The sequence below is a fragment of the Gilliamella sp. M0320 genome (assembly GCF_016101635.1).
Lineage (GTDB): Bacteria > Pseudomonadota > Gammaproteobacteria > Enterobacterales > Orbaceae > Gilliamella > Gilliamella apis.
On the sequence record NZ_JACFQD010000003.1, the window covers coordinates 115,343 to 230,685 of the forward strand.

The 115,343-nt window shown below is 34.7% G+C and carries 98 protein-coding genes, 1 tRNA gene, 1 other RNA gene and 2 pseudogenes (2 of these 102 running past the window's edge); 50 read left to right on the forward strand and 52 right to left on the reverse strand.

Features of this window, described 5'->3' with window-relative positions; all coding sequences use genetic code 11:
* The 3 genes in view from murQ to aas are tightly spaced (at most 15 nt apart) and all read right to left on the reverse strand, a layout consistent with a single transcriptional unit that may run on beyond the window.
* Window positions 1–683: the 5' portion of an N-acetylmuramic acid 6-phosphate etherase gene (gene murQ, locus H3T83_RS05080; protein WP_199283280.1), read on the reverse strand. Its footprint begins 217 nt before the window's first position; only the first 683 of its 900 coding nucleotides appear in the window; its start codon is at window positions 681–683; its stop codon lies off the left edge, out of view.
* Window positions 670–1,857, reverse strand: a complete 1,188-nt coding sequence (gene lplT, locus H3T83_RS05085) for a lysophospholipid transporter LplT (protein ID WP_198215259.1) — start codon at window positions 1,855–1,857, stop codon at window positions 670–672. Before lplT ends, murQ begins: the two co-directional genes overlap by 14 nt.
* A 15-nt stretch (window positions 1,858–1,872) precedes the next feature.
* Entirely contained in the window at window positions 1,873–4,020 is a 2,148-nt protein-coding gene (gene aas / locus H3T83_RS05090) for a bifunctional acyl-ACP--phospholipid O-acyltransferase/long-chain-fatty-acid--ACP ligase (protein WP_065577636.1), read from the reverse strand.
* A 200-nt stretch (window positions 4,021–4,220) separates the two neighbouring features.
* On the opposite strand from aas, the gene H3T83_RS05095 reads away from it, so the two are divergent.
* A complete protein-coding gene (locus H3T83_RS05095; RefSeq protein ID WP_198215260.1) occupies window positions 4,221–5,195 on the forward strand; it encodes a hypothetical protein in 975 nt (324 codons plus the stop codon).
* Window positions 5,196–5,445: 250 nt separating this feature from the next.
* Here H3T83_RS05095 and gpsA read toward each other — a convergent pair whose 3' ends face one another.
* The 3 genes from gpsA to H3T83_RS05110 are packed head-to-tail and all read right to left on the reverse strand — an operon-like array spanning window position 5,446 to window position 7,450.
* Window positions 5,446–6,459, reverse strand: a complete 1,014-nt coding sequence (gene gpsA, locus H3T83_RS05100; RefSeq protein ID WP_034900767.1) for an NAD(P)H-dependent glycerol-3-phosphate dehydrogenase — start codon at window positions 6,457–6,459, stop codon at window positions 5,446–5,448.
* Between the two features lie 42 nt (window positions 6,460–6,501).
* Window positions 6,502–6,984 (reverse strand): protein-export chaperone SecB, encoded by a 483-nt coding sequence (gene secB, locus H3T83_RS05105; protein ID WP_086320457.1) that lies wholly within the window; start codon window positions 6,982–6,984, stop codon window positions 6,502–6,504.
* A 25-nt stretch (window positions 6,985–7,009) separates the two neighbouring features.
* Window positions 7,010–7,450, reverse strand: coding sequence for a rhodanese-like domain-containing protein (locus H3T83_RS05110; RefSeq protein WP_034900764.1), 441 nt, complete (start codon window positions 7,448–7,450; stop codon window positions 7,010–7,012).
* 130 nt (window positions 7,451–7,580) lie between these two features.
* On the opposite strand from H3T83_RS05110, the gene H3T83_RS05115 reads away from it, so the two are divergent.
* The 12 genes from H3T83_RS05115 to fruA all read left to right on the forward strand — a co-directional run bounded on the left by H3T83_RS05115 (window position 7,581) and on the right by fruA (window position 21,420).
* Entirely contained in the window at window positions 7,581–8,084 is a 504-nt protein-coding gene (locus tag H3T83_RS05115; RefSeq protein ID WP_198215261.1) for a DUF4952 domain-containing protein, read from the forward strand.
* A 259-nt stretch (window positions 8,085–8,343) separates the two neighbouring features.
* Window positions 8,344–9,753, forward strand: coding sequence for a glutamate--ammonia ligase (gene glnA, locus H3T83_RS05120; protein WP_034900760.1), 1,410 nt, complete (start codon window positions 8,344–8,346; stop codon window positions 9,751–9,753).
* A 74-nt stretch (window positions 9,754–9,827) separates the two neighbouring features.
* Window positions 9,828–10,877, forward strand: a complete 1,050-nt coding sequence (gene glnL / locus H3T83_RS05125; protein ID WP_034900758.1) for a nitrogen regulation protein NR(II) — start codon at window positions 9,828–9,830, stop codon at window positions 10,875–10,877.
* Between the two features lie 5 nt (window positions 10,878–10,882).
* A complete protein-coding gene (gene glnG / locus H3T83_RS05130; RefSeq protein WP_198215342.1) occupies window positions 10,883–12,328 on the forward strand; it encodes a nitrogen regulation protein NR(I) in 1,446 nt (481 codons plus the stop codon).
* A gap of 201 nt (window positions 12,329–12,529) precedes the next feature.
* Entirely contained in the window at window positions 12,530–13,486 is a 957-nt protein-coding gene (locus tag H3T83_RS05135; protein ID WP_198215262.1) for a siderophore ABC transporter substrate-binding protein, read from the forward strand.
* Window positions 13,487–13,495: 9 nt separating this feature from the next.
* Complete coding sequence (locus H3T83_RS05140; protein WP_198215263.1) at window positions 13,496–14,455, forward strand: ABC transporter permease; 960 nt, start codon at window positions 13,496–13,498, stop codon at window positions 14,453–14,455.
* Window positions 14,445–15,416 (forward strand): iron chelate uptake ABC transporter family permease subunit, encoded by a 972-nt coding sequence (locus H3T83_RS05145; RefSeq protein WP_198215264.1) that lies wholly within the window; start codon window positions 14,445–14,447, stop codon window positions 15,414–15,416. Before H3T83_RS05140 ends, H3T83_RS05145 begins: the two co-directional genes overlap by 11 nt.
* The gene (locus H3T83_RS05150; RefSeq protein WP_065577630.1) at window positions 15,413–16,168 is read left to right on the forward strand and encodes an ABC transporter ATP-binding protein; all 756 of its coding nucleotides are present in this window, start codon (window positions 15,413–15,415) and stop codon (window positions 16,166–16,168) included. The genes H3T83_RS05145 and H3T83_RS05150 overlap by 4 nt, the downstream gene beginning before the upstream one ends.
* A 158-nt stretch (window positions 16,169–16,326) precedes the next feature.
* A complete protein-coding gene (gene cra / locus H3T83_RS05155; protein ID WP_034900747.1) occupies window positions 16,327–17,355 on the forward strand; it encodes a catabolite repressor/activator in 1,029 nt (342 codons plus the stop codon).
* Window positions 17,356–17,555: 200 nt separating this feature from the next.
* The gene (gene fruB / locus H3T83_RS05160; protein WP_198215265.1) at window positions 17,556–18,758 is read left to right on the forward strand and encodes a fused PTS fructose transporter subunit IIA/HPr protein; all 1,203 of its coding nucleotides are present in this window, start codon (window positions 17,556–17,558) and stop codon (window positions 18,756–18,758) included.
* Window positions 18,759–18,760: 2 nt separating this feature from the next.
* Complete coding sequence (gene fruK, locus H3T83_RS05165) at window positions 18,761–19,696, forward strand: 1-phosphofructokinase (protein WP_065577628.1); 936 nt, start codon at window positions 18,761–18,763, stop codon at window positions 19,694–19,696.
* Between the two features lie 8 nt (window positions 19,697–19,704).
* Window positions 19,705–21,420, forward strand: coding sequence for a PTS fructose transporter subunit IIBC (gene fruA, locus H3T83_RS05170; RefSeq protein WP_198215266.1), 1,716 nt, complete (start codon window positions 19,705–19,707; stop codon window positions 21,418–21,420).
* A gap of 59 nt (window positions 21,421–21,479) precedes the next feature.
* Here the strand turns inward: fruA and H3T83_RS05175 are convergent, their stop codons facing one another.
* Window positions 21,480–22,052 carry a TIGR00730 family Rossman fold protein gene (locus tag H3T83_RS05175; RefSeq protein ID WP_198215267.1) on the reverse strand — a complete coding sequence of 191 codons (573 nt, stop codon included), beginning with the start codon at window positions 22,050–22,052 and terminating at the stop codon, window positions 21,480–21,482.
* Between the two features lie 148 nt (window positions 22,053–22,200).
* Between H3T83_RS05175 and H3T83_RS05180 the strand changes: the two genes are divergently transcribed.
* A tRNA-Asn gene (locus H3T83_RS05180) sits at window positions 22,201–22,276 on the forward strand.
* Between the two features lie 228 nt (window positions 22,277–22,504).
* Complete coding sequence (locus H3T83_RS05185; RefSeq protein ID WP_065577625.1) at window positions 22,505–23,242, forward strand: carbonic anhydrase; 738 nt, start codon at window positions 22,505–22,507, stop codon at window positions 23,240–23,242.
* Between the two features lie 136 nt (window positions 23,243–23,378).
* On the opposite strand, the pseudogene H3T83_RS11530 reads toward H3T83_RS05185, so the two are convergent.
* Window positions 23,379–24,333: pseudogene (locus H3T83_RS11530) on the reverse strand (COG2958 family protein).
* Window positions 24,334–24,601: 268 nt separating this feature from the next.
* Here H3T83_RS11530 and H3T83_RS05195 point away from each other — a divergent pair.
* From H3T83_RS05195 to H3T83_RS05205, 3 genes are all read left to right on the forward strand, one after another.
* Entirely contained in the window at window positions 24,602–25,558 is a 957-nt protein-coding gene (locus tag H3T83_RS05195) for a hypothetical protein (RefSeq protein ID WP_198215269.1), read from the forward strand.
* 105 nt (window positions 25,559–25,663) lie between these two features.
* Window positions 25,664–26,620 carry a hypothetical protein gene (locus tag H3T83_RS05200; protein WP_198215270.1) on the forward strand — a complete coding sequence of 319 codons (957 nt, stop codon included), beginning with the start codon at window positions 25,664–25,666 and terminating at the stop codon, window positions 26,618–26,620.
* Window positions 26,621–26,727: 107 nt separating this feature from the next.
* Window positions 26,728–27,684 (forward strand): hypothetical protein, encoded by a 957-nt coding sequence (locus tag H3T83_RS05205; protein ID WP_198215271.1) that lies wholly within the window; start codon window positions 26,728–26,730, stop codon window positions 27,682–27,684.
* A 315-nt stretch (window positions 27,685–27,999) separates the two neighbouring features.
* On the opposite strand, the gene H3T83_RS05210 is transcribed toward H3T83_RS05205, so the two are convergent.
* From H3T83_RS05210 to H3T83_RS05220, 3 genes are all read right to left on the reverse strand, one after another.
* Window positions 28,000–28,470 (reverse strand): pyridoxamine 5'-phosphate oxidase family protein, encoded by a 471-nt coding sequence (locus H3T83_RS05210; protein WP_198215272.1) that lies wholly within the window; start codon window positions 28,468–28,470, stop codon window positions 28,000–28,002.
* Between the two features lie 422 nt (window positions 28,471–28,892).
* Window positions 28,893–29,257: a transfer-messenger RNA gene (gene ssrA / locus H3T83_RS05215) on the reverse strand.
* A gap of 64 nt (window positions 29,258–29,321) precedes the next feature.
* A complete protein-coding gene (locus H3T83_RS05220) occupies window positions 29,322–30,302 on the reverse strand; it encodes a D-glycerate dehydrogenase (protein ID WP_198215273.1) in 981 nt (326 codons plus the stop codon).
* Window positions 30,303–30,871: 569 nt separating this feature from the next.
* Here H3T83_RS05220 and H3T83_RS05225 point away from each other — a divergent pair.
* A complete protein-coding gene (locus tag H3T83_RS05225) occupies window positions 30,872–31,768 on the forward strand; it encodes a DMT family transporter (RefSeq protein ID WP_255518719.1) in 897 nt (298 codons plus the stop codon).
* 56 nt (window positions 31,769–31,824) lie between these two features.
* Here the strand turns inward: H3T83_RS05225 and H3T83_RS05230 are convergent, their stop codons facing one another.
* Complete coding sequence (locus tag H3T83_RS05230; RefSeq protein WP_198215275.1) at window positions 31,825–33,105, reverse strand: virulence factor family protein; 1,281 nt, start codon at window positions 33,103–33,105, stop codon at window positions 31,825–31,827.
* A 4-nt stretch (window positions 33,106–33,109) separates the two neighbouring features.
* On the reverse strand, window positions 33,110–35,713 hold the full coding sequence (mprF, locus tag H3T83_RS05235) for a bifunctional lysylphosphatidylglycerol flippase/synthetase MprF (RefSeq protein ID WP_198215276.1): 2,604 nt from the start codon (window positions 35,711–35,713) through the stop codon (window positions 33,110–33,112).
* 343 nt (window positions 35,714–36,056) lie between these two features.
* Between mprF and H3T83_RS05240 the strand changes: the two genes are divergently transcribed.
* Complete coding sequence (locus H3T83_RS05240; protein WP_198215277.1) at window positions 36,057–36,725, forward strand: HD domain-containing protein; 669 nt, start codon at window positions 36,057–36,059, stop codon at window positions 36,723–36,725.
* 79 nt (window positions 36,726–36,804) lie between these two features.
* Here the strand turns inward: H3T83_RS05240 and H3T83_RS05245 are convergent, their stop codons facing one another.
* The 8 genes from H3T83_RS05245 to H3T83_RS05280 form a co-directional block, all read right to left on the reverse strand.
* Window positions 36,805–37,728 carry an AEC family transporter gene (locus tag H3T83_RS05245; RefSeq protein ID WP_198215278.1) on the reverse strand — a complete coding sequence of 308 codons (924 nt, stop codon included), beginning with the start codon at window positions 37,726–37,728 and terminating at the stop codon, window positions 36,805–36,807.
* A 26-nt stretch (window positions 37,729–37,754) separates the two neighbouring features.
* Window positions 37,755–40,409 carry a bifunctional uridylyltransferase/uridylyl-removing protein GlnD gene (glnD, locus tag H3T83_RS05250; protein ID WP_198215279.1) on the reverse strand — a complete coding sequence of 885 codons (2,655 nt, stop codon included), beginning with the start codon at window positions 40,407–40,409 and terminating at the stop codon, window positions 37,755–37,757.
* Window positions 40,410–40,651: 242 nt separating this feature from the next.
* Window positions 40,652–40,798 (reverse strand): hypothetical protein, encoded by a 147-nt coding sequence (locus H3T83_RS05255; RefSeq protein WP_198215280.1) that lies wholly within the window; start codon window positions 40,796–40,798, stop codon window positions 40,652–40,654.
* Between the two features lie 209 nt (window positions 40,799–41,007).
* Window positions 41,008–42,138, reverse strand: a complete 1,131-nt coding sequence (gene nrdB, locus H3T83_RS05260) for a class Ia ribonucleoside-diphosphate reductase subunit beta (RefSeq protein ID WP_065577674.1) — start codon at window positions 42,136–42,138, stop codon at window positions 41,008–41,010.
* 126 nt (window positions 42,139–42,264) lie between these two features.
* Window positions 42,265–44,550 (reverse strand): class 1a ribonucleoside-diphosphate reductase subunit alpha, encoded by a 2,286-nt coding sequence (gene nrdA / locus H3T83_RS05265; protein ID WP_065577602.1) that lies wholly within the window; start codon window positions 44,548–44,550, stop codon window positions 42,265–42,267.
* 288 nt (window positions 44,551–44,838) lie between these two features.
* Window positions 44,839–46,218 (reverse strand): hypothetical protein, encoded by a 1,380-nt coding sequence (locus H3T83_RS05270; RefSeq protein ID WP_198215281.1) that lies wholly within the window; start codon window positions 46,216–46,218, stop codon window positions 44,839–44,841.
* Window positions 46,219–46,624: 406 nt separating this feature from the next.
* Entirely contained in the window at window positions 46,625–48,013 is a 1,389-nt protein-coding gene (locus H3T83_RS05275) for a hypothetical protein (protein WP_198215282.1), read from the reverse strand.
* A 332-nt stretch (window positions 48,014–48,345) separates the two neighbouring features.
* Window positions 48,346–49,680, reverse strand: coding sequence for a replication-associated recombination protein A (locus tag H3T83_RS05280; RefSeq protein WP_065651501.1), 1,335 nt, complete (start codon window positions 49,678–49,680; stop codon window positions 48,346–48,348).
* Between the two features lie 185 nt (window positions 49,681–49,865).
* On the opposite strand from H3T83_RS05280, the gene lolA reads away from it, so the two are divergent.
* On the forward strand, window positions 49,866–50,459 hold the full coding sequence (lolA, locus tag H3T83_RS05285; RefSeq protein ID WP_065577598.1) for an outer membrane lipoprotein chaperone LolA: 594 nt from the start codon (window positions 49,866–49,868) through the stop codon (window positions 50,457–50,459).
* Between the two features lie 130 nt (window positions 50,460–50,589).
* Here the strand turns inward: lolA and exuR are convergent, their stop codons facing one another.
* Window positions 50,590–51,366 carry a transcriptional regulator ExuR gene (gene exuR / locus H3T83_RS05290; RefSeq protein WP_198215283.1) on the reverse strand — a complete coding sequence of 259 codons (777 nt, stop codon included), beginning with the start codon at window positions 51,364–51,366 and terminating at the stop codon, window positions 50,590–50,592.
* Between the two features lie 263 nt (window positions 51,367–51,629).
* Between exuR and uxaC (H3T83_RS05295) the strand changes: the two genes are divergently transcribed.
* The 8 genes from uxaC (H3T83_RS05295) to H3T83_RS05330 all read left to right on the forward strand — a co-directional run bounded on the left by uxaC (H3T83_RS05295) (window position 51,630) and on the right by H3T83_RS05330 (window position 62,863).
* Entirely contained in the window at window positions 51,630–53,042 is a 1,413-nt protein-coding gene (gene uxaC / locus H3T83_RS05295) for a glucuronate isomerase (RefSeq protein ID WP_198215284.1), read from the forward strand.
* A gap of 47 nt (window positions 53,043–53,089) precedes the next feature.
* Window positions 53,090–54,553 (forward strand): tagaturonate reductase, encoded by a 1,464-nt coding sequence (locus tag H3T83_RS05300; protein ID WP_198215285.1) that lies wholly within the window; start codon window positions 53,090–53,092, stop codon window positions 54,551–54,553.
* A gap of 13 nt (window positions 54,554–54,566) precedes the next feature.
* Window positions 54,567–56,066 carry a UxaA family hydrolase gene (locus H3T83_RS05305; protein WP_086320848.1) on the forward strand — a complete coding sequence of 500 codons (1,500 nt, stop codon included), beginning with the start codon at window positions 54,567–54,569 and terminating at the stop codon, window positions 56,064–56,066.
* Window positions 56,067–56,155: 89 nt separating this feature from the next.
* Window positions 56,156–57,670, forward strand: a complete 1,515-nt coding sequence (locus tag H3T83_RS05310) for an MFS transporter (protein ID WP_086320792.1) — start codon at window positions 56,156–56,158, stop codon at window positions 57,668–57,670.
* A 107-nt stretch (window positions 57,671–57,777) separates the two neighbouring features.
* Window positions 57,778–59,100: a glycoside hydrolase family 28 protein gene (locus H3T83_RS05315; RefSeq protein WP_086320791.1), complete on the forward strand. Its 1,323-nt coding sequence runs from the start codon at window positions 57,778–57,780 to the stop codon at window positions 59,098–59,100.
* A gap of 317 nt (window positions 59,101–59,417) precedes the next feature.
* Window positions 59,418–60,671, forward strand: coding sequence for an oligosaccharide MFS transporter (locus H3T83_RS05320; RefSeq protein ID WP_198215286.1), 1,254 nt, complete (start codon window positions 59,418–59,420; stop codon window positions 60,669–60,671).
* 56 nt (window positions 60,672–60,727) lie between these two features.
* Entirely contained in the window at window positions 60,728–61,846 is a 1,119-nt protein-coding gene (locus H3T83_RS05325) for a glycoside hydrolase family 172 protein (RefSeq protein ID WP_086360248.1), read from the forward strand.
* Between the two features lie 18 nt (window positions 61,847–61,864).
* Window positions 61,865–62,863 (forward strand): substrate-binding domain-containing protein, encoded by a 999-nt coding sequence (locus tag H3T83_RS05330; RefSeq protein WP_198215287.1) that lies wholly within the window; start codon window positions 61,865–61,867, stop codon window positions 62,861–62,863.
* A 26-nt stretch (window positions 62,864–62,889) separates the two neighbouring features.
* Here the strand turns inward: H3T83_RS05330 and smpB are convergent, their stop codons facing one another.
* Window positions 62,890–63,372, reverse strand: a complete 483-nt coding sequence (smpB, locus tag H3T83_RS05335; RefSeq protein WP_065577589.1) for an SsrA-binding protein SmpB — start codon at window positions 63,370–63,372, stop codon at window positions 62,890–62,892.
* 66 nt (window positions 63,373–63,438) lie between these two features.
* Here smpB and H3T83_RS05340 point away from each other — a divergent pair, with 66 nt between their 5' ends.
* Genes H3T83_RS05340 through H3T83_RS05360 form a run of 5 tightly spaced genes read left to right on the forward strand, consistent with a single transcriptional unit; the run spans window position 63,439 to window position 65,328 of the window.
* On the forward strand, window positions 63,439–63,867 hold the full coding sequence (locus H3T83_RS05340; protein ID WP_086320847.1) for a type II toxin-antitoxin system RatA family toxin: 429 nt from the start codon (window positions 63,439–63,441) through the stop codon (window positions 63,865–63,867).
* Window position 63,868: 1 nt separating this feature from the next.
* Entirely contained in the window at window positions 63,869–64,144 is a 276-nt protein-coding gene (locus H3T83_RS05345; RefSeq protein ID WP_065577588.1) for an RnfH family protein, read from the forward strand.
* A 19-nt stretch (window positions 64,145–64,163) separates the two neighbouring features.
* A complete protein-coding gene (gene zur / locus H3T83_RS05350) occupies window positions 64,164–64,598 on the forward strand; it encodes a zinc uptake transcriptional repressor Zur (protein ID WP_065577587.1) in 435 nt (144 codons plus the stop codon).
* Window positions 64,586–64,939 (forward strand): EamA family transporter, encoded by a 354-nt coding sequence (locus H3T83_RS05355; RefSeq protein WP_086353826.1) that lies wholly within the window; start codon window positions 64,586–64,588, stop codon window positions 64,937–64,939. Before zur ends, H3T83_RS05355 begins: the two co-directional genes overlap by 13 nt.
* Window positions 64,939–65,328, forward strand: a complete 390-nt coding sequence (locus H3T83_RS05360) for a multidrug efflux SMR transporter (protein WP_086360252.1) — start codon at window positions 64,939–64,941, stop codon at window positions 65,326–65,328. Before H3T83_RS05355 ends, H3T83_RS05360 begins: the two co-directional genes overlap by 1 nt.
* Before the next feature lie 96 nt (window positions 65,329–65,424).
* On the opposite strand, the gene H3T83_RS05365 is transcribed toward H3T83_RS05360, so the two are convergent.
* The 6 genes from H3T83_RS05365 to H3T83_RS05390 all read right to left on the reverse strand — a co-directional run bounded on the left by H3T83_RS05365 (window position 65,425) and on the right by H3T83_RS05390 (window position 71,685).
* On the reverse strand, window positions 65,425–65,640 hold the full coding sequence (locus tag H3T83_RS05365) for a DUF4177 domain-containing protein (protein WP_065577584.1): 216 nt from the start codon (window positions 65,638–65,640) through the stop codon (window positions 65,425–65,427).
* Window positions 65,641–65,876: 236 nt separating this feature from the next.
* On the reverse strand, window positions 65,877–66,281 hold the full coding sequence (gene mutT / locus H3T83_RS05370; protein WP_065651493.1) for an 8-oxo-dGTP diphosphatase MutT: 405 nt from the start codon (window positions 66,279–66,281) through the stop codon (window positions 65,877–65,879).
* Window positions 66,282–66,398: 117 nt separating this feature from the next.
* A complete protein-coding gene (gene secA / locus H3T83_RS05375) occupies window positions 66,399–69,128 on the reverse strand; it encodes a preprotein translocase subunit SecA (protein ID WP_198215288.1) in 2,730 nt (909 codons plus the stop codon).
* An 87-nt stretch (window positions 69,129–69,215) separates the two neighbouring features.
* Entirely contained in the window at window positions 69,216–69,560 is a 345-nt protein-coding gene (locus H3T83_RS05380) for a hypothetical protein (protein WP_086365834.1), read from the reverse strand.
* A gap of 132 nt (window positions 69,561–69,692) precedes the next feature.
* Window positions 69,693–71,243 carry a multicopper oxidase family protein gene (locus tag H3T83_RS05385; RefSeq protein WP_198215289.1) on the reverse strand — a complete coding sequence of 517 codons (1,551 nt, stop codon included), beginning with the start codon at window positions 71,241–71,243 and terminating at the stop codon, window positions 69,693–69,695.
* A gap of 130 nt (window positions 71,244–71,373) precedes the next feature.
* Window positions 71,374–71,685, reverse strand: a complete 312-nt coding sequence (locus tag H3T83_RS05390; RefSeq protein WP_198215290.1) for a hypothetical protein — start codon at window positions 71,683–71,685, stop codon at window positions 71,374–71,376.
* Window positions 71,686–71,996: 311 nt separating this feature from the next.
* On the opposite strand from H3T83_RS05390, the gene H3T83_RS05395 reads away from it, so the two are divergent.
* Window positions 71,997–73,061 carry an MJ1255/VC2487 family glycosyltransferase gene (locus tag H3T83_RS05395; RefSeq protein WP_198215291.1) on the forward strand — a complete coding sequence of 355 codons (1,065 nt, stop codon included), beginning with the start codon at window positions 71,997–71,999 and terminating at the stop codon, window positions 73,059–73,061.
* A gap of 10 nt (window positions 73,062–73,071) precedes the next feature.
* Entirely contained in the window at window positions 73,072–73,572 is a 501-nt protein-coding gene (folA, locus tag H3T83_RS05400) for a type 3 dihydrofolate reductase (protein ID WP_110453740.1), read from the forward strand.
* Between the two features lie 45 nt (window positions 73,573–73,617).
* Here folA and relA read toward each other — a convergent pair whose 3' ends face one another.
* The 7 genes from relA to trmB form a co-directional block, all read right to left on the reverse strand.
* On the reverse strand, window positions 73,618–75,876 hold the full coding sequence (gene relA / locus H3T83_RS05405; protein ID WP_086361652.1) for a GTP diphosphokinase: 2,259 nt from the start codon (window positions 75,874–75,876) through the stop codon (window positions 73,618–73,620).
* A 5-nt stretch (window positions 75,877–75,881) separates the two neighbouring features.
* Window positions 75,882–77,213: a 23S rRNA (uracil(1939)-C(5))-methyltransferase RlmD gene (rlmD, locus tag H3T83_RS05410; RefSeq protein WP_198215292.1), complete on the reverse strand. Its 1,332-nt coding sequence runs from the start codon at window positions 77,211–77,213 to the stop codon at window positions 75,882–75,884.
* Between the two features lie 15 nt (window positions 77,214–77,228).
* A complete protein-coding gene (gene coaD, locus H3T83_RS05415) occupies window positions 77,229–77,717 on the reverse strand; it encodes a pantetheine-phosphate adenylyltransferase (RefSeq protein WP_034902026.1) in 489 nt (162 codons plus the stop codon).
* 178 nt (window positions 77,718–77,895) lie between these two features.
* Window positions 77,896–78,912, reverse strand: coding sequence for a UDP-glucose 4-epimerase GalE (gene galE / locus H3T83_RS05420; RefSeq protein ID WP_110453736.1), 1,017 nt, complete (start codon window positions 78,910–78,912; stop codon window positions 77,896–77,898).
* A gap of 702 nt (window positions 78,913–79,614) precedes the next feature.
* Window positions 79,615–80,778 carry a bifunctional glucose-1-phosphatase/inositol phosphatase gene (agp, locus tag H3T83_RS05425; protein WP_198215293.1) on the reverse strand — a complete coding sequence of 388 codons (1,164 nt, stop codon included), beginning with the start codon at window positions 80,776–80,778 and terminating at the stop codon, window positions 79,615–79,617.
* Window positions 80,775–81,500: an oxygen-insensitive NADPH nitroreductase gene (gene nfsA / locus H3T83_RS05430; RefSeq protein WP_198215294.1), complete on the reverse strand. Its 726-nt coding sequence runs from the start codon at window positions 81,498–81,500 to the stop codon at window positions 80,775–80,777. The genes agp and nfsA overlap by 4 nt, the downstream gene beginning before the upstream one ends.
* A gap of 15 nt (window positions 81,501–81,515) precedes the next feature.
* A complete protein-coding gene (gene trmB, locus H3T83_RS05435; protein WP_198197865.1) occupies window positions 81,516–82,220 on the reverse strand; it encodes a tRNA (guanosine(46)-N7)-methyltransferase TrmB in 705 nt (234 codons plus the stop codon).
* Between the two features lie 260 nt (window positions 82,221–82,480).
* Here trmB and H3T83_RS05440 point away from each other — a divergent pair, with 260 nt between their 5' ends.
* Both H3T83_RS05440 and pth read left to right on the forward strand, forming a co-directional pair.
* Window positions 82,481–83,428: a ribose-phosphate pyrophosphokinase gene (locus tag H3T83_RS05440; protein ID WP_086319756.1), complete on the forward strand. Its 948-nt coding sequence runs from the start codon at window positions 82,481–82,483 to the stop codon at window positions 83,426–83,428.
* Window positions 83,429–83,505: 77 nt separating this feature from the next.
* Window positions 83,506–84,090 (forward strand): aminoacyl-tRNA hydrolase, encoded by a 585-nt coding sequence (gene pth, locus H3T83_RS05445; protein ID WP_065613924.1) that lies wholly within the window; start codon window positions 83,506–83,508, stop codon window positions 84,088–84,090.
* 89 nt (window positions 84,091–84,179) lie between these two features.
* Here the strand turns inward: pth and H3T83_RS05450 are convergent, their stop codons facing one another.
* A complete protein-coding gene (locus H3T83_RS05450; protein WP_198215295.1) occupies window positions 84,180–84,644 on the reverse strand; it encodes a DUF3597 domain-containing protein in 465 nt (154 codons plus the stop codon).
* A 416-nt stretch (window positions 84,645–85,060) separates the two neighbouring features.
* Here H3T83_RS05450 and H3T83_RS05455 point away from each other — a divergent pair, with 416 nt between their 5' ends.
* A complete protein-coding gene (locus H3T83_RS05455; RefSeq protein ID WP_086356735.1) occupies window positions 85,061–86,341 on the forward strand; it encodes an MFS transporter in 1,281 nt (426 codons plus the stop codon).
* A gap of 140 nt (window positions 86,342–86,481) precedes the next feature.
* Here the strand turns inward: H3T83_RS05455 and uxuA are convergent, their stop codons facing one another.
* Together uxuA and H3T83_RS05465 are read right to left on the reverse strand one after the other, a co-directional pair.
* A complete protein-coding gene (gene uxuA, locus H3T83_RS05460) occupies window positions 86,482–87,663 on the reverse strand; it encodes a mannonate dehydratase (protein ID WP_198215296.1) in 1,182 nt (393 codons plus the stop codon).
* 75 nt (window positions 87,664–87,738) lie between these two features.
* Complete coding sequence (locus H3T83_RS05465) at window positions 87,739–88,500, reverse strand: GntR family transcriptional regulator (RefSeq protein WP_198215297.1); 762 nt, start codon at window positions 88,498–88,500, stop codon at window positions 87,739–87,741.
* A 280-nt stretch (window positions 88,501–88,780) separates the two neighbouring features.
* Between H3T83_RS05465 and H3T83_RS05470 the strand changes: the two genes are divergently transcribed.
* From H3T83_RS05470 to rpmE, 8 genes are all read left to right on the forward strand, one after another.
* Entirely contained in the window at window positions 88,781–90,250 is a 1,470-nt protein-coding gene (locus H3T83_RS05470; protein ID WP_198215298.1) for a mannitol dehydrogenase family protein, read from the forward strand.
* 15 nt (window positions 90,251–90,265) lie between these two features.
* On the forward strand, window positions 90,266–91,675 hold the full coding sequence (gene uxaC, locus H3T83_RS05475) for a glucuronate isomerase (protein WP_198215299.1): 1,410 nt from the start codon (window positions 90,266–90,268) through the stop codon (window positions 91,673–91,675).
* 86 nt (window positions 91,676–91,761) lie between these two features.
* Window positions 91,762–94,137, forward strand: a complete 2,376-nt coding sequence (locus H3T83_RS05480) for a TIM-barrel domain-containing protein (protein WP_198215300.1) — start codon at window positions 91,762–91,764, stop codon at window positions 94,135–94,137.
* A gap of 290 nt (window positions 94,138–94,427) precedes the next feature.
* On the forward strand, window positions 94,428–94,889 hold the full coding sequence (locus H3T83_RS05485) for a DUF721 domain-containing protein (RefSeq protein WP_065577568.1): 462 nt from the start codon (window positions 94,428–94,430) through the stop codon (window positions 94,887–94,889).
* A 50-nt stretch (window positions 94,890–94,939) separates the two neighbouring features.
* The gene (locus H3T83_RS05490) at window positions 94,940–95,344 is read left to right on the forward strand and encodes a YhcB family protein (protein WP_082205134.1); all 405 of its coding nucleotides are present in this window, start codon (window positions 94,940–94,942) and stop codon (window positions 95,342–95,344) included.
* Window positions 95,345–95,429: 85 nt separating this feature from the next.
* Window positions 95,430–96,809, forward strand: a complete 1,380-nt coding sequence (locus H3T83_RS05495; RefSeq protein ID WP_198215301.1) for a Do family serine endopeptidase — start codon at window positions 95,430–95,432, stop codon at window positions 96,807–96,809.
* Window positions 96,810–96,918: 109 nt separating this feature from the next.
* Window positions 96,919–97,971 carry an outer membrane-stress sensor serine endopeptidase DegS gene (gene degS / locus H3T83_RS05500; protein ID WP_198215302.1) on the forward strand — a complete coding sequence of 351 codons (1,053 nt, stop codon included), beginning with the start codon at window positions 96,919–96,921 and terminating at the stop codon, window positions 97,969–97,971.
* 141 nt (window positions 97,972–98,112) lie between these two features.
* Window positions 98,113–98,328: a 50S ribosomal protein L31 gene (gene rpmE, locus H3T83_RS05505; RefSeq protein WP_034904595.1), complete on the forward strand. Its 216-nt coding sequence runs from the start codon at window positions 98,113–98,115 to the stop codon at window positions 98,326–98,328.
* Window positions 98,329–98,392: 64 nt separating this feature from the next.
* Here the strand turns inward: rpmE and metJ are convergent, their stop codons facing one another.
* Complete coding sequence (gene metJ / locus H3T83_RS05510; protein ID WP_034904598.1) at window positions 98,393–98,710, reverse strand: met regulon transcriptional regulator MetJ; 318 nt, start codon at window positions 98,708–98,710, stop codon at window positions 98,393–98,395.
* A 179-nt stretch (window positions 98,711–98,889) separates the two neighbouring features.
* On the opposite strand from metJ, the gene metB reads away from it, so the two are divergent.
* Window positions 98,890–100,056, forward strand: a complete 1,167-nt coding sequence (gene metB / locus H3T83_RS05515) for a cystathionine gamma-synthase (RefSeq protein WP_198215303.1) — start codon at window positions 98,890–98,892, stop codon at window positions 100,054–100,056.
* Between the two features lie 64 nt (window positions 100,057–100,120).
* On the opposite strand, the gene citX is transcribed toward metB, so the two are convergent.
* From citX to H3T83_RS05550, 7 genes and pseudogenes are all read right to left on the reverse strand, one after another.
* Window positions 100,121–100,687, reverse strand: coding sequence for a citrate lyase holo-[acyl-carrier protein] synthase (gene citX, locus H3T83_RS05520; RefSeq protein ID WP_198215304.1), 567 nt, complete (start codon window positions 100,685–100,687; stop codon window positions 100,121–100,123).
* Between the two features lie 61 nt (window positions 100,688–100,748).
* Window positions 100,749–102,278: a citrate lyase subunit alpha gene (citF, locus tag H3T83_RS05525; protein ID WP_086320339.1), complete on the reverse strand. Its 1,530-nt coding sequence runs from the start codon at window positions 102,276–102,278 to the stop codon at window positions 100,749–100,751.
* Between the two features lie 12 nt (window positions 102,279–102,290).
* A complete protein-coding gene (gene citE, locus H3T83_RS05530) occupies window positions 102,291–103,178 on the reverse strand; it encodes a citrate (pro-3S)-lyase subunit beta (RefSeq protein WP_065577565.1) in 888 nt (295 codons plus the stop codon).
* A complete protein-coding gene (gene citD, locus H3T83_RS05535; RefSeq protein WP_034902004.1) occupies window positions 103,175–103,465 on the reverse strand; it encodes a citrate lyase acyl carrier protein in 291 nt (96 codons plus the stop codon). Before citD ends, citE begins: the two co-directional genes overlap by 4 nt.
* Before the next feature lie 21 nt (window positions 103,466–103,486).
* Window positions 103,487–104,521: a [citrate (pro-3S)-lyase] ligase gene (citC, locus tag H3T83_RS05540; RefSeq protein ID WP_198215305.1), complete on the reverse strand. Its 1,035-nt coding sequence runs from the start codon at window positions 104,519–104,521 to the stop codon at window positions 103,487–103,489.
* Window positions 104,522–104,525: 4 nt separating this feature from the next.
* Complete coding sequence (locus tag H3T83_RS05545) at window positions 104,526–105,371, reverse strand: fumarylacetoacetate hydrolase family protein (RefSeq protein WP_065651468.1); 846 nt, start codon at window positions 105,369–105,371, stop codon at window positions 104,526–104,528.
* An 84-nt stretch (window positions 105,372–105,455) separates the two neighbouring features.
* Window positions 105,456–106,745, reverse strand: a pseudogene (locus H3T83_RS05550) (2-hydroxycarboxylate transporter family protein); the annotation flags it as partial.
* A 281-nt stretch (window positions 106,746–107,026) separates the two neighbouring features.
* Between H3T83_RS05550 and H3T83_RS05555 the strand changes: the two are divergent.
* Together H3T83_RS05555 and H3T83_RS05560 are read left to right on the forward strand one after the other, a co-directional pair.
* Window positions 107,027–108,616 (forward strand): sensor histidine kinase, encoded by a 1,590-nt coding sequence (locus H3T83_RS05555; RefSeq protein WP_198215307.1) that lies wholly within the window; start codon window positions 107,027–107,029, stop codon window positions 108,614–108,616.
* Between the two features lie 20 nt (window positions 108,617–108,636).
* Complete coding sequence (locus H3T83_RS05560) at window positions 108,637–109,338, forward strand: response regulator (protein ID WP_173795327.1); 702 nt, start codon at window positions 108,637–108,639, stop codon at window positions 109,336–109,338.
* A gap of 144 nt (window positions 109,339–109,482) precedes the next feature.
* Here the strand turns inward: H3T83_RS05560 and citG are convergent, their stop codons facing one another.
* The 5 genes from citG to rsuA all read right to left on the reverse strand — a co-directional run.
* Window positions 109,483–110,382 carry a triphosphoribosyl-dephospho-CoA synthase CitG gene (gene citG, locus H3T83_RS05565; RefSeq protein ID WP_198215308.1) on the reverse strand — a complete coding sequence of 300 codons (900 nt, stop codon included), beginning with the start codon at window positions 110,380–110,382 and terminating at the stop codon, window positions 109,483–109,485.
* A gap of 26 nt (window positions 110,383–110,408) precedes the next feature.
* Window positions 110,409–113,378, reverse strand: coding sequence for a DNA translocase FtsK 4TM domain-containing protein (locus H3T83_RS11535; protein WP_198215309.1), 2,970 nt, complete (start codon window positions 113,376–113,378; stop codon window positions 110,409–110,411).
* A gap of 91 nt (window positions 113,379–113,469) precedes the next feature.
* Entirely contained in the window at window positions 113,470–114,000 is a 531-nt protein-coding gene (locus H3T83_RS05575) for a gamma carbonic anhydrase family protein (RefSeq protein ID WP_198215310.1), read from the reverse strand.
* Window positions 113,997–115,244: a Bcr/CflA family multidrug efflux MFS transporter gene (locus H3T83_RS05580; RefSeq protein WP_198215311.1), complete on the reverse strand. Its 1,248-nt coding sequence runs from the start codon at window positions 115,242–115,244 to the stop codon at window positions 113,997–113,999. The genes H3T83_RS05575 and H3T83_RS05580 overlap by 4 nt, the downstream gene beginning before the upstream one ends.
* Before the next feature lie 67 nt (window positions 115,245–115,311).
* A protein-coding gene (gene rsuA / locus H3T83_RS05585; RefSeq protein ID WP_198215312.1) for a 16S rRNA pseudouridine(516) synthase RsuA crosses the window boundary here: on the reverse strand, window positions 115,312–115,343 show its end. Its footprint extends 658 nt past the window's final position; 32 of the gene's 690 nt are visible here — the last part of the coding sequence; its start codon lies off the right edge, out of view; the stop codon is at window positions 115,312–115,314.

Genomic DNA, 115,343 nt, shown 5'->3' on the forward strand with positions numbered 1-115,343 from the left:
ACCATTAAATTACCATAAACTTTGCCGATTTTAATCATACTGGCTGTTGTTAACATATTGAGAATCATCTTTTGTGCAGTGCCGGCTTTCATTCTTGATGAACCGGTAATGACTTCGGCTCCGACAATAGGGGTAATAGCAATATTAGCCAAATTAATCATTGGTGCATTAGGGTTGCAACATAAACTTACCACTGTAGCGCCAAGTGATTTTGCATATTGCATGCCGCCAATAACATAAGGTGTGCGCCCACTAGCAGCGATACCAACTAAAATATCTTTAGCACTAAAATTAATGTGTTTTAGATCATTAATTGCCAATTCGGGTGAATCTTCTGCATTTTCGACAGCTTTAAATATGGCAGGATGCCCACCAGCGATTAATCCAACCACTTGTTCAGGAGCTGTTCCATAAGTAGGCGGACACTCGCTGGCATCTAAAATTCCCAATCGACCTGAGGTGCCGGCACCAAGGTAGATTAAACGGCCATGATTTAGGAATGCATCGCTAATTGCATCCACGGCATTAGCGATGTAGGTAAGTTGTTTTTCGACTGCAAGTGCTACTTGTTTATCTTCATTATTGATAATTTGCAGAATTTCAAGTGTCGATGCACAGTCAATATTTTCGCTCGCACTGTTGCGATTCTCAGTAATCATTACTGATAAATTAATGTTTGGCATGTGATTTTAACCCTAACCATACAAAAGCAATAAGAATAGCAAATAGCATACCAAAACCGACACCAATTGTAATGACTGATAATCCACCAGCGACAGCTAAGGTATAAGCACTTAACATAATCATCATTGCGCTATACTCGCTTAAGTTCTGTATTGAAATAACACTTCCGGCACCGACAAGCTCTTTACCAATTTTTTGAATTAGTGCATTTAATGGCACTAAAAAATAACCGCCTAATGCACCAATAATCACTAATAATATATAAGAACTAATCATATTGCTTTGCAGCGTAAATGCGATGACCGCCAATCCCATTAATATTCCAGCTGGAATACAGCGAAGGGTATTGGATATTGAAACCGTCGCACTAGCAAGCCCTGCGCCAACAACAATACCTATTGCCACAACCGCATTTAGATTTGTTGGCGTTGAATTGTCGGTAATACCTAAAACAAAGGGTACCCAGCTGATTAATAAAAAACGCAGGGTAATACCGGCGCCCCAAAATAGGCTGGTACCAAACAAAGTATAGAGTGCTTGTTTAGTGTTAAAGATGATTTTAAAGGTTTTAGCAAAATCTTTTATCATACTCAAAAACTTCCACTCAATATCTTGTCGAGCAGCAGGTAATTTGGGGATAAAAATATTTGCTATCATCGCCAGCCCATACATAACAACACAAGTAAGCAATGCTAATGTAATATCTAAATCAGCAATATGGCCACCGGCAAGTGAACCAAGTAAAATAGCTGCAATGGTTGACGCTTCTATTAAGCCATTCGCTTTAACTAAATTATCGCCGGAAGTAAGTTCTCCTAAAATACCATATTTTGCTGGCGAGTAACCGGCAGCGCCAACACCGACCAAAAAATAACCTAAAAATGGATTGATATTTAAGCAGATAAGCGCTGCACCTAATAATTTAACCCCATTTGCAATCATCATCGCTTTGCCTTTCGACATACTGTCAGCAAATTGACCAACAAAAGGTGAAAGAAGGATAAAAGGAATTACAAAACCGATTTGCAATGCTGATTGGCTCCATTCTGGATAATGGAGCTGCTTAATAAAAGCAAGGATAGCAAAAAAAATTGCATTGTCAGCAAAGGCTGAAAAAAACTGCGCTAGCATGGTCGCAGCCATGCCAACTGATAACAATGGTTGTTTAGACATATCGAATCCTTGCTGTTATTGATTCTCATCGGCCATTTTACGTAAGGTAATAAAATCGATTTTACCTGTACCCAATAATGGTAACTCTTTAACAACACGAATATCTCGAGGGATCGCTAATGCAGGGATACCTAAATCCTGCGCTGCTTGATTCAGCTGTTCCCTAGTTAATTTAGTCGAGGTTGTAAATAGCACAATCGCTTCTCCTTTGGCTGCATCGGCTTTTACGGTTGCGCCATGCATGGCATCAACATCGACCTTTTTAGCTAAAGCTTCAACACTTTCAAGTGAGACCATTTCGCCAGCAATTTTTGCAAAACGTTTTAATCGTCCTTTGATAGTTAAAAATTCATCTTTATCAATTGCAACGATATCTCCGGTATCATACCAACCCTTGTCCACATTACCATTTTCATCAATAGCAACAGGCTCTTCAAGTACCCCTGGTTTTTCAACCCGTAAGTACCCCTTCATTACGTTAGGGCCTTTAAGTTGTAGCTCTCCGCCATTGCTAATACCTGGAACGGGTATTAATCTTGACTCCATGCCCGGTAATAAACGACCAACGGTACCAGCTTTAAATGCCATCGGTACATTAAGAGCAACAACGGGTGCACATTCGGTTACACCATAACCTTCTAAGATTCGAATACCGTATTTATCTTTCCACTGTTCACGCACCGCATCAGAAAGTTTTTCAGCACCAGCAACTACGTAGCGTAAACGCATAAAATCGTATGGATGTGCATAACGGGCGTAGTTGGCTAAAAATGTTGGTGTTCCAAATAACACCGTACAGTTTTGGTCATAAATGATTTCCGGTACCATACGATAATGTAATGGGTTTGGATATAGAAACGTACGACTGCCAGAGAACAACGGTAAAAATAAGCCTGCAGTGATGCCAAAAGCGTGGAAAAGAGGTAACGCTGACATAAAACGGTCTGCAGGCGTTGGATCGATAACAGTACGAATTTGTTCGACATTAGCCAATAAACTGCCATGGCTATGGACAACTCCTTTCGGATTGCCTTCTGAGCCGGAAGTAAATAACACTAATGCCTCGTCTTGACTTGATTGTCGTCGTTTAACTAATCGAGGAATGTATTGATGTACAGCAACGTATAGTTTATCAAAAAAGTTCAAACTGCTACGCAAATCTTCAAGGAAATACCAATTTACATCGTTAATTTCTTCTAATAGGTGATCAAGCTTCCCTTTTTTAATAAATTTACGTGAAGTAATAATGGTTTTTATTTCAGCTGCAGTAATTGCACAGGTTAATCCTTTAGTACCAGCCGTGTAGTTGAGCATTGCTGGAATACGATTTTTAACTGATAAACCAAAAATAGTGGCAACAGTAATTGTTGCATTAGGTAGTAATAGGCCAACTCGTTCTTTCGGTTTGGTAATTTTAGAAATAATACAACTTACACCGATGATCTGCTTAAGTAAGTTTCGATAGGAGGCTTCATGAGTGGTAGGGTCTTGAACCATTCGTGATTTTACGCCATAACGCACTTGAGCTTCGAGCAAAGCTTCAAAAAGGGTTAATTTAGGGCGACTTGCCATTCTGGCATTCATCATAATTTGATGTAATTTTTCACCAGCAATATATCTTCGATCACTTGCTTTTGCTGCGTCAGGCATGGGGATTGATTTTGGTTCCAATACATGAATTGTAATTTTTGGAAATAGACGACGTTTAAATAGGCCTTTTAAGCGACTGGTTAAGGTAAATTCGGCACCTTCTATCCAAACAGGTACAATGGTCGCCTGAGAACGTGCCGCAACAAATGCCGCACCGTCATAAATCTTCATTAATGATCCGGTTATGGTAATTCGACCTTCCGGAAAAATAACAATTGGTCGGCCTTTTTCAATTTCACGGACCAATTTTTTTATTGCCATAGGACTTAATGGATCCATTGGCACAAAATCGACATAGCGTTTGGCTAAACGAACTAGCCAGTGATTAATATATCCTGCGTAGATAGCAAATACTGGTTTTACTGGTAAAAATACGCCGATTAAAACGCCATCTAGAAAGGAAACATGATTAGGGGTGATAAGAAGTCTGTCTTGTTTTAGGTTATCAAGATTACCTTGAATCTTGACATGGAATAAAATCTTTAAAAAAAATTTTAATATTTTAAATAACATCTGATTTCTCAATTTCCGTGCAAAATTGCACTCTGTCATAATAGTGAAAATAATTGCAATATACAAGAAGCTAAATTTTAATTGGGTTTAATTGAAATTAAACAATTTGTTATGTGAGTTATTCTAGTTTGAAATATTAATTAATAGACAATAAATAGTAAAAAAGTAAAATAAAAGTTAAATAACTGTAAGGAATGAAAATGTTAGTTTTAACAGCTCAAGATATCCAACAATTTTATACCATGAAAGATGCTATAGAAGCAGATAAGCAAGCATTAAAAATTTATACTCAAGGTAATAGTGAAGTGCCTTTACGTATTAATTTTGATATGCAAAAAGGACAATGCCTAGTTATGCCTGCCCATATTAAAGAAAACGATGTTGTTGGTTTAAAGATTGTCTCGGTTTTTCCTGATAATCCTAAATTGGGCAAACCATCAGTTCCGGCACAAGTGTTTATGATCGATCCTCAAACGGGCGAAGTTTGTGCGATATTAGATGGAACCTTTGTTACGCAATTGCGAACCGGTGCGGTACAAGGCGCTGCCACGGATTTATTAGCTAAAAAAGATGCTAAACGAGCAGTATTAATTGGTACTGGTGGGCAAGCTGCTGCACAATTAGAAGCTATGTTAACGGTACGGCAGTTAACCGATGTAGCTATTTATGGACTTGATGCCAAAAAAGGCAAGCAGTTTACTGAAGAGATGAAACAACGATTTGGCCATTTTTCGGCTAACCTCTATTTTTCACAAGATTTGGATGAAGATATTCGCCATGCTGATATTATTACTTCAGTGACTACATCAAAAGAAGTGACTTTCAATGGTGAGCTAGTTAAACCCGGAACTCATATCAATGGTGTAGGTGCTTACACACCAGAGATGCACGAAATCCCAAGTAATATAGTGGAAAAAGCAGATATTCGTGTACTTGATACTAAAGATGGTGTATTTGCTGAAGCTGGTGATATTATCGACCCAATTAATCAAAATTTAGTCACAAAACAAGATTTTTATGAATTGGGAGATTTAGTTATCGACCCGCAAAAATGTCGTCAAAACGATCAGCAAATCACGTTATTTAAAACTGTGGGAACGGCAGTTTTAGATGTCTATGTCGGTTATGATATTTATCAGAAAGCTAAACAAAAGGGTATTGGAACGACTATCTAATAATTCTTTTTAACCCCAAATCACCCCTTAACCAAAAATTTGAGGAAAGGGGTTTTTTAATGTCTAATATTGGCATTAATAGTGCTTATTATGAGTATTAACAATAAGTTAGTTCTATAAAATAAAAAATTATAGGAAAGTGTTTTTAGCGCTTAAAATTGTCGTTAATGGTATTACTTATTAACATCAACAATAGATTAGCCATAAACAATAAAATAATGCGAGGTAAGGGCGGTTCTAAGATCGAAACTTAGCTTTTCAGCTCTTCTTTTTGTGAGCGACCCAGTAATGACATGGCTGCCTGTTTTGGATCTTTATGTTCGTAAAGTACTTTATAGATTTGTTCAGTAATAGGCATATCGACATGATATTTTTGTGCTAATGACCAGACTTCTTTGGTATTTCTACAGCCTTCAACCACTTGAGCAATGATCTCTTGTGCTTCTTGAATTGATTTGTTTTGACCAAGTAAAATACCAAAACGACGATTACGAGATTGATTATCGGTACATGTCAGCACCAAATCCCCTAATCCTGCCATCCCCATAAAAGTGGCGGGATCGGCACCAAGTGCTTCGCCTAATCGCATCATTTCAGCCAATCCTCGAGTGATTAATGCTGTTCTGGCATTAGCACCAAAACCAAGCCCATCCGACAATCCAGCACCAATGGCGATCACATTTTTGACTGCTCCGCCAAGTTGAACACCGATAAAATCTTTACTGCTATAGACTCGAAACGATTTACTACAGTGGAATAAATTTTGTAGTTCTGTTAAAAATTGTTCATCAGTTGACGCAACAGTAACTGCAGTGGGTAAACCAGATGCCACTTCTTTAGCAAATGTAGGACCAGAAATAACCGCTAATGGAATTTTGTCACCTAAAACTTCGCGTGCAACATCTTGTAATAATCGTCCAGTATCAACTTCAAGGCCTTTCGTTGCCCAAACAATTTTACTATCCTTTCTTAACAATGGTTTTATTTGTTTAAGAATACTACCAAACGCATGGCTAGGTACAACAATAAGTAAAATTGGTGCAGCAGCAACAGCAGTGGCTAAATCAGCTTCAATTTGCAGTTGCTCAGGGAAAGGGATATCAGGCAAAAATTGCCTATTTTGTCTATCATGCTGCAAAATAGCCATCTTATCTGGGTTATGTCCCCACAATAAGGTTTCATGGCCATTACGTGCTAGTAATATCGCTAGCGAGGTTCCATAAGAACCGGCGCCAATTACAGTCACTGCAGCATCTTTACTCATATATAATCCAATAGACTCGATTAATCAACCAAACAATTACAATTATTGTAAGGTTTCAGTTGCACTATTTTGCGCTTGTTGTTCTTGTTGTTGTAAATAGTTAATGAACAATGCTTCAAAATTTACTGGCTCTAAATTAAGCTGTGGGAATGTTCCTTTATTCACTAGGCTTGAAATAACTTCACGCGCATAAGGGAATAAAATATTTGGACAATAAGCACCAACACAATGTTGAATTTGTGCATCATCAAAACCAATAAGCGAGAAAATTCCTGATTGAGTAACTTCACAAATATACACAACTTCTTCTTGCTGTTTTACCGTTACGGTAACACGTAAAGAAACTTCATGCACTTCATCACTTAATGCTTGTGATGCTGAATTTAGCTCTAAATTCATTTCTGGTTGCCACTGCTTAGTAAAAATTTCAGGGACATTATTGGTTTCAAAAGAAACATCTTTAGTGTAAATACGTTGAATTGCAAATTGTGTTTCTGGTTGTTGTGTATTGTTTTGTTCTGTCATGATAAAACCTTATTTTAAAATTATATTATTTTCTAACCAATGGTAAGTTTTCGCCGTTCCAACCAGCAATACCATCTTTTAATGTAAATACATGTAAAAAACCTTGTTTGACTAATACTTCACCAATACCTGCTGATGTTAAGCCATTTTCATCAATCACAATAATGATATTTTCTTTAAATTTTTCTATAGTTTTCGCACTAGCATTTTTAATATCAACGGGTAGAATGTTGTGTGATTCAGTAATATGCCCTTTTTTGAAGCTATCTGCTGAACGAATATCAACAATAACCGCATTTTGTTTATTGATCATATTAATTGCTTGCGCGTTATTAATTATTTTCACTTTTGACAATTTAATTTTTATGGTTAATACAATGATTGCAACAAATAACACAATCCAACCTAATGAAAGTAAATGATGATTTTTGACAAAAGGTATAATTTCGAGCGTAACAAAGTCCATACTTTTATGATTACCTAATTTATTAAAAATAAGATAAGATTATAACGATATTGTCTACTGAAATACAGAGCTAAAGGGAGAAATCTTATTTTAAGTTGATAAGATCTAAAGAATTCTAAGGAGAGAATTAATGTTATTTAAACGATTTATCTTACTGCCATTACTTTTAATTACTGTAATCCCGTCAGTTTTAGCCGATCTAAATAATTCAGCGACAAATAAAACCGCAAATCTAGATAAAAATATGCAAATAACCGGTGAGCCATTACTGTTTGACCCAAATTTAACCTGTCGAGATTTTTTTCAGGAAATTGATGCTAATGCACCTGATTATTTTCAATATTATGATTGTCAAATGCAAGATGAAGGTCAAACATGGCCGATAACAGTAATTTATAAAGTTGACGGTAAATATGCTAAGCAAGCCCATCAATATTTGATTAAAACTATGGGAATGGGGGATCTGAAATATTTATGCTGTTATTGGCATCAACAAAAACCAGTAATGATCGTTAATCCAAAGGATAACTTATTATATGAGGCGTCGTTTTCTTCAGGTGAAACACTCAAACGTGATTGGGATGAAACGACTTTTTATTTAACCATAACCGGTTTTCGAAGATTCGATATATAACTTAATTAAGAAGCATCGCCAATTAACTACTCATGGAGCAAAATTGTGGCATAAATGGTTTATGTGACATTTTGGTGCATTATTTTGGTGCTTTATGCATTATTATGGTGCATTAATGCTTTTTCTGCTATTATTTAATCACTAAAAACCGTCTAAAATGGTTAATGAAAAACTGGCATCATATTTGCATATAATTTAATAAATAGGCAAAATGCCTTTAAACTGAACAATTATTATATGTCCTCAATGGAGAAGCTACATGTCTACACAAAAAGTTTTAACGCTAATAAAAGAAAACGATGTTAAGTTTGTTGATTTACGTTTTACTGATACTAAAGGTAAAGAACAACACGTTACTATTCCAGTTAGTCAAATCGACGCTGATTTTTTTGAAGATGGTAAAATGTTTGATGGCTCTTCCATTGCTGGTTGGAAAGGCATTAACGAATCAGATATGGTTTTAATGCCAGATGCATCAAGCGCAGTGATTGATCCATTTTTTGAAGACGTAACATTAAATATTCGTTGTGACGTTTTAGAACCAGCGACTTTACAAGGTTATGACCGTGACCCTCGCTCAATTGCTAAACGTGCTGAAGAGTTTTTAAAATCATCAGGTATTGCTGATACGGTTATTTTTGGACCAGAACCGGAATTCTTCTTATTTGATGATGTGCGTTTTGGCTCACCAATGTCTGGTAGTTTTGTACATATTGATGATATCGAAGCTGCTTGGAACTCAGGTACTAAATACGAAGAAGGTAATAAAGGTCACCGTCCTGGTGTTAAAGGTGGTTATTTCCCACTTCCTCCGGTTGACTCGTCACAAGATATTCGTTCTGAAATGTGTTTAATCATGGAACAACTTGGTTTAGTGGTTGAAGCTCATCACCATGAAGTTGCAACTGCAGGCCAAAATGAGATTGCTTGTCGTTTCAATACATTAACTAAAAAAGCTGACGAAGTTCAAATCTATAAATATGTTGTCCAAAATGTTGCTCATGCTTATGGTAAAACTGCGACATTTATGCCTAAACCAATGTTTGGTGATAACGGCTCTGGTATGCACTGTCACCAATCGCTTGCTAAAGATGGCGTAAACCTTTTTGCTGGTGATAAATATGCTGGCCTTTCTGAAATGGCGTTATTCTATATCGGTGGTATTATCAAACATGCTAAAGCGATTAATGCTTTTGCGAACCCAGCGACTAACTCTTATAAACGTTTAGTACCAGGTTATGAAGCACCAGTTATGCTTGCCTATTCTGCGCGTAACCGTTCTGCATCAATTCGTATTCCAGTGGTTACTAGCCCTAAAGCGCGTCGTATTGAAGTTCGCTTCCCAGATCCAGCAGGTAACCCATACTTATCATTTGCAGCACAATTAATGGCAGGTTTAGATGGTATTATCAATAAGATTCATCCGGGTGATGCGATGGATAAAAACTTATATGACTTACCACCAGAAGAGTCTAAATTAATCCCACAAGTTGCAGGTTCACTTGAAGAAGCGCTAAATGCTTTAGATGCCGATCGTGAATTCTTAACTCGTGGTAATGTATTTACTAATGACACTATTGATGCTTATATTGACTTAAAACGTCAAGATGTTGATCGTGTTCGTATGACACCACATCCGGTTGAATTTGAACTCTACTACAGTCTATAAGTCATTATTGTATTACTTAAAGCTTTAACCACCGCTGAAGGGCGGTGGTATCTAATGAGAACGGAGAGCCAACGATGACATTTGATAATGAATCTGATGCAAATCTTGTTCTCGACTCAATGATTACCAATATTTTATTACTTGATAAAAAACTCAATATTCTTTATGCCAATACCGCTGCACAACAGTTACTTGCTCAAAGTTCGAAAAAAATATTAGATAGTTATTTTCCCGACCTATTAGGTTATTTTTCCCTCGATATTGAATTGATGCAAAATGCATTAGAGCAGAATCAAGGTTTTACCGATAGTGAAGTTAATTTAGTCATAAACAATGAATTACATATTTTATCGTTAACTGCACAATTGCTGGCTAATGGCCATGTGCTAATCGAAATGGCACCATTAAATAGTCATAAAAAGTTGAGTCAAGAACAATTACAGCAAGCTCAACAAAATGCTGCCCGTGAATTAGTGCGTGGACTTGCTCATGAAATTAAAAATCCACTTGGTGGGCTAAGAGGAGCGGCGCAATTATTGTCACGAGAACTACCTAACAATGAGTTGCAAGATTATACAAAAATTATCATTGAACAGGCAGATAGGTTAAGAAATTTAGTTGATAGGTTATTAGGCCCTCAACAGCGGTTACAACAGAAACAACAGAATATACATCAAGCGATCGAACGGATCTATGCGCTTTTATGTTTAGAAAAACCGCTAAATGTTGAAATTATCCGCGATTATGATCCTAGTTTGCCTGAATTCACTCATGATTCAGAACAAATTGAACAAGTGGTTTTAAATATTGTGCGTAATGCCTTACAAGCAATTGATTCAAAATCTGGTTGTATTAAGATTAGAACTAGAACTGCATTTCAAGTCACCTTGCATGGTCAACGTTACCGACTTTGTGCGCGTATCGATATTGAAGATAATGGCCCTGGAGTTCCAGTGCATATTCAAGATACATTATTTTATCCAATGGTTAGTGGTTATGAAGGCGGTACCGGCATTGGTTTGTCTATTGCCCATAATATTATTGACCAGCATAATGGTAAGATTGAATTTAATAGTTGGCCAGGTCATACTGAGTTTTCTATCTATTTACCAATCAAACAATGAGGTTAATGACAATGAATGTTTGGATTGTTGATGATGATAGTTCAATTAGATGGGTTTTAGAAAAAGCGCTTACTAACGCTCATTTTAACTGCATTAGTTTTTCAAGTGGTCAAGAAGTGATTGATGCTTTAGTTAATTATCCACAGAAGCCAGCAGTATTATTATCCGATATTAAAATGCCGGGTATTGATGGGTTATCTTTGCTTAATTATATTAAAGAGCAAATGCCTAATTTACCGGTGATTATTATGACTGCTCATTCAGACCTTGATGCTGCAGTGAATGCTTATCAAAAGGGAGCTTATGATTATATTCCTAAACCTTTTGATGTCGATGAAGTCATTCAATTGGTTGAGCGGGCTATTTTACAAAGTCAAAGTAATAAACCTAATAGTTCCTCTACCAGCAAAGCTTCTACGGGTATTATTGGTGAAGCACCCGCCATGCAGGAGGTGTTTCGTATTATTGGACGACTCTCTAAATCATCTATCAGCGTACTTATTAATGGTGAATCAGGAACGGGTAAGGAGTTAGTGGCTAAAGCTTTGCATACTCATAGTCCACGCTCACAGTCACCATTTATTGCCTTAAATATGGCTGCTATTCCTAACGATCTGATTGAATCGGAACTATTTGGGCATGAAAAAGGTGCATTTACTGGTGCCGCTCAAATAAGGCATGGTCGATTCGAACAAGCTAACGGTGGAACGCTTTTTTTAGATGAAATTGGTGATATGCCATTGGATGTGCAAACTCGGTTATTAAGAGTTCTTGCTGATGGTCAATTTTATCGGATAGGTGGTTATTCACCTGTAAAAGTTGATGTACGTATTATTGCCGCTACGCATCAAGATTTACAAGCTAGAGTAAGGGAAGGTAAATTTAGAGAAGATTTGTTCCATCGGCTAAATGTGATTCGTATTTTATTGCCACCATTACGTGATAGAGCGCAAGATATACCTAAATTAGCTGAACATTTTTTACGTACCACCGCCAAAGAATTAGGTGTTGAAAGTAAAGTGCTAAGCCCTGATGCTCTTAATCTTTTATGTCTGTTCAATTGGCCGGGCAATGTAAGGCAATTAGAAAATGTTTGTCGTTGGGTAACAGTAATGTCATCCAATAATGAAGTTTATGTGCAAGATTTACCTCCAGAATTATTACAATTATCGGCTTCTGATGGCTCAGCTAATTATGAGGTTCTTACCAATGTAACCAATCAGATATTACCAGAAACCGATTGGAAAAAACTGTTAGAGCAGTGGGCTAAACAAGCATTATTAGCTGGTCAAACCGGAATTTTGACGCAAACAGTGAGTGATGTTGAAAAAATTTTATTAAAGTGTGCACTTAATTTTACTCGTGGACATAAGCAAGATGCAGCGAATCTGCTTGGCTGGGGGAGAAATACTTTAACAAGAAAACTCAAAGAATTATCAGATGATAATTGATTATGATAGCATGCCGATTTTTTCGGCAATAAGTGATAATGTTATTATCTAATGTTTTTACCAATTTATTTATTATTATTTTACTGTTTGCTTAAAGTTCATTGAACACTTATTTATTTTTAGTTACAATCGAATGCAAATGATAATTATTCTATTTATCATCCATTCGCTTTTGGACTAAGCTAATAACTAGGAGTTACAATGTATTCATCTATCAAAGTTAAATTTTTAGTATTACTAGCCGCTTTATTTGTATTAGCTGGCTGTGACGATAAAAAACAAGAAGCACCAGTAGCTAATAAAACTATAGCTGTTGAACATGCTCAAGGTAAAACAGATGTTCCTGAAAACCCGAAAAGAGTGGTAGTTTATAACACAGCGACACTGGATATTATTGATGCATTAAAAATTCCAGTAACCGGTGTCCCACAATCGGATGTTCATTTCCCAGAATTCTTATCAAAGTATGCTGATAAAGCTTATACCAATGTTGGTACTTTATTTGAACCAAATTATGAAGTGTTAAGTTCATTACAACCTGATGTGATCATCGCAGGTGGTCGTGCCAATGATGTTTATAAAAAATTAAGTGATATTGCACCAACTATTTCGCTTGATATTGATCCTAATAATTTCGTTGCTAGCTTAACCGAGCGTACTGAACAGTTAGGCGATATTTTTGCTAAACAAGCAGAAGCTAAAAAATTAATTGCTGATTTTAACCAAAAAATTGAAACACTAAAACCTAAAACAGATACAGCAGGAACTGCCTTAGTGATTATGGTTAATGGTGGTAAAATGTCAGCTTATGGCCCTAAATCACGTTTTGGCTTTATCTTTGATGTATTAGGTTTCAAACCTGCAACAACCTTCCAAGAAGCTGGACGTCATGGTAATGCAGTGACTTCTGAATTTGTGTTAAGTGTTAATCCACAATGGTTATTTGTGTTAGATAGAGACAATGCAATTGGTAATAAAGAAGCTCAATCAGCACAACAAGTTCTAAATAACGAATTAATCCAAAAAACTGATGCATGGCAACAAAATCATATTGTTTATTTAGATTCAACTTCAATGTATATCTCTGGTGGTATTCAAACTTATAGTCAATTAATCGACCAAATAAGTGATGTTTTACAAAAAACATCAGCCAACTAATCATAAGTTATGACAAAAACGGTTTATTTTATTGCAGGCATTGCTCTTTTAATAGCAATGGCTGCATTAAGTCTGTTTATTGGTGCTGGGCATGTGACGTTGGCCGATCTTTGGTCTGACAGTAATATGCGACAAATCTTTTTTGTTAGTCGTGTTCCTAGAACGGTAGCATTACTATTAGCTGGTAGTGCTATGAGTGTTGCAGGCTTAATTATGCAATTACTTACGCAAAATCGGTTTGTTGAACCTTCATTAGTGGGGACAACCCAGTCTGCAAGTCTTGGGCTATTAGTCATGATGGTATTTGCTCCTGGTGCAACTGTAATGACGAAAATGATGGTGGCAAGTTTATTTGCAATGGCTGGCACGATGTTGTTTATGTTTATCTCACGTAAAATCATCTTTAAATCTGCCTTAATGGTTCCACTTATTGGGATTATGCTTGGTGCAGTAATCAGTGCAATTTGTACTTTTTTTGCCATGTATTTTGATTTATTACAATCACTAGGTGGTTGGGAATCAGGTGATTTTTCTGGCATTTTGCAAGGTCGCTATGAACTATTGTGGTTAGTTGGTGCTATTACCTTACTTGCCTGTTGGAGCGCCGATCGTTTTACTGTCGCTGGATTAGGACGGGACTTTTCCGTCAATGTCGGACTTAATTATAATAAAGTAATGTTAACAGGTCTGATTGTCATTGCACTTATTGGTGGGATTGTTGTGGTGGTGGTGGGGGTACTGCCGTTTTTGGGCTTAATCGTTCCTAATATTGTGAGTTTATTGTTTGGCGATAATGTTCGTAAAACTATTCCGTGGATTTGTCTGCTAGGTAGTGGTCTGGTTTTACTCTGTGATATTATTGGACGAGTTATTCGCTATCCCTTCGAAATTCCAGTTAGTGTAATCCTTGGTGTAGTTGGTGCTGTGATATTTTTAGTATTGTTGAGTAAAAAACGTCATGCTGGTTAATCAAAAACGCTTTATTTCAAGTCGAAATACTGTACTGATATTACTGGGTATTGCGCTATTTTGTGTCATTTTTTTCATGACATTCAATTTAAAAGGCAATATTAGTTATATATTGACTCATCGTACTTGGATTGTTTTAACGATGATTTTAGTGGCTTTTTCTGCTGCAACGTCGACTTTGCTTTTTCAAACTGTTACTAATAATCGAATTTTAACACCTTCAATAATGGGATTTGAATCTTTGTTTGTATTGATTCAAACAGTAGTAATATTTTTTATTGATGCGCAAGGTATTCCTTATATTGGTATTGTGGGTAAATTTATTTTCGAATCATTATTATTAATTTTATTTTCTCTATTTTTGTATCGAGGATTATTTACCAAACTTAAACAAAATCTTCATTTGGTTTTATTAATTGGTATTATTTTAGGTACACTATTTCGTAGTTTCTCCAATTTATTACAACGATTAATGACGCCAACGGAATTCGCTGTTTTGCAAAGCCGTATTTTTGCCACATTTACCCGAGCCGAGCCTGTCTTAATCGTGTTTTCATTAATCATTGCCTCAATTATTGGTCTGTTTTTATGGCGAATGCGCTTTCGATTTGATGTATTAGCATTAGGACGTGATAATGCTATTAATCTTGGGGTCGATTATCAGAAAAGTGTCACTATCATTCTATTACTCGTTTCGGTATTAGTCTCAATATCAACCGCGTTAGTTGGGCCATTAACATTCCTAGGTCTACTTATTGCTAATTTAGCTTATAGTATTAGTGGCTCTAGCCAGCATCGTTTTTTATTACCAACTGCGTTTTTATTAGGCGTGATTTTTCTTGTTGGTGGACAGATGTTTTTAGAGCGGGTCCTAAATATGGTGGGCGCATTATCGATAGTAATTGAGTTTATTGGTGGTTCATTGTTTATCTTCTTATTATTGAAAAAGGTTCCGATGTGATAGAAATTGATAATATTAGTAAAAAGTATCAAACCATACCTGTATTAAAAAATGTGAAAGCAACCATACCTCAAGGTGGTATTACGGCGATCATTGGTCCAAATGGTGCTGGTAAATCAACCTTATTATCAATTATTAGCCGTCTATTACTTGCCGATGAGGGACAAGTAAAAATTCATAATATGGATGTGGTTAATACGCCTAGTGATAAACTTGCAACCTATTTATCTGTGTTAAGACAAGAGAACCGTTTTACCAGTCGATTGACCGTTTTTGAGTTGGTTGGATTTGGCCGTTATCCTTATTCAAAAGGGCGATTAAATAAAGATGATTTAGTCTATATTAATCGTGCGCTAGAATTTTTAAATCTAACTGAATATAAAGATAGATTTTTAGATGAACTCTCAGGTGGGCAACGGCAGCGAGCTTATGTGGCAATGGTACTTTGTCAGGATACTGAATATGTATTGCTAGATGAACCATTAAACAATCTTGATATGAAACATGCGGTTGCTATGATGAAACAGCTAAGACGAGCTGCCAATGAACTGGGTAAAACCATTGTGATTGTTATTCATGATATTAACTTTGCTTCAGTCTATTCCGATTATATTTTAGCGATGAAAGATGGCCAACTGGTTTATCAAGGCAGTCCTAAACAAATTATGGATTCAAAGATATTAGAGGAAATTTTTGATACACCAGTCAAAATAGAAAATATTCATAATCAAAATATTGCTATTTATTATTAGTATCTAAATTTTTTAACAACAAGGATTTAGAAAATAACTAAATCCTTTTTTATTTCTAACGTTTAATTATTTAATTTATTTATAAATAATATAACTTTTGTTTACATTTAATTTATGTTCAGGTTAAATAACAAGTAGTTTTTTTTTGAGATTAAGTCATGAAATTAGAGCAGATTGCATTGTTAGCTGGTGTATCAAGAACCACAGCGAGTTATGTGGTTAACGGTAAAGCCAAACAATATCGGGTTAGTGATAAAACCATTGCAAAAGTGATGGCGGTGGTAAATGAGTACAATTATCAACCCAACGCAGTAGCTGCAGGTTTAAGAGCAGGTAAAACTCGCACTATTGGTATCATTATTCCTGATTTCGAAAATATCAGTTATAATCGAATTGCTAGCTATTTAGAGCAATTAGTAAAAAAAGAAGGTTATCAATTATTACTCTCTTGTTCTGAAGATGATCCGAAAATTGAAAAAGAGTGTGTTCTGCATTTAAAACAGCGACGAGTTGATGCGTTGGTGATATCTTCGTCATTTGTTGCCGAACCAGATTATGCCTTTTATGATGGTTGGCAAAATAGTGATATCCCTTTGTTCGCATTAGATAGAATATTATCTGTATCAGAGTTTAGGAATGTTGTTGGTGCAGATAAAGAAGATTCAGAAATGCTAGCCAAAGCATTTGATCAGTTAGTTAATGGTACAGTAGTTTATATTGGTGCCTTACCCAATCTATCCGTTAGCCAGCAGCGTATGGAAGGCTTTAAGGAAATTGCATCAAATAGTAACAATAAAGTTGATTTTTTATGTGCAAATAATTATAGTCGTCGTGACGCTGAGGCTACCTTTAGTCAATGGTTAGAATATAATGATTTACCAGATGGTATCTTTTCTACTTCTTTTTCTTTATTACAAGGCACAATTGATGCAATTTTGAAAAAGTTTGATCATCTGCCAGAAAATCTAACTATTGCAACTTTTGGTGATAATGAGTTACTTAATTTCTTACCTTGTAAAATAATTGCGTTATCACAAGATCATAAAGCGATATCAGAAATAACCATTAAACTATTATTTGATAGTTTACATAATAAAAGCTATCAGCCAGGAACCACAGTTATTCCTCGACGCTTAATTTATCGAGGTAGCCTGAGTCGAAAAAGTATTGCTAAAAAATCAATTTAAGCCGTCATAACGACAGCTATTTTCTTAAAAAAACGATCTAGATCACACTTTAGGAATTAATAGATATAATTTACTTGATTATTAACAAGTTTATATTCATTATTGCTGAAACGATTCAATATTATTCAATAACGAACGATTGTGGGATTGCTGAGTTGTTTTTAGTTGACCCAACATTATAACCCAGAGGTATTTATTTTATGTTTCATTTAGTTAAAGAAGATATTCATTTAAATGAACAAGCAACCAATAAAACTGAAGCAATTAAGAAAATTGCAGCTGCATTAACTAGTGCTGGTTTTGTCGGAGAAGGATATGTTGATGGTATGCTTGAACGTGAAGGTCAAGCAGCAACTTATTTAGGTATTGGTATTGCTATACCTCATGGTACGCCTAAAACTCGTCATCTAGTTAAAAAAACCGGTGTACAAGTTTTCTGTTTCCCAGAAGGTGTAGAATGGGGTGATGATGGTGAAAAAGCCTATCTTGCCATCGGTATTGCGGCAAGTTCAGATGAACACTTAGAATTACTTCGTCAATTAACTCACGTACTTGGTGCTGATGGTGTTGAAGAAAGAATTAAGAATATTCAATCAGCCGATGAAGCTCTCGCTATTTTAACTGGCAAAGAGAGTTTAGAAGATAGTCAATTTGTTATTAATGAATCTTCATTATTATTAAATATTCAAGCTGACAGTTTAGCTACTTTACAAGCTTTAAATGCATCACGATTAAAACAACAAAATGCTGTTAATGCTAGCTTTATTACTAACGTCCTTGATAATAAACCGAATTATTTGGGTGACGGCGTATGGTTAAATGACAGCCGTGAAGGTAATTTAAAAAATGCAATTGCGATTAGTCGTACAGCAAGTGAGCTAAACCAAGACGGTAAGCCAGTTAAACTTCTGATTACCATTGCAGCGGTTGATGATAATGTTACAGCTATTGTAAATAACATTGCTACCTTAGCTTACAATCAAAAATTAAACTTACTAATCACTGCAAATAGCGATGATTTTAGCAATATTTTATTATCAGGTTCGCAGTCAGTTTCATCACAACAAGCAGAAACTCAATCTACAACGTCAAGTGCTTTATCAGAAAGTGGTGAATCTAATGGTGAGCTAAGCAGAGAATTTGTCATTCCTAATGAAAATGGATTGCATACTCGCCCTGCATCGGTGCTAGTTAAATTAGTAAAAGAGTTCAATAGTAAAGTGACTGTTGCTAATCTCGATGGTAAAAATGAACCAGTTAGTGCAACCAGTTTAATGAAGATTGTTGCATTAGGTGCAAAAAAAGGCAGTCGTTTACAATTCACAGCAGTCGGTGATGATGCCGAAAAAGTATTAGATGCAATCGGTAAAGCTATTGAAAGCGGCTTAGGTGAGGGTGCTTAATCATGACTTATCGTGTTGCAACTATCACTTTAAATCCTGCTTATGATCTATTAGGTTTTTGTCCTAAAGTTGAGTTAGGTGATGTTAATTTAGTGCAAACTAATGCTTTACTGCCAGCAGGTAAAGGTATCAATGTTGCTAAAATTTTATCTGACTTAGGTATTAAATTAACCGTTGGTGGTTTTTTAGGGAAAGAGAATCGTGATGGTTTTAATTTACTGTTTGAATCATTAAATGTTACTGATAAATTCCAAACAGTCGAAGGTCGTACTCGTATTAATGTTAAATTAACCGAAGAAAACAGTGAAGTTACAGATCTTAATTTTTCTGGTTTTACTATTAGCGAGCAAGATTGGCAAACATTTGTGACTAATTCATTGGAATGGTTGAAAGAGATTGATATGGTTGCCATTAGTGGCAGTTTACCTGCAGGCGTATCTCTTGAAAAGTTCACTGAGTGGATGAAACAAGTAAAAGCAATTTGTCCTAAAGTTGTGTTTGACAGTAGCCGTGATGCTTTAGTTGCTGGGTTGAAAGCTAATCCGTGGTTAATTAAGCCAAATGATAAAGAACTCGAAATGTGGGTTGGTAGAAAACTAACTACATTATCAGAAATCAAAACTGCTGCTATGGAGCTTATCGATGGTGGCGTAGAAAACGTAGTAATTTCACTAGGAAGTAAAGGTGCTTTATGGGTTACTAAACATGAAGCATGGTTAGCCAAACCGCCTAAATGTAAGGTGGTTAGCACGGTTGGTGCTGGTGATTCAATGGTCGGTGGTTTAATGTATGGTTTACTAACTAACCAATCAATTAAAGACACCTTAGTATTTGCATCAAGTGTTGCCGCTTTATCAGTTGAACAAGCCGGTGTTGGGGTATCAGACCGTCAAGCGGTTACCAACATGTCGGAAAAAATTGAAATAATTGCGGGATAGGAGTATTCATGAATATATATATTGTAGAAGGTAGCAATTCAGGCCCAGTTAATGGCCGTTTAGCTAAAGCGGAATTAGTGTTAGCCGCTAATTCATTAAATTTCAAAGTTGTTGATAATGCGGCATCAGCTGATACGATTATTTCGGTTGGTGATGGTAATATCAGCGATAAATCAGTGATTGGTAAAAAAGTTTATGTGGTAAATGATCTCAATGAAATTTTTGCTGATCCTAAAAAAATCTTGAATGAAGCACAAAGTAAAGCAACTGTTTATCAACAATCTGCTAATTCTGCAGCTGTTGCGACTTCAAACAACGGACAAAAACGTATTGTTGCGGTAACAGCTTGTCCAACTGGTGTTGCTCATACATTTATGGCTGCTGAGGCGATTGAAGAAGAAGCGAAAAAACGTGGCTGGTGGTGTAAAGTTGAAACTCGCGGTTCGGTTGGTGTTGGTAATGAATTAACTCCAGAAGAGGTGGCTTCAGCTGATCTAGTGATAGTAGCATGTGATATAGATGTTGATTTAAGTAAGTTTGCAGGTAAAAAGATGTACCGAACTAAAACCGGTCCAGCTCTTAAAAAAACTGCACAAGAATTAGATAGAGCTTTTGAAGAAGCTACAATTTATCAACCAACTAGTTCTGCTTCAACAACAAAATCAAGTAACGAGAAGAAAGGTGTCTATCAGCATCTATTAACTGGTGTGTCTTATATGTTACCAATGGTGGTTGCTGGTGGTTTGATCATCGCCCTATCATTTGCTTTTGGTGAGTTTAAAGATGTTTTAAACGATCAGGGAGTGTTGGTTAAAACGTTGGTCGGTGAACCTCATTTAGCGCAAATTGGTGGTTTAGCATTCTCTCTAATGGTGCCATTACTTGCTGGTTATATCGCTTACTCAATTGCCGATAGACCTGGGCTTGCTCCTGGCCTTGTTGGTGGTTTACTAGCTGTTTCAACCGGTGCGGGCTTTTTAGGTGGTATAATCATTGGTTATTTTGCCGGTTACTTAGCAATGTTAATCATTAAGTATTTACCATTACCAAAAACACTTGAAGCATTAAAACCAATTCTTATTGTACCATTACTTGCTACATTAGCTACAGGCTTAGTTATGCAGTTTATTGTTGGTACACCTATCGCATGGTTAATGACTGCATTAACTGGATGGTTGAAATCTATGGGTACTGGGAATGCGATTATTTTAGGTACTTTATTAGGTGGTATGATGTGTACGGATATGGGGGGACCAATTAATAAAGTTGCTTATGCATTTGGTACTACTTTAATTTCTGAACATATTTATGCACCAATGGCTGCTGTTATGGCTGGTGGCATGGTTCCACCGTTAGCAATGGGGTTAGCAACCTTAATTGCGCGCAAAAAATTTGCTAAAGCAGAACAAGAGAGCGGTAAAGCTTCATTAGCATTAGGTTTATGCTTTATCTCTGAAGGGGCAATCCCTTTCGCTGCACGTGATCCATTACGAGTTATCCCTTGTTGTATTATTGGTGGGGCAATCACTGGTGGTATGGCAATGGCATTTGGTTCTATATTACAGACTCCACATGGTGGTTTATTCGCTTTAGCAATCCCTGGTGTGGTTGAACCAGTTGGTGGTTATTTACTATCAATTGTTGTTGGTTCGGTTATTGCGGGTGTCGCTTACGCATTGATTAAAAAACCTGAAGCACAAACTTCTGAATTAGTTAGCGCATAATACATTATGCAACTAAAAACGCCATCATTTGATGGCGTCTTTTTTATTTTTGTCTTAATCTATTTTTTTACCCAACGCTGTAAATCTTTTGGGATAAAATTATCCATTCTCTCTAACATTTCATCAGCAACATCTGCTACGATCAATGTTCGATAAAAACTGTCTCGGATAAAGCCTTCTTGTACTGCGTGTTCTAAAAAATTGAGCATAGGTTGCCAAAATTGACTATTTAATAAGGCAACTGGTTTTTCATGATAACCAATTTGCATACCTGTCCATACCTCAAACAGTTCTTCTAATGTTCCCGTACCTCCAGGCATAGCAATAAAACCATCAGCGAGCTCAGTTAATCTTGCTTTCCGTTGATGCATATTTTCAACAACTTCCAAACGCGTAATACCATGGTGTGCAGTTTCAGCTTTAACTAACCTCTCAGGAATAATGCCAATAACTTCACCGCCATAAGTGAGAACGGCATTAGCAATAACACCCATTAGTCCTTTATTGCCACCACCATAGATTAATCGTCTATTTTGTTTGGCAATGGTCATACCTAATTGCTCTGCTGCCATACGATATTCTGGACGATTACCTTCACTCGCACCACAAAACACACAAATATTTTTTTTCATTAATTTTACTCTACTGGTTATGCTATTTTCTCGCTATTTTAGCATAGTTTTCCCTCGATTTGCTTACAAGCTGAGCAGTTAAACCTAATTAGTGTTTTAGAGATTGACAGAATCGTCATAGATGGTTAATATCTTGTCCGTTAAGTGTTCCTCCATAGTTCAGTCGGTAGAACGGCGGACTGTTAATCCGTATGTCACAGGTTCAAGTCCTGTTGGAGGAGCCAATTTCAGTTTTTAAGAACCTGCTTATATAGCAGGTTTTTTTATATCTACTTTTCAATAGATACTTCAAGATCACTTTTATCTGCATAAACATTATTAATTCGCCGTTTAGCCATGTTTGAACAGCGATATATAATTATTTTTTATAAGGCGTGTTTTAGCTGGAAAGCCTTATTCTTGCAGAGTATAATTCAGCCTCCCTCCAATTAATACCAAAGTGTGAAATCAACATGAAACATAACGTAGTAATTGCAGTATTAATGGCAACTAGCTTATCTTGTGCCGCTATAGGACATTCATCTCATTGGGGATATGAAGGTCAAGAAAAACCAGAAAACTGGGGTAAATTATCAGCAGAGTATTCTATCTGTGAGAATGGTAAAAATCAGTCACCGATCAATATCGATCATGCATTAAAGACAGAGCATGAAAACTTAAAGTTCTCATTCAAACCAAGTAAACAAGAAATTATTAATAACGGACATACTATTCAGGTTAACGTTACTGGTGATAATCAGTTAATATTAGATGAGCAAACCTTTACGTTACAACAATTCCATTTTCACAGCCCAAGTGAAAATACCATTAAAGGTAAAAGTTATCCAATGGAAGCCCACTTTGTTTACAAAAATAAAACTGGTGAGCTTACCGTTGTCGCCTTAATGTTTAATAGTGGCGAAGCGAATTCTGAAATTGCGAAGGCTTGGCAGCAAATGCCTACGGAAGTGGATAACAAAGCAACTTTAGACAAAACTGTTGATATCAGTACATTATTTCCTAAAACACTCGATTATTATCGCTTTAGTGGATCATTAACAACACCACCGTGTACTGAAGGTGTAAGATGGATTGTGTTAGAACAACCTGTAACAGTCTCAGAACAACAAATTGAAAAATTCCACTCAATCATGCATCACAACAACAACCGCCCAGTACAGCCATTAAATGGTCGAATTATTGTTGATTAATAAATGAATTTTGATTGGCTTTATTGATGTTTATTATAAAGCCAAATTCGATTGTTATACTGATTAAAAAAATATTAATTAACGATAGCTAATCACAATGAGGATAACTTTTTAGTGTCTCTTTTTAGTGATTTTTTTATTTAAGTATTAGTATAATCCCAACCAAAACTTTTATTTCACCAGTTTGATAAAACTGCTTAACTAACTTAATATAGTTATTAAAATCTTTATTTTCTCTAGCAAGACGACTGCAAGAGTCCCAATCAATAATAGTTTTTTCTTGAGCAGGAATTAGAATTTGACTTTCTGATGGATTATGATGGATTATCTACCTCTAATTTAATAACGCCAATACCATGTGCTGCGCACAATACTCTGAGTTCTTTTAATGTATCACTACCCGTAATTTGTGAAGCGACCAAATAACCAAAATTAGCCCATGAAGAATTAGATACAGCTTGAAAAATGATTCTCTAACATTTGACATATTAAGTAATATTTTAACTTCAAATGACCATAGTTTACTTTGCTGATCGGCATAAAGTTTAACGCAATCTTTGACTAAGCTATCCCAATCGGAGCTGAGATCTTCTAAGCCAACAATATCAGGATGTAGCCATATATTGCCATTTTTACCCATTCTATTTGATGAGGTTTTTTCATCAATACGTTTAGAGTACACATTAAGTTCATCATAAAGATATTTACTTAATAATGGATAGAGAGTGTGTTCACTATGACCATTCTTCTCTGTTTGGGCTTGTGTGGGCAGTTTCTTTGTAGATAAATACTCAGCGTCTAGTACTTCTGCTTCATCCGATTTTTGCGAAAAGTAATACTTTTTAGGACGACCCTCTGTGGTTTTTATTTCTGGATGTTTTTTTGTAAAAGTGGTCGCTGAGCACCAATTTCAGCTGCAATTTGGGCAATAACATCATCATCAGTCATTAAACGCTCACTAGCCTGTTTTTTTCAGCACAGGCTTGCGGATTATGTATAAATATCAACTGAGCCAATTGTTTAGCGGTAAACTGTTTTTGTGGTTGCTGTTTAAGTTGATTAAATATTGTCTTCCTGAGATTTAATGACATAATGTTTAATAACTCTTTGTGATAATGATTAATATACACGTAATATATAATTTATATTAGCTAGTGCTGTCAATTCAATGTTAACTTTAATAGTTATAAGAAATCATATAATCATTATTGATAGTTATAAATTCACAAATAAATTATTGCTTATAAAAGTAATAGCTACATAGTTATATTTAAAACGGTGCTAGTTTTTACATACATGAAATGCCAAACTTAATGGAAAAATTGGATTTTATTTAGTAAATCATGGAGAACAGCGAATATGGCCTCTATTAATGAGATTAATAAGTATTATAATAAATACATTATACTGAAAAAAGATCTTAGTATTGCTGAAAAAAATACAATAGATAGTATTGAAACTAAATTAGAGGATATTTATTTAAGAAATAAAGATGATATTTTAGCTGATATATCAATTGAATTTCTTCAAACGATGTATTATTACACTATATTTTATTTTAATAACAAAAAAGAAAAGATCCCTTATTTATATGGTTATATTGTTACATCTGCATTAAGTTTGTTACTTGATTACTATAATATCTATGCAATTCAAAATCGTTTTCTCAAAAATCTATCAAGTCAGGGACAAATCTTACTAATGATGTTTGCTTGTAATCGATTTGAGTTAATTGAGCCTTGCTACCCCAAAATTGTTGAAAGTATTCTCAACGGTAATATGAGCCGAAGTTTATCTTGGGGTGGCGATGGTAGGGGTAATATTGTACCACCAAAACCACAGCGCTTAGGAGTATTAGCGATTGAAATGATGGCAAGTGAGCGTAAACAAACCATTGATTGGGATAATGCAAATATTCCTGTCGACCCATTTTATCATCGTTTTTGTCAGGAAGCACTGTACAGCACTAATGAAAATGAATTGATATACTGGTTAACAAAGCTTTGTGATAATCATTTAGAATGGATATCACTATTTCTTGATAATGATGAAAAGCAGCCAGCAACTGGTTATGAAATTGATGATATCATGTTATTTCTTTGGCCATTTGAATATCAGGCCGTGAAAAATTTTCGAGCTCGTCATGGTTTATCTACCCCAGAAATCGATCACCCTCTGTTAAAGACACCAATGGCAATTGACCATTTCCCTTATTTTGCAACATGGCAAAAACCAATGTGGTATAACAAAATGGTTGATAAAGTGATAGAGGTAAATCCAGAGTTAAGCTTTATCCGAGAATTATTTAATTCGTGAGAGTGGCCTCAAAGCGTTTTTATTACTACTTTTAACACAATATTAAATGCAAATGTAATAAAAAATAATTGGATTTTATTTAGTAAATTATGGAGAACAACGAATATGGCATCTATTAATGAAATTAATAAGTATTATAATAAATACGTTTTTTTGAAAAAAGATCTGAATGATTATCAAAAAGCTGAAATTGATATGATTGAATCTGGATTAGAGGATATTTATAAAGAAGATAAAGAAGATATTCTAAGTTATACATCAACTGATATGTCTCATGTGAAATTTTTTTATTCTATCCTTTATCTAACCTCTAAACAACAAAGGAATCCTTATTTATGTGGTTATATTGCTTCATCAGCATTACATTTGTTACTTGATTATTATAATATTTATTCGATTCAAGACTGTTTTCAAAATGATCTATCACGTCAAGGTCAAATCTTATTAATGATGTTTGCCTGTAATCGATTTGAGTTAATTGAACCTTGCTACCCTAAGATTGTTGAAAGTATTCTTAATGGTAATATGAGCCGAAGTTTACCTTGGGGGGGGGATGGTAGAGGTAATGTTGTACCACCAAAACCACAGCGCTTAGGAGTATTAGCGATTGAAATGATGGCAAGTGAGCGTAAACAAACCATTGATTGGAATAATGCAAATATTCCTATTGACCTATTTTATTATCGTTTTTGTCAGGAAGCACTATACAGCACTAATGAAAATGAATTGATATACTGGTTAGAAAGGCTTTGTGATAATCATTTAGAATGGGTATCACTATTTCTTGATAATGATGAAAAGCAGCCAGCAACTGGTTATGAAATTGATGATATCATGTTATTTCTTTGGCCATTTGAATATCAGGCAGTCAAAAATTTCCGAGCTCGTCATGGTCTTTCCACCCCAGAAATCGATCACCCTCTGTTAAAGACTCCAATGGCAATTGACCATTTACCTAATTTTGCAACATGGCAAAAACCAATGTGGTATAACAAAATGGTTGATAAAGTGGTAGAGGTAAATCCAGAGTTAAGCTTTATCCGAGAATTATTTAATTCGTGAGAGTGGCTTCAAAGCGTTTTTTATTGCTACTTCTAACATAATATCAAATGCCAAATGTAATAAAAAATAATTGGATTTCATTTAGTAAATCATGGAGAACAGCGAATATGGCATCTATTAATGAAATTAATAAGTATTATAATAAATACGTTTTTTTGAAAAAAGATATGAATGAATATCAAAAAGCTGAAATTGATATGATTGAATCTGAATTAGAGAATAATTATAAAGAAGATAAAGAAAAAATTCTAAGTTATACATCAACTGATATGTTTCATGTGAAATTTTTTTATTCTATCCTTTATCTAACCTCTAAACAACAAAGGAATCCTTATTTATGTGGTTATATTGCTTCATCAGCATTATATTTGTTACTTGATTATTATAATATCTATCGACATCAAGACTGTTTTCAAAATGATCTATCACGTCAAGGTCAAGTCTTACTAATGATGTTTGCCTGTAATCGATTTGAGTTAATTGTGCCTTGCTACCCTAAGATTGTTGAAAGTATTCTTAATGGTAATATGAGCCGAAGTTTATCTTGGGGTGGGGATGGTAGAGGTAATGTTGTACCACCGAGACCACAGCGCTTAGGGGTATTAGCGATTGAAATGATGGCAAGTGAGCGTAAACAAAGCATTGATTGGGATGGGGCAAATATCCCAATTGACCTATTTTATCATCGTTTTTGTCAGGAAGCGCTGTACAGCACCGATGAAAATGAGTTGACTGATTGGTTAATCAAGCTTTGTGATAATCATTTAGAATGGATATCACTGTTTCTTGATAATGACGAAAAGCAGCCAGCAACTGGTTATGAAATTGATGATATCATGTTATTTCTTTGGCCATTTGAATATCAGGCAGTCAAAAATTTCCGAGCTCGTCATGGTCTTTCCACCCCAGAAATCGATCACCCTTTGTTAAAGACACCAATGGCAATTGACCATTTGCCGAACTTTGCAACATGGCAAAAACCAATGTGGTATAACAAAATGGTTGATAAAGTGATAGAGGTAAATCCAGAGTTAAGCTTTATCCGAGAATTATTTAATTCGTGAGAGTGGCTAGATCTGTATTCAGCCAGCGAAATCTTAACAAAAGTATTAAAAAACTTGTAAATACTGGATTTCTATTTTATTAAAATTGTTTATATATCTAAATGAAAAGTGACCTATAGAATTGAGTATTTATAACTAGCTATCTACTATTGTATATTCAACATATACCCTAAATAAACCACGAGCTTTTAACCTATTTTGTGTTATTTTCTTATTACTGATAGTTAATAACTAAATGTTTAAAAACTCGTGTATCAATATCATTATTTTAAGTTTTCTTTATTATTTCTACCATAATAATATAGTCATCATAATTTAATGTTTTTTTGCTGTATAAGCGTGTACAGTAATTTTTATGACGACAACCGGTTTAACATCACCTTCGGTAATAGTAAAAGTTTTGTTTGGTGCAAATTTATTCATTATTATTTGTAACGCCGCTATTTTTGCGGTGGGTTCTTCAATAAAGGTTGCATGCCCATTGCCAATAACACTGGCATAATCGAAGGAATATTTGCAGGCTTTTTCATTAGTGATTAATTGATGCCCTGTATCTAGCTCAAAGCTAACTAAAGGATTTTGTCTGAGTAGTTCAACTTTAGTTCCCACTTTAGCGCCATGAATATAAAAAATAAGTTGATTGTTAGATGTTAATTCATAACCAAAATTGACAGGAACAATATAGGGATAATCACCATTATTCATGGCTAAACGAATAACATCAGTATGCTCTAAAATATCGATCACTTCATCAAGATTAGTTATTTCTCTATCTTTGCGTCTCATAAATATCCTTTTTTATATTATAGATAACTTAGATTTAAGTAATAATAGATTGATATGTTTTTATTATTAATATCAAACTGATATTAAACCTAAATGGGAATTTCTGCAAAATTTGCAACAGCCTTAAAACTTAAGTTAGATGGAAAGTAATATTATAGATGCAATTTATTTTGTACTTGGAAATATATATTTTCAAATACAGACTAGTGTTATTTTTGGTTTGATATGTTTTAAAGGATTTAAAAGGAAGTTATTAAATAGTAAATTATTAGTTTAAAATTCTACGTTTTAGTTCGAATGAAAATAACGGCATGCATAAATTATGTGAATTTCTGGGGGCTAATATAGTTTGGGTGTAGTCAATTTATATATGTAAATTGCATTTTAAATTTTAATTGTTTGATTTTATTTTTGTTTTTTGTTGGTGGAGCTGGCGGGAGTTGAACCCGCGTCCGAAATCTCTACATCCTTGGTACTACATGCGTAGTTTGTCTTTGAATTTCGCTTACCCGCTGCGGACAAACACGCCACTGATAAACTAGCTTGATTAAATTTAATGCTTCCGCCCCAAGCAAGGCTTCCACACGATCTCGTTTAGGTTTGACTCCTCTTGATCCCCGTCCTACGAGCGGAGGCTAGGGAGAGAAGGCTCTATACAGGTTATTAAGCTGCTAGTGCGTAGTTTTCGTCGTTTGCGACTATTTTTTTGCGGTTTATTTACGAGGCCTACCGCACCTCGGCATGCACCTTGGGTTTCGCAAATCCCGTCGAATCCAGAATCAGCCCCAATTGTGGTTGGTATTTATAGAAAATATTGGGGCATTATAGGTGAATTCAAGTGGTAATACAAGTTACCCGACTTCTGGATTAACCCAATTTTCAGTTGGTTGTTCCGGTTTTAATGCGGCAATAATATTATCAACAGCACATTTGGCCATGGCATATCGAGTTTCAGTGGTGGCTGAACCTACATGTGGTGATAATAAAACATTATCAAGTTTTAATAATGGCGAATCTTTGGCTAATGGTTCAACTTCAAAAACGTCTAAACCAGCTGCCTTAATGGTTTTATTTTTTAATGCTTCATAGAGTGCTTGTTCATCAATTATCGCACCGCGAGCGCCATTAATAAGGATAGCTGATGATTTCATTAACGCTAATTTTTGTCTAGTAATAAGTTGTCTCGTTTGATCGGTTAGCGGTAAAATGATAACAACAAAGTCAGCTTGTTTAAGGACATCATCTAGTTCAAGACGTTTAGCATGATAGGCTTGTTCAACATAGGTATTGGCTGAACGATTATAATATATGATGTTCATATCAAAACCACAATGTGCTCGTTTAGCTATGGCTTGACCAATGCGACCCATGCCTAAAATACCAATGGTTTTACCATAAATATCTGTACCAAAGTATTCAGGTGTGATGCTTTTATTCCAGCCACCATGATGAATAAGATTAGATAATTCAACGGTTCGACGAGCGGTAGCCATGAGTAGGGTAAAAATGAGATCAGCGGTACTTTCAGTGAGAACTTTCGGAGTATTCATTAATCGGACGCCATGTTTTTTCAAAGCAAGCAAATCATAATTGTCAAAACCGACTGAAATTGTCGCCGCCGCTTTTAATTTAGGGGTTTGTTGTAAAAAATTATCATCAATCCGAGTTGGAATATTAGATCCAATCATACCGTCAGCATTGGCTAATGTTTGGATAAATCCACTAATATCGGTTTTAGGATCACCTTCAAATAGTGTTAGATTGAAAGCTTTCGCTAGTCTTTCTTGTTGATCAGCTGGAATTTTACTAAATAAAACAACATTCTTTTTCATAAATACTCCTATATCGCTATATAGACTATTTTTACCGCAGTATAGCGTTAGCTTATTTAAATTTGCAATGAAATTAAGTTTAAAGCAAATTAGTTTTTATGTACTGAAGAATGAGAAATATTTATATTTTTTTAAATATTTTTAAAAATAATTATTAATATAAATCAATTCAATAGAATATTTTTTAGAAAAATATTAAATTTTTTTGAAATTAGTTGGAACTTTTTGTGATTTAGCCTGTCTATATATTCAGATTACGTTAATTCATTTTTTTGCCCTCCACTCATTTTTGAGTGGATTTTTTTTGCCTACAATTTTTATTAGTGCTAACTAGTCCTGCTATAGAATTATATAATCTACATAAATAATTGATATATGAAAACATATTGAATAATTATTAACAGCAAGTTAATATCTAGCGATTTTCATTATTCTAATAAATAGTGTTATTTTTATTATTATCAAGCCTTTTATCTATTCTCAATTTATTTGGTATATTTAGTCTGGTAACTAAATAATAATGTAATGGATGGTGCTTAAATACTAATAAGTAAGCAGAGAGAATTTTTATGTTATTTTCATCAAGGACAAAAGGCCACCTAATCGCACTGATGACAGTGTTTATTTGGGGAATCACTTATATTGCCACCAAAGTTTTACTGACAGATTTTAAACCGATTGAAATTCTCTTTTTCCGATTTACCTTAGGCTATGCCACGCTTTGGTTGTTAGCACCTCGCTTTTTTGCTTGGCAAGGGATTAAACAAGAGTTGATGTTTCTTGGCGCTGGATTTTGTGGTGTCACTTGTTATTTTCTTTGTGAAAATATTGCTTTAACCTATACTACCGCATCAAATGTTGGTGTGATCACCACACTAGCTCCAGTCTTTACTGCTATATTGGCCATCTTCTTCCTTAAGGCTGAAAAACCAGCGAAAGTGTTTTATATTGGCTGTCTATTCGGCATGATAGGTATAGCCTTAATTAGCTTCAATGGGCAGTTTGTATTATCGGTTAATCCGCTTGGTGATTTATTGGCGGTGTTTGCTTGCCTATTTTGGGCGTGTTATTCAATTTTAACTAAAAAAAGTAGTAACTATGGTTACAATATTATTTTGTTGACGCGAAGATTCTTTTTTTACGGTCTAATGTTTATGTTACCGGCACTGTATTTATTTAATTTTGAATGGAATTTTTCGAGATTTGAACAACCAATAAACTTAATAAATATCTTATTTTTAGGCGTCGGTGCTTCAGCTATCTGCTTTGCCTCTTGGAACTATGCGGTAAAATTAGTGGGTGCGGTCAAAATTAGCATCTATATCTATTTAGTGCCAATTTTGACAATTATTAATGCAGTATTAATTTTAGATGAACCTTTTACTTGGATTGCAGCAATAGGTACCTTATTTACACTTGGCGGCGTATTCTTATCAGAAGGGAAAATCAAATTTAAAAAGCATTAATATTTTATAATTTTTATTAATGCTTTGATTAAAAAATATTACCTAAACTGCCACATTTATTGCATACGTTTATCGATAGCTTGCATAATAATTTGCCCTAAGTGCTGATAATTTTCATCAAAATGATGGCCACCCGGTAGTTGAAATGCTTCGCCTTTCATCTCCGGTTGTAGGCAACCGCTATCGTCTTTCTCTTCTGCACCATAGATACAGAATAATTTCTTTTCCGGAATCTGCGCAACCTCAGGTGCTGTTTTCATTTCATCGCCAGATTGCCCCAGCCAACCACTGACTTCTATTTCAAAATTAGCATCTTTGGAAAAAGCAATCATGATCAATGCTTGAACGCTTTGTTGATCTGCTTTGGATAAGCGATTATATAGTGCTGGTAAAATGTCACCACCAAAAGAATAACCCGCTAGTACAAATTTATTCACACCCCATTTATCACGGTATTCTTGCATTAAATAAGTCAGATCTTTAGCACTACGTTCCACCGAGCGATGTTGCCAAAAAAGTTTTAACGCATCGACCCCAACCACCGAATAACCATGTGAAGCCATATATTCTGCTGAAACTTTATCTAAATCTCGCCAGCCACCATCACCAGAATAATAAAAAGTAACACTATTCGGATGTTGTGGATTACCTTTAGCTGGCAATTCAATCACCGGTAATGGTTCATGCTCACCAAATAAAATCGAGGATAAATGTAAACTTAACAGTTCAGTTGGTGACGCTTGATACTCACCAATTGACGTGGTTACTTTAATCTGTTTTTGTTGGCGAGGGAAAATAGCAACTTGTTCATCAGGTGGATTGTTCCAAATAACCTGCCATGTGCCATGGCTGGCTTGTGCCGGTAAAGGTGCGTCACAATCTTTATGATCTAAAGTAAACTCAATGGATAAAGCTTTAGCATCATCATCTTGTTGTTTGCTTAACCAACGATAAGCGAAAGCTGCGCCTTCTTGCATGCCGGCAACAATAAATTTATCCTCATTTAAGATCTTCTTCGCTTGTTCAAAGCGTGTTTGTTGTTCGGCACAACTTCCTTGTGGTTGTAATTCAAATTGCACCAATTTAGCACCCATTGATTCAGATAAGGTTAATAATTGATTAGCGGTAAAGTGATTATCTCGTGTCGCAACAATTATTGCCGAAGCTTCTGCTGGCTGTTTGGGGCTAGCAGATAAGATAGTAAAGTTTTGATTAATTGTAACAGTATTAACCGAAGCAGTTCGTTGGTTTTTATAACTGTACCAACCTATAACAATACAAAATGTAATGAATACTAAAATAATGAATAATAAAACATAAAGTATGATTTTTTTCATTTGATTAGTTCTTCTGGTTAGTTAATGTTGTTTTGCCACTTGAAATTAACATGGTGGTATCAATTAAAGCAACCAAGGGGTCAAGCCCGGCAGGAACCGCCATATAACGAGGTTGCCAATGCGTTGCAAATTTTTCTTTAAACCGGCGTAGGCCTTGGAAGTTATAAAATCGGCCACCTCGGCGAAAGACTAATGCACCTAAGCGTTGGATCATTGGTGCACCACGTCTTCTTTGCATGCCGGCAAGGGGTACCATTCCCAAACTAAAATACTGATAACCTTTTTCTTGATAATGTAAAATTAAACCAACCATTAAAAACTCCATAGTCGATTTTGGAATATCTTGTAAAACTCGCATTAGATCAATACTAGCACTATAGTTTTGCTTGGTTTCTAATAAATTCACAAAAGCAATAATGCGACCTTGGTACTCAACCGCGGCAATCGTGAAATTATCTAAATAGGATTTAGAAAAAGCCCCTAATGAGAATTTTTTCTCTTTGGTATGTTTGTTTTTTAACCATGCATCAGAAACTGCTTTCAATTCATCAATTGGTGCAGTACCCGGTGGATAAAATCTTAAACTAAGCCCATCTCGTTGCCCTCGGTTCCAAGTATATCGAAGATCTTTATATCCCTTAGAATTTAAATCAAACTCTTTTAAATTAACTAAGGCTTCTTCGCCAAGTTTGACAATACGAAGACCGATATCCATATAGAATGGTAAATTGTTTGCTTTAACTTGATAAAAAACCGGACGTAAATGGTGTTGATCACAAAGATCTCTAAATGCCCAGATTAAATCAGCCCGAGCAGAGCTATCATTACCAATAGGATCATATAGCGCAACCATGCTTCTTCCTCGTCTTGCATACATAATGAAAGCAGTATGTGATTGATTGAAGAGCAGTGACTTATCACCACTCATCGCTAATCCGCCTTCAGGTTGTTTTGAGTTAAGCATGATTTGATAGGCTTCACTTAATTCCTCTTCAGTAGGAATCGTTAAGATAGGTAATGCCGGTTTAAATGACCAAAATAACATTACGCCACTTAATAAGATAAAACTACCTAATGCTGCTCGTAATGCTCGGGGAACTCGGCTATCTAATTCAAATTGCCACCATAAATCATGGCTATAAGGAATATCTTGATAAATAAATAAGATTAGCCAAACAAATAAGGCAATTAAACCAAAACTGATAACAAAGGATTTTAGTGAAAAAGGCAAAATACTTAATCGGCTTTTACGATAAAAAGCATGCCTAAAATTGATTAATAGTATGGCTATTACTAATAATGTAGTTGCTTCGATCCAGTGTAAACCTCTTAACAATGAGCAGACACTACCTACTATCAATAATATAACCGATATTCCCCATGCAGAGTAAAGTCTGCGGCGTAATCCTACTGCCATTAGTAGACATAAAACCCCGATTAAACTTGCGGTTAAATGAGCAAAATTGACAATTTTTTTCGGAAAAAAAGTACTGACAAAATCATGATTAAAGCCAGGAATAACACTTGAAAACATCATGACTACTCCGGCAAAAAATACCGCGGCGGCCATAATCATTGCTGCAATACCAGTATCGGTTTCCTTAACTTGTGGTGCGGTTAAAAAGTTTTTTCCTTCGTTAATTAGCAGTAAAATTCCGGTAGGAATCAATGGTAATATGATATAAATTAGACGGTAAATGACCAAAGCAACCGTTAATGATGCAGTATCTATTTGTGATGAAAATGCCGCTAATATAACCGCTTCAAATATGCCAACTCCACCTGGGACATGACTAAGTACCCCAGCAACTAATGCCAAGATATAAATCATAATAAAGGTAATAAAGTTTGGTTGATTCGGGAGTAAAAAATAGAGAATAGCACCGGCTAAAATGGCATCGATTAAGGTAATTAAAAATTGTCCACCGGCTAATTGCCAGTTAGGTAGACGGATCTGCCAATGGAAAATTTGATATAGCCAAGTATCTTTATTGGGTTTTTCTACTAATCGGTGTGTATGTAAAAATAACAAAACACCAACATAAATGATCAATACTGCACTAGCGATTATCTCGATAGTGATTACCGAGATATGTAGCGCTAGCATGGTATTTTGTATATGTATTAATGCAGCAATTGTGGCGATTAAGGGTAATGTAAGGCCTAACGAAAGACTAACAAAAATCGACATGCGAGCAACATCTATGGTGGTTAACCCATATTTAAAATAGAGCCGACAACGAATTGCACCGCCGGATAGGGCGGATAACCCGACTGCATTACCAATGGCGGAGGCACAAATTGCACCAGTAGCTATTGTCGATGGTTTTAAATCAACGCCTGCATAACGTGCAGCCGACCATTCATAACCCATCAACATAATATAACTCGCTATCGCCGATAAACATGCTAGTAAAATTGCATGGTAAGGCAGTTTATGCAGAGCTGATTGTAAATCGCTAAGATTAATTGATTGTAATAAATGCCAACATACTACCAGTGCGATACAAAAAATAGTGAGGCCAAATAGTAGAGCGATAAATTGACGATATCGAGTGAAACATTCTATAAGTTGCCAAGGCAAAACTTTGCGTGCTGATATTTTCACTTAATCAACTCCAGTTATTTGCATGGATAATAAATTGTAATTAGAGCATTCTACCTTTCGCAATTAGTGAAAACAATCGAAAGAAATTAAAAAAAATATAAAAAAAACATTAAATGCAAGGAATTTTTTGATAAATAAGTCTAAATAATCATCAATAATGATATTAAATATGATTTTTAACTCATTTTAAATTGGTTTTGGTGGTTTTATGCAAGAATAACTGTCTGATTGATAAAGTATTAACTAAAACCATCAATAGCGATTAGATTTTAACTGCGGTAATATACGTAATATCTCGATCAAATATAATCTATCATTACTATTTTTAATTAAGCCTAATAAAATGACCAACCGAATAACTGCCCAACAACAACTAATTCTTAATTCGATTAAACTATTTGTTCAACAAAAGCTTTCGCATGATTTTTCCGGTCATGATATAGCGCATATTGAACGAGTTGTAAAATTAGCCGAAAAAATCCTTAATGATCAGCCACAAGCAGATGCATTTATTGTATTGATGAGCGCTTACTTACATGATGTCATTGATGAGAAAGTGGTTGAGAATGTTGATAACGCAATAATTGAATTGCGTGATTATCTGCAATTATTAAAGGTAACCACTAACGAGATTAATGCTATTTTTGCTATTATCGAAAATATGTCTTATCGGAAAAATCTTTCACAAAAAAACGAGTTATCGTTGGAAGGACAAATAGTTCAAGATGCTGACCGACTTGATGCTATTGGCGCAATAGGTATTGGCCGTACTTTTTATTATGGTGGTAATAAGCATAATATTATGCACGATCCAAACATTCCACCGCGAACGAAACTTAATGAAGACAATTATAAACAGCCAAATACAGTAATAAATCACTTCTATGAAAAGTTATTTTTACTCAAAGAGATGATGAATACTGACACAGCTAAACAGATCGCCGAACAACGGCATAAAATTTTAGTTGAATTTGTTAATCAATTTGAGCAAGAGTGGCTGAGTAACGATTAAATTTTATCAAAACTAAATCCTGACGATTAATCAGGATTTAGCTAGCTGATTTTCAAACTCTTTGATGCATCGCTTCTATTTAAAAAGGAATTGGAGCACCAACTAAAGAGAGTACGATTGGTAATGTAATTAAACTCAATAAAGTACTGACTAAAGTAGCACTTGATACCAGTGCTGGGTTAGTATCAAATTGAACTGACATTAATGTGGTATTGGCAGCACTTGGCATTGCCGCTAGAACAATAAGGATTTGTTTTGCCATTGGGGTAATAGGCATAAAATAGACCATCGCAAAAGCGACTAGCGGTGATATCACCATCCTAGTTATTAAAGCAAAAGAAAGTTTTGGATAATCAAGTTGTTTAATTTTGATTTTGGCCAATTGCATGCCCAAAATAATCATAATTATCACAATGGAAGAATCTCCGATCATACTAATCGAAGTCATAATCGATTTTGATAATGGTATTTGACACAGTTGGAAAAGAATACCCGCAAAGGCACCATAGGCAACCGGCATTTTAATTACTTTGTTAATAACATCTTTTTGACTGACAATATCACTATGAGTGCTGCCTTTGGCTGCATAATAGATGCCAACAGTGCTCATAATAAATTGTTGTAACACCATCATTATGACACCTAGATCAAAACCGATCGTGCCAAAAAAAACCAGTAATACAGGTGTACCATAATTACCATTGTTCATAAAACACGAACTTAAAATCATTGCACAGCGTTGTTTGACCGAATACTTCATTATCATTGACCAGATGCTGACAATTAGTACTAAGGAAAAACAGAGACCAATGAGATAAGCAATATAGATTAAATAATCGCTGGTTAAGGTATGCGTATAAAATGTTTTAAATGCCAAAAAGGGCGATAACACATATAGCGACATTTTTGAAAGATTAGCAACATCAAAATTAAGAATCTTTTGACCAATAAATCCAACAATAAAAATACAAAAAATAGGAAACAAAATAAGGAAAAATTGCATAATTTTAACTTTAACTTTTTGGTTGATTAATTTATTGAATCAATAGTTTCAACTATCGATTCGGTTAGTTTTTGACAGGTGTTATCATCAAGGGCTTTATTGTGTTTATCGGTTAGAATAAACAGATCTTCAATATGTTCGCCAATTGTGGCTATTTTAGCACTGCTTAGTGATAAGTCTAATTTTGCAAACACTTCACCAACGCAAGCAAGTAAACCTGGTTTATCAAGCGCAATGAGTTCCATATAAGTTTGATTTTCGTTAAATGACGAAATAAAGTTGACTTGTGTTGGTACAGAAAACGAACGTAGTCGCTGTTTAGCCGGTTTTATTGTCACACCTTTGTAGACCGATTGATGTAGTACTTTATGCAGCGCTTGGATAATATCTTGGTGTCGATTTTCTGGCACAATTTGTCCATTAGGTTCAAGCACAATAAAGGTATCTAATGCAAATCCATTTTTATTGGTAATAATCAATGCATCATGAATACTCAAATTTAACATACTTAACGCATTACATGCTGCGGCAAATAAAAAAGGTCTATCAGATGAGTAAATGATGATTTCGCTGCCACCATGATATGGATTGGGATTAATCGAAACTAATGTTTGACTCAAATCATGATTTAATAATAGTTGAGCGTGCCAAACGATCTGTTCAGCGCTATAGCGCAAAAAGTAATCGACGCGATAATCTTGCCAAAGGTTTTTTATCGTTTGCTCATCGTAATTCTGTGCCAGCAGTTCAGTTAGTGCTTGCTGTTTATGTTGACGAGCAATACTTCGTTGTTCTGGTATTTGATGAATGCCAGAATCAAATGATCGTTTAGCGGTTAAGTAGAGCTCACGCATTAAGCTCTGCTTCCAACTATTCCATAAGGTTTCATTGGTGGCACAAACATCGGCAACCGTTAAACAGAGTAAATATTGTAAACGGCGTTTGCTTTTTACTAATTGAATAAATTCGCGAATGACATCGGGATCTTGGAGATCTCGACTTTGCGCAGTTACCGACATCAATAAATGATAACGAACTAACCAAACAATCAAATCGGTATCTTTCGCATCGAGTTCATGTAATTGACAAAAAGATTCGACTAATTTAGCGCCTATTTCCGAGTGATCACCATGTCGACCTTTGCCAATATCATGGAATAATCCCGTTATTACCAGTAATTCAGGTTTAGATAGTTTGGCAAATACTGTTGAACTATTAGGATGTTTTTCTTTACCCACTTCGGTTTTTAAACGATCGAGTTCTAGCAATAAGCGGATAGTATGTTCGTCGACCGTATAAGCATGAAACAGATCAAATTGCATCATGCCTGAGATTTGTTGCCAACCAGGTATATACACCGCCAAAATACCATATTGATGCATTGGCAAAATGGCTTTTTTAATTGCATCTGGATGTTTGATGATTTTCATAAACAATGTTCTTGCTTCTGGCGTTTCACTAAGTAAATAAGTGAGCTTTCGCCGCGCAGAACGAAGTTGCCTAATCGTATTTGAATATAATCCTGTAACTTGCGGGTTAAGCAAAATTGTATAAAACAGATTGAGGATCATAAGCGGGTTATCAGTAAACACGCTGCTATGTTTAACATCAATTAGGTTGCCTCTGATTTGAAAATGTTGATCAATATCATAGGTCTTTTGTGATGAATAACGTTTTAATAATGACTCATCAAATAGTTGTAAAAGCATTTGGTTGAGTTCGGTAATATTATGTGCAACACGATAATAATCATGCATCATATTTTCAACCGGTGTATTGCCTTCACCACTATAGCCCAACATTTTAGCGATACTTAGTTGACGATCGAATAATAAACGATTGTCATAGCGGTTGATCACGCAGTGAAGCGCAAAGCGCATGCGCCATAAAAATTTGCGGCAAGTCTTAAATTCAGCCACTTCTTCTGGCGTTAAATAGTCAAACTGGGCAATTTTTTTTAAAAACTCTCCGCCAAAATGTCGAATTGCAACCCATTGAATGATTTGCATATCACGTAAACCACCCGGACTATTTTTTAGATCTGGCTCTAAATTATAGGTAGTGCTGTGATATTGTTGGTGTCTTTCTTGTTGCTCCTGCATTTTGGCCTGATAAAAAGCAGGAGAAGGCCAGATTTTATCGTTAAAAATTTCACAGCGGAGCTTATTAAGTAATGACTCACTTCCGGCAATTAATCTTGATTCAATTAAGTTTGTCATGATAGTGATATCATTTTTAGCTTCTTGCAAGCAGGTTTTTAACGTTCTAACGCTGTGGCCAATATCCAAATGCAGATCCCAAAGTAGACGAACTAAATCACCAATTTGTTTTTCCAGTTCTTTGGTTAGTGAGTTATCACTTAGTATCAAAATATCAATATCGGATAAGGGATGGAGTTCGGTTCGACCATAACCACCAACTGCAATTAGTGCAATGCGATTTTGTTTAAACAGCGATGAAACTTGTTCAGGAATTTGATAATAATGCCATAATCGTTGAAGTAGCTGATCAATAAACTGACTGCGCAGATGAACTAAGTCATCAATATCGGCGTTATTTTTAAACTGAGTCACTGACCATTGTTGAAACGCATTTAGTTGCTGTTTTAGATAGGGGACAGTTATTTGATCATCACTAAAATCAAGCGGAGAGATAGAATAAAACAAATGCGCATCAGTCATAGTCATCATATCAAATTAGCAAAATCGAATTGTTATATCGTCCACCGATTTTAAAGCAGTGTCAAGCTGGAATGACAACAGTTTTCATACAATAACATTAAGCAATAACGTTTTATTCAATCCATTAGTAATTTTAAAATTGATGAGTGAATATTTTTTGTAAAAATAATTGAGGAGTCTATACCATCAAATATGATTTATTGAGGGTAAATAAGAGTATTAAATCGGTTAAGTTTGATTTTTTATTCAATTAACTCACTGAGTGGTTTAGTTAGTAGATAAAGGTCGATTATTTGGCGTTTAAATAACATTTTCAGTTCTGGCAATAATAACATCTTGAGTAACAAGTGTTGTAATCGTTTGGCTACCAAATGATACATTGACGACATGTTTGAAGCGCGTGTTTGCTATCAAAGTGGCTTAAAAATTATGGCAGATGAATTGACGTCAATAACGGCTTTAAATCTAGTTAAATTATGCTTTGATAGTTTAATGTAGAAGCAATAATTGTTGTGCATAATGGATTAATAATATTAAAGGAACCGATAAGGTTCCTTTAATAAAAAAATTTGAGGAAAGGGGGTTTTGCGATTAATAATTACAAGGTAAAATCGCTTAAATCATCTTCACTAATTTCTGAATCGATTTGTCCAACTAAATATGAGCTCATTTCTGCTTCTTGTGGCGCAACCTGCACGTTATCAGAAACGAGCCAGTTATTGATCCATGGAATTGGATTCGATTTTACTTCAAATGGTAATTTGAGGCCGACTGCTTGCATACGAATATTGGTAATATACTCAACGTATTGGCATAGAATATCTTTGTTTAAACCAATCATTGAACCACCTTCAAATAGATATTCAGCCCATTCTTTTTCTTGATTAGCGGCTTGTAAGAAGAGGTCATAACAATCTTGTTCACACTCTTTGGCGATTTCGGCCATTTCTGGATCATCTTCACCGCTTCTTAGAGTATTAATCATGAACTGTGTGCCGGTTAGATGTAATGCTTCATCACGCGCAATCAGTTTGATTATTTTGGCATTACCTTCCATTAATTCACGTTCAGCAAAGGCAAATGAGCAAGCAAAACTAACATAAAAACGAATCGCTTCAAGCGCATTAACGCTCATTAGGCATAAGTAAAGTCGTCTTTTTAACTCTCGTAGATCAATAGTGATAGTTCGATTATTGACAGTGTGTTTACCTTCACCTAACAAATTATAATAACTAGCATAACTAATTAATTCATCGTAGTAGCCTGCAATATCACCAGCCCGTTTTTGAATTTCTTTATTAGTCACAATATCGTCAAATACAACCGATGGATCATTAACGATATTACGAATAATGTGGGTGTATGAACGTGAATGAATCGTTTCTGAAAATGACCAAGTTTCTACCCATGTTTCGAGTTCGGGAATAGAAATTAATGGTAATAACGCCACATTTGGACTTCGACCTTGAATAGAATCGAGCAGAGTTTGATATTTTAAATTACTAATAAATATATGTTTTTCATGTTCGGGGAGCGCTGCATAGTCAATGCGATCTTGTGATACGTCGACCTCTTCAGGACGCCAAAAGAAAGAAAGTTGTTTTTCAATTAACTTTTCAAACATTTCATATTTTTGTTGATCGTAACGAGCAACATTTACCGGTTGACCAAGAAACATTGGCTCTTTAAGTTGATCATTATGGACGTGTGAGAAGGTGCTGTAATTCATGCTCATAATCGAACTCCTAACAGAAATTTGTTAAGCTTTTTACTGTGCAGATAAGTAAAAAGTTGGAATAGTAGGGACAACTGGCTCGTTATCCACTACTTTTATTTTTAGGGCTAAGCAGAACAATTAAATTTTGCATGCTCCGCCTTCACAACCATCATCACTTGATGAGACTTCAATATCACCTTGAATATCTTCAGCACCATCTCGTGTATTATGATAATAAAGGGTTTTTACACCATATTTATAAGCTGTTAATAAATCAGCTAATAGCTGCTTCATTGGTACTTTATCATTAGGGAATTTAGTTGGATCATAATTAGTATTGGCTGAAATTGATTGATCAATAAACTTCTGCATAATACCGACTAAATGTAAATAACCTGTATTATTTGGTATTTGCCAAAGTAACTCATATAAATCTTTTAATTTTTTATATTCAGGTACCACTTGTTTTAAAATACCATCTTTTGACGCCTTAACACTGACATATCCGCGTGGTGGCTCAATACCATTAGTGGCATTTGATATTTGTGAGGAAGTTTCAGATGGCATTAATGCCGATAAAGTAGAATTACGTAAACCATAAGTTTTGATTGATTGGCGTAAAGATTCCCAATCATAATGTAATGGTTCTTTAGTAAGTGTATCGATATCTTGTTTATAAGTATCAATAGGTAAGATACCTTGAGCATAGGTTGTTTCACTAAATAGTGGGCAGGCACCTTTTTCTTTAGCTAAATTATTTGATGCTTTTAATAAATAATATTGCATTGCTTCAAATGTGCGATGGGTTAAGTTATTGGCACTACCATCAGAATATTTAACTCCATGTTTAGCTAAATAATAGGCATAATTAATTACACCAATACCTAATGTGCGGCGGTTTATTGATGACGTTTTAGCTGCCGGAATCGGATAATCTTGATAATCAAGCAATGCGTCTAGGGCACGAACGGTTAAATCAGCTAGCTCTTCAAAATCGTCAAGAGATTCAATTTTACCTAAATTAAAAGCAGATAAAGTACAAAGTGCAATTTCACCTTTATCATCATTAACGTTATTAAGTGGTTTAGTTGGTAGGGCAATTTCCATACATAAATTGGATTGATGTACTGGCGCTAGTTGAGCATTAAATGGACTATGAGTATTACAATGATCAACATTTTGAATATAAATTCGGCCAGTTGATGCTCGTTCTTGCATTAATAATGAAAATAATTCAACTGCTTTAACTACGCGTTTACGAATATTAACATCTTGTTCATATTGATGATAAAGAGCTTCAAATTTGTCTTGGTCGGCAAAGAAAGCATCGTAAAGACCCGGTACATCAGATGGACTGAATAAAGAGATGTTTTCATTTTTAATTAGACGTTGGTACATTAATTTATTGATTTGTACACCATAATCTAAATGTCGTACTCGGTTTTCTTCAACACCACGGTTATTACGTAGTACTAATAAACTTTCAACTTCTAAATGCCAGAGTGGATAAAATACTGTAGCTGCGCCACCACGAACACCACCTTGTGAACATGATTTAACTGCAGTTTGGAAATATTTATAAAATGGGATACAACCGGTATGGAAGGCTTCACCACCACGAATTGAGCTACCTAATGCTCTTATACGACCCGCATTCACGCCAATTCCAGCTCGTTGTGAGACATATTTTACAATCGCACCAGCTGTGGCATTGATAGAATCTAAACTGTCATCACATTCAATTAATACACACGAACTAAATTGGCGAGTAGGAGTACGGACACCAGCCATAATTGGTGTCGGCAATGAAATTTTAAATGTCGAAACAGCATCATAGAAACGTTTAATATAATTTAAACGGCTCTCTTTTGGATAGTTAGCAAATAAACACGCTGCAACTAAGATATATAAGAATTGAGCACTTTCATAAATTTCGCCAGTTACGCGATTTTGAACTAAATATTTGCCTTCAAGTTGTTTGACTGCAGCATAGGAAAAATTCATATCACGCCAGTGGTCGATTATTTTATCCATTTGCTCAAATTCTTCTTGAGTATAATCTTCAAGAAGGTGTTTGTCGTAGCGTTTGCTAGCAACAAGTTTTTTTACATGTTCATAAAGTGATGGTGGTGTAAATTGATTGTAGGCTTTTTTGCGTAAATGAAAAATAGCTAAACGGGCAGCTAAATATTGATAATCAGGCGCATCTTGAGAGATAAGATCAGCTGCTGCACGGATAATAGTTTCATGAATGTCTGAAGTACGGATACCATCATAAAATTGAATATGTGAACGTAATTCAACCTGAGAGACAGATACATTATCTAATCCTTCTGCTGCCCAAGTAATTACTTTGTGGATTTTATCAAGATCGATAGGTTCTTTTTTCCCATCACGTTTAGTTACTAGCATTGATTTGTTCATTATTCATTTATCATCCATTTTTATGTTTTAATGAAACGTATGATAATTGATATTTGTCAAAATATACAATATATAGTGCCTATTAATCATTTTATTACTATATGTAGTATGCATAATAAACAGTGATCGGGAATTTATTAACGAAAATCAATAACTACGGATAATATTTTTTGAATTTGTTTTTGATAGTAAAAACGATAATGATAGGTGGTATAAAAGAAAAACAAAAATTGCCAATGATAAGCTCTACCTATGAATCGATAGAGCTCTAAATATAGAATAATAAATTTAATTAGTATCGACCGCTATACATAAGCCATTTTTATCTTGGCTCTCTTTTTTGCAGTGATATTTACCATCATATGGATGTAAGTCACAATATTTGTTCATTGTCGGATCATAGACCCAAATTCTTTTTCGTTTATTATTTTCTTTTAATGCCGGAGCCCATGAGTCTGGGTATGATTCTTGTGTTGGATAACCCCATTCACTCATTAATGAACCTATTTCACGAGTAAATATTGCATCTTTTCCTGCATTAAAATTTGCGTTACTCAGTTCATCTGCATTAGTAATACGATAATTACCTGGTAACTGCTCACATGCTTCGGCAATTTGTGATGCCTTTCCTATTGAGCTAATACCTGTTCCTATAGTAGCTAGATTCCATCCAGAATACCATTTTGTTATAGTGAATCCATAACGAATTTTGTAACCATTAGTTATATGGGTGCCTTCTAAAATGACTTCATAACCGGTATTGTTACCCATGACATAATTCCAAGCTATCAAGGTATTTTTTGCATTATCAGTACCAAATCTTAGCGTTACAAAGTCGTTATTTGCACTGATTATTGGTTTACTAACAAGTTCTTTACCTTTTATCAATTGCCAATCATATTGGTCGGCTATGCCTTTTTGAGCAAGAGTTAGGTCAAATTGTGCACCATAAAAAGCAGTAGTTGGAAAATTGCTTAATTCTGTATTAGATTGAATTAAGAAACCATAATTTTTATTCCATTGGTTTTTTTGACCACTTTGGGCTTCACTTGGTTGTAATGAAGGGCGTGCATAACAAAATCCATTATCTTCCAATAAGGTATACATTTTCGCTGGACTATCAATAATGTCTTCGTTAGGGTATTGATTTGAATTAGGTAATCCATATTGGGTATATAATAGTATGCCATTTGCTTCTAATTTAATTTTATAAGGCGCATACCACCCTTTTTCAGATAATGAGCAAAATGTATCGCTATCTTCTGGTTCAAATTCAATAAGTTGATGTTTAGCATTGGTATAATACCATTTCATGGTAATTGCACTACTGGTATCGATTGCAGACAGTTGATCGCCATCATCATCAACAAATTGGCTATTATCAGGAAGTTTTATAGGCGCAACTTTTATGCGTTCTTTAAATGGATAACTTGTTGAATATGGCATATTTTTAACTTCATCACCATAATAGTTTTTACCATCGGTATTTAGACCAAAAAGATCAAAGTCTTTCATATTATTTTCTAATTGTGCTGATAATAATGGTTTATTACCATGAATTGCTTGAACAGTTTTTGAATCGAGTGAACAATAGCTAGAAGGGGATACAAGTAATAAAGGTAGTATTGAAGATATTTTCTTTACAGACTTATTGATGATTTGATTCACTGTTAAATTCCTTTTTATTCATCCTTTATCATTTTAATTTAGTAATTTATAAATATTTGATAAAATTATATTTTTATTTATTTTTGTTTTTTTGTGGCGCCGATTATAAAGCAAACAATCGCTTTAGTCGATCTTAAAGATGATTAATCATTATTGTATTTGTAATAATGTATTAATATTTTTTTAAACTATTTGATAAATATCATTATTTTATACCTTTATCATTCAATCAATGTAATATGATATACATAAACCATTTTTATATTGCGATTCACTTTGGAAACCCTATTGATATTTATGGTAGTCAAAGCGATCAGCGATTTATATTTGTTGATGTAAGGATAGGAAAGTTAAATTAGCTATCTGAATTAGATATCCTTTAATGTTTCACTGTCCGTAAAAATTACTAGTTATTTTCATCTACTGCTGTGCATAAGCCATTTTTTAAACCATTTTCAGCGACACAGTGATAAACGGCTTGATAAGTATGCAAATCACAATATTTTTGTTTATCCGGATCATATAGCCAAATTCTTTTATATCTAGCATCTTGTTTATCATTAGCTGCCCAAGAATTTGGGTATGCTTTTTGACTAGGGTCTCCCCATTCACTAAAAAGGGTGCCTATCTCTCGAGTATATTTAGCTTTAGCTGCCTGTAAGCTGGAATTAACCACTTCATTAGTATAACTTATACGATACTTTCCACCGCCAGCTAGGGCGTTACAGCTTTCATCCACTTTGGGCCCCGTTGTAATAGAAGCTCCGGGTTCACCAATTTTATTTTCATCCCAACCGGTAAACCATTTAACGAGAGTAAATGAATATTGAATAGTGGTATTTCTTTGAGGGTTTTTTCCTTCAACAATAACCGTATATCCATCACCAGATCCCATTATATATTGCCAAGCTTTTGCTGGATCTTTAGCATCAGGCATATCAAATGATACCGTAACAGCTTGAGTATTATCGTCTTTGTTAACTTGTACTAACTCACCACCTTGTTTAATTGACCATTCATAATCTTTGGCAATTTGTTCATTAGTCAAAATTAATTGAAATTGCGCACCATAAAAACCAGTAGAAGGAAAATTTTTGCTAGGATCATTTGTCGATTGTGGTAAAAAGCCATTATCACGATCCCATTGTGATTCTGTGTTAGCACCCGATTCTTTTGGTTTTAATTCTGGTTTGGCATAACAAATTCCAACGTCATCCATGATGGTATAAGTTTTTGAAGGTGATGTTATTATTTCCTCATTAGGATAGAGATAATAGTCAGGTTCACCATATTTTGATACTAGTAATAAAGCATCAGTAGTCAATTTTACTTTAAATGGTGCAGTTATATTTTTTTTAGCTAAAGAACAAAATGTATCAACAGCTGTTGGAACAAACGAAACTAATTTATTTTTTGAATTGGTATAAAACCATTCCATTTGAATGTTGCCATTATGTTCAAACCCAACTAACTCATCACCATCAACATCAACGTATTCATTTTCGTTTGGATATTTCATTGGTGCAATTGCGACTTTATCTTTAAATGGATAGTTACTGGTGAGTGGTAAATGATCAATCTCCTCTCCATAATAATTTTGATTATAAACTTTTAAACCAAATAAGTTTAAATCGTCCATATTCATCTCTAATGGTAGTGATAAATGAGGTGGTGATCCTGTTATTGAGTTAACCGTTATTTGTGAGAGGCTGGCTTCAGTTGACTGGATTGATTGGAATAATAATACTAAATAAAACCATAGTGCTAAATATCTACTGCTCGTTAGGTAACTCACGGTATATTTCCTATATTTCATTTTTCTTTAATTATTTATTAGAAAGGTTTTTTTGCGTATAAGATTTCGCGTGTGATTATATTTTATATGATAGTTTATAGCTAACAAATAATTGTAAACGATTGTTAATTCATTAAATTGATATTAGTTTCTTTAATTAAATTTTTGTAAAATATAGGTTTTTTGTTTTTGATTTATATCAACGCTTTTTAAGATTAGTTTATTTTTTATGTGGATAAGAACGCTGGGATTATCGATAACTTATAGTTTGCCGAGTAATAAATGAAATGTAATTTCAATTGATAAAAAATATTAAAATTACATTACTAATTTTATTTCGATTTATAGCGTTGAATACTACTCGCTTTATTTTGATCTTCTAGCCAAGCTAATTTTTCTGCGTAATTTTTTTCAGCTCCTCGTTGGTTGGGATAATAGTATTTAGTTGCCGCCATTTCTGGAGGAAAATAGTTTTCACCAGCAGCAAAGGCATTAGGTTCATCATGGGCATAACGATATTGAGCTCCATAACCTAAATTCTTCATTAATTGGGTAGGTGCATTGCGTAGATGTTCTGGTACATCATAATCTGGCTGAGATGTAGCATCTTTCATTGCTTGATTAAATGCAAGATAAACAGCATTACTTTTCGGTGCACAAGCAAGATAAACGATTGCTTGGGCGATAGCTCGTTCGCCTTCAGCTGGCCCCACTCGGGTAAAACAGTCCCAAGCAGCTAGTGCTACTTGCATTGCTCTTGGATCGGCATTTCCAACATCTTCTGAAGCTATTGCTAATAATCGACGGGCAACATAAAGTGGATCACCACCAGCCGAAATGATTCTGGCATACCAATAAAGTGCGGCATCAGGTGCAGAGCCTCTAATTGATTTATGCACAGCTGAGATCAGATCATAAAAACGATCGCCTTGATTATCAAATCTTGCACTACGCTCGCCAATGACTTCTTTTAGTAATTCTGGTGTAAGGGCTTGACCATCGGACATATCAACCAATAATTCAAGTGTATTTAATGCCCTCCTTGCATCACCACCAACAAACTCGGCAATCTGTTGTTTAGTTTGTTCAGGTAATGTGATATTTAAGTTACCATAACCCCGATCAGTATCATCCATAGCTTGTTGTAAAATTTGCTCAATATCATTATTGGTCAGTGATTTTAGTAAATATACTCTCGCGCGAGACAAAAGTGCTGAATTTAATTCGAATGATGGGTTTTCAGTTGTTGCTCCGATAAAGGTTACTGTACCATTTTCGACATAAGGTAGAAATGCATCTTGTTGACTTTTATTAAAACGATGGACTTCATCAACAAACAAGATGGTTCTAACACCAGATTGCTGGTTTATTTTTGCCCTTTCTATTGCCTCTCGAATATCTTTTATGCCAGAAGTAACCGCTGAAATACGTTCAACTTTAGCGTTGGCATGATGGGCAATAATTTCTGCTAAGGTGGTTTTACCTGTACCAGGCGGTCCCCACAGGATCATTGAATGCAGATGACCCGCCTCAATGGCTTTAGGTAGAGGTTTATCTTTACCCAGTAGCTGGCTCTGACCAATGTATTCTGATAAATTGCGTGGACGCATCCTTGCAGCTAAAGGTTTAAATTCATCTGTACCAAATTCAAAAGAGAGACTAGGCATGGTGCACTATATACCCGTAATTACAAAATATGGTTATTATATACCGCTTCACTAATAATAGTGAAAAAGAAAAGAAAATATCTTCCACAGCTAACAGAAAAACGGTAATATTTTGAACTAAATTAGTTATTAAAATAGATGATTGTTGAATATATTTTATTACACAAAATACATAAGGATTGGTAATGAAGAAGTTTTTAATGTTAATTGGGTTACTTACAAGTCTTTCTGCATGGGCAGGCGATAAAGAGGTGTTACAAGAACGATTAGCTAAAATTGATGGATTTTATGCCCGTTTTTCACAAGATGTGAAAACTGCTGATAAGCAACCAGTTCAACAAGGAAAAGGTGATTTATGGGTGACAAGACCCTATTATTTTAATTGGACGATGACTGAACCTGATGAAACTTCGATTATTTCTGATGGAACTAATATGTGGGTCTACACTCCAGCCGTTGAGCAAGTAAGTGTAATGAGTTTGAAAAAAGCGGTAGATAATCGTTTAATGTTGCTAATTACTGATAGTCATAATCCAATTTGGAATGCCTATAATGTTACACGTAAACAAGATTCTTTTACCTTAAAACCGACTGATGGCTCTAATCAAGATTTTGTTATTTCAGTTTTACCAACCGGCATGATTTCTAATTTCACGATTATTGAAGAAGATGGTCAGCGCAGCTTTTATGATTTATCTCGCCAAACTTTAGGCAAAGTTACGATGGATAAGTTCAAGTTTACACCACCTGCTGGGGTAACAATTGACGATCAACGCTAATAATTTTAGTAATATCTAATTTTTTCTGATTCACAAAATTAAAACATTTTGCCTACTAATGCAAAGTGTTTTAATTTGCTTATTAGTTGTTTTTAAGCTGTGCTGCTAAATTGGCTATTTACTAACTCTCTCAATGCTCCGTTTCATTAATACTAATAACTGGATTATCAGAAAAGAGATAGTGGTCGCGTTTGGTTTCGAAATCTTCGCTAGCTGCATCAAATAACATTTTTTTGGTATTTTCTAAATGTTGCCACATGGCTAATTTAGCCGCTTTGGGATCTCGATTAATTAGCGCTTCTAAAATTTTATCATGTTCATCCCACCAACTTTCAATATCTTGTTGTTGTACATGTTCATGAAGTTTTTTCCATAAAGGATTTAATGTCCGTTGCTGCCATGCTTCTTGAACAATGGTGATCAAAGCCGTATTGCGGGTAATCATTGCAATTTGAGTATGGAATTTTAAATCCCAATCAGAATCTCGATAATGATCTTCCTTTTTGGCGTTATGCTGAATTTCTAAAAGTTTAACAATATCATCTTTGGTAATTTGAGTGGCGGCAAATTCAGCGATATTACTTTCAATAAGTTGCCGAGCTTGTAGTAATTCAAAGGGGCCTGTAGTCGAAAAATTTAAACCTTGTGAGGCGGTAATAATATTATTTTGTAAACTATTGGCAATTACATGGATGCCAGACCCTTTACGTGCATCAACATAACCTTCAACTTCAAGCATGATAATGGCTTCTCTGACTACTGATCGGCTAACTTTTAACTCTTCACAAATTAATCTTTCGGAAGGTAATTTACTGCCAACTGGATAAATACCATTAATAATTCGATTCTTAAGTTCAGTTGCGATGACTTGATAAAGTCGTTGATATTCGTTCTGTTCTTGGGTCATGGTGAAGTTGGCATAATTCCTTTAAGTTTTCTCAGACTTTTAAAATAACATCTAATTGCGCTAAGTTAAATAATATTACTGTAATTTTTTCAAATAAACATACTTGTCAGCTAACTTTCAATAAAAAAATATCCCTTTATATATTATGGGTATGGGTTAATTATGTGATGTATGTCAACTTTTTAAGTTGTCTTATATGTTAATATAAGACAAAATATTGACATCTAAACTTACTAGTTAATCACTGCTTTTTGGAGAATAAAATGAGTTTTTTAACTGAAAACTTTTTGCTTGATACTGAATTTTCTCGTCAACTTTATCATGACTATGCGGCTGAACAGCCAATTTTTGATTATCACTGCCATTTACCACCAGAACAAATTGCCAACGATTATCAATTTAAAAATTTGTATGACATATGGCTAAAAGGTGATCATTATAAATGGCGCGCAATGCGTACCAATGGTGTTGCTGAAAAATTCTGTACTGGTACTGATGTGAGTGATTTAGATAAATTCAAGGCTTGGGCGGAAACTGTTCCTCATACCATTGGTAATCCTTTATATCATTGGACTCATTTAGAACTTCGTCGTCCTTTCGGAATTGATAATGTTTTATTATCACCAACTACAGCAGAGCAAATTTGGAATAGTTGTAATGAAATGCTTGCCACTCCAGAGTTTTCAGCTCGTAGCATTATGAAAAAAATGAATGTTAAAATGGCTGGTACCACCGATGATCCTATTGATGATTTAGCTCATCATAAAACTATTGCCGAAGATAGCTCATTTGAGGTTAAAGTTTTACCAAGCTGGCGTCCAGATAAAGCATTTAATATTGATTCTGATTTTTTTGGTCAATATATGGAAAAACTTTCTGCAGTAGCCGATGTGGAAATTTCTAACTTCCAAGCGCTTTGTCAGGCATTATCCAAACGTATGGACCATTTTGCTGCTCATGGCTGTAAGATTTCCGACCATGCATTAGATACCGTTGTTTATGAAGAAGCCTCTGAAAAAGAGTTGGATACCATTTTAACTAAACGTTTATCTGGTGAGGTTTTAACTGCTAAAGAAGTTGCTCAATTTAAAACGGCAGTACTTATCTTTTTAGGTGTTGAATACCACAAACGTCAATGGATTCAACAATATCATATTGGCGCATTGCGTAATAATAATTCCAGAATGTTTAATTTAATGGGGCCAGATGTTGGATTCGATTCTATTAATGATTCACCGATTGCCCAGCCTCTTTCTCGATTATTAGATGCCCAAGCTAAACAAGATGCGCTACCTAAAACAATTTTATACTGTTTAAATCCTTCTGATAATGAAATTCTAGGCACAATGATTGGTAACTTCCAAGGTGCAGGTATTCAAGGAAAAATGCAATTTGGTTCAGGTTGGTGGTTTAATGATCAAAAAGACGGCATGATTCGTCAAATGACACAGCTTGCCCAACTTGGCTTATTAAGTCGTTTTGTTGGTATGTTAACAGATAGCCGTAGCTTCTTATCTTATACACGCCATGAATATTTCAGACGTATTTTATGTCGCATGATTGGACGTTGGGTTGAAGATGGTGAAGCTCCTCGTGATATCCAATTATTAGGTCAAATGGTTAAAAATATTAGTTTTGATAATGCTAAAAACTATTTTGGCATTGAACTAAGCTAAGAGCATTAAGTCGTTGTAATTAGATTAATTAAAGAAGAGTTAGAGTAATGAAAACATTAAACAGAAATGATTTTCCGGGTGCAAAATATACGACTCGTGTTGTTCAGTTTGGCGAAGGTAATTTTTTACGGGCATTTTTAGATTGGCAGTTAGATATTCTTAATGAGAAAACTGATCTCGATGCGGGTGTTGTGGTGGTTCGACCGTTAAATACCGATTTTCCGCCATCATTAAGTATTCAAGATGGTTTGTATACCACACTGGTTCGTGGTTTAAATGAACAGAATCAAGCCGTGAAGGAGTTTAGATTGATTCGTTCAGTGAATAATGAAATCAATGTGTATACTCAATATGATGAATATCTTGAGTTAGCTAAAGATCCGAATATTCAGTTTATATTTTCAAATACTACCGAAGCAGGCATTAGTTATGTTGAAAGTGACCAATTAACCGATAAACCTGCAACTAGCTATCCAGCTAAATTAACCGCATTTTTATATGAAAGATTTGTTCATTTTGCCGGTAGTAAAGAAAGTGGTTTGATTATTATCCCTTGTGAATTAATTGATTATAACGGCGATGCACTTAAAAAATTAGTACTGAAATATGCCAACCAATGGAACTTGTCAGACAAATTCATAAACTGGCTTGAAAATGATAATTTATTCTGTTCGACTTTAGTTGATAGAATCGTACCAGGTTATCCGAAAGCGCAAATTGCTGAACTTGAAGCTGAATTGGGCTATAAAGATAATTTTATTGATTCAGCGGAATATTTTTATCTATTTGTTATTCAAGGACCACAATGGTTAGCTGAAAAACTATGCCTTGATAAATGCGATATGAATATCAAAATTGTTGATGATATTAAACCATATAAAGAGCGTAAAGTGGCGATTTTAAATGGAGCACATACCGCGCTGGTGCCAGTTGCTTATTTAGCGGGTATTGATACTGTTGGCGAATCAATGAATGATGCACAGATCTTATCTTATATTAAAGAGACTATTTTTGAGGAAATTATTCCTGTTTTAGATTTACCTCATCAAGAGTTGGTTGATTTTGCTGACTCAGTGATTAATCGTTTTAAAAATCCATTTATTGAACATCAACTGATGTCAATTGCCTTAAACAGTATGACGAAGTTTAAAACCCGTATTCTTCCTCAATTGATCAATTATCAGCAAGAGAAAGGGACATTACCTAAACACTTAGTCTTCTCTTTTGCGGCATTAATTGCATTTTATCGTGGTGTGCGTAATGGGCAAAACTATCCATTACAAGATGATGCAATTTGGTTACAACGCTTTAATAGTAGTTGGACAGCGATTGCTGAGGGTAAAAGCTCATTAGAAGATTTAGTTCAAGTTGTATTAGGTGATACAGCTCATTGGCAGCACGATCTACTAAGTATCCCGCAATTAGCGCAAACATTAACTCAATATTTAACGATCATAATTGAAGGTGGTATGCGTCAAGCAATCGAAAAATGTATTGCTGGCAGCAAATAGTATGAGTGATTCAATGATTAAATTTATAAAAATTAATAATAAAGATAATGTTGGGGTAGCATTATCTGATTTAGAAGCACATGAAGAAAATATTGTCGTAGATGGTTTGGTCATTGACCTAAAAGAACCAGTTAAACAAGGGCATAAATTTGCCCTTAACGATATTAAGCAAAATGAAAATATTATTAAATATGGCTTACCAATCGGTCACGCTACTCGCTTTATTAAGGCTGGTGAGCATATTCATTCACATAATTTGAAAACTAATTTAAGTGACATTAATGATTATCAATATCAACCTACTTTATCAAAAAATGAATTGTTGCATGAGATAGCTGATAAAGAAGTACAGATCTATCGACGTAACAATGGTGAAGTAGGTATCCGTAATGAACTTTGGATTATTCCAACTGTCACTTGTATTAATGGTATCGCCGAACAAATGGTTAAACAATTTTGTGATGAGTTAAATAATCAATTAGATATCGATGGTATTACGGTACTTGAACATCCTTATGGCTGCTCTCAATTAGGACAAGATCATCAAAATACTAAAACTATATTACAAAATTTAGTTAAACATCCTAATGCTGGCGCTGTATTGGTAATAGGACTTGGTTGTGAAAATAATCAGGTTTCAGAATTTAAGGCTGATTTAGGAGAGTACGACGAATCTCGAGTTAGATTTTTAATTGCTCAGCAAGAAACCGATGAAGTGGAAGCAGCATTGGTTCACTTAAGAGAGCTTTATGCGATTATGAAACAAGATAAACGCCAATTAGGGCGCTTAAGTGAATTGAAATTTGGTTTGGAGTGCGGTGGTTCAGATGGTTTCTCTGGCATTACAGCCAATCCAATGCTCGGTCTTTTTTCTGACTATGTTGTTGCTCATGGTGGTACAAGTGTACTTACTGAAGTGCCAGAAATGTTTGGTGCTGAAAATATTTTAATGTCACATTGTGTTGATGAGTCTACTTTCGATAAAACAGTCGATATGATAAATGACTTTAAACAGTATTTTATTTCAAATAATCAACCTATCTATGAAAATCCTTCTCCTGGTAACAAGGCTGGTGGGATCACAACCTTAGAAGAAAAATCTCTGGGATGTACCCAAAAAGCGGGCGGCAGTGAAGTTATTGATGTCCTTAAATATGGTCAAATGTTAACTAAACATGGCTTGAATTTACTAAGTGCACCAGGTAATGACGCTGTAGCTACTGGGGCTTTATCGGCTGCTGGATGTCATATGGTTCTTTTCACTACTGGAAGAGGTACGCCTTATGGTGGAATTGTACCTACAGTGAAAATTGCAACTAATACCCAATTGGCCGACAAGAAAGCCAATTGGATCGATTTTAATGCCGGTAAGCTTATACAAGGTGTGTCCATGCAATCTTTGTTGCTAGAGTTTATTGAGCAGATTGCTCTGATCGCTAGTGGCGAAAAAACTCGAAACGAAATCAATAATTTCAGGAATTTAGCCATCTTAAAAAGCGGCGTAACTCTCTAGGCATAAATTCAATAGTTAATACCTATGACATTAAGTCCTGCGGGACTTAATGCGGGGACCCTTTTTTTTAAATAATATAGGTATCTTTTATGAACGAAAAAAAAGAGAATAAAATTACATGGTTAGTAAGATTCTCATATGGTAGTGGTAATTTAATAGGTAGTGGAGCATTAGCGATTAGCGGTGCTTGGTTGCTCTATTTTTATACCACTTTTTGTGGATTAAGTGTGGTACAAGCTGCACTAATTTTTTCAATTGCCACTTATCTTGATGTCATTCTCAATCCATTGATGGGCTTTATTACTGATAATTTTTATCAAACTAAAATAGGTCAACGATTTGGACGACGTCGATTCTTTATTTTGATTGGCATCCCTCTAATGGTTATTTACCCTATGCTATGGATCGATGGTATGGGATTTTGGTATTACCTCATAACGTATATTTTATTTGAGATTATTTATACCAGCATTATGATTCCATTTAATACATTACCGGTAGAAATGACCTCTAACTTTTCGGAGCGCACTTATTTAACTGGTTCAAAAGCGATGTTTGGTAAAGTAGCGAACTTCTTAGGGGCGGCAATACCGGGGGTATTTTTCTATTTTTACAGTAAAGAATCCGCAACACCATTTTTATTAACCGGCATCACTTATGCCACTATCATGATGTTAGCGTTAATTTTGCTGTATTGTAATAGCTGGGAAAAACCTAAAGATGAGGTAAAAGACGAGTCAGTTCATAGCTTTTTTGAGGCTATCAAAAAGCTGTTTATTGATATTCTATCCACCTTCCGTATTAAAACATTTAGAACACATTTAGGCATGTATTTATTTGGTTTTGGTGCTGAATGGTTATTTACAGCGGTATTTACCTATTTCATTGTTTTTAGTCTCGGTGAACCACGTTCATTTGTTGCTTCAATGAATTCATTAAGTAGTATTTGCCAGTTAGTTTCCACTGCTTTTTTTATGATGTATTGTGCCAAAAAAGGCTTTAAAAAACCTTTTATTATCGCTCTATTAATTGTTGTCTCATCAATGATAGGTTATGTCGGTATCTATTACTTTAATCTACCGCATATTACTTGGCTTGTAGTGGGTATTACCATTTGGTTTGGTTTAGGAACTGGCGGTGTTTACTATATTCCTTGGAGTGTATATGTGTTCCTTGCGGATGTAGATGAAGTGGTAACCAATCGTCGTCGTGAAGGAGTATATGCAGGTGCAATGACGATGGCCGGTAAATTAGTTCGAGCTTCAATTGTTTTTGTACTTGGTGTGATATTAAGTGCTTATGGATTTGAATCGAAATCACATATTCAACCACAAAGTGCGATTGATGCAATTAATGGCATTATTTTATATGGTGTTATTGGCATGGCTTTAATTGGTGCATTCTTTGCATGGCGAATGAAACTTGATCACGCGACTCACTCCATCATTATTAATGAAGTTGCTCGTATCCGCCAAGGTGGCAAAATGGAAGATGTTAGCCCTGAAACTCGCAAAGTGGTTGAGGAATTATCTGGCATCAATTATGAAAAATGTTTTGGTAATAATAATATTGGCTTCAAACAAAAACCGACTAAAACGAAATAAATTCTTAATCAGGATCAGCAGTGCTGATCCTAAAGTTTAAAGTAACAAAGCAAATATTTAAGCTACATTAAAAGGGTTATATTTGCCAAAATATATAGGATAAACTTATGACGATTCTCTCTATAACAGAATTTGGTGCTATTGGTGATGGAAAATCAATAAATACCTTAGCGTTTGAAAAAGCAATTCAACATATTGACCAATTAGGTGGTGGAACATTAGTTATTCCAGTTGGTATCTATTTTACTGGTGCAATCAAACTTTGTAGCAACTTAACCTTAGTTGTTGAACAAGGGGCAACTTTATTATTTTCTGATGATGAAAAAGATTATCCAGTGGTTAATTCTCGTTGGGAAGGGGTTAAGCAAGATGTGTATATGCCTTGTATTTACGGACATAATATCAAAAATGTGGTTATCACCGGAAATGGTAAGATCGATGGTAATGGACAAAAATGGTGGCATACATTCCGTCATGAACGAAGCAATCTTAAATACCCACGACCTTATTTAATTGGTTTTGATTTCTGTGAACGAGTTACTATTGAAAAAGTCTTTCTAACTCAATCACCTAGTTGGACCGTTCATCCAATGGAATCGAATAATGTTGTTGTCGATAATATTTCGATTCTCAACCAAGCTGATTCACCCAATACCGATGGTATTAACCCTGAATCTTGTCGTAATGTAAGAATTTCCAATTGTTATATTGATGTTGGCGATGATTGTATTGCGATAAAGGCTGGCACTGAAGAAACAGCAGAAAAAAGTCCATGTGAAAACATTTTGATTACTAATTGTAATATGATTCATGGGCATGGTGCCGTGGTTCTTGGTAGTGAGATGAGTGGTTGCATCCGTAATGTCACAATTACTAATTGTGTATTCCAAAAAACTGATCGCGGAGTAAGATTCAAAACTCGTCGAGGTCGAGGGGGCACGATTTCTGATATCACATTTAGTAATATCGTCATGGACGAAGTTCTATCTGCGTTTGTGATGAACTATTACTACTATTGTGGTCCGAAAGGGAATGATCCTATTGTTTGGAATAAACAAGCTCTACCTGTCGATGAATCAACGCCGGCATGTCACAATATTAGCTTCTCAAACATTATTGCTAAAAATGTTCGTGCCTACGCCGGTTTTTTATATGGTATCCCTGAATCGCCAATTTCGAATATCTCTTTTGATAATATTCGGGTTTCAATGCAATTAAATGCACAAGCTGGTGAGGTCGATATGTTTAAAGATGTCAAACCTGAAGCGGGCAAAGGATTTTTTATTGAGAACGCCCAGAGCGTGTTATTTAATAATGTAATTATCGACAATATTGTCAGTGAACCGCTATTTGTTAAAAATAGTCAAGACGTTCATGTTAATCAATCTTTTGTTAAGCAAGATGGTAAATTAATTAGCTTAAATGCTTAACCATGATATTTGAAATAACCGCTAGTTTATTATTAGCGGTTATTTTTTTATTTATTGGCTAATTGCATTTTTAGCTATTTTTTTAAGTCTTAAATCGACACATTTGACTCTTTTAATTAAATTGTAATTTTTATTCACCTCTCAGTAATTTGAATAACATACTGTTTATTAATGTTATTTCTACTTATTACCAATTAACCCGTTTACTAAAAATAAAATTACTTTGAAGTTGATCACATTTATCTAATAAAGCCGTTAAAGCTAAATTTTTAGCTATTCATACTCAAATTAGTGCTTAACTCTTTATAGGATAAATTATGACAAGTGCATTTTATAAAAAACCAACTTATTGGTTTGCTTCGTTTTATAGCATTATGTATTACGCAGCTGGTAGTTTTGTTTTTTCTTTTTATGCAATATGGCTTAGTAAAGAGATTGGTTTAACTGCAAAGCAAACCGGTATCATCTATTCATTTAACTATTTAATTTCATTGATCATCATGATAATTTATGGTGTTTATCAAGACAAACTTGTGCTTAAGAAACATCTTATTTGGTTTCAAAGTATCATTATAACTTGTGCTGCACCGGCGTTAATTTATGTTTATGAACCACTGTTGCGACATAATTTTTATGCTGGTGTTATTTTTGGTAGTTTCTTTCTTGGCTTTGGTTGGATTGCTGGTATGGGGTTAATCGACTCATACTGTGAAAAAATAAGTCGAGCGTTTAACTTTGAATTTGGACAATGTCGTACATGGGGGTGTATTGCCTATGCTGCTGGTACGTTTGTTGCCGGTAATTTAATAAGCATTAATCCTCATCTAAATTTTTGGGCAGCTTCAGTTGTAGGTATCTGTTTTATGATACTCAATCTTAATTTCAAGCCTGATTTAAGCAAATCATCTTCGGTAGTATTTCAAAAGAAAGAAAAGTTAAGTTTTAACGAAATTGTTTCAGTATTTGCATTGAAAAAGTTCTGGATATTTGTTGTTTATGTTCTCGGAACTTATAGCTTGTACAACATTTATGACCAACAATTATTCCCGGTTTATTTTACTCAGCAATTTGAAGATGTGAATGATGGTTATCGCTTATACGGTATTTTAAATTCATTTCAGGTCTTTTTAGAAGCTGCAGTTATGTTTTGTGTGCCATTTGTGGTTAACAAAGTAGGGGCAAAAAATGCGTTAATCTTTGCTGCTTTTATTTCCGCTACGCGAATCTTCTTAACTGGGCATGTCGAAAGCATTGCTATTATTTCAGTAATAAAATTGATGCACTGCTTAGAAATCTCAACCATTTTAGTGTCAGTGTTTAAATATATTGATAATAATTTTAACGCTCGTCTCTCTGCTACCGTATTTTTAATTGGTTATCAAGTTGCTGGTTCTGTCGGCGTTATCTTGTTCTCTACCTTCGTTGGTAATTTCTATGATACTCATGGTTCAGCAATCACCTTTAATAACTTAGGTTTAGTGGTTTTAGCCTTTATGATTTTTGCAGTGTTCTTCTTAAGCCGTGATAAAAAATCAGATAGTCCTAAGCTTGAAGACAACATTAAATCATAAAACAGATTTTAGTAATTTAATAAATAGTATTTGATAAAAAATATTGAGGATACAAAATGAATATATTTAATTCAGTAACACAGTTTAACTTTGAACAAACCAGAACAATTTCTCCAGAAAATATGACTGGCGAAAAAGGTAAATCGTGCATGAAAGCGAGTGCTTTAGGACCAAGTCGAAAAGGACAAGGCTGTATTTCAATTGCAGCGGGTGAAAGAGTGACTATCGCTGAAATTACTGGTCCTGCTGAGATCCGTCATATGTGGTTTACTTTAACTGATAGAACGCATCGAGGTAGTTTTGTATTGCGTGATGTGGTTATTCGTATCTATTGGGATGATGAAACAGTTCCTTCAGTAGAAAGTCCAATTGGTGACTTTTTCTGTAATGGTTTTGGTGCTAGATGTGATATAAATTCAATGCCAATTGTGGTTAATCCAACCGGTGGTTTTAATAGTTATTTTAGAATGCCATTTAATAAAAAAGCGCGAATTGAGATTCATAATGAACATGAAGCTGATTTACAGCATTTCTTCTTTACCATTAATTATGCGTTAATGCCAAAACCGTTTGAAAATCCACTTTATTTCCATGCACAATGGCGTCGTCAACGTGTAACTAATTATGCACAAGATTATGTTATATTAGATAATGTTCAAGGTTACGGTTATTATGTCGGTACCTACTTAGCCCTTACGGCATTAGAGCGTTATTGGTGGGGTGAAGGTGAATTTAAATTCTATCTTGATGATGATAGTGAATATCCAACCCAACATTCAACTGGTTCAGAAGATTACTTTGGTGGTGCATGGGCATTTCATAATCGAGATAGCCAAGGACGTCCAAAAGCAAAATGTTTCCAAACGATGTTTATGGGTTACCCTTATCAAACAAACCGTGATGCGACGCGTGACTTTTTCCAAACAGGTGATTCCAATCCTGTACATGGCTTTGGTGACGATGGTTTACCAATGCATGGTTTATATCGTTGGCATCTTCCAGATCCAATTGCATTCCACAAAAATATCAAACTGGCGTTTCAACAAATCGGTAATGATGATATCAGATTGTATGAACGTTGTGATGATATTGCCAGTGTTGCTTATTGGTATCAAAGTCCATCGGTGAATAACAATCCGGTATTCCCAAATAAACAACAACGCACCCCACGTTGATATTAAGGTGATTCGTATATGGCGAGTAATAAACTGAAAATTAATGATATTGCTCGTTTGGCTGGCGTGTCGGCAACGACCGTCAGTCATATATTTAATAAACGAGATAAAAAATATCGTATTTCTCCGCAAACTAGGCAAAGAGTTTTATCTATTGCGGAAAAATACCGCGATCAATCACATATTCATCAATATTTAGTTAAAGCTAACAGTACCAATACTATTGGTGTTATTGTTCCTGATATGTCAAATTCATTTTTTTCAATGTTTTTGCATCATTTAGAAGCTTGTTTTCGGCAAAAGAATATTCAATTATTGATCACTTGTAGTCATTATAATAAAGAAGTTGAGCTTAAAGTTGCGCAAAATTTGGTTGAACGTAAAGTTGATGCAATGATAGTGGTAACTTCATTAGATAGTGACCAATTTTATGTCGATATTAATCAAAATACACCAGTATTACTTTTTGACCGTTATCTACAAGATACGACATTACCTTTTATTACTAGTGAAGCATTGCAATCTGTAGCTGATTTAATCAAACCTTATGCCGAAAAGTTAGATGAATTTTATTTTATTGGCTGTGATATTCAGTTAACGTCAATTCAAGCTAGACTTAAGGGATTTAAGCAAGGTTTAGAAAGTGTTGGATTAAAAGTTGATAGAGATTGGCTGGTGAGTGATAATTATTGTCCAAATAAAGGTTACCAATTGTTGAAAAGTGTTCATCAAAAATTGGGTAGGGTACCAAAAGCTATTTTTACGCCATCAGGTAACTTACTGCAAGAGGTACTGAGTTATTTGGTCGAAGCTAAAATTGATCCAAAGCAGATCTATTTATGTTCTTATGATTACAATAGTTATCTTGATTATTGTTACTATCCAATAGATGCAATCGAGCAGGATTTTGAGAAGATGGCGCTGACTTGTGTGAATGTCATTGATGATTTATTAAATTTTAAAGAATTAAAACATCAGGCATTTTTTATTCAGCCAAAAATTATACGCCACCGTTAATTTAAGATTTGCTGTTGTAAGTAAGATTAGCGGTTGGCATTTTTCATGATGCGAGCTTTGTCAACTTGCCATTGTCTTTCTTTTATATCGGTGCGTTTGTCGTACTCTTTTTTACCTTTTGCGACACCAATTTTTACTTTTGCCCACGCATTTTTCCAATATAAGGATAATGCAACAACGGTATAACCTTGGCGGTTAATTTGGCCAAATAGCGAGTTTAATTCACGTTCATTAAGTAATAATTTTCGAGTACGCATAGGTTCACATACGACATGTGTAGACGCAACATTTAATGGTGTTATTGTTGCACCAAATAACCATGCTTCCCCATTTTTTAGTAACACATAACTGTCACTAATATTCGCTTTACCTGCTCGCAGGGACTTTACTTCCCAACCTTGTAGGGATAAACCTGCTTCAATTTCCTCTTCAATAAAGTACTCATGGCGTGCACGTTTATTTAATGCAATAGTTGCCGAACCCGGCTTATGTGATTTTTTCTTAGTCATAATGTGCGTTATTATAGAGTTACATGATACTATATGCCACTAATTTTAACTTTTAATTTTATTATTATGGCATATGTTTTTCATGAGGTGATCGAGCCTTATTCAACCGAACAAATGTTTGCATTGGTTAACGATATAGCTAAATACCCCGAATTTGTCCCTGATTGTATAGCAACTGGGATTATTAGCAAACAAGATAACATTCTAACTGCTTTTATTGAAGTTGAAAAATTAGGCTTTAAAAAATCATTTACTACCATAAATAAGATTAATGAACCTAATTCAATTGATATGGCATTGTTAGATGGTCCATTTAAACATTTAAAAGGACGATGGCAATTTACTCAACTAGATAACCAAAATAGTAAAATTAGCTTTAGTTTAGATTTTGAATTTAATAATAAATTAATGGGTGCTGTTTTTTCTCCTATTTTTAAAGAAGTGATGACCAATATGGTTAAAGCATTTTCGCAAAGAGCAAGGCAGATATATTAAGATGATAAATATCCAAGTTGTATATGCGCTACCTAATCAACCGACTATTATTGATTGTGCAGTTGATGAACAAACGAATGTCTTGCAAGCAATTGCAAAATCCAATATCTTATCATTATGCAATATTCAATTAGATGGTCATTTTGTCGGTATTTATGGCAAACGTTGTGAGCTTACTGAACAAGTAAAAGATGGTGATCGTATTGAAATATATCGAGCGTTAATCAATGATCCGAAAGAGATTCGACGAAAGAAAGCGGCATTAAAAAAGAAATAAATAGAATGAAGGGAACTGAATGCATAACTTGCTGATTGAAAAAGTTGAAACTTTATGCAAAAAACGAGGTATTAAGCTGACCACTCAGCGTAAAACCGTTTTAAATATTATGCTTAAAGCCAATAGAGCAATGAGCGCATATGATCTTTTAGATCTTTTAAAAGTCAGTGAACCACAAGCTAAACCACCAACAATTTATCGTGCTCTGGAATTTTTACTTGAACAAGGTTTTATTCATAAGGTGGAGTCAACTAACTGTTATATTATTTGTCCGCATTTTCATGACCCGCAACATATATCCATTTTATTTATTTGTGATAATTGTCATCAGATTATTGAAAAGCACTCTGAAAATATTGAAAGTCAACTTAAGTTATTAGCGACGCAAAGTGAATTTTTAATAAAACATAGTGTGCTTGAAATTCATGGAATTTGTCATTCATGTCAACCTTAATTATTTTATTATGGTTAGTTAATATTGTTTGCGACACAGTAGGGCAAGTTGCTTTCAAATATGCCGCAGTGACCTCTAATGATAAAGATGGTCGTTATTGGCAGAAATTATTCGGTAACATATGGCTGTGGTTAGGATTTGGTTCTTATTTCATTGGTTTTGTGTTTTGGTTGGCTTTTTTAAGCGAAGTGCCACTATCACAAGGGATCTTATTAGGCTCTTTTAATATGATCACCGTGATGCTTGCTGGACGTATCTTATTTAAAGAACATCTAACCCCCTTTCGGTTGCTAGGGATATTTTTTATAACTACCGGTGTGATATTAGTAGGATTAACTTAATGAAAAAATTTTATATCATCGGTTTTGTCTTGTTGCTCTTTTTTGATACTTTTGGGCAAACTTTTTTTAAACTTACGGCTATTTCAGCCTTGCCTTTTGAAGCAAATATGAGTTGGTTGTTAAGAATTTTTAGTCATGGGTGGGCATATTTAGTTATGGTTGGATATGCTGGAGCATTTATCACTTGGATGGTATTGTTAAAAAAAGCGCCAGTTGGCCCAGCTTTTGCTGCATCGCATTTGCAACTTGTTACTGTGATGTTTGTATCGGTTGTTGCATTTAATGAACAAATTACGCTTACGCGCCTACTAGGGGCATTGTCTATTATTGTTGGGATTGTTTTTCTTGCTTTGGCTGAGCAGAGGTTACATCGTAAATCAGTAAAATAAACAGAATTGAGATAATCACCTTTTTAATAGGAATCAATATAGTTAATTTGCATTGATTCCTAATAGTAATATAGAAAAGGTTTTATTCTATTTTAATTAGCCACGATCTCGCTCCATCACAACTAGATAAGCTTCTCGTCGCCAGAATAAAAATAAACGGCGCAAATCTTTTTGCATTGTTATAACGCGCCAACCTTGCTGTGCATTATCATTTAAAAAAGCACCAAATTTTTCAGGATTTGCATTAGCTGCTCCCAAGAGCATTGAAGACAAAGCGCCTTCTTGATAAATTACTACTTTATATTCTTTCATTGTTTTTATACCTTCTTAAAATAAACAAGATAATCTCTAATAATTGTCAAAATTAAGAGAAAATCGCGTTAATAATACGCATATTGGGGATATTAATCCAGTGGCAGGGAAATGAATGATTGAATTTTAATCAATTTTGGTCGAAGTATAGCAAATTAAATCACAATGAAATTTTTGGTGAGACCTTAGCTAAGAATAGCTGACAAGCCAAATTCTTAACTAATATTAGTGATAAATTAAATTTGCTTATCTAAATTTTTAAGCATTTCAATAATTAGTCTATTAGCATCAGGAAATTCATCTGCATTCAGATCTTCTTGATCAATCCAACGGCTTGGTTGCCCTTCTTTCGCAAAAGGGACGCCATCCCATTCTTCTACTAAGTAGGCATGAATTGTGATATCGCGATCATCATAACTGTGTTCAAAGGTTTTTAAAAATTGAGCCTGATGAATGTGGATATCGACTTCTTCGGCTATTTCGCGTTCTAATGTTTGATAAGGTGTTTCACCAGTTTCGATTTTTCCGCCAGGGAACTCCCAAAAACCAGCAAGATGAGAATCTTCACCGCGTTGGGTGATAAAAATTTGACAATCTTGTGAACGAATTATACCTACAGCAATTTCAGTATGTTTTTTCATGGTCCTGTCTGTTTATGATTAAAGTTAGGGAAAGACTATGCTTTCCCTTTTGATTTTTAAGTAACAAAATTCGTTGATTTAAACATCAATATTGTTTAATCATACTAAATTTTTGGCTTAATTAACAGCTCCATGACAATGTTTATATTTTTTTCCAGATCCACATGGACAAGGATCATTACGTCCTACTTTAGCTTGCGTGCGGACAATCGGTTGTGATGAATTTGATGCTTGCCCATCATTCTCACCATCAATACCGGTCACTGATTCATGGTTAGCCTGTTGTTTCGCCATTAATCTTTCGATTTCAGCTTGACGTTGACGTTCAGCTTCATCAACTTCTTCTTGTGAACGAATTTGTACGCGGCTTAAAATACCAATTACATCATATTTCAAAGATTCTAACATATTGGCAAACATATTGAATGATTCACGTTTGTATTCCTGTTTAGGATCTTTTTGTGCATATCCTCGTAAATGAATGCCTTGACGTAAATAATCCATAGCAGATAAATGCTCTTTCCATAACGTATCAAGTGTTTGTAACATAACGCTTTTTTCGAATTGTCTGAAGGCGTCAGCGCCAGCTGCAGTTTCTTTTTCAAGATATTTATCTTGTGCAAGTTGTAAGATGCGTTCACGTAAATTTTCTTCATGAAGATTTTGCTCTTCATCAAGCCATTTAGCGATAGGTAAATCTAAATCAAAATCATTTTTTAAGGCTGCTTCTAATCCAGCAACATCCCACATTTCTTCAATCGATTGTGGTGGAATATATTGATCAATAACCGTCGAAAATACATCCCCACGTATTGAATCAATTGTCTCTTTGATATCTACGTTATCTAATAAATCATTACGTTGGCTATAAATAGCTTTACGTTGATCATTGGCTACATCATCATATTCGAGTAATTGTTTACGAATATCAAAGTTGCGACTTTCAACTTTTTTCTGAGCATTAGCGATAGCTTTAGTAATCCATGGGTGTTCAATTGCTTCGCCTTCTTTCATACCAAATTTACGCATCATATTACCGACACGATCTGATGCGAAGATACGCATTAGTGGGTCTTCTAATGATAGATAAAAGCGAGAAGCGCCTGGATCCCCTTGACGACCAGCACGACCACGTAATTGATTATCAATTCGGCGTGATTCATGACGTTCTGTACCAAGAATATATAATCCACCTAGTTCAATAACTTCTTCATGTTTCGCTTGCCATGCTTGTTTCGCTTTTTCGATATCTGCTTCAGTTGGATTTTCTAATTTTGCAACTTCACTTTGCCAGTTACCACCAAGCATAATATCTGTACCACGACCAGCCATATTCGTTGCGATTGTTACGGCCCCTTTACTACCTGCGTCAGCAATAATTTCGGCTTCTTGCGCATGGAATTTGGCGTTAAGAACATTATGTTTGATGCCTGCTTTTTTAAAGGCATGTGAGACAAGCTCTGATTTCTCGATAGATGCAGTACCGACTAATACCGGTTGTCCTCGTTTAACACAAGCTTGTACATCAGCCACGATAGCATCAATTTTTTCTTTTTCGGTCATATAGACAAGATCAGGCTGATCTTTTCTTACCATAGGTCGGTTGGTTGGAATAACAATGGTATCCAAACCATAAATTTGGTTAAATTCGAAAGCTTCGGTATCAGCAGTACCTGTCATACCGGCTAATTTTTCATAGAGACGGAAATAGTTTTGGAAAGTAATAGAGGCTAATGTTTGATTCTCATTTTGAATTTTAACATGTTCTTTAGCTTCCACTGCTTGGTGTAAACCGTCAGACCAACGACGACCATCCATCGTACGGCCTGTATGTTCATCAACAATAACGATTTCATTGTCTCTAACAATATAATCAACATCACGATGGAATAAGTGATGGGCACGAAGCGCTGCATTAACATGGTGCATTAGTACAATATTACTAGGTGCGTAAAGTGATTCATCACCTTTCATAATGCCTTGTTTTATTAGTAATTCTTCAACCTTAATTAAACCTCGTTCGGTTAAGTTAACCTGACGAGATTTTTCATCAATTGAGAAGTCTCCATCACCTTGGAACTGATCCGAATCTTCTTTTTCTTGACGGATTAAATGTGGAATGATTTTATCGATACTAACATATCTATCTGAGCTATCTTCAGCTTGACCAGAAATAATCAGTGGTGTTCTTGCTTCATCAATTAAAATTGAATCGACCTCATCCACTAACGCATAATGAAGTGGGCGTTGTACTCGGGCCTCTTTACTAAAGACCATATTGTCACGCAAATAGTCAAATCCATATTCGTTGTTAGTACCATAAGTGATATCAGCATTGTAAGCATCACGTTTTAAATGCGGTGGCATATTAGGTAAGTTAATGCCCACTGTTAAGCCTAAAAATTCAAATAAAGGACGATTATTTTCAGCATCACGTTGTGCTAAATAATCATTAACGGTGACAACATGTACCCCTTTACCGGTTAACGCATTTAAATAAGCAGGCAACGTTGCGGTTAATGTTTTACCTTCACCAGTACGCATTTCAGCTATACAACGTTCATTTAGAACCATACCACCAATTAATTGTACATCAAAATGACGCATACCAAATACACGCTTACTTGCTTCACGGACTACGGCAAAAGCTTCTTCTAATATATCGTCTAATTTTGTACCGTCGGCAATTTTTTGTTTAAATTCGTTAGTTTTTGCCTTAAGTTCTTCATCGCTTAATGCTTCCATTGCTGGCTCAAGGGCATTGATAGTTTCAACACGCTTACGCATAGATTTTAATACACGTTCATTACGGCTACCGAATACTTTAGTTAATAATTTTAATAACATAAATTTTCTCTTATTGTTTTTTATAATGGGAGATATAAGGATTAAACCTTATTGAATAAATTAATTAATTTGATTATGTAAAATCTATTAAGCGGTAGCGTTTGGACCGGCTCTTATTCCATTATAGGGAGATAATCGAATAACAGTATTTGGACTAACTTCGTCATAATTTCGTACGATAATTTGCTTATCGTAATGCTGTTTTGGTGACAAAGATAAGATTTGCGAGGCTTTTTTAGTTGGAATTTGCTGATCTTGAACTATTTCGGTAATCGCAATAATACCAACTTGAGTAGTAACTGATTGAACTGGTAAAGCATTTTGTTGGTAAAAACCGAACCCAGTAGCAATTACACCTAATAATAAGTGCGATAATGCGGTTTTAATAATAAGGCGTTTACTTATATGTTGCCAGTAATTAATCATAGTCATAACCGCAGTATCTTAGCATTTTTTGCCAAAATGAAAAACTATTATTGATTAATAAACTGTCTGAATATTCGAATTTTTATGGTAATAGTAATTAAAAATACCCACCATGTTTTATAGTGGGTATATAGTTAACTAATCCTTAACCATTAATTGTCCCATCATACCGAGTGTTTCATGTTCAACAATATGACAATGATACATGCGTAATCCTGGCATATTTTGTTGAATTTTTATGGTGATTTTTTCGTGAGGACGTAAATTGATGGTATCTTTTAATGCAACATATTCTGGTGGATATTTTTTACCATCAAATTCATGCGATACAACCGTGAATTGTGTACCATGAATATGGAAATTATGATCCATATGTGAATTATTAAATATTGTCCATTCCTCAACATCATGGATTTTACTTTCTAGATCAATTCGTTTCATATCATGGCGTTTGCCATTAATTAAAAACAGCATGCCACCTCTTGGTTCGTTCTTGTCCATGACCTCTGTATATTCAAGCGTTTTATGCGCTTTTGCTTCACCAATTTTAGGTAGAGTTCGTAATGGCGAAGGTAAAACAATCGAATTTGCTTGTTGTAACTCTAATTCAGCAAGTATTATATCTTGTTCTGGTGGTACATTTCCCATCTTACCGCGATCATAACCAATTGATTGTAAGTAAACCGTACCGGTTTGTTTGGGTAAAATTACCAATTCTGCGCGTTCGGCAGGTGATAATAATAGTGGCTTTTCAAGGGAAATTGGTTCAGGCATTAATCCACCATCACTACCCACTAAAAAGACATCACAACCTGGAATTGAAAGGTTAAGATAACGTCCAGAACAGGCATTCCAAACACGAACACGTGTTGCAGTATTAACTTTCATTTTTGGACGATAACCACCATTAATTAATACAAATTGTCCTTCTCGACCATTCATCCAATCAGTCATTGAGTTATCGGCAATTTCTCCTTTGTCTGTCAGTTTCAGATCTGAGAAAAACCAATTTAGTTCCGGTAAAGATTCTAAAGGGTCTTTTTTACTACGAACTATAAATACTCCCGCTAATCCTCTAGCGACTTGTTCAGCAACGGTGTTATGACCATGAGGATGATACCAATAGGTACCTGCACTGCCTTCGGGAATGGTAAATTCGTAAATACGTTCACTGCCTGCAGGTATTTCATCTTGTGGATTACCATCTTGATTTGATGGCACAAGTAAACCATGCCAGTGCACCGTTGTTGATTGGGACAGTCTATTTTTTACTGTCAATTTGACTTTATCACCTTCATAAACTTCAATAAGTGGCCCAGGTATTGAATCATTGTAAGCCCAAAATTCTGTAGTGATATCAGGCGTTAATACAATTTTTACAGGTTTGGCTTCAATAGTAGCTTCAAATATACCTGATTGATGACTACTATTTTTTAACAGCTGGAATTTGGGTAAATCATGACCTTTTGGTAGTGCTGAAGTAGATAATAGTTTTTGTGGTTGTTTGTTGTTCATATTCATATTCATATTCATATGATCGTGCATGTTGTCCCCCTTATCACAATTATCAGATTTAACATCACAAACTATGTCAGACATTGATGAATGATCCAATTTGGCAATGGCTTTAGTCGCAATTAAACCACCAACGGCAGCGGTAATATTCATTATAAAATTTCGGCGTTTCATAGTATTCCTATAATCATTTATTTAGTTAAATAATAACTAGTAGTTAGCTCTCCCAACTCGTCTAGTCGTTCAGCAAGCTAACGTGTTATTGATTTCCAGTATTTATTACTAATATTTAACAGAGCGTAAATTAGCTAATTTTTGGTGGTTTTAACTCAGGAATAAATTCTTTATATTCAGGAATAAAATTTGTTGGTAGATATTGTTCACGGTAAATCGGATAATCAATATTAACGCTATAATTAGCAATAGCCATGCCACAAGCAAAACAATGATTAACTGATTCACTAATAAAAGGTTTTGTTGATTTAGAAGTCGGCAAATCAATTACTGGAGAGTGATGATTTGCGTTCACCCTTAAAGATTGTAAGCTAGGTGAATGATGAACAGTACAAGGTTTGGACATAATGAGTAGAACATGCCAAATAGAATAAAAAAACAAAAAGATTGTCGATATAATTAAAATATTTACTCACTTTTTGTTTATAGTTAATGACATTATTTATCACGCAATTAATCTAGCAAACCTCGTATTTATTTTACTAGAGAAAACACTAAATTTATACTATTTTGACAAGTGGAAGTTTTATTCAATTTCAATTGCTAATAATCACTAATTTTTCAATCTGTAACATCAACAATAATTGGTATATTAATGGTTACCTAGTACAAGATAATCATAAAAATATATAAGCTAAATATAATTGGTTCTGGTATCATATTCGCATAAAAAACATTATGAATAATAACGATATGAAAATTCTTTTTGGAGTACAAGGAACAGGAAATGGCCATATCAGTCGTTGTCGAACATTAGCCAAAGCTTTAAAAAAGGCTGGAGCGGATGTTGACTATATCCTAAGTGGTCGTGATCCTAAAGATTATTTTGATATGCAAGCTTTTGGCAACTACCGAACATTTGCTGGTCTTTCATTTGCTACGCTTAATGGCAAAATCAATTTTCGTAAAACCATCCAAAGAATTCGGGCTTTTAGATTAATTAAAGATGTTCGTGATTTAGATTTATCTGCATATGACTGTATTATTAGTGATTTTGAACCGGTTAGTGCCTGGGCTGCACATCATCAAAATCGAGAATGTTTAGGTATCAGTAATCAGTCTGTTTGCCAATATCTCAAGCCTAAAGAATATGGCACGATAGCAAATGTGATTATGAAATACTATGCTCCAGTTACACAACCTATTGGTTTACATTGGTTCCATTTTGGTCATAAACTGATTCCGCCAATGATTGATTCATTTGCTACACCACCAACTGAAGATGGGAAAATCATCGTTTATTTGCCTTTTGAAGATTTAACTGAAATTACCGGATTATTAAGTCAATTTTCGCAATATCAATTTAGTTGTTTTCACCCTGAGATAAAACAATCTTCTGCGCATGGTAATATTTTATTGCAACCGCTAAGTCGGGATAATTTTACTCAAGCTCTACTAAGTTGTTCTGGTATTATTTCAAATACTGGATTTGCTCTAATTTCAGAAGCATTATCTTTGGGTAAAAAGATTTTAACTAAACCAGTAGCAGGTCAATTTGAACAAGTTTACAATGCCCAATGTTTGCAGTCTTTAGACATGGCAACCGTTATGGAACATTTAAATCATATGAAGTTGAAATACTGGCTTGGTCTACCGTCACCTAAAGCTATTATTTATCCTGATGTGGCGACTGAATTAGCGAATTGGATTGTTTCAGGTCAAAAAGAGACATTACTTTCTTTAAGCCAAAGACTGTGGTCGCAGACTAAATTTCCGAGTAATGTTAGTGAACGCATTAAATCTTTAGGTTATGTATAAAGGAACTACAATGATATTAAGTATAATTGTTGCAATGGCTGATAATCGTGTGATTGGTATGAACAATCAAATGCCATGGCACATGCCTGCAGATTTAGCGTGGTTTAAAAAAAATACATTAAATAAACCGGTGATTATGGGGCGTAAAACGTTTGAATCTATTGGTCGACCATTGCCTAATCGCCACAATATTGTCATCAGTCGACAGGCTGAGAGTAATACGTCAATTAATCCAAATGTTAGTTGGGTTAAATCGATTGATGAGGCAATATCAATTATTAATCAACAACAAGTAGAAGAAGCCTTTATTATAGGCGGTGGTAATATTTACCAACAGGTATTACCTTTAGTTAATCGACTTTATTTAACTCATATTGATGCCAAATTGACGGGCGATACTTATTTTCCTGATTATTCACAAACATCATGGCAACAAATTTATTCAGAAAATCATAAAGCGGATGATAAAAATTGTTATGATTACCAATTTGAGATTTTACAGCGAAGTTAATCAATAGATAAGGTTGCCACTCACATACTAGCGGCAACCGAATTATTATGCTTGTAAGCGTTTTGCTTCCAGCACGTCAGAAAGTTGTTTAATTTTATTCATAACTCTTTCAAGAGAGTCCTGATCAAAAATTTGCATATCCATATCAATCGTTGCAATTTGTTGTTTCATATCTATGCGACTCGAAACACCTAAGACATTTACTTTTTCATTAGCTAAAATTGTTGTTATGTCTCGCAATAAACCACTTCTATCACTAGCTATGATGCGAATGACCATCGTATAACTTGCGTTATGATTACCACTCCATACCGCACTGGTGATTCGTTCTGGAGCATGATTTTTTAGCTCTTGCAACTGTTCACAGTCTGAACGATGGATTGAAATACCTCGTCCTTGGGTAACAAAACCGACAATTGGATCACCGGGGATAGGGCGACAACAATTAGCAATGGTGTAGAGTAAATTATCTACACCTTCAATAATAATTTCACCACCTTTTATCGATGATATTTTATTGGTATTTTTGGCTTGAGAGGTTGATTTTTGGGTGATCTGTTTAAGAACAGCTTCATCTTCCTCTTCAGCTGTTGGCTTATTAAATTGGGCATTAATAAAATTAACCAGTTGGTTAATTCTAACATCTCCACTACCTATCCCAGCTAATACTTCGTCAAACGAATGGGCGTTATATTTACTAATCAGAATCTTTTCGACACTTTTTAGGCTAATATTTAACGGTTCTAATTCATTTTCTAAAATTTGTTGACCAGCAGCTATATTTTTATCTCGATCTTGTTTTTTAAACCAAGCTTGTATTTTTGCTCGTGCACGGCTGCTATTTACAAATCCAGTATTTGGATTTAGCCAATCGCGGCTTGGATTAGGTTGTTTTTGGGTGATAATTTCAACTTGATCGCCCGTTTTTAATATATAGGTAAAAGGTACTATGCGCCCCGCAACTTTAGCACCGATACAACGGTGGCCAACATCACTATGAATGTGATAAGCAAAATCTAACGGAGTTGAACCGGTAGGCAAGTCAACGACATCACCTTTTGGTGTAAATACATAAACGCGATCATCAAAAATTTGACTACGAACAGTTTCCTGAATTTCACCACTTTCTGACATCTCTTGTTGCCATGTTAATAATTTACGTAGCCACGAAATGCGCTGATCGTAGGCAGTCATTTTATCTGTACTGCCTTCTTTGTATTTCCAATGTGCTGCTACACCTAATTCAGCATCATTGTGCATTTGTTCGGTACGTATTTGAATTTCAATAGTTTTATCATTTGGGCCATAAACAACGGTATGAATTGATTGATAGCCATTTGGTTTTGGATTGGCAACATAGTCATCAAATTCTTTTGCAATATGTTTATAATGGCTATGTACGATGCCTAAGGCATTATAGCAGTCTTCGATTCGATCACAGATGATGCGTACCGCTCGAATATCATATAAATCTTCAAATTGTAGATGTTTACGTTCCATTTTTCGCCATATGCTATAGATATGTTTAGGGCGACCGTAAACTTCGGCACGAATATGATCTTTATTCATCATATCCTGTAAATTTTTAACAAATTGATTGATATATGATTCGCGATCTAGACGTTTCTCATGTAATTTATGGGCAATAAAACGATATTGGTCAGGATGTAAATAACGGAAACAGAAATCTTCAAGCTCCCATTTTAATTGACCAATACCGAGTCGATTCGCTAAGGGGGCATAGATATTAAAACACTCTTTAGCAGCTAGCACTTGATCTTCTTTGGGTGCATGCATCAAATTTCGTAAATAAGTAATACGCTCAGCTAGTTTAATGACTACACTACGGAAATCATTAACCATCGCAAGTAACATACGGCGAATACTATCAATTTGTTCGTTTGTTGCATGACCATTACGGATAGCACGGAGTTGCCTAATGTCTTTCATTTTGACAACACTAGAGAGAATATGAATAATTTCACGGTCAAAATTTTCAGGTAGATCTTCACGGCAGATAATTTTAGTATCAAAGAAAGGTAGTAAAAGGGCGGTTGCTAAACTATTAATATCCATATTTAAGGTTGATAAAATTTCAACCATTTCAATGGCATTTTGGAAGCAATTGACTTGCTCAGGTGCACCAGCACTATGTTCAAAACAAAAATCCCAAATATCTTTAAACTTTTGATAAGATTCAATATTGGTTAATAACAGTTCTTGTTTTGCCCATTGTTCAACATCAAACTGTGCGAGAGTATAATGCTCGTCATTTTGTTGATGGGCGCCTCTAATTGATACCATAATTATTATCCTGATTTAGTTAACAACAACATTGATTCAATGTGCTTAGTTTGTGGAAACATATCCAAAATAGCAACTTTTGCAATGTTGTATCCTTCCTCAATAAATAGCTTGCAGTCCCTAGCTAATGTAGCAGGATTGCATGAAATATAAACTATTTTTGTAGGCGATATCTTAACAATTTCTGCTGTAGCATTATAAGCACCGGCTCTAGCAGGATCTAATAATACTTTATCAAATTTTGACTGATTCCATATTGAAAATTGCTGTTTATCTTCTAAATTACAGGTGAAAAACTGGGTTTTAGCTACAATTTTATCCTTATTTAGTTTAGCATTGATCTTGGCTTTTTCCACCAGAGCATCAACACCTTCAATACCTGTTACTGATTGGCTGTTTATTGCCATAGGTAACGAGAAATTACCCATACCACAAAATAGGTCGAGTATTTTATCATCTGAAGTTATATCTAACCACTCTAAAGCCTTATCAATCATCTTTTGATTAATTTGACTATTAACTTGTATAAAATCAAGTGGACTGAAAATTAATTTTAGATGATTAATCAGATAATAATGTTCAGTGGTGCCACTGATATGGAGCAGTTCATGACCATGAAAATAGAGTGAAATATTGTGAGCTTCAGCGAATTTTTTTAATAAAATGCTATCTTGTTCTGTTAGTGGCATGGTGTGTCTTAACACAAGGATAATGCCACTATCGACAGCAATTAATTCAATATGTCCAAGTGATTTTTTTTGTTTAATTTGTCTTAAACAAGACTGTAATGGCATTAATAATTTATCTAATTGTTCAACTAATACCGGACAGTGTTCTATATTTATAATTTGGTTTGATTCTGCCTGCCTAAAGCCGATTAATAATTCACCTTTAACTAAATTAATTGATAATCTAGCTCTCCTACGATAATGATATGGTTGGTTGGCAATGATATTAGGTGAATTGTCTTTATAGTCCAACTCCGCCCCAGCTTCTTTCTGTAAAAGTTTGACCAAGGCTTCATATTTAGCTTGTTGCTGTAAATTTGATGAAATATGTTGTAATTCACAGCCACCGCATTTTGTATAGTACTTACATTGTGGTTTAACGCGCTGTTGGCTGTGATTGTGGTATTTTATAACTTTTGCTTTGGCATAATTTTTTTTATCATCAGTTAATTGGATATCAACTGTTTCATCAGGTAAAGCTGATTTTACAAAAATTGTTTTACCTTTATGATTTGCCACACCTTGACCAAACGCATCTAAATTAGTGACAGTAACTGTCAATTTTTGTGTAGTAAGCTTCTTTTTTGTAGGGGTGTAAAAATTAACCATATTAATAAATTGAAATTATGTTAGCCGTTTTAGTAACTCTGTTTTAACATGTAAAGGTACTAAATTGGAGATATCTCCACCATGGAAAGTAACATCTTTAACAATAGTCGATGAAATAAATCCCATTGCAATAGATGGCATTAAAAAGATAGTATCTAAATCAGGTTTTAATGCTCGATTCATTTCAGCTAATTGTCTTTCGTATTCAAAATCGTGAGTTGTTCTCACTCCTCTGACTATCACTGTCGCTGCATGTTTTTGGGCGAAGTCAGCCATAAGATTATCAAAGCCAATCACTTCCACATTCAATAAGTGTTCAACCGATGTTGAGGCTAAGTTTACTCGTTCTTCTAAAGTAAACAGCGTTTTTTTATTTGGATTTTGCGCTATAGCTACAATTAAACGGGGAAACAATTGCGATGCACGGGTAATTAGGTCGATATGACCATTAGTAATTGGATCAAATGTTCCCGGAAAAATCGCTGTGAGCGCTTTGCTTTTCATCTATCTTATTATCCATTAGTGAATAGGGGAATATCATACCTAATTTTAACCTAGATTGTTAGGTTAACTATGTAAAATCTTCGATTTTATAGCGATGATGAGGATGATAAATGGAATTAAAAATATTCATTTATTCCTCTTTAATTGGTGATTTTTCTATTATTCGCAACACATTAATTTAATCAGGATAACCTTGCGGATTGCTAGATTGCCAATTCCATGAATCTTTGACCATATCATCAAGGGTTAATTTAGTTTTCCAGCCCAATTGTTGTTCTGCTTTCTTTGTATCTGCCCAAAATGCAGCTAAATCACCAGCACGTCTTGGTGCAAAATGCCAATTAAGTGGTTTTCCAGAAGCTTTTTCAAAGGCTTTTATCACTTGTAGGACACTGAAACCAACTCCTGAACCTAAATTATATATATGTACTCCAGCTTTATTTTGATCGGCTTTGAGTGCTGCAATATGACCATCAGCTAAATCGACGACATGGATAAAGTCACGAACACAGGTTCCATCAGCTGTTGGATAATCATCACCAAACACAGATAGTGAATCTCGTTTGCCAATCGCAACTTGAGTAATATATGGCATTAAATTATTAGGGATACCAAGTGGATCTTCCCCCATTAAACCACTAGGGTGAGCACCAACTGGATTAAAATAACGCAATAAGGTAAGAGACCAATCAGGTTCAGCAACCGCTAAATCCATTATACATTGTTCAACCATCAGCTTACTTTTACCATATGGACTAGTCGGTAATCCTTGTGGTAAGGTTTCGACATAAGGAACGGGAGCTAATTCACCATAAACAGTAGCTGATGAGCTAAACACTAATTGTTTAACTCCAGCCTCACGCATCGCTTTCATTAAAACAATGGTGCCATAGACATTATTTTCATAGTATTCAAGAGGTTTATATACTGATTCGCCCACGGCTTTTAAGCCAGCGAAGTGAATAACGGCTTTAATGTCATGTTCATTAAAGATTTTTGTCAGTAACTTAGCATCACAAACATCGCCATGATAGAACTCAACAGATTGTCCAGTGATGGTTTTTATTCTTTCTAAAACCGAAGCTTTACTATTGAATAAATTATCAACCACAATCGGAGTATAACCAGAAAGAATTAATTGAACGCAAGTATGACTGCCAATATATCCACAACCACCAGTGACTAATATTTTCATCTTGATACCTTAATTTATGCTAATTACGTTTATTGAATTTAGATTAATTATCGAATTTATTAATTATATTTGTTTTAAATAAAGTTTTTAACTCTAGACCTGATAATGTCAATGAAGCGTTCTGCGCAAAGCACAATCTAATTTACCTTAGCACTAAATAAGTCCGTTCAAAACTAATATTAACAAAATACTAATCTATAGTTAGTTGAATTAAACATGATAGACAGTTGTTTTGCAATAAAAATTTTTAACAGATATAAAGTTGTTGATAACTGTACACGAAAATGAATGATGATGAATTTTACTATAGGATTTCTTTGGATAACATGGCAAAGTAGGGCAGTTATTCTCACTGAGGCAATAGCTTTAGTAAGTAATAATGTACATTTATTATTTATTAGCATAAAACTAACTGAAGAAAAAACTAATAGTGATACTAAAAGTGATATTTAATTTTAGTAATATGCTAATAGAAAAATAAAATTTTACTTAAATACAATGGTAATCATTCAAACTAGATACTTTTTTCAATCATAATTTATAATAGATATTGATCTAAATAACTGTTTGTCTAATTGAAACAAAATAAAAATATATTCCAATTTACTTTATGAAATTAGCTTAAATGTATTAGTAATATAAAAGAGATGTTTAGATTGTCTAATTGTTTAAATTTAAACTCTTATAGACAATCTAATTTATTTATTTTTTAAATTCTTTTAAGCGAGTTTCAAAATCTTGCCACTGATAAAAACCATCACTATTTGCTACGGCATTTTTTAGCTGAAGTTGGTAATGTTGTGGTGGATGATTGATATCAAGTGGTTGCGCGGTGTAAAGTTGTTCAAAACTTTGATAAACGTATTCAGCTTTAAACAAGTATTCTTCCGATGCCTTATTACGATAGCGTTGTAATATAACCATGCCACCAATTGGTGTATTTTCACATTGGTTAGGAAGTTGATATTCGGCAAAATCCAAAGCACCAAGTAGCGCAGCAATGGTACTATCATGGCCGACGAGTAAATTTACCTTGTTGTTCTTTCGGTGTAACAGATCATCTATCATATTAATTAATAATGCACTATTTTTTCGAGCTATAGATCTAGAGTGAAAAACTAAATTAATATAGTGGTTACGAATTTGTATAAGTTGTTGCCATTGTTCTTGGCTGGTTATTTTTCCCCACGCAATTTTTTCTTTAGGAAAAGCTGAATAATACTGTAATAAGAAAGCATCAACCGCACAAATGCCAATTGCTAGAGGCCCTAATAATTCTGGCTCTTCATCTTTTACAAAGTGAAGATCATAAGGAATATCAGCAAAATCACATTGATATTCAGTATATAATTGTGAATTTTTATAGTCCAAAATATCCGATAGCATCGCATAAGCTGGCGCTAAATTTTTGAAAATTGATTCAGCTTTATCTGCATCATCAATATCTTTTAATAATGCTTGTTTAGATTCTGGTGAATCATCTTGTACACTTGGATCAAATATAGGGTCCATTTTTTCAATGGTATATTTGTGGTTAACCGGGATATCATAACCCGCAAAAGCCCCTGTAACTAAGAATTGAGCGGTGGCAACTGTTCTTTGAAGACTATTAGCATAAACATATATGTCAGGATTTTCCGGTGAAAGCTTAATATTTTGTTGTTCAAGCCATTGTGATAGATAATGTCCAAAATAAGATTCTAAAACGCCGCCGCGAGTAGTTAAATAACCATAAGCATGATCCCAGCTAGGCCATTTTAAAGGACTGGCTTTTTCTAAAAACTCTATGGTGTTAGCTAATGGAGTGCGTATTCCATGACGACTTAGTATTACAACTTTATCTAATTGGTATTGATTTTTTTTCATTTAGTTATCCATCCTTGTTTATGCAAATAATTTAAAACGAAATCTCGTTGCCCTTTGCTAATTGTTTCTGCAATTTTATCACTCCAACCATTGGTTTTTTGATTAGTCAGTCGATGCTCATAGTATTGACGCATCTGAGTATCATATTGAGCTAATAATTGGTGATTGATTGGTTGATAGTGATTTTCAAAAAAAACTAATTGTTTTGGTAATCGTGGTTTAATATCTGGATTTTGGTCAGGATAACCGATACAAAGTCCAAATAAAGGAAGAACATATTTAGGTAGCGCAAGTAATTCGCTCACTTTAGCAATATTATTGCGTAAACCGCCAATGTACACCGTACCTAAACCTAATGATTGTGCTGCAATAACCGCGTTTTGAGCCATAAGTGTGGTATCAATACAACCCACTAGAAGTTGCTCGGCTTTTTCAAGTGGAATAGTAGCATCAATTTGAAAATGGCGGTTAAAATCGGCACAAAACACCCAAAACTCTGGTGCTTGAACGATATAACGCTGATCGCCTGAATAATGAGCTAATTCTGATCTTTTCACACTATCAGTGATTCTAATGATGGTAGCGCATTGTAAAAAGTTTGAACTTGGAGCCGATTGTGCCGCTTGAATAATTGCATCAATCTGTTCAGTCGTTAATGGCGTTAATTTATAAGACCGAATTGAACGACGTTGGCAAATTAAATCAATTGTCTCATTTTGCATAACAGCTCCTTGATATCACTGTTTTTTTATAAATTGCAAATCCCAAACACCATGCCCTAGATTTTGACCGCGTTTTTCGAATTTGGTAATAGGTCGATCTTCGGGTCTTGGAATATAGTCGTTAGTTGCAGATAAATTTTTGAATCCTTCTGCTTGACTTAATACTTCAAGCATATGCTCTGCATAGTGTTGCCAATCGGTAGCTAAATGTAAAATACCATCAGTCTTTAATTTTCTATGAATTAAAGCAACAAAATTAGGTTGAATGATTCGACGTTTATTGTGTCTTGCTTTATGCCATGGATCGGGGAAGAAAATTTGCACCTTATCTAATGAGTTATCAGGTATCATGTTTTCTAACACTTCAACGGCATCATGGCACATAACTTTTAAATTAGATAATTGATTTTCCTCAATTGCCATTAAACAAGCTCCAACGCCCGGTTTATGGACTTCAATACCTAAAAAGTTCTTGGATGGGGCATTTTTTGCCATTTCAATTAATGAAGCGCCCATTCCAAAACCGATTTCAAACACCACCGGTTTATTATCTTTAAAAACAATTGGTGAGGTAGCATTGTACTCAACACCATAGATAGGCCATAAATGCGTTAAAGCCTGTTGTTGTCCTTTAGTTAAACGGCCTTGTCTTAATACAAAACTTCGTATTGTTCGTTTAGATTCTGTTACTTGGTTATTTGTGTCTAATTGTTCACTCATTACGTATCTGCTGTTAGGTTAAATAGATTATTAAGATAATTGATCATCTTAGCTATATAGTAGTTTACCTGATTTTTTATTCACTTCAAAAAAACATCTTATTAACCTAGTTTTTTATAGATTAATGTGATGAATGTAAAATATTTTTAATAAATTTTTATAATGTGGTTGAGCATAATCTGTAAATGATTATATAATTGTGATCCCGATTTAACCGATTACGTTTTATGTAATCATGATTACATGCTTGAGGATTTCTCGTGCCTGATATGAAGCTTTTTGCTGGTAACGCCACACCCGAACTAGCAAAACGTATAGCTAATCGTCTTTATACTTCTCTTGGTGATATTATTGTTAGCCGTTTTAGTGACGGTGAAGTAAATGTCCAAATTAATGAAAATGTCCGTGGTGAAGATGTTTTTATTATCCAATCAACTTGTGCGCCTACCAATGACAATTTAATGGAATTATTAGTAATGATTGATGCGATGCGTCGAGCATCTGCTGGTCGTATTACTGCTGTTATTCCTTATTTTGGTTATGCAAGACAAGATCGTCGCGTACGTTCAGCCCGTGTACCTATTACAGCCAAAGTTGTTGCTGACTTTTTATCGACTGTAGGGGTTGATAGGGTTTTAACCGTTGATCTTCATGCTGAACAGATTCAAGGCTTCTTTGATGTACCCGTTGATAATGTATTTGGTAGCCCTGTTATTTTAGAAGATATGTTGCAACGTGATTTTGAACGCCCAATCGTAGTATCTCCGGATATTGGTGGTGTAGTTCGTGCCCGTGCTATTGCTAAACTTTTAAATGACACAGATATGGCTATTATCGATAAACGTCGTCAACGTGCTAATGAAGCAGAAGTGATGAATATTATCGGTGATGTTGCTGATAGAGATTGTATTTTAGTTGATGATATGATCGATACTGCAGGAACACTTTGTAAAGCGGCTGATGCATTAAAAGCTCGTGGCGCAAAACGTGTCTTTGCCTATGCAACTCATCCAATTTTCTCAGGAAAAGCTGTAAGTAATATTAAAGATTCTGCTATTGATGAAATTGTAGTTTGTGACACTATTCCATTAACAGCGGAAGTTAAAGCATTGAAAAATGTGCGTCAACTTACATTATCAGGTATGCTTGCTGAAGCAATTCGACGTATTAGTAACGAAGAATCGATTTCAGCAATGTTCCATCAATAATCTTTTCTTCTGAATTAGATAAATGCCCCTGTTAGGGGCTTTTTTGTAATAACAAGATAATTAACGATTAAACTATTATGTCAACAATCAAACTAATTGTAGGGTTAGCCAATCCGGGTAATGAATATGCCGCAACTCGCCATAATGCAGGAGCTTGGTATGTTGATCTCCTTGCTGAACGTTATAATCAACCATTAAAAAATGATCCTAAATTTTTTGGATATAGTTCTCGAATTAATATCAATGGGCATGATGTTCGTTTGTTAGTACCAACTACCTTTATGAATTTAAGTGGTAAAGCAGTGCAAGCAATGGCTTCTTTTTATCAAATTAAGCCCGATGAGATATTAGTTGCTCATGATGAGTTAGATCTTAATCCGGGGATTGCCAAATTAAAATTTGGCGGTAGCCATGGTGGTCACAATGGCTTAAAAGATATTGCCAGTAAACTTGGTAATAATCTGAATTTTTATCGGTTGAGAATTGGAATTGGCCATCCAGGAGATAAAAATAAAGTAGTTGGTTATGTCTTAAATAAACCCTCTAAACCAGAACAAGAATTAATTGATAAAGCTATCGATGAATCAGTTTATTGTACTAATATTTTATTAACAAATGGAATAGAAAGTGCGATGAATCGTCTGCATGCATTCAAAGCTTAAAGTTGTCAACAATAGCGTGTTTTAATTAATTGACTATAAAAAAATCCACCTGATAAACAGGTGGATAACAAATCACGTATCAATTTTTATTACGAAAATAAATGAGAAACATTACCACCTTTTTCAGCTATTTTCTTCATTACTTCTTTTATTAACCATGTATTCATCGATGCGGTATCGTCAGTACTGCCGGTATAATTAAGTTCGGTGGCGAGTTTTTTACGTGCATCTAAACTACTATCGATACCTAATAATTTCAATAAATCAACAATAGATGTTTTCCAATTGAGTTTTTCTGGGAATTTTTTAGCTAAATTATCCAAAATTGACATGACATCGACCTCAGATATAGAAGCTTTGTTGTCCGATGTGTTTTGTTGATTTTGATCGGAATTACTATTATTTGTGTTATTACTTGAAGTATTATCTGAAGTTTTGTCTTTTACTGTGTCAGTGATTTTATCAACTTGCTCTTTCACTGCATCTTTAGCATGACCTACAGCGGCTTGTGCGCTTGGAAATATTTTTGAAAAAATATTATTTAAGATACCCATATTACACCCCTTATGTTTAAACTGCTTATTAAAAAACTGCTTAACGATATAGATGTAGAAAATATCCCCTTAAGTATAGCGGTTAAGTATAAATTATGTCAAAACCACAATCATTTAATAGCATTTTTTGTAATATTAGTATTTTATGCTTTATTGTAACTATAACTATCTTATCTAACATTTTCGATTAATTGTTTTTTTAACTCAATGGGCACGCATAAATTAATAGTCTTTATTCTTCATTCACGTCATAAAAACACATTAAGATATTATACCAATTCTATTATTATGTGATCCAAATCACGATTTGGATTAATTTTGGAATACTATAATGAAAAATAACGGTAATATTTGGTTTACCAATTTTGGTGACACTAATTATATTTTAGAAATTTACATTAAAACTAGAGGTTATTATGAGTGCCATATTGAAGTCAGGAGGATATGTCCGTTGGCTTATGATTATTTTATTTGCGACGGGTGTTATCCTCAATTATGTTGATAGAAATGCTTTAGGCATTATGGCTCAGGAAATTATTCGAGATCTAAATATTACACCTAAAGAATACTCTTATATTACAGGGGCTTTCCAATTAGCTTATACCATATTTCAACCTATCGTTGGATGGTTTGTTGATGTAATAGGCCTACGTATTGGATTTGCAATTATGGTTGTAATATGGTCTGTTATGTGTGTACTACATGCTGGTGCTGGCGCATGGATCCATTTGGCTATTTTACGTTTTGTTATGGGTGGTGCTGAATCAGTCGTTGCTCCTGCTAATGCAAAAGTAATTAGTTTATGGTTTCCGAAAAAAGAGCGAGCTATAGCTAATGGCTGGAGTATGGTCGGTTTTTCTTTAGGTGCAATGATTGCTCCTCCTTTGATTTATACAATTCATCAATTTGGCGGATGGCAACTAGCATTTTTAATTCCTGGTTCTTTAGGAATAATATGGGCTGGAATTTGGCTTTTCTTCTTTAGCGAACCGTCCAAAAGTCGTTTTATTTCTGAAGCTGAAAAGAAATATATTCTTTCTGAACAGGATGATAGCGAAAGCCAGCAAAATAAAAACATTTGGGTTGCTCTTAAACAAGTGGTTAGTAAAAAGAAATTTTATGGTATTGCTATTCCTGCATTTTTAGCTGAACCTGCGTGGGCAGCAGTTAACTTCTGGGTACCATATTATTTATTAACCGAACGAGGCATGCAATTGAAAGAGATGGCAATGTTTGTCTGGATTCCATTTCTTGCTGCCGATTTTGGTGGATTATCATCTGGATATTTTTCTAGAATGTTAAATAAACATTTTGGTCTTTCTCGAATAAATGCTGCATGTACAACTTATTTAGGTGCAGCGTTCTTCATGTTATCAATGGCTTTTGCTAGTTTAACTGAAAGTCCTTATACGGCTATTGCATTAATTGCAATTGGCGCATGGGGTCATCAAATGTTATCGGCGATGTTAACTATTCAAGTTATTGAAAACTTTTCTGGTAAAGAAGTCTCAACGGTGAATGGATTGAGAGGTAGTTCTGCTTGGATAGCGAGTTTCTTATTTACTATAGTTGTTGGGCAGTTTGTTGAAACTATTGGTTTTAAACCATTCTTTATTACCATGGGCTTTTTAGATATCATTGGCGCTATCATAATGTGTTCTTTGTTATATCAACGTAGCCAAAAAAATAACAAGTAATTCGCAAATTATTTATAGACACACATCCTAACTATAAATATAAAAAGAAGAATAGCGTGTATATCACGCTATTTTTACATGTAAATTTAGAAAATAAAAAAGCCCATAATCATGGGCTTTCAACATAGATAAATTATTTTTTATTCAAAAAATGCGCGTCTAATTGCGTATTCAACACCACGGATTTCAGCTAAGCCTCTTAAGCGTCCTATTGCAGAATAACCTGGATTAGTTTTCTTTTTAAGGTCATCAAGCATCTGGTGGCCATGATCTGGACGAACAGGTATTAAACGGTTTATACCAGCTTTTTTGCGACGTTCTTCTTCCGCAATAAGTACTTTTATTACGCCATACATATCAACGTCCCCAGCTAGGTGATCACCTTCGTGGAAAGATAATGGATTATCTTCACGTACTGTTGCGCGTAGATGAATAAAATAAACTCGATCGGCAAATTTTTCAGCCATAGTAACTAAATCATTATCACTACGAACACCATAAGAGCCAGTACAAAAGCAAAAACCATTATGGATACTATCAACAGTCTCTTTTATCCATTGCATATCTTCAATCGTTGAAACAATGCGAGGTAAACCTAAAATCGGTCTAGGAGGATCATCTGGATGAACAGTTAACACAACTCCAACTTCTTCTGCAACAGGTACAATAGCTTTTAAGAAATAAGCATAGTTTTCGCGTAATTTAGCTTTATCAATACCATCATAAGTTGCAAGATGTGCTCGAAACTGATCAAGTGAGTAACCTTCTTCAGCACCAGGTAAACCAGCAATAATGTTTGCGACCAGTTTATCTTTATCGGCTTGTGTCATTTGTTCAAAGTAGTTTTTTGCTGAAAGGATATCTTCTTGACTATAATCTTTTTCGGCATTAGGTCGTTGTAAAATATGGATATCAAATGCTGCAAAGGCAATTTGATCAAAACGTAGTGCTCTTGAACCATCCGGTAATTGATAACCAAGATCGGTGCGAGTCCAGTCTAATACCGGCATAAAATTGTAACAAACAGTATCAATACCACAAGCGGCTAAATTACGAATAGATTGTTGATAATTAGCAATATGTTGTTCGACATTACCTGAATGGGTTTTTATCTCTTCATGAACAGGAATACTTTCGACAACAGACCAAACAAGGCCTTTATCTTCGATTATTTTTTTTCGTTTTTGAATTTCATCAATAGTCCATACTTCACCGTTAGGTATATGGTGTAATGCTGTAACAATTCCGGTTGCTCCGGATTGTCTGATATCATCCAATGATACTGGGTCACTAGGGCCAAACCAACGCATTGTTTGTTCCATCTAAAATCTCCTTAATGATTCTTTATTTAATAAGTCATTCCAAAAGGAAGATCCATTAACAATGCATATTTTCAACTATTGGTTAACAATAGTGACCGGAATAGAGTCAAATAAATAACCATCAAAATTTGGATCTTCACTGTCAGAAACTGTCATTAATGTTTGTTTAACATTTTCTAAGTGTTGCCACATAGCATGGCGTGCAGCCATAGCATCTTTTAACTGTAATGCTTGTAGAATTTTTTCGTGATCATATAGCCACTTTTTACGGTAAGTATGATCGGTGATTCTACTTTGTAGTTGGTCCCACATTTTACTTGTAGATCGTTTAGCCCATAGATCTGACAATAAACGTTCAAGTACTGAATTTTTGGTAGCTCGTGCTATAGCAATGTGGAACATTTCATCAGCACTATAGTCATCAAGAACCTCTTGTTCTAATATTTGCCGTTCCTGTTCCAATATTGCTCTTAATTCAACAATATCTGCTTTGACAATTTGTGAGGCTGCAAAAGCGGCAATATTGCTTTCAATTAATTGTCTAGCTTGTAATAATTCAAATGGACCTAAATCTTCTTCTTCTATTTTCCTATCTTTTTCTGATAAGACTTCATCAGGTAAACCAATTACATAAACACCGGAGCCTTTTTTTACTGCAACTAAATTTTCAAGCTCTAACATAATCAACGCTTCACGAACTACTGTCCTACTGACATTAAAAGTTTCAGCAATGTCTCTTTCTGGTGGAAGCCGATCACCAATTTTAAAGGTTCCACTTTTTAATAATGATTTCAATTCATTACCAATTTCTTGATAAAGTCGATTGACCACGGGCATAATCTATAGTCCTTAGAATACTATTAAGTTTAATGTAGATAATTATACGCTAATTATTACAACTCCTCTAAGCCTATAATAACAGAAAGTCGTTTCAGTTTTATATTGGTTTACCAATATTGTTTGGTATTATAGTGTTTTTTGCAAGGATGCTTATAATATAAACCAAAAAATGTGACTAAAATCACAAAAATTAAAAAATAAAGGTGAAAATTTTATCAACAAGTGAAAATATGTCTAACCAATAAATACTGTCAACTAGTTAATAATGGTGTGTTACATGTTAAATTTATCAAATACTCCCCAATCAATTGCACACAAACCTTTATATGCCCGAGAAAAAATGGTAGCGCGGATTGTACATATAGGTTTTGGTGCTTTTCATCGGGCTCATCAGGCATTATTTACTGATCGTCTTTTAAATAAAGGTAATAGTGATTGGGCCATTTGTGAGGTAAATATTGTCGGAGGTGAAGAGCTTATTAATGATATTCGAAAACAAGATCACCTCTATACGGTTTTAGAAAAAGGTGCAACATCTAAACAAGCTTATATTATTGGCAGTGTGAAACAATCATTATTAGCGCCAATAGATGGTATTGAAACTATTTTAGAAAAAATGGCTGATCCGGTAGTCGAGATCGTTTCATTGACAGTAACCGAAAAAGGTTATTGTATGTTACCAGGTGGTGCTGGTTTGGATTTAAATAATCAATTAATTAAATCCGATCTGAGTTCGCCGACTAAACCTATGTCAGCTCCTGGCGTGATTGTTGAGGCCTTATATAGAAGGATGCAACGAGGTTTAAAATCATTTACTGCTTTATCATGTGATAATATGCCTGAAAATGGTTTGGTATTAAAAAAAGCGATTTTAGACTTAGCAAATGCACGTGACCCAGAGTTAGCTAAATGGATTGAAACCAACACCACTTTCCCTTGTACCATGGTTGATCGTATTGTACCCGCTGCGACAGCCGAAACATTAACAGAAATTCAAGATGCACTAGGTGGTATGTTTGATCCTTGTGGTATAGCTTGTGAACCATTTATTCAATGGGTTATTGAAGATAATTTTGTTACTGCTCGACCTAATTGGAACGAAGTTGGTGCTGAATTTGTTGATAATGTTGTCCCATATGAAGAGATGAAACTTCGAATGTTAAATGGTAGTCATTCATTCTTAGCGTATTTAGGCTATTTAGCTGGGTATGAGCATATTAATGATTGTATGAATGATGAGGCATATAAACAGGCAACTTTATCATTAATGCTACAACAACAAGCTCCAACTTTAAATGTTTCGCCGCAGGTTAATTTACAACAATATGCAGAAAAACTCATTGAAAGATTTAGTAATCCATCACTAAAACATCGAACATGGCAAATAGCCATGGATGGAACGCAAAAATTACCACAACGCATGCTTGATTCAATTCGTTGGCATATCAAACATAATTCTGATTTTTCTTTACTTGCTTTAGGAGTGGCTGGCTGGATGCGTTATGTTGGTGGTATTGATGATCATAAACAAATAATCGATATTCGTGACCCAATGATGGATGAGTTAAAAAAACAAGTAACCGCTAGTGATGATGGTATTGAGCGAGTTAATGCTTTATTAACTTTAGACGCTGTTTTTGGATCTGATTTACCAAATAATTCATTATTTAAAGATAAAGTAACTCAACATTATCTTTGTTTAATGGAGAAAGGTGCAAAACAAACTATTCAGGATTTATTTTTTTAAATTGGACTTTAGAATATGAAAAAATTTTTAGATGATAACTTTTTGTTACAAACTGATGCAGCACAAAAGCTTTATTTTGATTATGCTAAAGATCAACCTATATATGATTATCATTGTCATTTACCACCAAAAGATATCGCTGAGAATAAAAATTTCGGTAATTTAACTGAAATTTGGTTAGCTGGTGACCATTATAAATGGCGAGTATTGCGAACTGCTGGTGTAGATGAAAAATTTATAACCGGAACCGCATCTGATTATGAAAAATATCTTACATGGGCAAAAGTTGTTCCTTTAACACTAGGAAACCCTATTTATCATTGGACCCATTTAGAGTTAAAGAGACCATTTGGTATAAAAAATATTATTTTTAATGAAAAAACAGCTGATCAAATATGGGCTGAAGCTAATGCTAAATTAGCAACAGCTGAGTTTTCTACTCGCGGTATTTTAACTCAAATGAATGTTAAAGCCGTTGGCACAACTGATGATCCCATCGATTCACTTGAATATCATAAACAAATTGCATTAGATACCTCATTTCAGACTAAAGTAAGGCCTAGTTGGCGACCAGATAAAGTCTTCAAAATAGAATTAGCTGGTTTTGCTGATTATATTGCTGAATTAGGCAAAGTTACGGATATCGAAATTGATAATTTTGACAAACTACTTTGTGCATTAACTAAACGCCTAGATCATTTTCAACAGCATGGCTGTGAAGCATCAGATCATGGTATTGAAATTTTACGTTATGCCGACATTCCTAGCGAAAAACAGCTTGATCAAATAATAACTAAACGCCTTGCTAATCAATCCCTTTCTGAATTAGAAATTGCTCAATTTAGTACCGCGGTACTGGTTTGGTTAGGTAAACAATATCATAAACGCAATTGGGTAATGCAATTACACTTAGGTGCGCTACGTAATAATAATCAAAGAATGTTTAAATTACTTGGCCCTGATGCTGGATTTGATTCAATTGGCGATAGACCAATTGCCGAACCACTCTCTTCATTATTAGGTATTTTAGACTTAACTGACGAATTACCGAAAACTATTTTATATTGCTTAAACCCTCGTGATAATGAAGTGTTAGCTACTATGGCTGGCAACTTTCAAGGTTCAGGCATTGCAGGAAAAATTCAATTTGGATCTGGTTGGTGGTTCAATGACCAGAAAGATGGCATGGAACGCCAAATTATGCAACTTTCTCAAATGGGATTATTAAGTCAATTTGTTGGTATGTTAACTGATTCTCGTAGTTTCTTATCCTTTACCAGACATGAGTATTTTAGGCGAATCCTTTGCAATATGGTGGGAAATTGGATGGAAAATGGCGAAATTCCTGCTGATTTTGATTTAGTTGGCAATATGATTAGAAATATTTGTTTTAACAATGCAAATCGTTATTTTGGTTCTCATTAATTAAGTTTATTTTTGTCTAAAAAATAGAAATATTAGAATTAGACGATTCGTATTGGAAAATAGTTATTAATTTTTAGGATAGTTATATGAAAACATTAAAGACATGGATTTTTAAAAACAACCAGAATAATTGTATTGAACTATTGGTAGATAATCGATTTAACTTTTGCCTATATGTTCTTGAAGAAAAGATGTTTCGTGTTTTAATTAAACGAAATAATAGTTTATCACTTGATAGAACATGGAGTATTGCTCCTAATCAAGATACTCCATTAGAAGGTCGAGATCGATTAAGCACCGAAGGTTTTTCTTTACCAAAATATGAATTATTGCAACAAGATAATAAACTTATTATAAGCACAAAACAGTTAAGAGTAACCATTGATCAACCATTATCACTAAAATGGGAATTTAAAAATGAATTTGGTGAGTGGCAATTGCTGGTTGAGGATAGAAGTACTAGTGCTTATTTAATTAATCCTCATGGTGATGGTATTGCTCATTATCAACGAAGATATAAAGATGAACATTATTATGGTTTGGGTGAGAAAGCTGGTGATCTTAATCGTGCTGGTCGCCGTTTTGAAATGCGTAATCTTGATTCAATGGGTTATAATGCGAAAGATACTGATCCTCTATATAAGCATATACCGTTTACCATTACCCATCGTAATGAGGTTAGTTTCGGTCTATTTTATGATAATTTGAGCAGTTGTTGGATAGATTTGGGAACGGAACATGATAATTATCACCTTTCATATCGTCGTTACCAAGCTGAAGCAGGGGATATTGATTTCTATTTCTTCTTAGGGCCGAAAATTATTGATGTTACTAAATCTTTCATTAAGTTAACCGGTAAAACGTTTTTTGGCCCTAAGTGGAGTTTAGGTTACAGCGGTTCAACAATGTTTTATACCGATGCGCCCAATGCCCAAGAGCAGATGCAAAATTTTATTGATCTGTGTCAAGAGCACGGTATTCCATGTGATTCATTTCAATTGTCATCAGGCTATACCTCGATTAATGGTAAACGATATGTCTTTAATTGGAATTATGATAAATTCCCTGATCCGAAAGCTTTCACAAAATCTTATCATGAGGCAGGTTTAAGAATCGCTGCTAATATAAAACCATGTTTGTTACAAGATCATCCTAAATATAAGGAAGCAGCGGAGAAGGGACTTTTTATCAAAGATTCAGAAAGTGATAATCCTGAACGTTCAATGTTTTGGGATGATGAAGGTTCTAATTTAGATCTTACTAATCCAGCAACATTTAATTGGTGGAAAAACAATGTAACCAAGCAACTTCTTGAAATGGGCATTGATTCTACTTGGAATGATAATAATGAATTCGAAGTTTGGGATGCAGAAGCTCGTTGTAATGGTTTTGGTAAGGAAATAGCCATTAAACATATCAGACCAGTAATGCCATTGCTAATGTGTAGAGCATCAATGGAAGCGCAACAAAGTTATAAACCAGATATTCGCCCTTATTTAATATCTCGTTCTGGTTGTGCAGGTATTCAACGTTATGTGCAAACATGGTCAGGAGACAATCGAACAAGTTGGCAAACGCTGCGATATAATATCCGTATGGGATTAGGAATGAGTCTATCAGGACTGTACAATGTTGGTCATGATGTAGGTGGTTTTTCTGGTGATAAACCTGAACCCGAACTTTTTGTACGTTGGGTGCAAAATGGTATTATGCATCCTCGTTTTACCATTCACTCTTGGAATGATGATCATACTGTTAATGAACCTTGGATGTACCCGGAAGTTACGCCGATAATTCGAGATACTATCTGTTTTCGTTATCAATTACTACCTTATTTCTATAATTTATTATGGCAAGCTCATTACGATGATGAACCGATGTTGAGGCCTACTTTTTTGGATCATGAACATGATGCAAATACGTTTACCGAAACTGACGATTTTATGATTGGTAAAGATTTGTTAGTTGCTAGCATTGTTGAGCAAGGTCAAAGAGAGCGTGAAGTTTATTTACCAGAAAATAATACCGGTTGGTATTGTTACCATACACATCAATGGTTTAGTGGTAAACAATCAATAACTTTACCAGCCCCACTTGAATCATTCCCTTTATTAGTTAGGGCTGGTGCTATTATTCCTATGTCTAAACGTATGGCTTATGTTAATCATCAATTAGATGATTATAGAGAATTTAAAGTTTTTCCAGCTAAAGGTGTTTATTCAACAAAAGGCAGTTTCTTTGAAGATGATGGCGAAAGTTACGATTATCAAAAAGGGAAAGGATTATGGATTGATTGGGATTTAACCTCGGATAATCAACGTATTGATCTTCATATACAAGCAAGAGGTGAATATCAACCTGCTTGGGATGAAATTAATATTTCATTACCAAAAGGTGAATTACGTTCATTATTCATTAATGGTCATTCAATAAATAAAGTTTCTTTAAAATCTATCAAATAATTCTTTATTCTCTCAATTCAATATTAATTGGATTGAGAGATCTATATCAAATTGATTTGATTTCACTTAACGTGTTTTTATTAACAAACTTTACCTATAGCAATTATTTTGCAAATATGCGGTTAATTTGACGTTATTTTCCAATTAATTGTGGATAATACAAATAAACTGTAAATATTATTTTTTTACAGGACATTTTTAATTAGATAAGGTAAATTATTCGGCATAAAAATTTTATGGTTGAGTTAGTTGCTATTAATTTTAGCAGGAAGAAAGGATAAGGCTGAATTATGCGTGGTAATGAGCCAAAAGTGTTGACCTCTTTGTTGTCACAAGGGGCCTTATTATCAAAAATAAAAGATAGAACCATTGCTTTAAGTCAATTGACCAAAATTATTGATGAATTACTTCCACCACCATTAATTCAGCAATATCGAGTTGCTAATTATCGTCAAGGTGTACTTATTCTTGAGGTCAGTTCGGCCAGCTGGTTAACAAGATTAAAATATGAACAAGGTAATTTATTATCAGGAATACGCCAAAAAATTTTACCATCTTTATCTTCCATTCAATATAAAATTAATCCAACTATAGCAACTAATTATTCGCAATCAGTTATTTTGTCTGATAAGAATGTTAAAATTAGTAATGTTATTAGTAAGCAAACAGCAATATATTTAAATGCAATTGCAGAGCAAGCACCAGATAAATTAAAAAAACAATTGATTAAACTTGCGAACCATGCAAAATAAACTAAACAATATGTTCAAGTTATATAATTAAGAGCTATAAGGAGTGAAATATGGATAATAATATGATGACTTATATCGTCATTGGCCTAGTAATTGGATTTATTTTAGGCATGATTTTCATGAATTTTATTTCGCCAAAAGGGCGCAAATATATCAAAGCACAACGTGAATTAGAACAAACCCAAGAAGAGTTAGCCTCACAAAAACAAATGATGGTTAAGCATTTTTCACATAGTGCTGAAATTTTAGATAATATGGCCAAAGAATTCCGTCGTTTATACCAACACATCGCTGAAAGTTCAGGACAATTTGTAAATAATGAAAATATGCCTATTGTTGATCTAGAGTCAAATAATGACATCAGTATTAAACAAGAGTTAACGCTTGAAAAACAGCCTAAAGATTATTCAGATAACCCATCTGGATTATTCAAAAGTGAAGATATTAAACCATAATCAATTTTTAAATATTTTTTGATAAGATAATATTAATCAGATTTATATTGTCAATATTAAATCATTCAAACAAGAGAGTTTTATAATGAGTCATTCTTTACATAAACCAAAAAATTTATTAAGCATAATTGCCTTAAGTTTAGGTTTAAGTTTAGCTACATTACCGAATGCTTATGCTGCTTTTCCGTTTATTCCAACGGATAATAATTTACAACAGCAACAACCTTCATTGGCACCAATGTTAGAAAAAGTACTCCCTTCAGTTGTAAGTATTAACGTTGAAGGCACAGCAAAAATGCAAAGTAATATGCCAGAAGAGTTTAGACGATTTTTTGGTTATCCTGATAGTCAGTCTAGATCATTTTCTGGATTAGGCTCTGGTGTAATTATTGATGCCGAAAAAGGATATATTGTTACTAACAATCATGTTATTGATAATGCAGATAAAATTACTGTTTCGTTAAATGATGGTCATGAATATCAAGCGAAATTAATTGGTAAGGATCCACAAAGTGATATTGCTTTGTTAAAAGTTGATGATGCTAGTAAATTAACTGCTATTAAAATTGCTGATTCAGATAAAACAAGAGTTGGTGATTATGTTGTTGCGATTGGTAATCCATTCGGGATTGGTCAAACGGTAACATCAGGTATTATTTCCGCCTTAGCTCGTAGTGGGCTAAATATGAATGGATTTGAAAACTTTATTCAAACTGACGCATCTATTAACCAAGGTAATTCTGGTGGTGCGTTAGTTAATTTAAATGGTGAACTAGTTGGCATTAACACCGCTATTATTGCGCCAAGTGGTGGTAATGTCGGTATTGGTTTTGCTATACCAAGCAATATGGTTAAAAGTTTAACTTCTCAGCTTATTGAATATGGTGAAGTTAAACGAGGTGTTTTAGGTATAAAAGGTAATGAATTAACTTCAGATATCGCTAAAGCCTTTGATCTTGAAGTACAGAAAGGTGCCTTTGTTAGTGAAGTTATTGCTGATTCAGCAGCCCAAGAGGCGGGCATAAAATCCGGCGATGTTATTGTTTCTATGGATGGTAAACCTGTTGATAGCTTTGCTGAATTACGAGCTAAAATTGCCACAACAGGAGCTGGTCGTACCGTTAAATTAGGTTTAATTCGTGATGGTAAAGAGATTTCTGTTGAAGTTAAATTGAAGAACAGTGACCAATTAAGTACCGAGGCTAAATCTCTTCATCCAGCGCTTGATGGAGCAACATTGACTAATGGTGATGTAAAAGGTCAAAAAGGTGTATTGATTGAAAGTATTGCTAAAAATTCACCTGCTTCTCGTTTAAGTTTACAAGAAGGCGATCTTATCACAGGAGTGAATAAGACCAGAGTCGAAAGTATTTCCGATCTACGTAAAATTATTGATAGCAATCCTTCTGCTATTGCCTTAAACATTGTTAGAGGCGATAGTCGTCTTTATCTGATTTTACGTTAATTATTTAGCCAGATATCGTCGGTGCTTCGCATCGACGAAAACGCCTTTTTAACCCTCAGTTATATATGATAGAATCTTATTAATCATTCTTATCCTGCTTGTGACAATTATGCTTAAAAAAATTCTATGGCCGATATTAATCGGTGCTGTTTTAGCGATAGTGTTACTCATTATTTTTCCTTCTTTGAGAAATGGATCTCAATCTGATTTTTCAAGATCCATTTTTAATGATGAACCTATGAGTTATTCTAGTGCAGTAAAGATAGCTGCGCCTGCAGTGGTTAATATTTATAGCCGCTCAATTAATTCCGTACCTGAACAATCACAAGATAGTCCAATAACACCATTAGGCTCTGGTGTCATTATGAGTGAGCTTGGTTATATCGTTACCAATTATCACGTTGTTGATGGTGCAGAACAAATTATCGTTGCTTTGCAAGATGGCAGAATTTTCGCCGCATTACCTGTCGGTTCAGATAAATTAGTTGATATTGCTGTACTTAAAATTGAAGCATCTAATCTTCCGATAATACCAATTAATCCTTCCCGCGATCCGAAAATTGGTGATGTCGTTTTAGCCATTGGCAATCCATATAATATTGGGCAAACTATTACCCAAGGTATTATTAGTGCTACTGGCCGTGATGGACTCAGTCCATATCGTCGACAAAATTTTATCCAAACTGATGCTTCAATTAATCATGGTAATTCTGGTGGTGCTTTAGTTAATACTAAAGGTGAATTAATGGGTATTAATACTCTGACATTTGCCAAAAATCTAGGTAATGATGTTCCTGAAGGTATTGGTTTTGCTATTCCAACAGCATTAGCCGTTAAAATAATGAATAAATTAATTCAAGATGGCAAAGTGATACGAGGCTATATTGGTATTGATGGTTTAGAATTTGCCCCAACACAAAATACTAGTGATCTCCCAAAAGTGTTAGGTATTTTAGTCACTAATGCTGAAGGCCCTTCTTTGCAGTCTGGTGTACAAGCTAATGATATTTTAATAATGGTTGATAATAAACCAGTAAGATCGATTGTTGAAACCATGGATCAAATTGCAGAGTTGAAACCGGGTACCATCGTCCCCATAATTGTCTTGCGTAATGGAGAAAAGATTCAACTGCAAATAACTATTGGTCAATTGCCGGTTTAGATTGGCCTTTTATTGCTTGATTATCTTTGATATAGGACGTATAATTCGCACCCTTATCATGTTATTTAACACTCGTATGGTGTATAGATTTTGCGGTTAAGCCATTTATATAGCGATACGAACAAACTTTAGAGGTTTATTATGAAAGAAGGTATCCATCCAGAATACACTGCAATTACAGCAACTTGTTCTTGTGGTAACAAAATTGAAACTCATTCAACTATTGGTCATGACATTCATCTTGACGTATGTGGTGAATGTCACCCGTTCTATACAGGTAAACAACGTGATGTAGCAACTGGCGGACGTGTTGATAAATTTAAACAACGTTTTGCAATGGTTGGTGGTAAAAAATAGTTTTACTAATTTTTACTTTGTAAAAAAAGGCGCTTTAAGCGCCTTTTTTGTATCCATGATTTAATCATTCATCAATTAAATCAGGATCTATACCTAAAGCTCGCATCATTTTCTGTGCTTGTAATGGAATGCCATCATCATGATCTTTCTGTAAATCTTCATCACAAGGCAATGGCTGACCAGTATAAGCGTGTAGAAAAGCTTCACATAAAAGTTCACTATTCGTTGCATGACGTAAATTATTGACTTGTCGTCTAGTTCGCTCATCAGTTAATATCTTTAATACTTTTAACGGAATTGAGACTGTAATTTTTTTTACTTGTTCGCTTTTTTTACCATGCTCAGCATAAGGGCTAATATAATCGCCGTTCCATTCCATCATTTATTCACCAAATCAATTACATCACAAATAATGTGGATAATTTTAGCGTTTTTTTTGCTTAGCTGCAATCTATACACCAAGATAGTTAGACGTCTAGACATGTTGACGTCTTTTGTTATTGTGTTATTCTTATACAACTAAATCTAAAAATAAATAAAGTGGTTTGTAGGAAGGTTATTATGGCTCGTAAATCTAAAAATCTTAGCCAAGATACTATTGCTGTTCGTGGTGGATTAAATACAGATGACCAATTTGGTAGCGTAGTTCCTGTTATTACGCCATCAACATGTTATCGATATGAAGAGTTTGCCACCCCAAGGAAATTTGATTATGGTCGAAAATCTAATCCAAGTAGACGATTAGTTGAGGAAACGGTAGCAGAATTAGAAGGCGGTGCCGATGCCATTTTAACCAATTGCGGTATGTCAGCAATACATCTAGTCAGTGTAGCCTTACTTGGCCCAAATGATGTCGTGGTTGCACCTCATGATTGTTATGGTGGTAGTTATCGATTATTTAATAGTTTGAGCCAAAAAGGGTATTTTAAAACCAAATTTGTAGACCAATCCGATCCTGTTGCTTTAAAAGAAGCGCTGAATTTAAAACCTAAATTAGTATTGATTGAATCGCCAAGTAATCCATTATTAAGAGTCGTTGATATTACTGATATTGCACGTCAGTCGCATGAGGTTGGAGCGTTAGTTCTGGTTGATAATACCTTTATGACACCAATTTTACAAAAACCACTGGAATTAGGGGCTGATATTGTTAGTCACTCTTGTACTAAATTTTTAAATGGCCACTCAGATCTATTAGCCGGAATATTAGTATTTAAAGATCAACAATTAGCTACAGATGTATTGTGGTGGGCAAATAATATCGGAACATCAACTTCATCATTTGATAGTTATTTATTATTGCGCGGTTTAAGAACTCTTACTGCAAGAGTTAGATTACAACTAGAAAATGCAGAAAAAGTCGTCGAATTTTTAGTTAATCATCCTAAAATTGCTAAAGTTTTTCATCCTTCGTTACCAACAAATTTAGGTCATGACATTGCCAAAAAACAACAAAAAGGCTTCGGTTCACTGTTGAGTTTTGAATTAGCTTGCGCTGCCGATGATATGCCTAAATTCCTAGATGCGTTGAATATTTTTACCTTAGCGCAATCACTTGGTGGCGTAGAAAGTTTAATATGTCATCCAGCTACAATGACCCATTCAGGAATTAGTGCTGAAGCACGCAAAACAGCGGGTATATCCGATCAATTATTACGTATTTCTGTGGGTCTCGAGGATATCAATGATCTGATTGGTGATTTAGAGCAAGCGTTAGCAAATATTTAACCGTCATCAATTTATCAATAGAGTTGGAAAATAGCTTATTTTTCGACTCTATTAATATAGATAGCTATATATTTAAGTTCGTTTCATTATTTCGATAATCATTGACTTTATTGGCAATGGCGCTGAGGATCTCGTTAATTGAATGCCGTTTACTTCGACCACAAATTTTAGCATTATCATGGCAAACTAAACATTGTCGAGAATGATGCTCGAATTTAGACCGAGAAATACTTTTTTGTGTAACAGGGTCAATGACATCTATATCCCATAATCGTCCTAAAAAATGCCTCTCCTCAATTTTTATACACAGTTGTTTAAGCATATCAACGTTATGATCAATTGATAATAATGCTTCATCACCAGTTATGCTTTCATAAAGTTTTTCATAGATAATAGAAATATTATGTTGGTTTAACATCTGATGGATAGCTTGTACAGCTTCATTAAATAAGAATAAAGTGCCACTACTTTTCTTGATTGGTCCAGGTATTACTAAACTTAATGATATTAGCGGATAAGGGTAGTGCGCAAAAACTTGTTGCTGATTGTTTACGCGATTTTCTTTAGCCATTAACATTTGCTCAAGCGTTATGTTAATGCCATCGTCGAATCTTAATGTTGGATTATTCATAATGATGTTGAGTAATAGCATAACTAAGAATTTTGTTATGCTATTACTATTACAAAGTTAATTAGTCTTTGACTTGACGAACAACATCAATAATTGAGCCATCACGGAAGTGAACAATCCCAACAATTTTATCGTTAAATTCAATTGGTTTTGGTTCACCTGTTAATGCAATAGCACGTTGATAAAGTTCTTCAATAGTCATTACTGGTAAATTAGCCGCTTTTAATCGTTCGGCGATTTCAGGACGAGCAGGATTTACCGCTATACCATGGTCAGTGACTAACACATCTACACTTTCACCTGGTGTAACAATAGTGGTTACTTTTCTAATTACCGTTGGAATTCGGCTACGAATTAGTGGCGCAACGATAATAGTTAGATTTGCTCCAGCGGCTGTATCACAGTGACCACCGGATGCACCACGCATAACACCATCAGATCCTGTTAGTACATTAACATTGAAATCTAAATCTACTTCGAGTGCGCTAAGAATGACAATATCTAATTCATCAACACTCGCACCTTTTGAGGCTGGATTAGCGTAAACGTTGGTTGAAACTTCAATATGATCTTTATTCTTACCTAAAGATTGTCCCGCAGCTCCATCAAAACTTTGTGTATCAAGTAAACGTTTTACTAAGCCTTTCTCATGAAGATCGACGATACTTGCTGTAATACCACCTAGAGCAAATGATGCTGTGATATTTTTCGCTCGCATTCGATTTTCTAGAAAGCGTGTCGCTGCAGTTGATGATGCGCCAGAACCAGTCTGAATTGAGAATCCATCTTTAAAATAACCTGAATTTTCGATAACATCAGCGGCATAGCGGGCAATCATTAATTCTCTAGGGTTACTGGTGATACGTGCTGCACCAACGCTAATTTTAGTTGGGTCACCAACTTCGTCAACTTTAACAATATAGTCAACTTGATCTTGGCGGATACTTGCTGGATGGTTAGGATAACTAACAATATCTTCAGTAAGTAAAACCACTTTCTTAGCAAATTGAGCATCAACCATAGCATAACCAAGGGCGCCACATTGTGATTTACCTGATACGCCATTAGCATTACCTTGTTCGTCAGCAGTTGATACAGCTAAGAATGCGATATCAATATTGATTTCTCCGCTTTGGATTAATTTGACTCGACCACCGTGAGAATGGATATGTACCGGATTTTCCATTAGGCCGTGTGAAATCGCATCAGCTAATTTTCCACGTAATCCTGAGGTATAGATTTTAGTAATTACCCCAGATTCAATGTGAGGAATCAATGCTGCATTACAGCTTAATAATGAGCTTGAAGCTAATGTAAGGTTCTTAATACCTAATTTACTAATGGTTTCAACAACTTTGTTGATAACTTTATCGCCTTCACGAAATGCGTGGTGAAAAGAGATAGTCATTCCATCACGAAGTTCACACTTTTCTATTGCTTGCTCAATTGACTCACACAATTTACGGGTATACTTAGACTCATCTTTTAGATAAGGTGTGGTTGCATTAGCATCAATAAATGGTGTGATATTTTTAAGATCAGGATGCTGTTTTAATAAATCAGCAATTTTTTGGTTTATAGAAGTTGTCATGTTTCAATCCTATCAAATTTCTTTACGTACACCGGAGTATTTAGCTAGTTCAATGATTTTTTGCGCACGAGCAATAATTGGTGCATCAATCATTTTGCCATTTAAAGAAACAACTCCAAGCCCTTTTCTTTCACCTTCTTCAGCGGCTTCAACGACTTTTTTAGCATTTTCTACTTCACTAGCAGTAGGTGCATAAGCATTATGTAATAGCTCAATTTGTCGTGGATTAATCAATGATTTACCGTTGTATCCTAATTTTTTAATTAGGCTGACTTCTTTTAAAAAGCCTTCATCATCATTAACATTTGAATAAACAACATCAAAAGCATCAATACCGGCTACGCGAGCAGCATGTAAAACAGCACAGCGTGCATAAAATAGTTCAGTACCATCCCCGCGTTCTGTTTGCATATCGACTAGATAATCAAATGCCGCAAGAGCGATACCAATTAAACGTGGCGATGATTTGGCAATGGATACGGCATTAACTACTGCTTGAGCTGATTCAATAGCCGCCATTAATTTAGTGCTACCCACTTCTCGGCCACACTCTTTTTCAATTCGTTCAACATGCGCTTCAAGTTCATGAATATCTTCAGCACTATTGGTCATTGGTAAGCGAACAACATCAACACCAGCTCGCACAACGGCTTCTAAGTCTTTAAGACCAAATGGTGTATTTAATGCATTAATTCTAACTACAGTTTCAATGCCATGTTCTTTATAAACAGGTAATTTTAATGTTTGCGCGACGAGTAGACGTGCTGAATCTTTTTCTTTGATAGACACAGCATCTTCAAGATCAAACATAATTGAGTCTGGTTTATAGACAAAAGATGTAGATAACATTGCTGCATTTGCACCTGGAAGAAACAGCATACTGCGACGTAATTTTTTCATAGTAATTTACTCCAATCTAATTCAGTTTCTTCTGCACCACGTAACACAGCACATTGTACCCGTGCTTTTATTGCACAATCTAAAGCTCCTTTATCGTCAATAATGATTAAACCATCAGTTAAGTTAAGTTCATTTAACGTGTTATTAACCACTGCGCGAATTTGATCGCCAAATTGTTTATTTACATCACTATTAATAACAATTTCGATGCCAGTATTTGGCATGACTTTAACTAACAAATCGCTGGATTCGAGAGTTCCTGCCATGGCTTCTTTTTGTATTTTCATGTTTTTACCTTTTGAAAAGAATTAAATATTTAATTTATCCAAATTAGCTGAAATATAATTCCAAGTTGTTGAAGGAACTAATTTCTTAATCTGTTCATAATTTTTTAATGCCAGTGAATTTCGCACTAATGATGCTGATATAATGTTTGATTCCTCGAGTTTTCGAGCAACCTCAATGACAGTAATCTTGGATGCCAAACTAACTTTGTCATCTTCTAACCAATATTTCATCGCTTGATTATAAGCATTAGTCACTTCACTATGTGGCTCTGTACCAACAAAACGGTGAGTTATATTTAATGCTGGAGCAATATAGTTACGGAAGATTAACAGATCGATTCCCATATAAGCATAGTCAATTTTGCTTTTATCTTTTAAAAAATAAGTAGGGAAGGTCGCTTTAGAAATAATGTATGACGAACTGGCATGAACCGTAACATTTTTAATATCTTTTGTGCCATCTTTTACTAACTGTAAACGTACCTGAAACGGAAACAGTGATACATCTTCATTAACCACAAATACATGTACCCAATCACATTGATTGGCTGCAAATTCAATAAGATATTGATGACCTTTAGTAAAAGGATTGGCATTCATCACTATACTGCCAATTTTGTTACCAGCCTTTTGGTATTGCGATAATTGTTTACAATATTGTTTAATCCCAACCGGTGTGTTTTCCATCAATACGACTAAATCAGAAATTTCAACAATAGGATAAAAACCGCATGCTTTGAAAAAAGCGATATTTTCAGGTTTAGTATATAAAAATAGATGAAAATAGCCGTTGTCATTGGCATATTTCATCGTATAGTCGATTAAAGTTAGATTTAGTTGGTTTCCGCGATAATCAGGATCAATGGCTACACACTTAATAATATTGTGATCAAGACCGGCACAAGCGATACAATTATTATTCAGTTTTGCAACAATGAAAGTTGTGACTTGTGGATCTAAATCGAGGTCAGATTGCAATAGTAATTGCTTAATTGCTTGATAATCTTGTTCAGATTTAGATATATCAACAACACTGTAATCAACTAAATCGTACATATAACTACCTTTTTTCTTCAACAATAAAGTTAGTTAGACGACCAATATTGGTAATTTCAACTTCAATGGTATCACCATCGTGCATAAATATTGGTGGATTTCGTTTTTTTCCAACCCCACCTGGTGAGCCAGTAAGAATAACGTCACCCGGTGATAATTTAGTAAATGTACTAATATACGAGATTAAATCAGGTACAGTATGTACTAAATTCTTGATGCTATCATGTTGCATCTCTTTTCCATTCAGATAAGTTGCTATTGATAGCGCTTTAGGATCGGGTATTTCATCTGTAGTTGTTAAACATGGTCCAAAAGCCCCGGTATTTGGCCAATTTTTACCAGCTGTGTACCAAGTATATTGCCAGTCACGAATCGAACCATCCATATAACAGCTATAGCCTGCGACATAAGATAAGGCTTCTTCTGATTTTATGCGGAAGGCCTCTTTACCAATAATAATTGCTAATTCGCCTTCATAATCCAGTTCATCGCTGATAGTTGGTTTAATGATATTTGTCTTATGTCCTGTTTGAGAATCAGGAAAACGAACAAATAAAGTTGGGGCAGAACTAGTTTCATTAAATTCTGCTCGTTTTTCCGCATAATTCATTCCTACACACAAAATTTTGTTTGGATTTGGAATTACCGGTAAATAAGTTATTGCTTGTTCATCGATATCACTAGGTGAGTCTAAAAAGTTTTTTGCGTTAGCTAATCCATCTTTATCAGAAAGAAGGGATTTTAGATCTTGATATTTATCGCCTAGTTTTTGGCCTAAATCTACGATGCCATGATCAGTATATAAACCAAAACTTGGTCGACCAGAAACAAGGTAACTGACAAGCTTCATGAATACTCCTTAAAAGCTGTTTATTGAAACTACACAAGAAAATAGAACAACCCTAGTAATAACTAAGGTTGCTCTTGAAAAAAACTATACTAAAAAATTGCCTAGAATGAGTAAGGATACGGATACGTTAATTGCACCACCAATACGAGTAGCAATTTGGGCAAATGGCATCAACTCCATACGTTCTGCTGCTGTCAGGATTGCAACGTCACCAGTTCCACCTTGACCACTTTGACAGCAAGAGATAACTGCCGCATCAACTGGATACATACCTAGTTTTTTAGCAACAAAGAAACCAGTTGTGACTAAACTTACTACTGTACAAACAATAACTATTAGGTTGATTACGGTGAAAGCTGCTACGATTTTATCCCACGGTGTGATTGCCACGCCCACAGCGAATAAAATAGGATAGGTTACAGAGGTTTGGAAGAACTTGTAAACTACTTGCGAACCACTTAGTACTTTTGGTGAAACACCTGATACTAGTTTAACAAATACTGCAGCAAATAGCATCCCTACTGGCGCTGGAATACCTGTTACTTTGTGACCAATCATACCGACCATATAAAGGATGGCGGCTAATAATACACCAGATGCAAAAGTTGTCACATCAATAACTGATTCTGCTTTAGCTGTTTTATTGATAATTTGGTCATCTTCTGATGCTGGTAACAAGCGACCATTACCAGTTAAATGTGGATAAGCTTTACCAATACGGTTAAGGATACCACCACAAATAATACCGGTTAAACCACCTAACATAACAATTGGTAATACTCTACCTAGAGCTTCACCTTGTTCCATACCTAAAATAGATGCATATCCGATTGATAATGGAATTGCACCTTCACCAACACCACCGGCCATGATTGGTAATACTAAGAAGAAGAATGTTTCAAATGGAGATAAGCCAAGTAAATAACCCACACCAACACCAACTAGCATACCAACAATTTCACCACATACCATTGGTCCGAAGATTTTTAAGAAGCCTTGAATAAGTGTTTTCTTATCCATGTTCATAATACTACCAACGATAATACAGCAGATATAAAGATATAAAATGTGAGTATCTTTATAGAATTTGGTTGTTGCTTGCACCACAGGAGCAGGCAAAATGCCATAATAAACTAATGCAGATGGAATAAAGGTTGCACAAATTGCTGCTGCCCCCATTTTTCCAACAATTGGTAAACGTTTACCTATTTCACCACAAAGAAAACCAAAGAAAGCACATGTTACTACCATAACAACTATTTCACTTGGTAATTTACCTGTTACTAATACTTCAGCAAAGATAAGAATACCCGCGATAATAAATAATGGTAAAGGAATTACACCGATTTTATAATCATCCATAAGTTTCCACCATCCGTATGGCCAAAACTTTTTAGTCTGATCTTCGTGTTTTATCTCATGTTTTTCGACGGTATTGTGCGTTTTTTCAACTGAATTGAAATCCACCATATTTTTTTTATCTCCAAAATAAATTTGCTTTGTTTTAATGGCGCATATAGTGACAAAATATTAATATCAATTTTGTGATATAAATCATAAATTAAGTGTGGTTTTTATGGTTTTAAAGGCTCTAAGTTTTTTTATGCTGTGTTACACTCCTTAGCAGATACAGCAATTATTTATTAAGTATAAAAATGCGAAAACGAATACATCTGTCATTTACGACAAAATTATTTTTATCTCTTTTAATCTTTTCATTGGTGGTTTTAGCATTGCTGCAAAGCTACATATGGAATGTGACAGAAAACGCCTTATATCGTAGTTTAGGCGAAAAAGCTCAAATTCAAGCAAAAGAGTTAGCTGTGATTCCAAGCTTAATAAAATATGTAGAAGAGAAAGATACTGAACAAATCGCTAAACTTGTTTCAGATATTTTTGAACAAAGCGATGCGAGTTATATTGTTATAGGTGATGCTAACGCTTATCGGTTATTTCATACGGCTAATAATTCAATATATTTACCCATGGTTGGTGATGACAATCAGGAGGTGTTAAGTGGTATTAGTAGCACCACAATAAGTCAAGGATCTTTAGGTTTAGCCCTAAGAGGTAAAGCGCCGATTATTAGCCATGGCAAAGTAATTGGTATTGTTTCGGTTGGTTATATGGTAGATGATATTTATGCGTCACATATAAAACAATTTATTCCATTTATCATCTTTTGCTCTTTTTTATTCTTTGCTCTGTTTATATTTTCTTTATGTTTTGCTAGAGCAATCAAAAAACAGATGTTTAATTTAGAACCTCAAGCAATTGCACTATTGGTAAAGAGTCAGAAATCAATAATGGAATCAATCTTTGAAGGTATTATTGCGATTGATCTTGATTACAAAATTATTAATATCAACCAATCAGCAAGGCGTATGTTAAATATAGATATTGATGATAATAGTTTGCTTAATCATGATTTATCTAACTTTATTAAATCAACTGATTTTCTTTATGGTAGTACCAATCAGACCAAAGATGTGCATGACCATATTTGCTATTTCAATAATATTATTGTTATTGCTAATCGTATTCGCGTGATTGTTGATGATGAAATTCATGGATGGGTGATAACCTTCCGAAATTATGATGATATTAATTTATTAAGTATGCAATTAACCCAAGTTACGCAATATGTGGATAATTTGCGTGCGCTAAGACATGAACATCTTAATTGGATGGCAACGTTATCCGGTTTAATTTATATGAAACGATATGAAGAAGCGGAATCATTTATTGCGTTACATTCTGCTGATAATCAACAAAATCTAGATTTCATTACCAGTCATTTTCAGGTTCCAGCTATTTGCGGTTTATTAATCGGTAAATATTCTAAGTCACATGAAATTGGCTTAAAATTGTTCTTTGATCCTGCCTGCCATTTGGAGGCATTGCCTTCCAAGATAACTGAAGCCGAGTTTATGTCGATATTAGGTAATCTGCTGGATAATGCCTTTAATGCCTGTTTAAAAAATAATCAAGGTGATAAATCTATCTATTTATATTTAAGTGATAGAACCGATGAAATTGTTTTAGAAGTCAGTGATCAGGGTTGTGGTATAGATGATAAAATCCGCAATTCAATTTTCCAACCGGGGGTAACCTCACAAAATTCGAACGAACATGGTATAGGTTTACATTTAGTTTCAACATATGTGAAAAAAGCTAACGGCTACATCACATTTGAAGATAATGAACCTTATGGAACGATTTTTTCTGTTTTTATACCTAAGTAGTTAACAGAGGTGAATAAAGTATGTATGAAATAAAAGAAGATACAATTAAAGTTCTTATTGTTGAAGATGAACCCATTTTAGCTGAATTAAATGCTGAATTTATTCAACGAGACACCAAAGTAGAAGTTATTGGTATCGCTGCAACTTTGGAAGAAGCGAAAGTGATGGTTGAAAAATTAAAACCAACATTAATTTTATTAGATAATTACCTCCCTGATGGAAAAGGAATTGAATTATTTGAATATATTATTAATAATAATTTAGATTGTTATGTTATTTTTATTACTGCTGCGAGTGATATGGATACCTGTAGTAAAGCGATACGTTTTGGTGCTTTTGATTATTTAATCAAGCCGGTATCTTATCAGCGTTTAAAACACTCACTTGAACGTTTTGAACTTTTTTTATATCGTCAAAGTTTGCAAAAACATGTTAATCAAAGACGTATTGATGAACTTTTTAATCTACAAACTAAAGACTTTGTTGATATTAATCGCCACTCTAAAGGTATTGAAGAAATTACCTTACAAAAAGTTAAAGATCTATTTATGCAAACTAATGAACCGCAAACTGTAGATCAAATTGTCGAAAAAGCTAATATTAGTAAAACCACCGCTAGACGATATTTAGAATATTGTGTGCAAACTAAATTATTAACGGTTGAGCTTAACCATGGCAAAATAGGTCGTCCTGAAAGGCTTTATAAAAGATTAGGAAAGTAATTTTTTTCGCAAAGTTGGTTATTAATCCTACATTATATAATTTATGATTATATAAATATGCTTATTGGTTATTTTATTGCCTAAATATTTGATGCTAGATTGAATTAATCCAATTGTTGTAAGAACTTTTATAAGCTAAATGAGTTAATTTTGAGCTGCATAATGAGATAAAAACCATGTAACTGCGATAAGATCCGCTGAGCCACCAGGACTTAGGTGGCGTTTTATCAGTTCGTCATCTAACTTAGCAATCATTTCTAGTCCATTTGGATGCATAACGCCACCTTGCTGGATTAAATCTTTTGCTTCATTTTGCACGAATTCTAATCCGGCTAGTCCTCCTCTAGAAACTAGGTTTGTGTCTTGATTGTAAGCTAATAAGTATAGCATTGCTTGTAATAGGGCTGATTCTTCATTATAGCCACTATTCAACATTTCTTGATAAATTGGTAATGATATCTCACGTGCGGTTGTATATCCTGATTCAGCTTCGCCTCTTGCACCAGTAAGATTATATTTTTTAAAAAGCCGTTCCCCTATTGAGTGGCTGCGGTTATTTTTTGATAACTCGTTATTAACCATACCATGGCAAATATTGGCTACCTCATTACAGATCATCGGAATAGTTGTTTGTAATTTAAGTTGCTCTAATTTACCAATGGCACTTAGTAATAGACCAAAGGCAAATATTCCACCTTTATGCGTATTAATCTGTTTAGTTGCACTAAACATCGCTGTTTCACATTCAAGGCCAATTGGTCGAATATTTGCTAAAAAATCAGGTGCTGCAACGTTGGTATTATGTTTACCATATTGATAAAAACGTTCAAACCAATTTGAAATGGCGTTAATACTTGTTATGAATGTTTGAAAATTCATATCGTGATGTGCGCCATTATTGTTCATATCAACCAATCCAGGTTTGGGTGATAAGCAGATCTCTCTAATTAACGCTTGTACCGCCAATATTGTCGGTGAGCTGAGAATATTATGACTTATCAATTTCGATTCTAAGCTAATTACTTGCGATAAATAATTACTCATGGAATAGGCTGCCTTTACAATTAAGCTTAATAATCATTATGAGATGCTTGAGCAAGTACTTCTCGATTACCATTATGGGCAGGTGCACTTATAATGCCTTCCATTTCCATTTGTTCCACAATTCGTGCGGCTCGGTTATAACCAATTCTGAATTTACGTTGGACACTGGATATTGATGCTCTACGTGTTTCAATGACGAAAGAAACAACTTGATCAAATAGTGGATCGAGTTCTTCATCAATAGTATCAAAGCTACCACTTTCACTATCGTCGGTTGAGACGGTTACATTTTCAATATATTTAGGTTTACCACGCGCTTTCCAATCTTGAACGACGGCATGAACTTCTTCATCACGGACAAAAGCGCCATGAACACGAACAGGAATAGAGCTATTTGGCGCTAAATAGAGCATATCACCCATACCAAGCAGAGATTCTGCACCCATTTGATCTAAAATGGTTCGTGAGTCAATCTTACTTGAAACTGTAAATGCAATACGGGTTGGTATGTTAGCTTTAATTAAACCGGTAATAACATCAACAGAAGGTCTTTGGGTAGCTAGTACCAAATGAATACCTGCAGCTCGGGCTTTTTGTGCAAGTCGAGCAATTAACTCTTCTACTTTTTTACCAACGGCCATAATTAAATCCGCAAATTCATCAACCATAACCACAATATATGGAAGTTTTTCAAGCGTCGGCATTTCTAGATCCATACTATCGGTTGGTTTCCAGAGTGGATCTGGAATTGGTCGTCCCATCTCTTCAGCTAGCTTGATTTTCTCATTAAAACCAGCAATGTTACGCACTCCTAACGCTGACATTAATCGATAGCGTTTTTCCATTTCATTCACACACCAATTAAGCGCATTTGCCGCATCTTTCATATCGGTGACGACTTGAGTTAACAGATGTGGTATTCCTTCATAGATAGAGAGTTCTAACATTTTAGGATCAATCATGATGAACCTAACATCTTCCGGTTGTGATTTGTATAAAATGCTTAATATCATGGCATTAACACCAACCGATTTTCCTGAACCTGTAGTCCCTGCGACTAATAAGTGAGGCATTTTTGCTAAATCAGCAACCACCGATTGTCCAGCAATGTCTTTTCCTAAAACGACAGTAAGTGGAGATTGAGCGTTTTTGAATTGTGGGCTATCTAATACTTCTCTGAAATAAACGGTTTGGCGATTTTGATTAGGTAATTCAATACCGACATAAGGTTTACCTGGTATTACTTCTACAACCCTTACTGATGGCATAGATAAGGAACGAGCTAAATCACGATCCAGTGTTGATATTCTGGCAGCTTTAATACCCGGAGCCAATTCAATTTCAAACCGCGTAATCACAGGACCTGGTAAATAATCAACAACGCGAGCTTTTACTCGATAATCAGATAAACTTTTTTCAATTTGCTGTGCCATTGCATTTAACGCAACATGATCAACCTCAATTCTTGTTGTTGGTGGTGGCGTTAATAAATTTAACGACGGTAATGGAGTAGTTGGCTTGGGTAATGGTTTATCATTACGTTGTAATAACGGATGAATTAGGCTTTCTCCCTCATCTTCATTATCTTCTTCGGCATCTTCATCGATAATTGTTGCCGTTTGAGTTAAAGATGTAAGTGCTTGTGTCGTTTCTTCGTTATCAACATCATTTAAATAAATATCATCAATAGTAGGATTTTCTTGTTTAAGAAGAGAGATATCAACATCCTCAGGTATTTCAAAGTTGTCTGGAATATCATTGGATTGATAATTATTATATTCTTGAGTAATACTTGGTGATATTTCATCCTCAACTGGTTGTATCACATTTGGTTCAATCACACTCTCGCTGTTAAAAGTAGGATGATTTATATTTATTTCTGGTTCATGATGTTCCATAGTAAATAATGGTTTACTTGGTGCATCGGCAATCGTGTACTTATCTTCTTCGAAAGGTTGGATAATCTCTTGACTATCCATTTGGTCATTAGATTCCGCCAAATTAGTAGAATTAGTTGTATCACCATCATTCATATTTTTTAAAATATTTTCCATCCGCGCTAATATTGCGTCAGGATCAAGGTCTTTTTTGGCTGCCTTGTCAGTTACATCATGAGTTTCGTCTGTAGTTGCAGTGTTAGCTTCGATCGTTTGTAATAATTGTGCTGCCGTTTTTATGAATTTTTCATCATTTTGTAATGAAATCGGATCTATTGTTGATTCGGCTTTTTCCGTATCTATTTTAGTGGTTAATTCTTGATTATTCTTAGCCAAATTGGTTAGTTCAACACTATTTTGGCTACTGTCATCCATATCAAGATGTAAATCAATCTGTGGTTCTTTTTCTTGTATAGATGCTTCATCATTTTGATTTTGCGCAACTGATTGTGTCATTTTATCTGGTGTAAATAACCATTTTATTGGCGACAGTATTAACATAACCAACGCCCCGATTTTTTCAAATAGATAAAGCCACGAAAAGCCAGTTAGTAATGTAACACATGCTAAGGTTGTTGCCAGTAAAGCTAAAGAGGTTACTAAGCTGCTCATAACTGGTAACAAGCTTTCAATAACGATTGAGCCTAGATAACCACCAGCTTGGAATTGTTCCGGATCACGAATATTAAGGGTAAAAAAACCACAACAACTAAGTACAAAAGCTAATATACCAATAATTCGAAATGAAACACTGAAATAGTTAATTGGTTCATTACTATGACGATAAAAATAGCCCATTAACTGTAAACAAAAGAAAATGATAATAATAGGTAAACTAAAAGCAATCAGTCCAAAAAATTGAAATACGATATCAGCAGCATATGCACCAATATAACCGCCAAAATTGCTAATAGGATTATGCCAAGCCGTACGTGACCAACCCGGATCCGATGGGTTGTAAGTAAAAAGTGATAAAAATAAACAAACAGACAATCCTATTAATGTTAATAGAATTAATTGAATAACAATCTGTCTTCTAGTAATTTTAAATTTTTTCAAACACGTACCTAAAAGCTATTTTAATTAAAATTTTAGCTATTTTATCATAAATTAAACCCACTTATAGCGTGAATGAGAGATAAAAAATAATTTATTGATATGAATTCAATTCGATCAAGGTTTGATTAAATCTTTGCGCATTTAATACATAATGTTGAGCATTTGTAATATTGGCTAGAATTTCTTTCTCAGTCAATTTGCGAATAATTTTAGCTGGAGATCCCATAATTAGACAACCTTCTTCATGTGGTAAGCTGTGGGTAACTAGTGAATTAGCACCTACCAAGCAATTTTTGGCAATTTTAGCATTATTTAAAATTGTGCTACCCATACCAATTAAAACATTATCTTCGACCGTGCAGCTATGTAAAATGACGTTATGGCCAATTGTCACGTTTTCACCAATAATACATGGAACATTAGTTTCAATATGAATCGTAGAGTTATCTTGGACATTACTGTTTTTACCAATATGTATCTTGGCGATATCACCACGTAAAACTGCATTAAACCAAATAGATACATTTTCATCTAAAACCACATCACCAATAATATCGGCAGATTTGGCAATAAAGCAAGTTGGATTAATTTGTGGTTTTAAGTTGCCTAATTGATAGATCATGTTTTTTTCCTTGTTATATTTCTAACACTCAAAAATAAACCGACGGCTAAGAAGTTACAGATCACCATTGAACCAACCATTAACCATTCAGTTAAATTATTGGTAACCGAGGTTGTGGTATGTGTTGAAACGAGTGTAGAAAGTAAAACACCAATAGCGCCGGCAACAGCAAAGCGAATCGTGCCTGCAAGTGAGGAGGCGGTTCCGGCGATATGAGAATAACAATCAAGAATTACCGCCATGCAATTCCCTCCTATGGTTGAAATACAACCGATATAACCAGCAATAAATATGACTAAAAAGAAAAATCCTAAGTTAAATATACTGGTAATTGCCATATCAATTGTCATTATAAACTGAATCAATAATCCCAATTGCATCATTTTAATCGAGCCAACTCGTCGTACCAGACGGCTATTTAGTGTGTTCATAAATATCATAACTAAAATATTTATAGCAAAGTAATAACCAAAATTGATTGAAGCAACACCATGTAAATTAATATAAACAAATGGCCCAAGACTGAGAAACGAGAATAATCCTGCTCCAGAAAATGCGCCAATCATCATATAAGTAAATACTTGCCTATGTCTAAATAACGCAATGAAATTACTTAAAATTCTAATTATGCTGAATTTATCACGTTTCGATTTAGCTAAGGTTTCAGGAATATTGATTGTTACCAATCCAAGGCAGATGATAGCCATTAAACTAAGAACATAGAAGTTCGCTTGCCAGTCAAACCAGAATAGAATAAAACCGCCAATAATTGGTGCAAGTAGTGGGGCAACATTGGAGATAAGCATGACAAAAGACATCATTTTTGAAAATTCATCACGATCACGATAAATATCTTTCATTAATGCATTAATGACAATGGTAGTTGCTGATGCTGCTATGCCATGAAAAAAGCGGGCAGTAATTAATTGATTTATATTGGCAGCTAGACCACAACATAATGCAGCAATGATAAAGATAATTAGTCCAAAAGTTAAAACTTTTCGTCGTCCATAGCTATCGGTTAGGGGCCCAAATAAAAGTTGGCCTAGTGAAAATCCTAATAAATAACAACTTATCGTTAATTGTACAGTGGAATCGGCAACATTAAATTTTTCGGCAATAGTTGGCATACTTGGTAAATACATATCAATGGATAATGGCATCAACATTGAAATTAAACCAAGAATAAAAATGAGTGCTTGTTTAGAAACTTTGATTACTATTTGCGGATCTTGTGTTTGCACGTCGTCATCCCTTTGGAGCTAAAATTTAGCAAAAAAAATTATTATTTATTGAATCTAATCAAAAATACTAATTAAACGAATTGATCTCGTCCTGAGTAA

Bases quoted from the DNA above. Each gene is read 5' to 3' on its own strand.
- lplT (WP_198215259.1), bottom strand. From the start codon at position 1,857: ATGTCTAAACAACCATTGTTATCAGTTGGCATGGCTGCGACCATGCTA.
- aas (WP_065577636.1), bottom strand. From the start codon at position 4,020: ATGTTATTTAAAATATTAAAATTTTTTTTAAAGATTTTATTCCATGTC.
- H3T83_RS05095 (WP_198215260.1), top strand. From the start codon at position 4,221: ATGTTAGTTTTAACAGCTCAAGATATCCAACAATTTTATACCATGAAA.
- gpsA (WP_034900767.1), bottom strand. From the start codon at position 6,459: ATGAGTAAAGATGCTGCAGTGACTGTAATTGGCGCCGGTTCTTATGGA.
- secB (WP_086320457.1), bottom strand. From the start codon at position 6,984: ATGACAGAACAAAACAATACACAACAACCAGAAACACAATTTGCAATT.
- H3T83_RS05110 (WP_034900764.1), bottom strand. From the start codon at position 7,450: ATGGACTTTGTTACGCTCGAAATTATACCTTTTGTCAAAAATCATCAT.
- H3T83_RS05115 (WP_198215261.1), top strand. From the start codon at position 7,581: ATGTTATTTAAACGATTTATCTTACTGCCATTACTTTTAATTACTGTA.
- glnA (WP_034900760.1), top strand. From the start codon at position 8,344: ATGTCTACACAAAAAGTTTTAACGCTAATAAAAGAAAACGATGTTAAG.
- glnL (WP_034900758.1), top strand. From the start codon at position 9,828: ATGACATTTGATAATGAATCTGATGCAAATCTTGTTCTCGACTCAATG.
- glnG (WP_198215342.1), top strand. From the start codon at position 10,883: ATGACAATGAATGTTTGGATTGTTGATGATGATAGTTCAATTAGATGG.
- H3T83_RS05135 (WP_198215262.1), top strand. From the start codon at position 12,530: ATGTATTCATCTATCAAAGTTAAATTTTTAGTATTACTAGCCGCTTTA.
- H3T83_RS05140 (WP_198215263.1), top strand. From the start codon at position 13,496: ATGACAAAAACGGTTTATTTTATTGCAGGCATTGCTCTTTTAATAGCA.
- H3T83_RS05145 (WP_198215264.1), top strand. From the start codon at position 14,445: ATGCTGGTTAATCAAAAACGCTTTATTTCAAGTCGAAATACTGTACTG.
- cra (WP_034900747.1), top strand. From the start codon at position 16,327: ATGAAATTAGAGCAGATTGCATTGTTAGCTGGTGTATCAAGAACCACA.
- fruB (WP_198215265.1), top strand. From the start codon at position 17,556: ATGTTTCATTTAGTTAAAGAAGATATTCATTTAAATGAACAAGCAACC.
- fruK (WP_065577628.1), top strand. From the start codon at position 18,761: ATGACTTATCGTGTTGCAACTATCACTTTAAATCCTGCTTATGATCTA.
- fruA (WP_198215266.1), top strand. From the start codon at position 19,705: ATGAATATATATATTGTAGAAGGTAGCAATTCAGGCCCAGTTAATGGC.
- H3T83_RS05175 (WP_198215267.1), bottom strand. From the start codon at position 22,052: ATGAAAAAAAATATTTGTGTGTTTTGTGGTGCGAGTGAAGGTAATCGT.
- H3T83_RS05185 (WP_065577625.1), top strand. From the start codon at position 22,505: ATGAAACATAACGTAGTAATTGCAGTATTAATGGCAACTAGCTTATCT.
- H3T83_RS05195 (WP_198215269.1), top strand. From the start codon at position 24,602: ATGGCCTCTATTAATGAGATTAATAAGTATTATAATAAATACATTATA.
- H3T83_RS05200 (WP_198215270.1), top strand. From the start codon at position 25,664: ATGGCATCTATTAATGAAATTAATAAGTATTATAATAAATACGTTTTT.
- H3T83_RS05205 (WP_198215271.1), top strand. From the start codon at position 26,728: ATGGCATCTATTAATGAAATTAATAAGTATTATAATAAATACGTTTTT.
- H3T83_RS05210 (WP_198215272.1), bottom strand. From the start codon at position 28,470: ATGAGACGCAAAGATAGAGAAATAACTAATCTTGATGAAGTGATCGAT.
- H3T83_RS05220 (WP_198215273.1), bottom strand. From the start codon at position 30,302: ATGAAAAAGAATGTTGTTTTATTTAGTAAAATTCCAGCTGATCAACAA.
- H3T83_RS05225 (WP_255518719.1), top strand. From the start codon at position 30,872: ATGTTATTTTCATCAAGGACAAAAGGCCACCTAATCGCACTGATGACA.
- H3T83_RS05230 (WP_198215275.1), bottom strand. From the start codon at position 33,105: ATGAAAAAAATCATACTTTATGTTTTATTATTCATTATTTTAGTATTC.
- H3T83_RS05240 (WP_198215277.1), top strand. From the start codon at position 36,057: ATGACCAACCGAATAACTGCCCAACAACAACTAATTCTTAATTCGATT.
- H3T83_RS05245 (WP_198215278.1), bottom strand. From the start codon at position 37,728: ATGCAATTTTTCCTTATTTTGTTTCCTATTTTTTGTATTTTTATTGTT.
- glnD (WP_198215279.1), bottom strand. From the start codon at position 40,409: ATGACTGATGCGCATTTGTTTTATTCTATCTCTCCGCTTGATTTTAGT.
- H3T83_RS05255 (WP_198215280.1), bottom strand. From the start codon at position 40,798: ATGTCGTCAATGTATCATTTGGTAGCCAAACGATTACAACACTTGTTA.
- nrdB (WP_065577674.1), bottom strand. From the start codon at position 42,138: ATGAATTACAGCACCTTCTCACACGTCCATAATGATCAACTTAAAGAG.
- nrdA (WP_065577602.1), bottom strand. From the start codon at position 44,550: ATGAACAAATCAATGCTAGTAACTAAACGTGATGGGAAAAAAGAACCT.
- H3T83_RS05280 (WP_065651501.1), bottom strand. From the start codon at position 49,680: ATGCCTAGTCTCTCTTTTGAATTTGGTACAGATGAATTTAAACCTTTA.
- lolA (WP_065577598.1), top strand. From the start codon at position 49,866: ATGAAGAAGTTTTTAATGTTAATTGGGTTACTTACAAGTCTTTCTGCA.
- exuR (WP_198215283.1), bottom strand. From the start codon at position 51,366: ATGACCCAAGAACAGAACGAATATCAACGACTTTATCAAGTCATCGCA.
- uxaC (WP_198215284.1), top strand. From the start codon at position 51,630: ATGAGTTTTTTAACTGAAAACTTTTTGCTTGATACTGAATTTTCTCGT.
- H3T83_RS05300 (WP_198215285.1), top strand. From the start codon at position 53,090: ATGAAAACATTAAACAGAAATGATTTTCCGGGTGCAAAATATACGACT.
- H3T83_RS05305 (WP_086320848.1), top strand. From the start codon at position 54,567: ATGATTAAATTTATAAAAATTAATAATAAAGATAATGTTGGGGTAGCA.
- H3T83_RS05310 (WP_086320792.1), top strand. From the start codon at position 56,156: ATGAACGAAAAAAAAGAGAATAAAATTACATGGTTAGTAAGATTCTCA.
- H3T83_RS05315 (WP_086320791.1), top strand. From the start codon at position 57,778: ATGACGATTCTCTCTATAACAGAATTTGGTGCTATTGGTGATGGAAAA.
- H3T83_RS05320 (WP_198215286.1), top strand. From the start codon at position 59,418: ATGACAAGTGCATTTTATAAAAAACCAACTTATTGGTTTGCTTCGTTT.
- H3T83_RS05325 (WP_086360248.1), top strand. From the start codon at position 60,728: ATGAATATATTTAATTCAGTAACACAGTTTAACTTTGAACAAACCAGA.
- H3T83_RS05330 (WP_198215287.1), top strand. From the start codon at position 61,865: ATGGCGAGTAATAAACTGAAAATTAATGATATTGCTCGTTTGGCTGGC.
- smpB (WP_065577589.1), bottom strand. From the start codon at position 63,372: ATGACTAAGAAAAAATCACATAAGCCGGGTTCGGCAACTATTGCATTA.
- H3T83_RS05340 (WP_086320847.1), top strand. From the start codon at position 63,439: ATGGCATATGTTTTTCATGAGGTGATCGAGCCTTATTCAACCGAACAA.
- H3T83_RS05345 (WP_065577588.1), top strand. From the start codon at position 63,869: ATGATAAATATCCAAGTTGTATATGCGCTACCTAATCAACCGACTATT.
- zur (WP_065577587.1), top strand. From the start codon at position 64,164: ATGCATAACTTGCTGATTGAAAAAGTTGAAACTTTATGCAAAAAACGA.
- H3T83_RS05355 (WP_086353826.1), top strand. From the start codon at position 64,586: ATGTCAACCTTAATTATTTTATTATGGTTAGTTAATATTGTTTGCGAC.
- H3T83_RS05360 (WP_086360252.1), top strand. From the start codon at position 64,939: ATGAAAAAATTTTATATCATCGGTTTTGTCTTGTTGCTCTTTTTTGAT.
- H3T83_RS05365 (WP_065577584.1), bottom strand. From the start codon at position 65,640: ATGAAAGAATATAAAGTAGTAATTTATCAAGAAGGCGCTTTGTCTTCA.
- mutT (WP_065651493.1), bottom strand. From the start codon at position 66,281: ATGAAAAAACATACTGAAATTGCTGTAGGTATAATTCGTTCACAAGAT.
- secA (WP_198215288.1), bottom strand. From the start codon at position 69,128: ATGTTATTAAAATTATTAACTAAAGTATTCGGTAGCCGTAATGAACGT.
- H3T83_RS05380 (WP_086365834.1), bottom strand. From the start codon at position 69,560: ATGACTATGATTAATTACTGGCAACATATAAGTAAACGCCTTATTATT.
- H3T83_RS05385 (WP_198215289.1), bottom strand. From the start codon at position 71,243: ATGAAACGCCGAAATTTTATAATGAATATTACCGCTGCCGTTGGTGGT.
- H3T83_RS05395 (WP_198215291.1), top strand. From the start codon at position 71,997: ATGAAAATTCTTTTTGGAGTACAAGGAACAGGAAATGGCCATATCAGT.
- folA (WP_110453740.1), top strand. From the start codon at position 73,072: ATGATATTAAGTATAATTGTTGCAATGGCTGATAATCGTGTGATTGGT.
- relA (WP_086361652.1), bottom strand. From the start codon at position 75,876: ATGGTATCAATTAGAGGCGCCCATCAACAAAATGACGAGCATTATACT.
- rlmD (WP_198215292.1), bottom strand. From the start codon at position 77,213: ATGGTTAATTTTTACACCCCTACAAAAAAGAAGCTTACTACACAAAAA.
- coaD (WP_034902026.1), bottom strand. From the start codon at position 77,717: ATGAAAAGCAAAGCGCTCACAGCGATTTTTCCGGGAACATTTGATCCA.
- galE (WP_110453736.1), bottom strand. From the start codon at position 78,912: ATGAAAATATTAGTCACTGGTGGTTGTGGATATATTGGCAGTCATACT.
- agp (WP_198215293.1), bottom strand. From the start codon at position 80,778: ATGAAAAAAAATCAATACCAATTAGATAAAGTTGTAATACTAAGTCGT.
- nfsA (WP_198215294.1), bottom strand. From the start codon at position 81,500: ATGCAAAATGAGACAATTGATTTAATTTGCCAACGTCGTTCAATTCGG.
- trmB (WP_198197865.1), bottom strand. From the start codon at position 82,220: ATGAGTGAACAATTAGACACAAATAACCAAGTAACAGAATCTAAACGA.
- pth (WP_065613924.1), top strand. From the start codon at position 83,506: ATGTCAACAATCAAACTAATTGTAGGGTTAGCCAATCCGGGTAATGAA.
- H3T83_RS05450 (WP_198215295.1), bottom strand. From the start codon at position 84,644: ATGGGTATCTTAAATAATATTTTTTCAAAAATATTTCCAAGCGCACAA.
- H3T83_RS05455 (WP_086356735.1), top strand. From the start codon at position 85,061: ATGAGTGCCATATTGAAGTCAGGAGGATATGTCCGTTGGCTTATGATT.
- uxuA (WP_198215296.1), bottom strand. From the start codon at position 87,663: ATGGAACAAACAATGCGTTGGTTTGGCCCTAGTGACCCAGTATCATTG.
- H3T83_RS05465 (WP_198215297.1), bottom strand. From the start codon at position 88,500: ATGCCCGTGGTCAATCGACTTTATCAAGAAATTGGTAATGAATTGAAA.
- H3T83_RS05470 (WP_198215298.1), top strand. From the start codon at position 88,781: ATGTTAAATTTATCAAATACTCCCCAATCAATTGCACACAAACCTTTA.
- uxaC (WP_198215299.1), top strand. From the start codon at position 90,266: ATGAAAAAATTTTTAGATGATAACTTTTTGTTACAAACTGATGCAGCA.
- H3T83_RS05480 (WP_198215300.1), top strand. From the start codon at position 91,762: ATGAAAACATTAAAGACATGGATTTTTAAAAACAACCAGAATAATTGT.
- H3T83_RS05485 (WP_065577568.1), top strand. From the start codon at position 94,428: ATGCGTGGTAATGAGCCAAAAGTGTTGACCTCTTTGTTGTCACAAGGG.
- H3T83_RS05490 (WP_082205134.1), top strand. From the start codon at position 94,940: ATGGATAATAATATGATGACTTATATCGTCATTGGCCTAGTAATTGGA.
- H3T83_RS05495 (WP_198215301.1), top strand. From the start codon at position 95,430: ATGAGTCATTCTTTACATAAACCAAAAAATTTATTAAGCATAATTGCC.
- degS (WP_198215302.1), top strand. From the start codon at position 96,919: ATGCTTAAAAAAATTCTATGGCCGATATTAATCGGTGCTGTTTTAGCG.
- rpmE (WP_034904595.1), top strand. From the start codon at position 98,113: ATGAAAGAAGGTATCCATCCAGAATACACTGCAATTACAGCAACTTGT.
- metJ (WP_034904598.1), bottom strand. From the start codon at position 98,710: ATGATGGAATGGAACGGCGATTATATTAGCCCTTATGCTGAGCATGGT.
- metB (WP_198215303.1), top strand. From the start codon at position 98,890: ATGGCTCGTAAATCTAAAAATCTTAGCCAAGATACTATTGCTGTTCGT.
- citX (WP_198215304.1), bottom strand. From the start codon at position 100,687: ATGAATAATCCAACATTAAGATTCGACGATGGCATTAACATAACGCTT.
- citF (WP_086320339.1), bottom strand. From the start codon at position 102,278: ATGACAACTTCTATAAACCAAAAAATTGCTGATTTATTAAAACAGCAT.
- citE (WP_065577565.1), bottom strand. From the start codon at position 103,178: ATGAAAAAATTACGTCGCAGTATGCTGTTTCTTCCAGGTGCAAATGCA.
- citD (WP_034902004.1), bottom strand. From the start codon at position 103,465: ATGAAAATACAAAAAGAAGCCATGGCAGGAACTCTCGAATCCAGCGAT.
- citC (WP_198215305.1), bottom strand. From the start codon at position 104,521: ATGTACGATTTAGTTGATTACAGTGTTGTTGATATATCTAAATCTGAA.
- H3T83_RS05545 (WP_065651468.1), bottom strand. From the start codon at position 105,371: ATGAAGCTTGTCAGTTACCTTGTTTCTGGTCGACCAAGTTTTGGTTTA.
- H3T83_RS05555 (WP_198215307.1), top strand. From the start codon at position 107,027: ATGCGAAAACGAATACATCTGTCATTTACGACAAAATTATTTTTATCT.
- H3T83_RS05560 (WP_173795327.1), top strand. From the start codon at position 108,637: ATGTATGAAATAAAAGAAGATACAATTAAAGTTCTTATTGTTGAAGAT.
- citG (WP_198215308.1), bottom strand. From the start codon at position 110,382: ATGAGTAATTATTTATCGCAAGTAATTAGCTTAGAATCGAAATTGATA.
- H3T83_RS05575 (WP_198215310.1), bottom strand. From the start codon at position 114,000: ATGATCTATCAATTAGGCAACTTAAAACCACAAATTAATCCAACTTGC.